The sequence below is a fragment of the Trichocoleus desertorum ATA4-8-CV12 genome (assembly GCA_019358975.1).
Lineage (GTDB): Bacteria > Cyanobacteriota > Cyanobacteriia > FACHB-46 > FACHB-46 > Trichocoleus > Trichocoleus desertorum_A.
In genome coordinates, this window is record JAHHIL010000003.1 from 1 (window position 1) to 115,343 (window position 115,343).

Sequence of the window (115,343 nt, forward strand, 5' to 3'; positions counted from 1 at the left end):
CCTCTACGTCTAATCCCCAGGCAACTGGAGGATGGAAGCAAGCGTGGGAGAAGAAACGTCAAAAACACCGCAGCTTGGAGGACTCAGGGTTAGAAACCCCGTCCTCCTGTGAGGCGGGGTAGTTCATAGAGAGGGTTCTGAAGGAGCGTCACGGTTTACCTGGGTTGGCAAGCAGATGGTAAACACAGAGCCTTGACCAAACTCACTGGCGACTGTAATGTCACCCCCCATCATGTGACAGAAACGGCGACTCAAGGATAACCCTAAGCCAGTACCACCATAGCGACGTGTAGTTGAGGCATCCGCTTGCGTAAAAGGCTGAAAAATCTGTTGCATTTGCTCAGGCGTAATGCCAATTCCAGTATCAGCAATCTCAAAAATAAAACAGTCCAAGCCCGTAGCGGCTCCGGTCGCTGCATTGGTCTTACTTTTGTAGACTGTTAGGGTAATCAACCCTTGTCGCGTGAATTTAGTGGCATTGTTTAACAGATTGCATAGTACCTGACGCACCTTCATCAGGTCGGCCTGCATCAAACCCAAGTCAGAGGCTAGGTTCACCTGTATCTTGTTATCGTTTTCTCTTAAAGAGAGATAAATAGTCGCAACAACTTCCTGTACCAAGGCAGCTAGGTCAAATGTCTCAATGTAGAGATCCATTTTGCCTGCTTCAATTTTGGAGAAATTCAGAATATCGCTGATGAGTACGAGCAGATGATGCCCTGACCTACGAATCGTCTCCAGACCAGGGGTATATTCGTCGTGCCCCATTTCCTCAAGTTCTTCTTGGATGAGCTCACTGTAACCAATGACGGCATTGAGCGGAGTGCGTAATTCGTGGCTCATGTTGGCGAGAAATGTATTTTTGGCTCGATTAGCCGCTTCAGCCGCATCTTTAGCTGCCTGCAATTTAGCTTCAGCTTGCTTACGTTCGGTAATATCCCGCCAAACAATTAAGCGCCCTGTAAGCCGATCGTAGGAGTCAGTCAAGGGAGAGATCCGCAGATCGAAACAACGTTCTTCAGCCCCTGTACCTAAGCTAATTTCTGCGTGAGCTTCCAGAAGATTGCCGTACTGTTGCAACAAATGCGGCCACTGGGCCAATACTCGCATGACGGGTTGCCCGATCGCTGTTGTATTCCACCCAATCATCTGTTGAGCCGCAGGGTTTAGATCTACGATGCGATTCTGGATATCTAAAACCATCACCCCATCACTCATCCCTTCAATCACCGCGTCCCTTGCCACAGGCACAATGTCGAGCAGCCGAAAGCGAAACAGTCCCCAGGCCATTGCCATCCCCGTCACCGTAAAAGCAAAAGGAGTCAGGTCTAGATGGGGAAAAGGATTTAAGCGTAGAAGGTAGAGCGCATTAGCAAGCCAAGGCGCGATCGCCCCAATTAATAAAGCCCAAGCTTGCCCTCGATAGAGTTGAGGAGAACGCAGCAGCGCCCGCACAATCAGCAGCGTACCTAACCCAGTTAAGCAATAAGAGTAAGCGGCGTGAACCCAAAACCCGATACCGTGGGTCACCCTCATGAGGGTGAAGGAGCCAATTAGCTGCAAGCTCGTTTGGGACCAAACCAACCGATGCCACTCGTTCGTCCACACTAGAAGCGACATGGCCAAAGGTTCGATGGTTAGCAGTAGCAGATTTCTGCGAGTGATCCATTTGGTTCGCCCTGTGTACTGGAGGGCAAAGAGCAACCAAGCCGCTGGAACGACTACAATGCCCAGGTACTGAGCTTTTCCCGCTAAAATTTTGCTGGGTAAGTCAATGCTACTGACTTCCCAAATGTAGCCGAGCAACCATTCTGAGACGGCCAGCATGAACAGCCCAAATGTAGCCGCAATCCTAGCAGAACGACGTCGCCACGCTAGGCACACGAGGGTAATGGAGGCCCCAGTGGCAATGATCAGCGGAAAAGCATAAGGAGTAGACTGCCAATGCAGCATACTGGGAATTCCCATGTTGTAAGGGATAGCTTAAATGGGTTTGCTTAAAAAGAACTGCATTTTTTCGATTAATTGATTGAAGTTTACTGGCTTAGTTTCATATTCATCACACCCTGCGGCCAAACATTTTTCACGATCGCCTGCAAGGGCATGAGCGGTCAGCGCAATGATGGGGATGCTGTAGGTGGCAGGAATAGCCTTGATCTGCTGCGTTGCCTGCCAACCATCTAGGACGGGTAGGCTCATATCCATCAGAATCAAGTCGGGGGCTTCCGATTGCGCGATCGCCACGGCTTGAGCACCATCCACAGCATGTATGACTTGATAACCCCGCATCCGTAGCCGTCGCAACATCATAAAAGAGTTCACCTCGTTGTCTTCAACGAGTAAAATTTTAGTCATATATTTTCTTGGCAGCCTGCTGGCGCAATGACGGCTAACCTTGCTGCTGTATAAGTGGTTGCTGTATAACTAAGCGCCTCTATATCTAGTTGTATAGCAAGATACTAAAATAACCACCGAGTTCCTACAGGGGTTAACTGTGCCCTAGGCAAAGTGTATTCAGTGTCTATCAGTACTGTATATTTAGCAACTTCAATGCCAATCCCTGCTACCTGGATGATTCGGAATATTCGCTTCGATTGGGGGCGGCGTACTTACCTAATGGGCGTACTGAATGTAACGCCAGATAGCTTTAGTGATGGGGGCCAATTTGACTCTTTAGCGGCAGCCTTAGAGCAAGCGAAGCGTTTGGTAGCAGCAGGGGTAGACATTGTAGATGTTGGTGGTCAGTCTACGCGACCCCAAGCCGCTGAGATTGATGTAGAAACAGAACTGGAGCGGGTAATTCCAGTTATAGAGGCGGTGCGATCGCAGCTGGATATGCCCATTTCGGTAGATACAACCAGAGCGGTTGTTGCTAAAGCAGCTGTAGAGGCTGGAGCTGACATTGTCAACGATATTTCGGGCGCAACATTTGATCCAGACATGCTACCGACTGTCGCAGCTCTGCAAGTGCCCCTGATCTTGATGCACATTCGAGGCACACCCCAGACGATGCAGCGATTAACCGATTACGAAGACTTGGTTGGAGAGATTCAAGCATTTCTGCAAGATCGCATAGAGGCAGCGATCGCGGTGGGGATTGACCCTGCTCACCTCATGATCGATCCAGGAATTGGCTTTGCCAAAACTTACTCGCAAAACTTAGAGCTGCTGCGCCGAGTCTCAGAATTTCGAGCCTTAGGGTGCCCTGTTTTAGTTGGGCCTTCCCGCAAAAGTTTTATTGGGCATATCCTCAACCAACCAGATCCACAACAACGAGTTTGGGGCACAGCGGCTGCTTGTTGTGCGGCGATCGCTGGCGGCGCTGACTTGCTTCGGGTGCATGATGCCCAGGAACTACGAGAGGTTTGCCTGGTAGCGGATGCCATTTGGCGGCAAGCTTAGCTCAAGGGCCAAAAAACTCAGTTAGCCGGGATAAGAGCCATTGCCAGGACCGCTCCCACCTCCTCCATCCATGCCATCTGGAGTAGTTGGTGTTTCCATCAAGTTCTCCAAGGCTTCGCTCATCGCCTTCGGGTCCATAAAGATGACTTTGGAGTTAGGGCTTTCACTAATCTTTTCATTGGCTTCCACATACCGCTGAGCAATCAGGTACTTCAGCACCTCACTCGTATTGGGTTGAGCTTGGAGGGCTTTAGCGATCAAGCGCATCGATTCGACAGTACCTTCTGCTTCAGAAATAGAGGCACGTTTGCGAATTTCCGCCGCCCGCTGCTGGGCCATTGATTCTAAGAGAGAGGCAGGTGGCGAAATGTTTTGCACCTCAACCCGCGTCACTTTCACGCCCCAGGCTGCGGTCGCTTCATCCAGCTGATGCAAGAGGGTTTGGTTAATCTCAGAGCGAGATGAATAGGTTTCTTCCACCTTCATTTGGCCCAGGGCTGAGCGTAGAGTCGTGAGCACGAGGTTTTTGATGCCTAACTCCACATCTTCCACCGAGTAAAAAGCTCGCTCTAGTTCTAGAATCCGCCAGTAGACTACCGCGTCTGCTTTCAGACACACGTTATCTTTCGTAATCGCTTCTTGGGGTTCCACGTCCAACACTTGCTCCCGCACCGTGTCTTCCAGAACGATCGAGTCCACAAAAGGCACGATAAAGTTCAATCCGGGAACGAGCTTGCGGTGGTAGCGGCCCAACCGTTCTACCAGCGCTTCATTACCTTGGTTGATGATTTTTACAGAGCCAACGGTATAACCGACAATGACTAAGGCTAAGGCGGCAAGAATAGACTCCATAAGTTCATCAACTCCCGATGAGTGGGTTAGGCAGAAACGCAGAGCTAGAATTACTCAGACTACAACTTTTCAGTTTAGTTGTTAGTTTCATTCGCTTGAGGGCAGTCTGTCCGAAATATTCAGGTCTGGGTAATCAGTCGGGATAACAATCAGGGTGTTGCGTTGACGCCCAACCACATAGACTCGTTGCTGGGGTGCGATCGCCACATCTGGTAACTGGCAGCAAGCCTGCCACAGCGTCCCTTCATAAATAACGCGCCCCACCCCACCCGCCGGAATGGCGGTTCTCGCCCAAGCTTCGGTATCATGCTTGAGAGTTTTGGCTTCTTTCGGCATCAGCGATCGCATGAAATTAGCTAGGGTGAATGACAGCACACCCCATAAAATCATTTGGGCGAGGGGAGAAGGAATGCTGAGGGCGGCGATCGCAGTAATAATGGCGGCTATGCCTAAAGCTGGAATACTAGGCTCCGGAATTAGTGACCCCAAGGCGAGGCAGAGCATACCGCCAATGAGCCACAAAGCATGAGCAGGTAGAGTGACCACCAGTAGTGACCCGTAAACATAAGGCAGGATATTAGCTTTGCAATGTGACTAGGTGGAATGATGGGGCGGTGAGCCGCAGAGCTACAAGCTACCCTGCACGATTATTCAGTTGCTAGATCCTACTTCCAGTGTACAAACTGGTTTCTAATTACACCGAATTGTCATAAGGGAGTTTTGCCACCACTTTGAACTATCCGCTATCCCCTAGATGCTTTGCGCCGAGAGCCGAGTTGCCACGCAGAACTACCAGAGGCGCTGACGGTATAGAGCACTGAGTTACAGGCGACAAAATAGTAAGCCAAGGTAGAAACTCGCTGACCGACTTCTGTATGTAACTGCTGAGGCGGAAGAGATGCGACTTTCATCCAAGGCGCTAGACTGGCGGGCAATTGAGTGTTCAAGCGCAGAGGAATTTGAGCCGTGGAGAGCGATTGAGCATAGCCAGAGGTCAAAAACGGCTGATACAACTTAGCTTCTGGCGTGAGCTGTTTGATGAAAGCTAGACTCACGCCTTGCAGAAGTTGCCGAAGATGCTCTGTCTCTGGGCCTTGTCGCTCTCGAACTAGCGTGCTTTGGGTAATCAGATCACTAAAATTCGCTGGATCACCGACGCTTAAATGCGTACCGCCGATCGCCGTTACCAAATATTTAGGCTGAGGCAACTGGGCGAACGGTTGTAATTGGTGGGTTAAGGTAGGGGTCAGATTGTCTTCTGTCCCAGTCAGGATCAGAGTTGGGGTCGCCACTCGCTTCAATCCATCGGGGCCAAACAGACGACCAACGACTGGATTGAGGGCGATCGCTTGAGCCACTCTGGGGTCACGTAGTTGGACGCGACGTTCTGGTAAATCAATCGCAGTACATTGCAACCAATCAGCAGGAGCTAAGCCCAAGGGAATGCGCTCTTGGCAAAACTGACGCAACCCTTCCACGTTCAGTTCGGCACCTGCTAAGGCTAGGGCTGTATAGCCACCCAAAGAGTGCCCCATAACACTGACTTGATTGGTATTAAGTTTTCCTTGCAAAGCCCCAGGTTTTTGATTGCGCTGAGCGAGTTGATCGAGCAAAAAGCTGACATCCCGTGGCCGTTCCACAAACTCTGCCGCTGAAAGCAAAGTATCGCGGGCTAGACCCGGTGAAGGGCTGGCGAGCCAAGCCAGATTGCTACCTGGATGCTCAATGGCGGCTACCGTCAGACCATAGGAAGCGAGATGACGCGCTACATAAGCGAGAAAAGTCCGATTTGCCCCAAATCCGTGGGAAATCACAACTAAGGGCCCTGTAGGGCGATCGCTCCAGTAGAGATCAACAGGCAGGGTGCGCTGGCGTTGGCGATCGCGCAGCACCAAAGTTTTTTGCTGGACTTCCTGAGAACCAGACATCGTGGGGTCAAAAGTAGCCTTAAACGCTGGGCTCTCCACCTTCAACTCTCGCTCTAGAATGGGGCTGAGCGCTTGGCTTTCCCAATAGGAAAAGTTGAGTTGTGAGGCGATCGCAGCAATCGAGCTGACGTCGATCGTGACAGTCTCTTGGGGAAATGCTCTCAAGATCGCCAGTACACTTAAACCGTTTGCCTGACGAGCGGCCAGCGTCACGGCGGCTTGCAGTTGTTCTACTGTACTGCCTGGAATCGCCACCCCTAAGGCCGCTAGCATTCTTTGTCCGGCGGGAGAGCGCAACAGCTCATTCACCACCTGATCGCCAATGTTGGGGTCAAGTTCTAGGCGATCAGCGAGGGCTTTGCGAACATCGGGGGTTAGAACTAGCGCATAAGGTTTGAGCGCAGGAGACAATTCTCCAGTTTTGGCAAATGCTTCTAAATCCGCGATCGCGATCGTCTGCTGAAATGGCCCCAAGCGAAACGTCAGACGCTCTGCCGCTTGACCAGGCATGGCAAAACTACAACTAAGTGCGACGACCGCGCCACACAAAAGCCCTTGCATCCATTTTCTAGAACGTTGCACCAAGACTGTTTGGATGGTTGGGGCTGGGGAGTTAGTAATCCCCTGTTGAAGCCAGAAAGACTGTGGCATGTTCTCAGAGTACGACCAGTATCAACGTCAACAAAGTGCTGGCGAGCATTCAGCAACTAGCTCTGCGGCATGCAGGAGTCCGATACCAAAGCTGCTAATCAGACAAATTGGTAGAAGGGATCTGTCGCAGGTTGTTCCCACCTACTTTCAAAGGTAGTGGAAAGTTGAGAAGTTTGATGTGTCCTTGATGCCGAGTTTACCAAAAGATCGGTTAGGGAGTTCTGGCAGGCACCGCAAATTCTTGAGCCGCAAATTTACGTCCAGACGCCGGATCAATCACAACTCCGTAACCAAATTTGACATACTCTGGCTTCAGGATGTTCTGACGATGCCCGTTGCTGTACATCCAGCCTTTCTGAAACATCTCAATATCGCGATAAGTCAGCCCCATACTGGATTCTTGGACGTAGATGATATTTTCTCCTACACCCACCCTAGGATTGCCGCCGATCGCATGAAAGCGATTGGTTGGCGTGTGGCCCTCTAAAGATTGGTGTGCGAAATAGCGACGGTTCATCATGTCTTGGGCATGAAGCTGGGCTGCTTGGGAGAGCAAGGGATCTTCTACCAAAACAGGCAGGCCATTGAGTTGGCGATCGCGGTTCATCACCTCTAGGGCAAGCAACCGCAACTCTGGCAGGGATCGAGGAGTTGCCGCAGTCCAAAGCGTTGCAATCGGCAGGCCAATCTTCCAATTGCGACCGCCAGGGCCGTTGTAAAGACCGAGGTGAAAAACTTTTTGAGGAGATAACTCAGCCCAAAAGTAATGAGCATCCAGGGGATGACCTCGCTGAGCTTGCTTAACGTAATGGAAAACAGGAGGCAACGTCCATAAAACCGCAAATAAGGCGGCGTAGCTGAGCCAAATACTTTTAGGGCAAAACCGCTTAGTACCTGTTTTGTACCAAACTAATCGCGGCTTGGGGGACAAACTTGACATATGGCGATCGCCCCATAGGACGCAGCATTTTCCGGGTTCATCCTATAAACAAGGCAGCGGCTAGAGATACCGTAAAAGCACCATTGCGATCGCTTCTTAGAAATTCAGTGCCCGTAAAAGTGCGCCATTAACGCCATTCAGTTGAACGTTACTCTCCAGTGATATGCACCACCAACTCACGGGTATGGCTGCGCTGGCGGTGTTCCCATACATAAATTCCTTGCCAGATGCCTAGAACTAATTGTCCCTGAGCGATCGGAATTTGCTCGGAACTGTGAGTGAGAGCGGTACGGATGTGAGCAGGCATATCATCCGGGCCTTCAGCACTGTGAATGTAGCGTTGGCTATCTTCGGGCACCAGTTTAGCGAAGAAGTTTTCTAAATCGCGCAGCACGTCCGGGTCAGCATTTTCTTGAATTAGCAGGCTGGCTGAGGTATGCCGTAGAAACAAGGTGCAAAGCCCAGTTTCAATCCCTGACTCTGCCACGATCGCCTGGATTTTTGAGGTGATTTTAGCCAGTGACTTACCCGCAGTTGAGATGCTCAGAAAACGTTGGTAATGGCGCATGAATTTTGAGTAGCTGCTTGATTGAACTGATTAACGAATGGCTTTACTGGGCAAAGTGTTGCATTACCGCTTCAGCGATCGCCTGATTGCCATTGGTGCTGACGGGTTCAGGCGATCGCGGGGGTTGGGGGGATTGGTGCAAAAATTCCCAGTCAGTGTGGAAGAATTCTTCTGGCTGCAAAATTTGATGGTGAGCATAATTCTGGATGCCTTCTAGCAAAACTGGCGATTCGGCAAAGTCGTCGCGAGTAATGGTAATAATCGGCAAGCTTTGACGGCAGGCTTCGGCAAAGGTGCTGTAACCCGGTTTTGACACCAAGCGGCTACACAAAGGCATAAAGTCAACCGGACGATATTGATGATCTGTGACCTTGCGTAAGTTCGGTAAATCTGGCGCTTGGCGATCGAAGGTGATGAATTGCCAATCGGGAAAGCGCTGCAGATTATGGTAAGGAATTTCATCCAGACCCAAGCCGCCAAAGGTCAGCAAAACTGTCCGCTCTGGCGATGTATCGAGATTAAACGTGGTGCGGAGCTGAGCTAAATCAAAGCGAGGAGAGCCACCCGTTAAACCCACATCGGTAATCTGGGGAAAGGCACTCATCGGTTCATGAAAGGGCAGGCGAAACAGGCGATCGCACTGTTGGAAACAACCCCGAATCCAATCAGCAATTTCTACAAACTCGCCACCCCAAGCTTGATAAATAAAGTCCCAGCCAAAGTTGCTCATCATCCAGCAGGGCACCCCGGCGGCTTGAGCAATTTTGGCAGCTAGGGGGGGAATATCCGCCAACACCAGACCCACCCGATTTTGCTGAATAAAGTTAACTTCCGAGGCAATCAGCGATCGCTCTTGCGCCCGGATGTGCCGCAGTTTTTCCAAGGTGGCCGCTTTATCCATCGTGATGCTGTCACTTTGGATAATCCCCACATCCAAACCACGGGGACGGTGAATAAAATCGCCGCTGACATACGACTCCAGCAACCAACGCGGTGCCGTTGTCACCATTGCCACCAGAATCTCCGGGCAAAGGCGCTGAATTTCTGCCACTACTGAAGCAGCGCGGGTGGCATGACCAAAACCGTGATTGGTGATCGCCACATATAAAACGGGTCGAGACATGCCCAAGCTCTCCTACTAGCCCACCGTTTGACAAAACTGCTGCACGCCTGCCACCAAGCGATCGATCTCAGATTCTAGGGTCAGGTAATGGACACAAGCCCGGACACAATCAGGATTTAAGATCGTCCGAATCATCAAACCTTGACTTTCTAAAAATTGAGCCAGTTGGCGGTGCGATCGCCCAGAAACTTGGTCTGCCAACTGAAACGAAACCAAGCCTGATTCTGGCGGAGTGGTACGCAAGCAATGGACTGGAGGTAACTCGCGGAGTTGTTGCCAAAGATAGGCACTCAGAGCTTGAAGGCGCTGGTAGCGAGCTTCAATGGAACCCCACTCGGCCTGAGTCGCGATCGCCACTCTCAAAGCAGGGTACAGCGCATAGTCAGAAGTGGCTACTTCAAACCGTTTGCCGCCTCGTTCCCATCCGGTGGGTTGACCGTTCGCATCCGTGGTGATGCCTCGCCAGCCAATAAAGGTCGGTCGCAGGGTTTCTAGCACTTCTGGGCGAACATACAGTCCACCAACGCCTGCTGGACCACACCACCACTTATGGCCTGTAAACGCATAAAAGTCTACCTGTAGTGCTGCCAGGTCAAGCGGTAAAACTCCCACCGATTGCGCCGCATCTACCAAAACCCGCACCGGATGCTGCTGAGTTAGGTAGGCATGACAAGCCGCCACAATTTCCCCTAGAGGGAGCACCTGACCCGTATTCCATAGGACATGGCTGAGAGCAACCAGGCGAGTCTGCGCTGTTAAATGTTGGGCGATCGCTGCGACGGGATCTCCCCCATTCAAAGTTGCCATTAGGGGGCAAACATCCACCGACACCCCAAACCGCCGTTGAATTTCTTGCACCGTAGCGATAATGCTTTGGTGTTCACAGTCGGTGATTAAGATGCGATCGCCCGGTTGCCACTCAATGCCCCAAAGCGCAATATTGCAGCCTGTCGAGACGCTGTCAGTCAAGGTGATGGTTTCAGCCGTAACTCCCAGTTCTGTAGCGATCGTTTGGCGAGTTTGCTGAGTTTCCTGATGAATCCAAGTATTGGTGCTATTAGAAAAAGGGCCAGCTTGTTGAATATGCAGATGAGCTTGCTGCATAGCTGCTAAAGCCGCTTGAGGCATTGGACCCTGGCCACCATAGTTGAAATAAGCTTTATTCGCTAAGGCGGGAAACTGGTGGCGATGACGCTCTAGAAGGTGCTGAACCGGAAGCGTGCTGGTCATAGCGGCTCAAGTCATGGGGCAAGCCCTAGCATTTTAGCAATTTAAGTTATAGCGACATGAGCGTAACCTGAGAATTTCCGATAATTGAGCAGTTTGATTAGAGAAATCAATCCTGAGATACATCCCCAATTGGATAGATTCTTATAGATTAGTGAAAGAAAAATATTTAGTATTTGTGTGAGGAATTAGAGTCCCTATGGCAAACTGGCAACTTCGTAGCTCCTTGCTGAAATCTGCTCTGATTGTTGGACTAGCAACTGTAATGGGTGTTGGTGGCAGCATCAGCATGGCTCTGATCGGAGCACAGAGCGCGATCGCTCAAGAGACTCCCGCTGAAGAGACTCCTGCTGAAGAGACTCCCGCTGAGGAAGCTCCCACTGAGGAAACCCCTGCTGAAGAGACTCCCGCTGAGGAAACCCCTGCTGAAGAGACTCCCGCTGAGGAAGCTCCCACTGAGGAAACCCCTGCTGAAGAGACTCCCGCTGAGGAAACCCCTGCTGAAGAGACTCCCGTCGAGGAAACTCCCACTGAGGAAACGCCTGCCGAGGAAGCTCCCGCTGAAGAAACTCCTGCTGAGCAAACCCCCGCTCCTGCTGAGCAAGCTTATGACCAACAAGTCCTTCCCATTGTGCTCGTCTCCACTGATGGAGAAACTGTTAGCACCAGAGCCATTCCTGGCTACCAGACTCGCTTTAGCAGAATTTTGGGTAGTGGTGCCTTGCTAGTAAACGCTGAGGATCAAGTCACAGGCTATTACTTCACCACTACGGGTCTAGAACCTAGCCAAACCCTGCCTTATCACTTCCACGCAGCCATGACGGGTGCTAACCCCACTAGCTGCGAAGGTGATAAAGCTCTACTAGACTCCGAAGTAGGGGGCGATGTGATTACAGATTTAGCTGCGATCGCGCCCTTGCAATCCAGTGCAGGTGGCGTAGGTCGGGTAGGTTCACCGTTCAGTCCCGTGCAACTACCCACCCCTGTAGCTCTACAGGACATTGGTTACTTGAACATCCACTCCACTCAGGGAACTCCAGTGGGGCCTGGGATTGTTTGTGCCAATGTGCGTCTAGATCCTGCTGGCTTCATGCGCAAATAATTGTCCTATCGCTACTGCTGATGCGTTGATGCCTATAGGTTTTTCGACGATGTAGGCTGATTTAGTAGTTTCTGAGTACCACAACTAGGCAAATTTCCTGCTAGCGTTGAAGGCATGTTCCTGACTACTGAACTCCTACTACAGTATCAACGCTGTAGTCGAAGAGCCTTCCTGGATACTTATGGGGATCTCACTCGACGAGATCCTCCGAGCGACTACCTGCTCAAATTAATCCAAGACAGCACGGCTCACCGACGAACGGTGTTAACAGACTATGCTTGGCAGCAACCTGTTTGGCCGCCAAGAGATTGGATTGCCGGAGGGCAGGCTACCCTCGAAATGATGCGGCAGGGCGTAGAGTGCATTTACCAAGGCATTCTCGTCACGGAGACACCGGAAGGAGTCACCTTGGTGAGCCAGCCCGATCTCCTGATTAAACAGCCAGGTCAGTCCTATTTTGGCGATTGGATTTATGTCCCAACTGAAATCAAGTTGGGCAAGCGTCCCAAGCTGGAATATCAGATCATCGCTACATTTCACACCTATGTTTTGGCTGCGGTTCAAGGAGCTTGGCCTGAAACAAGTTGGCTAATCCTACGAGAAAAGGGAGCCTACGAAGTCGATTTGTGGACGCTGTTGCCACAGATGCAGACGATCTTGCAGGACTGTGTGGAGACGCTGTTAGCGCCAGAAGCCCCAGAAGTTTTTATTGCTCGCAATCGCTGTAATCTTTGTGGCTGGCTGAACTACTGTTCGGGAGTGGCGCAAGCGCAACGGCATTTATCACTCCTGCCAGGAGTTACTGCTAGCCGATACACTCAGTTGCAAGCCCTCGACCTAGTCACAGTCGAATCTTTAGCCAGCTCTACACCCACCAGACTAGAGACTTTACCCGGTTTTGGCCCAGAGGTGGCTCAAAGGCTAGTTTGGCAAGCGCAAGCCGTATTAGAGAACCGGGCGATCGCCTACCCAGACGAGTCACCTACCAGCCAGCCTTTAAACTTGGCTCAAGAACTGCCCACTGCTCCGGTCGAACTTTATTTTGACATTGAAGCCGAACCAGATCTGAATGTAGCCTTTCTACACGGTGTGCTCGTGGTGGATCGCCGAACTCAGCAAGAAACGTTTTATCCTTTGTTGGCAGAGCGACCAGAAGATGAAGTTTTGGCTTGGCAACAGTTCTTAGAGTTAGTCCATAGCTACCCAGATGCCCCCATTTTCCACTTCTGCCCCTACGAACCTCAAACAGTAGAGCGTTTAGCCAAACTGTACGATACGCCATCCCACTGGGTGCGTCCGCTGATCAACCGCTTTGTCGATTTGCATGAGCGGGTGACTCGTACTGTAATTTTGCCCGTCGAAAGCTATGCCCTCAAACCGATCGCCCGCTGGGTGGGGTTTGATTGGCGCGATGCCAAGGGAAATGGAGCACAGGCAATTTGTTGGTATACCCAGTGGTTGGAAACAGGCGATCGCACTTACCTAGACGCGATCGTGCAGTACAACGAGGATGATTGTCGCGCCACTTACCAGATCAAAGATTGGTTGGTGGGGTTCCTACAAGAAGCGCTCTGCTCAGAGTTGGTCTAGAGGTTCGGTTCCAGAAATTTTGCGTCCTACAATCACTAAATCTCGATCCACACCGTCTAAAGTGGCGACTTGCGGCAGATAGCCCCACTGTTGAAAGCCAAATTTCTCAAATAACTGCAAGCTGGGTTGATTGTGAGCAAAGATAAAGCCGAGCAAGTTTTTTAAGCCTAACTTTGGGCTTTGCTCAATGGCTTGCTGTAAAAGTGTTCGCCCAATCCCCTGGCGCTGATAATGTGCAGCTACATAAACACTCACCTCTGCGGTGGCTTGGTAGGCGGGTCTGCCATAAAACGACTTAAAGCTGAGCCAACCCACGACCTTTTGCTCTTGTTCCATCACCCATAAGGGCCGAGAGAGCGGGTCGCGATCGCATAACCAAGCTAAGCGGCTCTCCACCGTCACAGGATGAGTGTCAGCCGTCACCATGCGACTAGGAATGGTGGCATTGTAAATCGCTACGATCGCGGGCAGGTCAGCCTCAACCGCATCTCGAATTGGCATCTAAATAAATCCCTCAGGAACAATTTGAGCAGATGTTTGACAAACCCGTGAAACATCAGCATAATAGAAATCGCGTTCGCAAAGAACACAAGGGACTGTAGTTCAATTGGTTAGAGCACCGCCCTGTCACGGCGGAAGTTGCGGGTTCGAGCCCCGTCAGTCCCGTAAAATAAAATTTGAAGGATGAGGGATGAAGGATGAAAAAAATTCTAATTCATCCTTCATCCTTCCTGTTTCATCCTTCTACATCTTGACCTATGACTGTTCGCGTCCGTCTTGCCCCCAGCCCCACCGGGAACTTGCATATTGGTACTGCCAGAACTGCGGTTTTTAACTGGCTGTTTGCTCGCCATCAGGGCGGTCAATTTATCTTGCGGATTGAGGACACTGACATAGAGCGATCGCGGCCAGAATACACCCAAAACATCCTGGAAGGTTTGACCTGGCTGGGAATGACTTGGGACGAAGGGCCGTTCTACCAAACGCAACGGATGGACTTGTATCGGCAGGCCATTCAATCTCTGCTCGACAAAGGCTTAGCTTACCGCAGCTACGAAACGCCTGAAGAGTTGGATGCCATGCGGGAAGCGCAGAAAGCGAGAAACGAAGCGCCTCGATATCACAATCGTCACCGGAACCTGACGCCTGAGCAAGAAGCAGCTTTTATTGCTGAGGGTCGTCAGCCAGTGATTCGATTCAAAATCGAGGATAGTCGAGAAATTCATTGGAATGACCTAGTCCGGGGCAAAGTCAGCTGGAAAGGTCGTGATCTGGGTGGGGATATGGTGATCGCGCGGGCCGCTGCTGCCGATGAGATTGGGCCACCCCTCTACAACTTTGTCGTGGTCGTCGATGACATCGACATGCAGATTTCCCATGTCATTCGGGGAGAAGACCACATCGGCAACACCCCCAAGCAGATTTTGCTCTACGAAGCCTTAGGTGCGACAGCCCCGGAATTTGGGCACACTCCACTAATTCTGAACTCAGCGGGAGCCAAGCTCTCTAAGCGGGATGGCGTCACTTCCATTTCCGACTTTAAACAAATGGGCTATGTACCTGAAGCTTTAGCCAACTACATGACCCTGCTCGGTTGGTCTGCACCAGACGCCACTCAAGAGCTGTTTACCCTATCCGAAGCGGCTGAACTGTTCAGTTTCGATCGCGTCAACAAAGCAGGAGCTAAGTTTGACTGGGATAAGCTGAATTGGATTAACAGCCAATACTTACATGCGATGCCGATCGATCGCCTGACGGATCTGCTGATTCCATTCTGGCAAGAGGCTGGGTATGAGTTTGACCCCACAGGCGATCGCGCTTGGCTAGAGGAACTGACGAACTTATTAGCTGCTAGCTTGACGCTGCTAAAGGATGCGGTCGAGATGAGCCAACTCTTCTTTACCCCGATTGATTTCACGGATGGAGCCAAAGCCCAACTCCAGCAAGAGGGATCTGCGGCTACGCTGCAAGCAGTGGTGGCGGCCCTACCAAGCGACCATAGCCTGACTGCCGAGCAAGCCCAAGACATCATCAAGCAAGTGGTGAAAGACCAGAACGTCAAGAAAGGTTTGGTGATGCGATCGCTACGGGCAGGACTCATGGGTGACATGAATGGTCCTGATTTATTACAATCCTGGTTGCTCCTCCACCAGAAAGGCCAAGATTTGCCTCGCTTCCAGCAAGCTTTATCAATAGCACAGTAAATCTTCGCACAGGTTTTGTAGCAAATTAATTAGATCAAAACCAAAAGTACTGGCTGCTGAGGGAGATAGGGTGGTAAAACTATCTCAAGAAAATGGTAGGGAACTCCACTAGGAACCCTACCGTCTTTTTTACAAGAGTAATTCTCACCAATCATTTATGGAGTGGGTGGAGCGAGAGCATGCCCATTACACTCCAAACAAAAAATGTACGTTTAGAACAATCATGGCCTCTGCTAGAGACGTGATTGCTGTTCGCTACATTTCGTCGGCAAGCAGTTAAGGGCAACCAGAATGCGCAACAGTGGGTTAAGCAGAGGAGTGGGATTACCAATCGCGATCGCGATCGTAGCTGGAGGGTTGGTCACGACCCCAGCACAAGCGCAGTCAGCCCAATCTCCCTTACTTTCGATCTTCGAGAATGTTAAGCTCAGTCCCAAATTTTCCCCAGACCCCACCAGAATTCAGGGTATTAGTGGTGGCTCAGTAGCGGCTACAACCATAGCAGGGCGTAGCGATACGATTACAGGGCCATGCAGCGGCTACATGGATACTAAGCCAGACCACACCCTCTCGCTGACAGGCTTTTTCAATTACCTCAGCTTAGAAGTAGAAAGCCCTGAAGACACTACTTTGGTCATTCAAGGGCCAGGTGGGACTTGGTGTAACGACGACCATCAAGGTAAGAATCCTGGTATTGCAGGCCAATGGCTCGCTGGCACTTATAGAGTCTGGATTGGTTCTTATAAACCCGGAAGCTATCATCCGTACCGCATTAAGCTGTCAGAAGTTCGCTAGCGGTTTTCAGCCCATCGTTCCTGGAGATCAACAGACTGCCTCAGATTGAGTGGGGAGTTTATGCAGTGTCAATTCCGTTACTCCACACTCAATGCTTGAAGCATCGATTGAACTTCTACTTCAAATAGTTTAGAAGTCTTCTAGAAGCGAACTGAGTCGGCTCAGAATTGGATCAGGTTCATGAGATGAAGCTGCTGCGGCGGCTTGGGGGACTGGCTCCTTAAAGCTGAGGATAGGGGCAACGGCGATGGGGGCAGCAGTCATGGCAGGCTGAGCTGATGATGGTTCTGGCGGAGCTTCAGCCACGCTAGACGCAGGAACTGGAACTGTCAGGGCTGGTTGATTTTGGTTGAACTGACGTTGGTTGAGTTGAGATTGCAGGTCGGCAAATTGTTGAGCAATTTTAGTCTCGATCACTTCAACTTGGGTCGTCAAGTGGATGAGCTGACTAGTTAATTGATTGAGATATTCCGTCGTTGGATTGTTGGTAGGTTGTTTCCAGCTAGAGAGTTGAGTTTGAACGGTTTCTACTTGCTGCTGCAGGTTGGTGTTACTTTGCTCAACGCCTTGTAATAACTGCATAAGCTCTGATAAGGAGTCTGTGGGGTCTACCGCAGAAGTAGATTGCAGCGCCGAAATTTCAGCTTGCAATTCTGAGAAACCGCGATCGCCCTTGGTATGCAGCCCCTCTAATTGCTGAGTAGTGTGCACTAGTTGTTGGTTTAGCTCATCTAAGCGCTGAGATTGACTAGCGAGTAATTTAGCCTCTAGTTGGGCTACTTGCTGCTGAATGGGTGCTAGAACTGCTTCTAAGCCAGTATTAGAGTTGGTAAGTTGAGCAGATTCGGGGTCTAGTAAAGCTTGGTGTAGAGCTTGCTTGCAGAGGTCGCTGAAACTGTCGTACTGCGCCTCGGTCAACGCTTGCTCGATCGCCGCCAGCAAACTTTGATCAGCAGCTTCCGGAGTAAACGTAATAGATTTATTCGTCTTTTTGGCGGGGGTGGGCATGGCAGTCAGACCTGGGTGAGTTGAGGGTTAACAGTCGCCAGTTGAGCGCGGCCATAGAGGTATTGGCCTAGTGCATTCGCCTTGCGCGACGGTTGAGCCAAGTGAATCCGCAGTTGGGCTTCCTCTAGCAAGGGTTGAAAATCTGGCCAGAAAAATTCGCCTCCCCCACCACTGACAATCACATCTGTAACCCGCTCTGGAAGCCAAGCGATTAAGCGGTTCGACAATTCACGAGCAAAGCTCTTACGCAAGCTAGGCAGAATGGTATCTAGATCAGTGGGACGAGTGGCACCACGAGGTCGATAAAACCGTTGCCCCTGGGGCCGATTCACCGCTTCGATCAACGACAGAGATTGACTATCTGCCCCTTGAATTTGACTCGCCACTTGGTCGTAAAACTGGTTCATGGCAAAAGGTTCGCTCTTAGAGGCTCCCCGCGCAAACCGGAAGCGATCGACCATGAGAAAGTCGGTAGTTTGGTGACCAATATCCACGATCGCGACTGACAGATTTGGCAAGTCAGGACTCTGAGCTTCTTTTTCTTGGGCTTCGCACCAAATTAAGCTGCCATACCCTTCTGGCATCACCCAAACTTGCTGAATGTTGACCGCGATCGCTTCTCCTCGGTAAGACAAAACATGGGGCGATCGCAGCAAGCCAATCAGTTGCTCTTTCTCGCGATCGAACTGCTCTTGGGAGTGATAGGGCAAGCCTAGAACAATGGCTAAGTCGCCTGAGAGATTGAAATATCCAATACAAGCTAAAACCTTTACTAGCGCATCTTCGACCTTAGATTGGCCCACGCCTAAGTTGGCTCCAAAGTCTGCGGCTAATTGACCGATCGCGTAACCTCGGCCTTGATGCTCTAGCCAAATATCTAACAGCGCATCCGTAGAGCGGGACTCAAACCCGCCCCGACGCACCTGATCAACGCTGAGATGCGCTACATTGGCAGCAATCAGCACGACATCATCGGGATAGCGGCTGACACAGGCTTTAGTGGAAGTTCGCCCTAGGTCAATACTTAAAACCGACGTGTGGTTGGACTGACCATTGAGTGAAGTGGTCAGTGAATTAAAGGGTTGTCTGGCAGTCATCGAATTATTCACCTCTCGTTTAAATTCTTAACTGTGCATGCCCTGGATTCCACTCCTAGGAACTGATTCGAGTACCTGGGAGGGATGGTTGAATGCCGAAAACTCGGTAAAGTTTTGAGGTAGGTGTTTAGGAAATTGCTCCTAGATGAAGGTTTGAATTTGGCTGAACTGAGTGCTGGGTAGGTCTAGTTCTAATGAGCCTAGAGCGATCGCTTTTTTCTCATTTCAGCTTCATAGTACAAAAGTACTATATCTCATGTTTATGAGGAGACAACCCTCTATAGTTGCTCCAATCCTGATAATTAAGTTAAATTTGATTAAGAATCTGTTCTAACCGCTCCTGAGCAAGTTCCTGCAAAACTGAGCTTGTTAGATATGAAACGAAGGGAAATTTATTTATCGACCCTTGATTCAAAAACTTATTCTGCGGGTGAGATGACTCGCTCACGCCGAATCTAGCTGTTGTGCTCCGTATATAGAGGCCACTAACTTATGAAATTGTCTTGGAAAACAGTGCTGCTGTGGGCACTGCCCGCTGTGGTCATCGGTTTCTTCTTTTGGCAAGGCGCTTTTGCTCCCACTCCAGTAGATATGAGCAGCAATGCGGCGAGTACCCGCATGACCTACGGTCGCTTTCTGGAATATTTAGACACAGGTCGAGTCACAAGTGTTGACCTCTATGAAGGAGGACGGACAGCAATTGTAGAAGCGGTTGATCCAGAATTAGACAACCGGGTGCAGCGGCTGAGAGTAGACCTACCTGGTAACGCTCCAGAACTGATTTCCCGCCTTAGAAACGACAAAATCAGTTTTGATGTGCATCCGCCTCGCAATGATGGTGCCATCTGGGGCCTATTGGGAAACCTAGTCTTCCCCATCTTGCTCATCGCTGGACTCTTCTTCTTGTTCCGTCGCTCTAACAACGTGCCAGGTGGTCCGGGCCAAGCCATGAACTTTGGCAAGTCTCGGGCTCGTTTCCAAATGGAAGCTAAAACTGGCGTCATGTTCGATGACGTAGCAGGCGTGGAAGAAGCCAAGGAAGAACTCCAAGAAGTAGTAACCTTCCTGAAAAAGCCAGAGCGCTTCACGGCAGTTGGAGCCCGCATTCCTAAGGGTGTACTGCTAGTTGGCCCTCCGGGAACTGGTAAAACCCTATTGGCTAAAGCGATCGCGGGGGAAGCGGGAGTGCCATTCTTCAGCATCTCTGGTTCTGAGTTCGTTGAAATGTTTGTCGGTGTGGGTGCGTCTCGCGTCCGTGACCTGTTCAAGAAAGCGAAAGAAAATGCGCCTTGCATCATCTTTATCGATGAAATTGACGCAGTGGGTCGGCAACGGGGCGCAGGCATCGGCGGCGGCAACGATGAGCGGGAGCAAACCCTCAACCAGTTGCTCACTGAGATGGATGGCTTTGAAGGCAACACTGGCATCATCATCATCGCGGCCACCAACCGTCCTGATGTCTTAGACTCGGCGCTGTTGCGTCCCGGTCGCTTTGATCGTCAAGTCACGGTAGATGCTCCCGACATCAAAGGGCGCGTAGAAATTCTGCAAGTGCATGCCCGCAACAAGAAGTTATCTGACGAAGTTTCGATCGATTTGGTGGCTCGTCGGACTCCTGGCTTCACAGGCGCAGACTTGGCAAACTTACTGAATGAGGCTGCTATCCTAACCGCGCGTCGCCGTAAAGAAGCGATCACCATGCTAGAAATCGATGCCGCAGTCGATCGCGTGGTGGCTGGGATGGAAGGCACTCCTCTGGTCGATAGCAAGAGCAAGCGCTTGATTGCTTATCACGAAATTGGTCATGCGGTGATTGGCACCTTGGTCAAGGCTCATGACCCTGTGCAAAAGGTTACTTTGATCCCCCGTGGACAAGCTCAGGGCTTAACCTGGTTCACCCCTAGCGAAGAGCAAGGCTTGATTTCTAAAGCGCAACTGATGGCTCGCATCATGGGTGCTCTAGGCGGTCGGGCGGCTGAGGAAGTGATCTTCGGTGACTCTGAGATAACCACTGGAGCGGGCAATGACCTGCAACAAGTCAGCGGCATGGCGCGACAAATGGTGACTCGGTTCGGAATGTCTGACTTAGGGCCTTTGTGCCTCGAAAGCCAATCGGGCGAAGTGTTCTTGGGCCGCGACTTGATGACTCGCTCGGAGTTCTCCGACGAAATTTCGTCTCGGATCGATGGTCAAGTCCGCTCGATTGTGGAGCACTGCTACGATGAGTCTCGCCGCATCATCCGCGAGAACCGCACTGTAGTCGATCGCCTAGTGGATCTCTTAATCGAGAAAGAAACCATTGACGGCGACGAGTTCCGTCAGATTGTGGCCGAGTACACCGTCGTACCTGAAAAAGAACAGTACGTACCTCAGCTCTAATTTCTAAAAGCAAAAAATTCTGAATATGGGGGATGGTGGAAACCGTCCCCTTTTTTGTTCTAGACAAACTCGATCGATTCGTAATATCGACAGTCCTGACAAGGGCCAATCGGATTCACGGCACAACGAATGTGAGGCGATCGCGCATTGAACCGACAGGTAATATCCCCTGTGAGAAACCCAATGCCTTCCACATACTGTTGCTCACCCGAAGCTCGCTGGATGGTCTGCATACCTCGTCGTTCGGCTGCTGCCATTGCCGCTCTTAGTCGGCTCTGGGCACGTGTTGCAGCTCGCCGCATGAAGCACAGCGATAAGAGGGGAGGTAGCAAACCTAGAATGACCACAAAGATAGTTTCGATCATGCAGCTCACCTTGCTACAGGCATGATGCGATCGCCAAACCATACGGCCCTAAGACCAGCATGATTGACAAGCCCTACTTATCTCAATCCTAGTGAATTCAGCAGGCAAGTGTCCAGCTAACGCAAAACCTCGTAAGCTAAGCCTTTTGAGCCACGATGGTACGGTGGCGGGGGCTATTGGAAGTAATGGTGGGTGGATGGAAGCCCGCTTCGACGAGCGCCTTTTCTATATCCAAAGCGAAGTATTGATCGAGATAAGGCTCAGTGCTTTTGAGCAACGTCAAAATGTAGGGTGGCATCTTGGCGTAGATCTCGGACTGGGGGTTCATGTCCATGATCGTCAAGTGCCCACCGGGACGCAAAACTCGGCTTGCTTCTCGGAAAATTGCGATCGCCGCACTTTGAGGCAGTTCATGAAACACCAAGCAAGCCGAAACCAAATCGAATGAGGCCTCGGGTAAGCCTGTGTCTTCGGCTTTAGCATGAACCCAATCAATCGGAGCTTGGTGTTGTTGGGCTTTGTAGCGAGCAACCGCCAAGAAGTAAGGGGACAACTCCAGACCCGTTACCTTTGCCTGAGGATAGGTCTCTTGTAGTGCGAACGTGCTCATGCCGACACTACATCCCAAATCCAGAATATCCTTTGGGTCCGCGAGAATCTCGGCTTTCAACACGTTGTGGTAGCTCTGGCGCAGCTTAGCATCACCTTGCGCTCCTGCTTCTGGCCAAATTCGAGCATGGACTGCGTGCGCTGCCACCTCAACTTCCGTCGCAGGCTCCCATCCCATATTGCCTTCTTCGTAAGCGTGGAACGAGGTCAGGTAATAGTCTGGGTAAGTCAGGTTAGGATTCTGAACTTGCGCTAAGTCTGCCTCCCACTCTGGCGAAAATTCGGCAGTGCCACCTCGCGCTTTGAGAATTTGCACCTCTTTTGGCCAATAAACTCCAATGGTTTCAGCCCGCTTAATCATCATGTTGCGAGCACGGTTCTTGGCTAGTTTGGCCAAGGGTTTAATGGAAAGTACTCCATTTACCAAGCGAGAAGCTAAGCGGGGAGCAGTCTTGGCAGCAGTGGCAGTCATAGAGTGATGTTAAAACACAGCTTTCAACAAGCTCAATTATCGCAAACTCCCTGCCTGAGAAGGCGCAGCTTTACGAACTTCAACTTATAAGTGGCGAGCTAGCGGCGATCGCACAAGGCACAATTGAAGAGTTGCTTGTCTCGTTTCTGCTGTCTCATTTCTGCTGAACTCATGCCTGACGCTGCCACCTGGATTCCTCAACTCACCAATGATGGCTCTTTCACTTTCTTTTCTGAGGAATTTAACGAGACCTTTCATAGTAGTCAGGGAGCCAAGGCAGAAGCATTTCTCAAATTCGCTAAAGCCACTGATTTAGTGGAGAAGGCGCAGCAAGGACGAGTACGATTACTTGATGTCTGCTACGGACTTGGCTACAACACGGCGGCAGCGCTAGAAACGATTTGGACCGCCAACGCAGATTGCCAAGTAGAAGTCTATGGGCTGGAGCTGGATGCCACGGTTCCCCAAGCCGCGATCGCGCCTCCCTTAATAGAGTCTTGGTCTCCTACGGTGCAAACGATTTTGATTGCCTTGGCTAAGGAACATGAATATAAGAGCGATCGCTTGCACGCCAAAATATTGCTCGGAGATGCGCGACAAACCATTCAATCACTAGCAGCATCTCAATTTCAAGCTGATGCTATTTTCTTCGACCCCTTTTCTCCCCGTCGTTGCCCCCAGTTGTGGACAGTAGAGTTCTATACCCAAGTTGTGGGTTGTTTAGCTCCGACCGGAAAGTTAGCCACCTACTCGCGATCGGCTTCCGTGCGATCGGCGATGCAAGCGGCAGGGTTATGTATTGGCACCATTCCTCTCAGCGAGGAAGCAGTTTACGAATCGCATGAATGGTCTCAAGGAACGATAGGCAGTTTTAATTCTGAAACTCTGCATCCCCTATCGCAAATGGAGCAAGAACATCTGCAAACTAGAGCCGCCATTCCTCTGCGTGATCCTGATTTGAGCAATCGCGCCGAAACTATTTTGCAGCGACAAAAAGATGAACAATCACAATCTCAACGAGAATCCACTTCCAGTTGGCGACGACGTTGGGGCATCAAGTAGGGGCGAAGCATTTGCTCAGGATTGTTCTTACTTCCTTCAACGTGTTGCTACAAATGCTTCGCCCCTTCAGTTATTGGTGATAATTAATGGCCTCTCTACGCAGACCAACCAAAGCAGAAATCCAAGGGGCGATCGGCAAAACAATGATTGATGTCATCGCGCCTGATCTCAAGGTGCTGTTTTGTGGCATCAATCCCAGCTTCTACAGCGCTGTGGTGGGTCATCATTTCGCGCGTCCTGGCAATCGCTTTTGGCCGACTTTACATATGGCTGGCTTCTGCGATCGCCTATTTGACCCTGCCGAGGATCGTGACCTGCTCAAACTCGGCTACGGCATCACCAACGTAGTCGATCGCGCTACCGCTACAGCCGATGAGTTATCCAAGCAAGAACTATTGATCGGCGGTCAAAATCTAGCAACCAAGGTAGAACAATATCGCCCACGCTGCTTAGCCGTGTTAGGAATTGGCGCATATCGTACTGCCTTCAGCAAACCCAAAGCTGTAGTCGGACGACAAGAAGAAACCCTCCACAACGCGATCGTCTGGGTATTGCCGAACCCCAGTGGTTTAAATACTCATTATCAACTCAAAGATTTAGCTGAGGTCTTTCGAGAATTGTTAGTTGCAATCAAAAATTTCTGATCACAACATGAATGAGAGAAGAGCGATTACCTTAAAACAAAACAGCAATAGGAATTGTAGAAATGATGGTAATTCACAGAAACCATCTGTCTAGCCACTTTGCTTAAGGAGGATAAGTAGAGCCTTCCAACCTGCTCCATAGTTGGGCCGCTTCATATCGGTGTAAACAATGTATGTTGAGGTTATGTCTTAGTTGTTCAAGCAGGAGATTGGGCTAGAATTCATTTGCTACACAAAGTTTTAAAGGAACCTAGGTAGGGCTTGATGAGGATAGGTAAGCACATAAAGTTAAGTAGACAAGCAGAACTTTTAGAATCAGAGCTTGAAAGCCTAAAACATAGTATATGGGAAATTGATTGCTCACAAGTAACTATTAAAAGCCGTTCACCTCAAAATCCATCTATTTTTAATGGCTCTGGTTTCCTTAAACAAGTACTTAGCCATCAACTCACCTTTAAGGTGTATGCAAATGCTGAGGGCTATGTTTCGACAAACAGAAATCTTCGACTAGGAGAAACAATTCCGGAAGAGACTTATTACGACTTAACTGCTCTAGACTTCAGAGGTAGACTATGGCATTGCGAACGGATACTCATTAATATTGATAGATCTGCTTCAGGAGATTTTGTCATTCAAGGAATTATTCCAAGGATTACCTGTGAGGGAAATATTCCGCAAGAAGTGAAGTGCGAAGGTAGCAGCTTGGAAATAAGAGTCTTTGACAATATAAATATTCCTCGTAATGAAAGAACTTTAATTAGAAAATCAGTTGCAAGAGGAGTCCAATCATCAGAATCCATGTCGCGTAACGCTTGGAGTTTTAAATGCTGCAAGCTAAATTTTCTTTTGGTTAAGGAAGACAAAAAGCTTTTAGTCATTAATATAGCCTCCAGTCAAGAGAATATCCCAGAGTATCTTAGGGAACGTATTCTTGAGACATTACAATTTATTCTAGGTTATCCAATTAATTGGGCAACTTCATACAAACGTGTTGGGCATATAACAGAAGTTACTCTATGCAGTCCTAGGCAACGGTCACTCAGCTCTCGCTTTCAGCCCCCTTTCATACTCGGTGGATATTTCATCAATGAAGCTCAGGTTTTTCGCTGCCTCTTTACAAAATATCTACAACATATAATTAACTACGATCAACCTCTTCATCCACTGTGGGCACAATTGAACGCAATATATGAGGCAAGTAGTGGAATGTTCATTGATGCTCATGCACTAACTCTAACAGTTGCAATCGAGAGTATAATATCCAGTGAGTTTCCTCATCTTGGCAAATTAACTAAAAAAGAGAAAAATACTATTCAAAAAGCTTTGAAATACATTGAAGAGTGGACTGACAATACAGGAATAAAAGACCGTATTAAAGGATCAATTAATGCAATGCACCAGCCTCGTGTGGGAGATAGGATGAGAGCCTTGGAGAAGGCTGGTGCAATAACGAAAGCACAATCAAAGGCTTGGCAAAATCTCCGCAACAAAAGTGCTCATTCCTACCAAGCTCATAGTTCAGAAAGCTCTAAATTTGTTGATCTCATTTTTCAGATAAATGTTCTTTTCTATCATCTCATTTTTTATACTATTGGCTATAAGGGGCCATATATGGATGTTAGTGAAGTTGGTTTTCCAATTAAGCAGTATCCATCCCCCAACGATACAAAATAGTTTGGCGGCATCAATCCATAATTCTGATGCAGCAGATTGACAGAGGCTCGTTGTAGTGTTGTGCAGTTTGCGCCAAACGATGACTAAAATCCCTAGAAACAGAGCGATCGCTTAGAGAAAAGCAATAGCCAATATGCAAGTTAAGTACGAACTAATTATTTACTGGAGCGAAGTCGATCAGGCCTTCATCGTCGAAGTGCCCGAATTGCTTGGTTGTGTGGCAGATGGTGAAACCTACCAGGAAGCAGTGCAAAACGTCGAAGTTGTGATTCACGAATGGCTTGAAACTTCGCAAGAGCTAGGACGACCCATTCCGGAACCTAAAGGTCGATTGTTATTTGCCTAATGGTTGGTCTATGCGCTCAAACGGATATTGGTTGATTTGGCGATCGCTCTAGGGAATCAGTATCTAGTTAGGTGGTAGAGAGCACGCCGTAATGCAGCGATCGCCTCAATGCAAATCTGCATCCCACACCCCGATGTAAATCCGATCGCGATCATCTCGCTGGATCACACCCTTTACCCCATTGCGCTCGAATGAATATTGACTGGTTTGGCGATCGCGCACTTGTTTTAAGGCCGCTTCAATCTCCTCACTAGACCCGCCGCTGAGCATGCCATTTAGCGCTACCCGCATCACCAACGGATCAGATGAGGGAGGAAACGACACCTCTGTTTGCCGCACTCGATTCGAGTCGCGATCGTAGATGTAGCCCAGATTTACGCCATTGCCCAAATCATACAAAGCCGAGCGAGTATTGGGCCAATAGCCCGTCTGGAGGCTAGCAGGTGCTCCTAACACTTGTTCCACTTCACTTTTGGAGCTGCCCGTGGGAATTCCGGGTACGGGTTGGTTGCTTGGAATTGTGGAAGTGCGATCGCCCGTCTCATTTCTTGTTGGTTTCTCCTTAGGTTGATCCGCTGGTTCCTCAAAATTAATCGGTGGAGAAGGCTCTATTACTGGCGTTGGGGTAACAGTAGGCGAAGCTTCTAGCGGGGGAGGCTCAGAAGGTGTGATGCTAGGTGTAGGAGAGAGAGCAGGGGTAGGTGTGGGTGTCACCTCTGGGCTAGGGGAGGCACTGGAAGTCACAGTCATTTCTGTCGCAGGTTGGCGAGACTTCAGCGCCACTGTTCCTAACGCCACCGCAGCCACAGTCGCGATCGCCACGCCTCCTAGGAGCAAAGGTAGAGGCACACCAGTTCGCCTATCGGGAATCATCGCATTCGTGCGATCGCCTACTGGAGTAGGTTGGGGTGATACCACCGGATTTCGGGGAGCCACTGCTACTGTCGCCACAGTCTGAGTTGCTGCTACAGGTGCTGCGGGTGTCGTGGGTGCCGCCTCTGGTAGCATCGCCAGCCATTCATCAATCGTTGCAGGACGATAATGCACTTCCACCGCCATCCCTCGCATCACCGCTTGGTTTACTGCTGGGCTGAGTTCAGGGCGGAGATCTCGCGGGGCAGGCATTTGTTGGCGATCGCGCAAAATCGATGCGACCGGAATTTGAGCGGTCAATAGAGCATACAAAGTTGCTGCCAACCCATACACATCTGTGGCTGGAGTACGCTTTTCATGAGAAACATATTGCTCAATCGGCGCATAACCCGACGAAATCATGCTCGTATGAGTTTGGGCCACACCGGGAGTAAACTCTCGCGCAATGCCAAAATCAATCAGCACCACTTCTTGAGTGCCTTGGCGCAGAATAATGTTTTGGGGTTTGATATCTCGGTGCAGCAACCCATTGCGGTGTACCACTTTCAGAGCGTCACCAATCTGCCGCATGTAGTGAATCGCGATCGCCTCTGACAAAGGATGATCTGGAAAAACCACAGCCTCTAGCGTGGAGCCAGGGATGTAGTCCATCACCATGTAGGAGCGGTCATCCTCGATAAAAAAGTCGCTCAGCCGCACAATATTGGGATGCACACACAATGCCAATCGCCGAGCTTCATCCTGAAACTTAAGCTCAAACTCGGCATAGTTTGGTTGCTGGCGCATCCCTTCATTCAGGGTTTTGATCACCACAGGTTGCCCCAAATAGCGATGGATGGCCTTGAACGTAATGCCAAAGCCACCCCGCCCTAGTTCTTGCTCTAGGGTATATTTGCCACCCTGTAAGGTTTTGCCGAGGAGTGTGTCCATGTTGTTAGCGGTTAGCAGCTATTATTCTGACCTAACCCCCTAACCCCCTTCCCTACAAGGGAATGGAGAACTTAAAAGCCACTCTGCGCTTCGGGGAGGGGTTGGGGAGGGGTTAGCCAATTGCCAACAGCCAACCCCTTTTCGTTCACTCTAGCTTAGAACTGCTAGCTTAGAACCGCTGCCCTAGACCGAACTGGAGGCGATCGTCTCCTTGATCGTTGATACCGTAATCAGCCCGAATGATGCCCAGAGGCGACTTAACTCGCACTCCCAGCCCATAGCCAAATCCTGTACCTGGTTTCTCCCGCACCGCCCCTGGATCGCCAGGAACCGTATTGCCAGAGCCTAAATCGGAGGCAAAGTCCGCAAACACTACTCCACTCACAGGCGATGACAAGATGGGAATGCGGTACTCCGCGGAGGCTAAAACATAGCTGCGACCCGTAGCAACTTCCCCTTGGCCGTAACCCCGTACTGTATTCGGGCCACCTAAGTTGAAAGCATTGTAGGGAGGCAGATCACCAATTGTGGTTCCTCCTTGCAAGTTGAAGGCAAAGACTTCTGGCTCTTTCTCGCTAGAGTTGATGATGCGAGTTGGGACATACTGCGTGTAGTTTGCTTGCAGCCGATTCGAGAGAATATTGCCCTGTCCTACAGGAACCGATTGAGCGGTGCTGAGGGTCAACACTGAACCATCGGTTGGGTTCACAGGATTGTTGCGGCGATCGCGCGTGGCTCCAAACGAAACCGTCGTCAGATCATCAATGCCTGTACCGCTGAAGGAAAGAGGATTGCCAAGTTCATCTACTGGGGAAATATTGCCTTCGCTGTCCCGGATGCTGGTGCGAGTATAGTTCAGCCCCGCCGAACCTTGCCAATCTCCCAACGGTCTTTGGAGCGTGACACCACCCCCAAACTTACCTTCGCGAACTTTGTCGCCGTTGGGTAGCCCAATATCTTCGTTAAACGTGGAGGAAAGACCTCGTTTGCGGAAGGTATCTACTTGATAACCAATCTTGTCAGGTTGGCTGGCACGGTAAGGACTCTTGAAGTTGGCATCAAACTGCACATCTCGGCGACCCACCAGCACATTACCGCCAACACTTTGGCCCACGCCGCCAATGTTTTGGTCTTGGTAGTTGACGGTGCCATAAAGCCCACTGTCTTCGCTGTAGCCAGCCCCCACGTTTACGGCTCTGGGCGAACGCTCTGTAAGATTGTAGGTGACATCCACCTGCCGAGAATCACCATCTAACGTAATTTCGGCATTATCAAACAAGCCCAGTTGGTAGAGGCGCTGTAAATCTTGCCGTACCACGTCTTCTCGGAAGGCTTGTCCTGGCTGCAACTGGATTTCTCGTCTCAGAAATGATTCCTGAGTTCTACCCTGAATCGTTTTGCCTTCTTCATCGACGGTTTCTCCCTGGGTATTCACAAAGAGGAAGTTGATTTTACCAACCGTTCCTTCCGCTACTTCTAGAGTAACGACCCCGTTTTGGCTGGGTTCAATGGCAATGACCCTGGCTAGAGAGTAACCATTTTTCTTGTACCACTCATTAACATTGCGTCCCGCTTGGTCGAGGGCGGCGGGACTCGCTGGAGCACCTAACTGAGCAGCAAATAATTCTTGGGCGATCGCGGGAGTGAGGACTTTGGCCCCAGTCAGTTGCAGCGATCGCACCACCACTGGCGTGACTTGATAGGTGACATCCAAGCCCGAAGGGTTACTACGGCTGCTGACCCTCGCAGTGGCAAATAGCCCTGTACTCAAAATTCGGCTCACATCATCTTGCAATTGGCTTTGGCTCGTGTTTCCACCTGTGCGAGTGCGAATCACATTTTGGATGATTCGTTGCAGGTCTTCGTTGGCTCCTAGGATTTGCACATCCGTGGCAGTGACGACCAGATCGCCATTGGTAGCGGGTGGTGTGGTTGTGCGATTGGGCGTAGCGGCAACTTGAGGCTTAGGAGCGATCGCATTAGAGCCCGTAGTTTTTGGAGTAGAGGGCGTGGGGAAGGCGGCAGGCTGAGTCGGAGGTTGAATGGGCGCAGTTGGGACTACGACAGCGGGTTGATATTGTTGGTAGTACTGAGCGCTGTCGCTCACCTGGGTCGTATTGTCTGAAAACTGCTGAGCGACTAGAGTTTCTGGGGGGGCGATCGCTTCTACCGTCGTGGGCGCAGTGGTTTCAGCAGGAACGACAAAGTTGCTGGCTGTGGGCTGTGGGGCGACGGCTTTCGGTGCCTGACCAGCGCTCGCTTGGTGAGTTAAATCCCAGGCCGCCACAGCAGCTAGGGTACAAAGTGCAAGAGTTGGGACACGCATAACAGTCACTTCGTTTGTCAATCTGGGTTTAATGAGTCACAACAGGCTTTTCTCGCCATACCTACAACAACATTTGCTTACTAATGAATTGGGTTCAGTGCCAACACTGCCCTCTATTCTGCCTTGACCTTTGCTTAACCTTGGCGGAGCAAGCTCTCAATTGATATAAGGTTGCAGAAATACATTAATTACTTTATTAACTGTTAAAAAACTCAAACAAGTCCCATGATTTAGCAATATGCTAAACCTCCACACCACAAAATTAAGTTTGAACAGCAAATGTTGTCTAGTAACCTGAGCAAGCAGGAGTTGCAGCCATGACCGCCGCCATTGAGTATCTGGCAACGTGATTGGCTTTGTTCACTTTGACTGCAACTCAGCTCATCAGGTTCCAGGCTGCTGCAATTGGCCTTGGGTTAGCTCTACAACTGGCTACAAACTACAACCTACTGTTCTGTGATCTAGAATTCAATGAAATTGCGAGCGATCGCGATACTGCAAATGCTTGTAAAAACGGGCCTTGCGCCGCTTTAATCGGCGGGCTAGATTGCGCCGCTGAATCTCATCAATAACTGGAATACCCACAAGATAACTGACCACCCCAAAAGCCAACCCGATGATTAAACAACCCATCAAGTAGCTGGTGAAGAAGTCGCCACCCAGTTCCAAAACTGTATCGAGCGATCGCAAGTTTTCGGTTGGTAAGTCTTCCCACTCCCGTCCTAGCACCGACTGCCCCACATGAAAGTTAAACGCAGTCAACGGTAGAGTGGTCAAAGGATTGCTAAACCAAGTCCCTGCCGCCGCCGCCAGTTTGCTGCCACGAAGCACAGCGGCACTTACGACTGCGATCGCCATTTGCAGTCCAGGGAGCGGAAACATCCCCCAAAAAATGCCCAAAGCAAAACCCCGTGAGATCTGCTCAGGTGTTGCTTGCAACCGGATGAACCTTAGGTAGAGATAACGGAGCCCCCGTTGCCACTGCTTCATGACTTAATTTGTTCCTATGTCCCTAAACAAAAATTACACGGGACTAGATCAATATTCCGTATCTCCTAGGGAGATTGTCCTCTCTAGTTATAAGTTATGGAAATTTGACGGCTCTTTGCTCCTTCTCCAGGGGGAAAGCCGATCCCCAGCCTGCTGAGAATCTCAATCGGGGCGATCGCCCCTAATTGCCAGCTCCAATTTCAATATTTATTCGCTACCAGTAGTTGATTTTCGTTTTGCTCTGCTATCATAGTTAAGCTAGATAACAGGCGGATGTGGCGGAATTGGCAGACGCGCTAGATTTAGGTTCTAGTTCCTCACGGAGTGAAGGTTCAAGTCCTTTCATCCGCATCTAAACTAAAGATTAAAGGATCTCCTGACTACGTCATTGAATGATTGTGAGACAGGAGATTTTAGTCTTTTGAGGTTGCAATCATCAATGGTGAATATCTCACTTCCAGACCAAATTCAATCATTCTTAGATCAGCAAGCAACCGCCGCTGGTTTCGATACGGCTAGCGAGTACGTCTATCACCTGATTCTGCAAGAGCAGGAGCGGCTTAGCCAGCAAGAGCAGGTCGAAGGGCTACTACTAAAAGGCATTGATAGTGGAGAGCCAATTGAAGCAACGGATGACTGGTGGCAGCAGAAGCGTCAGGAACTCGTCGAGCGATATGAGCACCTAGCTTAGTAGTAGCAGTTGGGATTACGAGAATTGGTTTTCAATGTCTCTTGATTGATGCAGAATCCTCATAATTTCAACACCATCCAAGATTTTTGTATAGAAGATAATGTAGGACTTAAGCGGAAAGCTTTTTAAGTTGGGGAGCAAATTATCGCGCTGCCTACCCATATCAGGAAACTGAGCCAGCATTGGAAATCGGTTAAGGATTTGAGCAACTTGCTGGTCGGCTAAAATTTCATCTTGTTGGGCAAGGTATATCCAGATATCCTCTAAATCTTGCTCTGCCTGCTTAGAGAGGCGATAGCGATTCATTCAACTGGCTCCTGTTGCAATCTCAGCTTGCCGCGAGTCCTAATAGTGTCTAGCAAGCTGGGTAACGATGCGTCATCGTATTCCGTGTAATCGCCGCCTCTTAGTTGTTCTGCACCAATTGCAATATCTTGTTGCAAGGCTTGTTGCTTTATTTTCAATTCCTCTTCTGAAAACTGAGAGTGTTGAATTTTTTGCTCTAGCAGTCGGCGTTCTTCAGCGGTCAGAGACAGAATAATTTGAGCAAGAGAATCAATCAATTTGGAGTTAATTGGAGTAGTAGATTGGCTCATCGTGAAAGCTCTTGAGCAGTTGCCCTTATTGTAACCAAAGGGGCGATCGCCCTAAATTTTCCAAATACCGTGGAGATTTGACGTTTGAATCCGGAACGGCAAGCAAAGTTGAGGCCAACTCCAAGCTATTGCTTTATGGTTGCGATCGCTTCTCTAGATCAGAACTGGAAAGCTTTGAGCTGCTTGATGGAGCTAGATTGAGTTTTTGGTGTCCACCTAACCCGATCAGCCAAACGACTACAACCACCCAATGAACAAAAGCGATCGCCCACAAAGAGCCTGTCACCCCATAGGCCAGTGTACAAGTCAGCCCTAGTAAGCCTGTCAAAATCAGAAAAATAGGATCGAGAAAGGTAGTTGCACCAGCCTTATACAGAGTTTTGCCGTTGAGCGGGTGATAGAGGATGAATAGCAGTAAACTCAGTGTTGCCCAGCCAGTCCAGATATACCAAGCCACCCCCACTGTGGGATGGGGAAGTAGCAATACTCGGAAGCCTAACTCCTCTAATAGCGCTGGTGTGAGTAATGCTCTTAGGGTCAACAAAAAGTAGCTGAGCCAGTTGGCAGGCCAAGGGTTGACTTGTAGAAAACCAGAGGCAAAGCCTAGAGGTAAAGCGATCGCTCCGTAAAGGAACAGCAACCCTACTGTAATCAGCCAACCTCGTAGATCAGAAGGATTCAGAGCACTTAAAACCCGACTGAGCAAAATAGAAGCGATCGGAGCTTTTGCAACTGGAACGGTTAGCTGGCCTAATAAGGCAGTAGGTGCAACGGGGACAATATCTGGGTTCCAGCCGCCTACTTGATTCGTGCGGAGAAACCAGAGCTGTGCCCCGTGTTGCAAGAACAAGTTAGCCAATTCATCTTGGGCTTGTCGGGGAATCATGGTTCGCCAACTGGTCAGCCCTGCTAATGCGTCACGGCTACTCGTAAAGCCTGGTCGAGAACTGGTTCCCGCTAAAGCAGTTGCGTTTTGTTGCCAATCCGATCGCAAAATCCCTAGTGGAATCAGCTGCTGTTCGAGATCTTTGGCTAAGGATACGAGCCGCTGAAACTTTAGGGTTTGCTCGTCGTTAGGATGCGCGGCTAGCCAACTTTGAATCGCTGGATTGGAACTGACTTGCTGCTTGATATGCAGAATCGTGGCATAAAGGGCTTGGTTAGAGTCTTGCACGCAAGAGGTTGCAGGCGTTACGGTAGCGCTCCCTGTGCCGTCTCCCACTCGATACCGCGCCATCATTACCTGTAACTGTTGCTGAAATTCTCGTAGGGGCGAGAGCGTAATGCCACCGAAGTCATAGTCTCGCAGCACTGGGTCAAATTTCACTAGGACATCTGAAACAGGCCGAGTTCCCAGCCAACCCCACTGCAAATTGCCCATGTAGTTCGGCCAGGTCGTGGTGCCCGAAATAATGGCATTGGGATTGTGAGCGTAAACCTGCTGATACTGAACAGCAAACTGTAACTCTTGGGTCAACGGTTCACGAACGACCTCGGCTAGCCCATAGGAAAAGTGGCCCGTGACCGTATAACCTAGGGCCGCTTCTGCTTTTCTGCCACCAATGCCGCCAAAAGCATGTAGAACGATCGCGCGATCGCCCAACTTCCACTTGAAAGGGATTGCTTTGGCCTTCGCGACGGTTGAGCCAGGTTTAACTAAAACTTTCCGAAGAGTGCCTTTCTGCGTTTCAACCTTCTGCCAGTTTTGCTGGTTGATGTAAGTTAATCCTGAGGGATGGCCTAAAACGACTCGCTCTGGCTGCAACTGTACTAGCGATCGCGGCTGAATCGCTTGCACCACAAAAGCCCCTTCAGCACTTTTGGCCCCATAAATGTACCAACCTGCTTTTCCGGCGGGGGATGTTTCGATGTGGCGAGGAGTTGAGGGCGCAATGCCGCTACGTCCAGCCAGTTGTTGTGGGATGCGGACCGTTTCTAAAACTCCATCAAATTTTTTAGAAACTGAATTGTAGTGTTGAACGCGAAAAAACTCATGAGCGCAGAAAGGAGGTTTTGGGCAGAGGCTGAGCGCTGCTTGCTTACCCGCCTGGTCATCTAGGCCCAAAATTTTTACCAATCCGTAGAAGCGTCCCGTTGCTAGAACAGGTTCTTGACTAATTTGGAGAATGCTGGAAGAACTGCCTGCTGGGAGGACGATGACATCCTTGAGCGTGACGATGACATCATCATTGGGTCTGGCTCCAGCTAGAGACTGCAATGGCCCTACATCTTTGTGACCATTCAGGCGATCGGGATGGACATTGCCCTGCTGTTTACTGGTCTCGGTCCTAGCCGTAAAGCTGACATTTTGCGTGACGGCTTGCACATAAGCTTGAACTTCTGGTCGGGGACTCCATTCCAACCGGGCAACTTTCCCAACTAAGCTTTGCGCTTCGCTGGGTGCGTGCTGCACTTCTATCCAGACCCAATCTGAGGCAGCACTTGCTGGATTAAGTTGTGACTGCTGATCATTTGATAGCTTTGGATCAGATAGGTTCGGGTCAGACAGGTTTTGGCTAGGCAAGATCAGCCGACCCACCCAATCCCCTACAGGTTGATAGAGATTGGCGGGTAGTTTTTGGCTCAGAGGATAAAACTGGGGTTGGTTGAAGCTTAACTGCGACTGGATTCCGTAGTCAGTTGACTGGAACGCTGACTTGGGTTTAGGCACAAGCAGTAAGCAGGCGATCGCAGTCAATGCCACTAACAAAACAAAAACGCCTAACTGGTATCTCCCGCTCTGGCCTAACTTTCGTTTGATGTTTTGTAGAGCCATTTTGTTGCAGCCGTAATGTTGTGCTTTGGTCGTGGCTATGGTTAAAGCACTTGGTTTAAAGCATTGTTCCCATCTGCTGACTATGCACCGCTAGCTTCATCCCCCATACCAATCCTTTAAACAAACAGCTAGAGCATTTTTCCTGGTACAACCTATAGATTCTGCTCAATGCCAGAGCTTTATTGATGCGATCGCTTTCCTAGGTTAGAAGCCAAGCATTTTGAGTTGCGTTAAGTTGAGACAGCGCTCTACAAATCAAAAACTCTTAAAATTACACTCAACTCTGCTTAAGCAGCTTAGTAATAGCGCTATTCACAAGTTTTATGGAAATGTAGACAAAGTAATCGGCGAGGGGTGGAACTTTGGGCAAAGCAACTCTAGAACAACAAGCATCAGAAGTGGCCAAATCAGCGCTCGACCAACAGGCATGGGAAGCCCTAGAACAGTCCATTATTTATTACCAAGACCGTCCTGTAGGTACAGTGGCGGCCCGCGATCCAGAACTCACAGCCCTTAATTACGATCAGTGCTTCATTCGTGACTTTGTTTCTTCTGCCCTCGTCTTCCTGATCAGGGGCAGAACCGACATTGTTCGCAATTTCCTAGAAGAAACCCTCAAGCTGCAACCTAAGAAACGCCAGTTTGACTGCTCCAAACCAGGCCGTGGCTTGATGCCAGCCAGCTTCAAGGTTGAGTCATCCCACGGGCACGAACGGCTCAAGGCAGATTTTGGGGAACATGCGATCGCTAGGGTTGCTCCGGTTGACTCTTGCCTATGGTGGCTAATTTTGCTCCGGGCTTATTTCAAAGCTACCCACGACGAAGAATTAGTCAGTCGAGAAGATTTCCAGCAAGGGATTCGGCTGATTGTTGAGCTTTGCCTGGTCGCTCGGTTCGATATGTACCCCACACTGCTGGTTCCAGACGGCGCTTGCATGATTGATCGTCGAATGGGGCTTTATGGTCACCCGCTAGAAATTCAATCTCTGTTTTATGCCGCGTTGCGCTCTGCCCAAGAGTTGTTGCTGCCTACCAAGCACAATCGATATTTCATCGACGCGGTCAACTCTCGCTTGGAGCCAGTCACTAAGCACATCCGCGAAAACTACTGGCTCGACACCCACCGCCTCAACGTCATTTACCGCTACAAGGTAGAAGAGTATGGCGAGCAGGCTCTCAACCAGTTCAATATCTACTCCGATTCCATTCCGTTCTATCAACTCACCGAGTGGCTACCCACAGAAGGGGGCTACTTAGCAGGCAACCTCGGCCCCTCCCAAATTGACTGCCGTTTCTTTGCCGTGGGCAACCTGATGGCTGTACTTTCTGGCCTGTCGAGCAAGAAGCAATCTCAAGGAATTTTGCAGCTCATCGAATCCCGTTGGGAAGATCTAGTTGGAGACATGCCGATGAAGCTTTGTTATCCAGCCCTAGAAGATCAAGGCTGGAAAATTCTCACTGGATGTGACCCCAAAAATCGACCTTGGTCTTATCACAATGGCGGCAGTTGGCCCGTTTTACTTTGGATGTTGGCAGCAGCAGCCCAGAAGGCAGGTCGGCCAGAAATTGGCAAACAAGCCCTCAAAATTGCCGAGGATCGCTTAGCTGAGGACGAATGGCCCGAATATTATGACGGCAAAAACGGGCGGCTGATTGGTAAAGAAGCCAGAAGATACCAAACCTGGACGATCGCGGGTTATTTACTCGCCAAAGAGATCATTCAGAAACCCAGCAACCTCTCGCTCATTTGTTTCGAGGAATTGGAGTTTGCTTAAAGCTCTATAAAATAAAAAAGAAAGAGGGATACAAGTGCTGTACCCCTCTTCTTACGTTTAAAGTCTCTAACTTAGAGTTGTTTCACTTCCGAAACCAACTTGTCTACCACTTCTTTGGCACCGCCAAACATCATCATCGTTTTGTCCTTGTAGAACAAATCGTTATCAACTCCCGCAAAGCCCGTGCTCATTCCCCGCTTAATCACAATTGTGTGTAGTGCCTTGTCTACTTCTAAAATGGGCATACCGTAGATCGGGCTGCTAGCATTATCCCGTGCCGCTGGATTCACGACATCGTTGGCTCCAATTACCAAGGCCACATCCGTGCGATCGAGGTCTGGGTTAATGTCTTCCATGTCGCAGAGCTGGGGGTAAGGCACATTCGCTTCGGCTAGCAACACATTCATGTGACCAGGCATCCGACCCGCTACCGGATGGATGGCGTACTTCACAGTCACATTCAGTCTTTCCAATTGGTCAGCCAGCTCTCGGACTGAGTGTTGAGCTTGAGCAACTGCCATGCCATATCCCGGTACAATCACCACTGAGCGAGCATAGCCCAGCATCATTGCGCCTTCTTCTGGGTCGATGGAGTGAATCACTTTGTCGCCCTGAGCGCCTTCGGCTGTAGTTGCAGCAACACCACTGCCAAAAGCACTGAACAGCACATTAGTGAGGGATCGGTTCATCGCCTTACACATAATCTGGGTCAAAATGATCCCAGAGGCACCGACTAAAGCACCCGCGATGATCAGCATGTTGTTACCCAGGATGAACCCTGCCGCACTAGCCGCCAAGCCAGAGTAAGAGTTCAGTAGCGAAATGACGACTGGCGTATCTGCTCCCCCAATCGGGATCACAAATAGCACACCCAAAAGTAAGGAAATGCCAACCAATCCTAGAAAGATAGAAGCGTTGTGAGGTTCAACTATTAGGTAGGCACTGCCTGCCAAAAAGATCAGCAAGAGCGAGAGGTTAAAAGGCTGTTGGAACCCGAAGGTAATAGGGGCACCGGGCATAATGCCTTGCAACTTGGCGAAAGCAACCAAACTACCCGTGAGTGTTACCCCGCCAATTAGCACTCCTAAAATGGTGGTGATTGTGGCTTCTAGGGGCACTGCGGCGGCGGTGCCAAGTAGCCGCCAAAATTCAGCGATCGCGACTAGAGCCGAGGCAGCACCACCCAACCCATTGAGCAGACCCACCATCTGGGGCATTTCGGTCATGGCGACTCTTTGGGCCGCGATCGCGCCGATCACAGAGCCAGCAGCGATCCCCAACAAAATCATTTCGTAGTTGAGGACGTTGCGATCGAGCAAGGTAACAACGATGGCGATTAACATCCCAACTGCCGCGATCGTGTTGCCTTGGCGAGCTGTAGCGGGTGATCCCAAACGCTTCAGACCAATAATGAATAGAGAAGAGGCAATTAAGTAGCTCAGTTCGATGCCAGTAGAACCAAAGTAGCTCATGCCTTCACCTCTTTTTTCTTAAACATTTGCAGCATCCGGTCTGTAACTAGAAAGCCACCGACAACGTTGATTGTTGCCAGAACGATGGCAATCAAGCCCAAAATGACGCTTAGGTTCGAATCTCTAGGGCCAGCTACTAGAAGTGCACCAATCACAGCGATCCCAGAGATGGCATTAGAGCCAGACATCAGGGGTGTATGGAGCGTGGGCGGTACTTTGTTGATCACTTCCACCCCTATAAAAGAGGCAAGGACAAAAACGACGAGTCCTGCAATTAATCCTGCTGCCATTACGTTAGTGGCTCCTTTCCATTATTTGTTCGTTTGCTGCTGCCAAGGCATCCTTAATCCGCTGGTTGCGAATTTCTCCCGCATGGGTGATGCAAGCCGCATCGATAATGTCGTCAGCAAAGTTCAGATTTAGCACTTGGTCTTTCACCAGATGCTGCACTAAGGTCAAGACGTTCTTGGCATACATTTGGCTGGCGTGAATAGGCACCGAAGAAGGCAGGTTGATGGGGCCAATTACAGTCACACCATTTACTAGTACGTCCTTTCCTGGCTTCGTACAGGCGCAGTTGCCGCCTTGCTCTGCTGCTAAATCCACGATCACTGAGCCTGGTTTCATTTGAGCCACCATTTCTTCAGTGACGAGCAGGGGTGCTTTTCTGCCAGGAACTTGAGCGGTGGTAATCACAGCATCGGCGGTCTTGACATGCTCAGCAACTACTTCACGCGATCGCTGTTTAGCGGCCTCAGAAATTTCTTTGGCGTATCCACCTGCCGCTACCGTATCTTCTTCGATCGGGACTTCGACAAATTTTGCCCCTAAGCTTTGCACTTCTTCCTTAACCGCAGGACGAATGTCAAATGCTTCTACCACAGCACCCAAACGACGAGCAGTGGCGATCGCTTGCAAACCTGCCACTCCCGCCCCCATGATAAACACCTTGGCAGGGGGGATCGTTCCCGCCGCTGTGGTCAACATAGGGAAGTACTTGGGTAAGGCAGCAGCAGCAATCAAAACAGCTTTATAGCCCGCCACACTCGCTTGAGACGACAAAGCATCCATACTTTGCGCTCGCGTGGTACGTGGAATCATTTCCATACTGAAAGCTGTCACTTTGCGATCTGCCAACCGTTGAGCTAAGGTCGGAGTCCCTAAGGGATCAAGGAAACCAATGACTACTTGGCCCTCTCGCAACAAATCGGCCTCATGCTGTCCATCCCCACGTTCTTGAAGCGGTGATACTTTCAGGAGCACGTCAGCCTCTCCCCAAAGAGCCGCTGTATCGCTCACAATTCTGGCTCCAGCGGCTTCGTAGATATCATCCGAGAAGCAAGCTCGTTCTCCAGCCCCCGCTTCAACCAAAACTTCTATTCCCTGCTTCACTAAACGAGCAACCGTATCTGGGATCAAGGCAACCCGACGCTCACCGACTTCACTTTCTTTAGCAACTGCTATTTTCATGAACTCTCCTTCGTAATCAATAACTCGCCACTTCTAGAAGCAGCAATTTAAGGTGGTGAAATTTTGACTTCTATACAGCCTGAATTTTGAGGCGGATCTCAGCTTTTAAGACAAAGTGAAATCTAGCCAGTATAAATTCATAGACGTAAATTCATTTCGAGCAAAGCAAAAATTATAGGAGGGCGATCGCTCACTTGCGCTTGTCAGAATACACATCAGGCATGAAGTGAATCTGTTCTATTACTAACATTAATAAAAACAAAGCTTTGAACGCTCTCTCAGCACCAAACCAACCATTTTAGCCAAGCTACATTTCTGACCAACGAATCGCCAAACCTTAACTTCCAAGTGTGATGCTGGTTGCAATAGCGCTCCTGCTATTATTCTCCCTTTCCCATCCAGCGATCGCGCCTTGTCCAAAGACAAGCTCTACTTCCTCTTGGCTAACTCGGCCATATTGTCCTAAGCAATCATGACAGATGGGGTCAGCTTGTAAATTGACTTGACTTACTCGACTTAAAAAAAACAATTCTAGGGATTCCCAGCTAAGCGTAGAGGTGTATTTCGCATAGTAGGTTGATCCCCAAAATCCGATAGGTATCTTTAACTTGTTTTAATAGATTTCAATATTTAAAGACACAACTTTGAAGACAGCATCAATGGAACCAAGTTCTTTGGTTGCAGCAAGCTGAGCCATTTTCTGCTAAATGTCCGCTCTCATCACCTAGGAGAAATTTTGCAACTTTTTTAGTCCTGTTTTAGGTCTGTAATTTAGATATGTCATGAGTTTTATGCATCATCTCATGCCTAAAATCCATGACCATCCAAGCTCATCAATTTAGTAACCTACGCTAGTACTTTTTGCCGACCTCATGAGCCTAAAGTTGGGTCTAGGTTCAGGCAGAGGGCACTTTTTAGTAGGCGTATCGTCACCCAGCTCAGGATGGAACTTGATCAATCCTGGTACAGTCAGTATTGGTGAAGTTTTGCAACTCAACGACTCAACCCTATTGTCCAACCACAAGGCTTATGTTCTCTAAAAAACTGACAGCTCGAAGCGCTTTTTCTACTCTCGCGATCGCAGGTTGCTTATTGGGTGCAATCCCTGCTGTCACGTTGGCTCAAAGCTTGCCTGGATTGACCATCTTTAGCGGCGTCAAGCCAGAATATCGGCTCAGCTACCGCTTGGACTTTGGGGGCCATACTAACGGTTGGGATCGCTACCGCCTCCGAGTTCCAGCCAAGAAAATGAAATTGGCAGTTGCCCAATTCAGTATTACCTATCCCGACTATTACAAAGGTAAATTCGATCAAAAAGACATGGAGATTCGGGTCAAAGGCAAGAGCGTACCCCTCCAAGAAGTCAATTGGAATAAAGAAAGTCGAGTTATTGAACTGATTCCTGAAGAACCCATTCCTGCTAACAGTGCAGTTGAGCTAGTCTTCTCTAACGTCAAAAATCCCTCTAGCCCTGGCATCTTTTATTTCAACTGTCAGATTCTATCTCCTGGAGATGTGCCGCTACTCCGTTACTTGGGCACTTGGGAAATGAGCATCAGCTAATCGAGCCAAATTCAGTGGTACGATGGTAGACTGTGGCTTTTTTCACGCTTATCGGTTAGCACGTTTGGAGCAACTTGGACTATGACTAAGCGAACTTTTGGCGGTACCTCTCGAAAAAGAAAAAGAACTTCCGGATTCCGGGCTCGTATGCGCACTAAAAATGGCCAGCGAGTCATCAAAGCCCGCAGACAAAAAGGCCGCCAACGTCTTGCAGTCTAGGCATTATTCATCTCAATTAACGGAGTGGCTCGAAGACTGACGTGTCCCTGCCCCAGTTAAATCGGCTCAAACGGCGACAAGATTTTAGCGCTGTCTATCAAGGTGGAATTCGTCGCTCAACCGCGCATCTAACCTTACGAGCCTTAAATAAACAAGGCCATTTCAACCATTCCAGCCACTCTCAAGTATTACCCACTCAAATTGGTATTTCTGTTAGTCAGAAAGTCAGTAAACGTGCCGTAGTACGCAACCGCATTAAGCGGCAGATTCGGGCTGCTCTGCGACAATTCTTGCCTAAGTTATCCTTGGGCTGGCAGCTGGTGGTTGTGGTACGTCCCGCAGCCATTCAGTGCGATTATCATCAAATTCTGCGAGAATTAGAGCAGTTGTTGGCAGATGCTGAGGTCTTACGATAATGGCGATTAATGAGGAAGCGTACTACGAGGGTGGTCCTCACATTGGCGATCTGATCATTAACCTGTTACTGGGATTCACCATTATTTGTATCCCCCTCAGTGTCGGAGCAATTGTTCGCGCTTTGTGGGTTCGCTATCGCATTACCAACCGTCGGATCTCTGTAACAGGGGGTTGGATGGGACGCGATCGCTCGGATATTATCTATTCCGAAATCGCCAAGGTGGTTACTGTACCTCGCGGACTGGGGGGCTGGGGCGATATGGTCATCACTCTCAAGGATGGCAGCCGTCTAGAGTTGCGATCGGTGCCTAAATTTAGAGAGGTCTACGATTACATCAATGAGAAGCTTTCCACCAGAGCTCAGCAAGCCAGTGGGGCGGTAGGTGCTAAATCTTAGCCCTTAACCCTCCTAAGCTAAGAACCTGAAAACCCTTTCTTACCAACAGCGCAGTCTTAGTCTTGACCATCCATTTTAGTCTTGATCAGCAATACGGTTGTTTGCGATCGCCTAGACTCGCCTCCTTTAGCCCTTAAAGGGCTTTATTTATGTCAATGCCTCTCCAGGCTGAATTAATATTAGATAGATTAGATTAGAACATTCAGAGCACGTAGGTTGACTTAGAGCGAATGGACTTCGGTGTAGGATTTCTCTCCAACAATGTCATGCTGCCAATCCTGGACTTTTTCTACGGGATTGTGCCTAGTTACGGTCTAGCCATCGTGGCTCTGACACTAGTGATTCGCTTTGCCCTCTATCCTCTCAGCGCTGGCTCGATCCGGAGTATGCGCCGAATGCGCGTAACTCAACCCGTAATGCAAAAGCGGGTCAAGGAAATTCAAGAGCGTTACAAAGACGATCCGGCTAAACAGCAGGAGGAAATGAGCAAAATTTACAAAGAGTTCGGCAACCCACTGGCAGGCTGCTTTCCCGTTTTAGTGCAAATGCCTGTGCTATTTGCGCTCTTTGCAACTCTGCGTGGTTCACCGTTCTCAGATATAAACTACAGCGTCAATTTACAGATCTTGCCTCAGGAGCAGATCACTCAAGTTCAGCCTCAAGCATTTGCAACTGCCCCTCAGAACATCTTTGTCGCTGACAAAATTCATGCGCCCGTTGTGGCTCTGCTTCCTGGTGGTAACCGCTTAGCAGTAGGCGAGAAAACCAAAGTTGAATTTCAAACGGTAGAAGGTAAGCCGCTCAGTAGCCTGCTAAAAGAGCATTCCGAAACTGAAATTCAACCTCGCTGGACAATTACTAAAGGCGAAGAGCAAGTTCGCATTGATGAGAATGGCAATTTAGAGGCTTTACAACCTGGGGAAGCCACTATTCAGGGGGTGGTTCCTGGTCTAGCAGCCGACAAAGGCTTTCTCTTCATTGATGCGCTAGGACGAGTAGGCGCAATGGATGCAGATGGCACGATCCACTGGGATATTGTCGGCATGGTGCTCTTCTTTGGCGTTAGCTTGTACATCAACCAGCTCTTGTCAGGTCAAGGGCCCAATTCCAACCCCCAACAGGCGACGATCAACAAGATTACGCCCATTCTCTTTTCTGGGATGTTCTTGTTCTTCCCACTGCCAGCGGGCGTTCTGATGTATATGCTGTTGGCTAACATCTTCCAGACCTTCCAAACCTTTATCCTGTCACGCGAACCCCTACCGGAAAATCTGCAGAAGATTGTGGATGAAGAAGCTAAAACTTCCGGTGGCACTAGTACAGATAGAGAATCCCTACCTTTTGAACCAGGGCGAGCTAAGAAAAAAGCCTAGTTCGATCAGTTAGGCAATTCACGTTCCGGAGGACAGTCGTCGCGTGCAACAAGGTCGAGAGTGGCTACAGGAGTTATTGAGATTAGTGGATCTGCCTGTAGATGTACAGGTTGCTGAGCAAGCATCCAGCAATTTGGGTTCTACAGAACCCACAACCAGTAACTCCCTAGAAGACAGAGCCAACTATTGGTTGACTATTGACGAAACAGGGCTGACTCCAGAGCAAATTCAACAACTGACGGGGACTAATGGTGCTGTTCTGGACGCGATTCAATATCTTGCCAACACTATTCTTAATTTAGGTCAGGCTGAAGACCAGCAAAAAGCCTATACGATCGAGTTGGCAGGATATCGCGCCCGTCGTCAAGCCGAGTTACAGTCTATGGCAGAGCAGGCAGCCGAGCAAGTTAGACAAACAGGCCAAGAGGTTGAAATGAAGGCGCTCTCTTCCGCTGAGCGTCGGCAGATTCATACATTTTTGAAGTCTTATCCCGACCTGGAAACTTATAGTCGGGGGCGAGAACCAGATCGGCGCTTGGTTGTGAAGCAGGCGCAGACAGAGACAAGCTAACTAAGCCTTCATCTACCGTTGCCCCGAAACTCAAAGCTATAAATTGCTAGGGTAGAGTAGCATCTCAACTTTTTGACTGGCACACAATCTGTATGGACGCCATTTATATTCCTCAGCTAACAAGAGCTCCTGAGCAGACAGAAGTTCTTGAGTTTAAAGAGTTTCTTCCCGATCTAGAAACCCTGACCCCCGTTCAAGGCCAACTCAAGGTGACTCATCGGGGCAACTATTTGGAAGTTTCAGCGCAAGCCGAGACTATCATCACTTTGGCTTGCCACCGTTGTCTGCAAAACTACAATCATCGCTTGGTAGTGAATACTTCCGAGCTGATTTGGTTGGATGAAGCAGCAAGTGATGCAGATGCGATCATTTTAGATCGCGAGGTGGGAATGGAAGATTTGGTAGAAAGCTTGTCTCCTCAAGGTTCTTTTGATACTGGCAAGTGGCTCTATGAGCAATTGTGTCTTGCAATTCCCCAGCGACAGCTCTGTGATGAAGCGTGTGCTGGTATCCAGCTTTCGGACTCACTCTCTACTTCAGGAACGGATCGTCGCTGGGCCTCTTTAGAAGCTTTGAAAAAACAGCTACCTTCTTGATGTCGTTGTCCTGAGTTGGGTCTTCCTTATGAACTTTAGTGATGAGTTCGAGCTACTGCTGCGAGCCCGCTATCCTCTGATTTATATTTCGACTCGTGAAGAAGAGCGAGTGGAGGCAGCGATCGCGCAGTCTGCGAAACATCAGGGCAATCGAGCCGTTTATATCTGGGATTTTGTCGATGGCTACCAAGGCAACCCCAATGACGTGGGCTTTGGTAAGCGTAATCCGCTACAAGCCCTAGAGTTTATCGAAAAACTTCCTGCGACAGCCCCTGCAATCTTTATTCTGAGAGACTTTCATCGCTTTGTAGAAGATGTTTCTGTTTCTCGGAAGCTGCGGAATCTGGCCCGATTGCTAAAGTCCCAGCCTAAGAATGTAGTTCTGGTAGCAGCACAAATTACCATTCCGGATGAGCTGAGTGAAGTTATCACTGTTTTGGAGTTCCCGTTACCTACTCCTACAGACATCAAAGTCGAAATTGAACGCTTGTTGGCGGCGACAGGCCAGTCTCTCGAAGGCCGAACTTTAGATGATTTAGTGCGGTCTTGTCAGGGTCTTTCTATTGAGCGAATTCGACGGGTATTGGCACGAGCGATCGCCACGCACCGAGAGCTGCAACCAGACGACGTAGATTTGATCTTGGAAGAAAAACGCCAGACGATTCGGCAAACCCAGATTTTGGATTTTTATCCTGCTACCGAGGAAATTTCGGACATTGGGGGTCTGGATAACCTCAAAGATTGGCTGTTGAGGCGAGGCGGTGCATTTTCTGACAAAGCTCGGCAGTATGGCCTACCACACCCTAGAGGCATGTTACTGGCAGGCATTCAGGGCACTGGCAAGTCCTTAACCGCCAAGGCGATCGCCCATCACTGGCACTTGCCTTTACTCCGCCTAGACGTGGGACGGCTATTTGCTGGGTTAGTAGGTGAGTCAGAATCTCGCACTCGCCAAATGATTCAGCTAGCAGAAGCATTAGCGCCTTGCGTGCTATGGATTGACGAAATAGACAAAGCCTTCTCTGGCTTTGATAGCAAAGGGGACGCAGGAACAACTAGCCGGGTCTTTGGTACTTTCATTACTTGGCTGGCAGAAAAAACTTCTCCCGTTTTTGTGGTCGCAACTGCTAATAATGTCCAAGCACTGCCGCCTGAAATGCTACGTAAGGGCCGATTTGATGAGATTTTCTTTGTGGGGTTGCCTAGCCAAGAAGAGCGTCGAGCCATTTTCGCGGTGCATTTGTCTCGCCTCAGACCCCACAACCTGAAAAGTTATGACTTGGATCGACTTGCCTACGAAACTCCAGACTTCTCAGGCGCGGAGATTGAGCAAACCATCATAGAGGCGATGCATATCGGCTTCAGTCAAAATCGGGATTTCACCACCGACGATATTTTGGAAGCAGCCAGCCAAACGGTGCCATTGGCCCAAACCGCACGGGAGCAAATTCAATTTCTTCAAGATTGGGCTGCCGCTGGCAAAGCACGTTTAGCATCTCGGCATGGTGGCTTAAGTAGCCGCGTCTCCCGCTCTCTGCAATCTCCTGACTAAAGCGAAGCAGGACTATTCGGCTGCTAGTCTTTACAAGCTACGGAAGATTCCTCAACTAAATCCAAATAAATTCGGGATCGGCAATGTAGAATACAGTCTGATTTGGTTTTAGCCATGAAATGGTCTGGCCTGATAAACCTGATAAAGTTTTTGCTGGGTTTTGCACTGGCGATCGCTCTCCTAGGTCTAGGAGGAGTGGTGGCTGCCCGTTATTTTGTCACTAAACTTACCGCTCCTCCCCCAAGGCCCACGTTTGCGAACGATAAGCCCGCTGCAACTAAAGCTGCTGTAGCGGCCTCAGGTGCCTCCGGGAATACTGCGGCTCCTCAAGGTGACAGCTCAACCGCACCAACCCCTGCTTTAGAACCAGGTGCCTATCAAGCTCGCGTAGTGCAGCCCATTGGTCTAATTTTGCGGGATGGCCCTGGCAGTAATTCTAACCAAATCGGTGGTATCGAGTATAACAGCCGGGTAGTAGTGCTAGAAGAAAGCCCCGACAAAGTGTGGCAGCGAGTCCGAATAGAAGATAGCGATCGCACAGGTTGGGTAAAAGCAGGCAATACCGAGCGTGTAAATTGATTAGCCTGATCAAGCAGCTTCCTTTTTGGACTCATATTTTGCAGTATCGTCTGGCTCAACCGGCCACTTCACATCACCAGTCAGTTCTCCAGATAAAATAAATTCTCTGTAAAATTACTGATTAACCCCAATAAAAATGCCATAAAATATAGCCAATAGAAGTTTGAGGCATCCTCTAGCTTTGGCTCGTGAGTCAGCACTTTACAGAAGTTCTATGGAAAACCTTGCCTATCTTCACCTAGCCTCGACCTACGAGACGGCTCCTTTGAGTCAGCTGGCTTCAACCAATTTTCGCCTTTCCTCATTTAATGCACTGAAATGCTTAAGGCTGCCTAGCTGGATTTTACTCAGGCTATTGCCAGTTGTCGTCATGCTGTCTATTGTCAGCTTTGTGAGTGCCGTCCATGCCCTAGAGAATGGTGATAGTGGGCCTGAAGTAACAGAACTGCAAACTCGACTCAGCAACCAAGGATACTATGACGGGCCCATTACGGGTTACTATGGCACCCTGACTCAAGAAGCAGTAATCAGGTTTCAGCAAGAGCGGGGGCTGGCTGCTGATGGGATTGCGGGTGAGAGAACTTTATCAGCATTAGAAGGTTTCAACCAAGCAACGACTGCATCAGGCACATCAGGAGCCCTAAGATTAGGTGCTACGGGGGACGCAGTCAGTACCTTGCAAAACTCTTTGCGGGCAGCAGGATTTTATGAAGACGCAACGACAGGATATTTTGGGTCTTCAACTGAAGCCGCTGTCATTAGGTTTCAGCAGGCAAATGCCTTGGAACCAGACGGGATTGTTGGCTCCAACACGCAGGCAGTTCTACAGCGTTATCCAAGCACAGCTGCAACGACATTTTACCCAGCTCAGCCTTATAACAATCCTTTTCCCACTCCCGTCTCCAGCAGTAGTTCATCGCTGGGCCGAGGCGATACTGGTCCTGCTGTCACCAACTTACAAACTAGGCTCAAAGCCGCAGGCTTCTTCGACGGCCCTATCACAGGTTACTTTGGCTCTCTAACTGAAACCGCTGTCATTCGCTTCCAGCAAGCTAGGGGGCTTCCTGCCAATGGTATTGTAGGTAGCGCCACTTTAGCAGCATTACCTGGTTCGACGTCTAATCCAAGCGGAACAGTTGCCAATCAATTCAGCGTTTTGGAGTTACAACGACGATTGAAAGCTAGAGGCTTCTACGCAGGCTCATTAGATGGAGACATGGGACCCTCAACGCAAAGAGCGATCGCGGCGGCTCAGCGTTTTTATGGGGTCAGCGATCGCGACGTTCGCAATGGACGCTTTTAGCACCTAAAACACCCTAATTTTCTACATTGGCGTTAATGAACGTTGGCAAGTTGGGCAGATCGCATGAATTGACAACTGGCAATCCAGCAGATGATATCCCTCTTTCTGCGCTGTTTTTGTGCCAATTTTTAGAATCGAGTCACTCTTAAACTCAGTTGTTTTGTTACAGCGGACGCAAATGAGATGGTGGTGATAGTAGGGATAGGGTTGGTTTAGCTCGTAATGTTTGTGGCCCTCTGCCAGCTCTAGTTCGCGCAGAATTCCCATTCGGGCCATTAACTTCAAAGTCCGGTAGATGGTGGATAGGCTGATTCGTTCCCCATCGGTTTGCAGCTCATTGTACAGATCTTCAGCGCTCAGATGATTTCCCTTGGGGAGATTCTGAAACACTTGCAAAATAGTCTCTCGTTGCGGTGTTAGACGCCAGCCTCGCTCGTTCAGTTCAGCCTTTAGTGAAGACGTGGTGTAGAGAGACATAAACAACCTTCCCAATAAAGTCTCTTATTGAGAAGGATACACAATCAACAAGGTTATTATCAAGAGAATCACCTTGTTGACAATAATATTTAATTAAGGGGCTGGTACGAATCTACCATTATTTAGAACCAACCCGAAAGCCCTAGGAGCGATTGGCGCTCAGAAACCTCTCTAGGTCTTCGTACTAGCTCTTAGCTCAGGGATTCTAGATAATCTCGCACCCGGTTACGCCGCTTGGGTTGACGCAGTTTTTGCAAAGCTTTCGCTTCAATCTGACGGACTCGTTCCCGCGATAAGTCTAAAGCTCGACCAATTTCAGCCAAGGAGTAAGGATGACCATCCCCTAAGCCGAACCGCATCAAAATCACATCCCGCTCCCGACTAGTGAGGTCTGTCAGCAGTTGTTGAAGATCTCGACGCAGAGATTCCCGCATCAAAATCTCCTCAGGTGAGACATCCTCGGTTTCTAGCAAATCTCCTAGTTCTGTATCTTTCTCTTTACCCACTTTGGTTTCGAGAGAAACAGAGCGGGGGACTCGCAGCAATACTTCTCTAACTTGCGGAGCAGTCATTTCTAGCTCTTTGGCAATGTCCTCAATCGTGGCCATGCGCCCTTTTTCTTGAGAAATTTTGCGTTGAGCTTTTTTAATTTTGTTTAGCTTCTCTGTGATATGAACAGGTAGGCGGATCGTACGGCTCTGGGTCGCGATCGCCCGTGTAATGCCCTGACGAATCCACCAGTAAGCATAGGTGCTAAAGCGATAACCTTTTGTGGGATCAAACTTCTCCACGGCTCGCTCTAAGCCTAGGGTGCCTTCTTGAATCAAATCTAGCAGTTCTAAGCCCCGGTTCTGGTACTTCTTAGCAACAGATACAACCAAGCGTAAGTTCGCTTTGATCATGTGTTCCTTGGCTCGCAGACCTTCTGTTTGGATCTGCTCCAGCTCTGTCACCTCTAGCGCGACAACCTCGGCCCAGCGACGTTTTCCTTGAGCCACAATTGGCTTTAGGTCTGCGACAGTAACGCCTGCTTGAGCGGCCCAACGCTCTAAGGAAGGTCGATGACCCAGTTGAGACGCTAAACAGTCATGAGCTTCAATTAAATCAACGTAGCGCTTAATAGGCTCATCTCCTGCGGTTGCTACTTCATTACGTAGCTCCAGCAATCGCATGTAGCGCTGAACCCTTTGCGCTTCCGAAACTTCTTCATCTCGCCCTAACAAGCGAACCCGGCCAATTTCTTGGAGATACAAGCGCACCAAATCGGTAGTGCGGCGGCTCACATTTTTGCGTACCCCACCGACTGGATCGGCATACCCCATGTCTAAGTCAACGAGATCATCTACACTTGGTTCGATGTCCTCATTGCTCAACCGAAAGCTAGTAGCGTTCAGTTGATCGTCATATTCTGCATCAGCGTAAAAAGATGTTGCTGGCATAGTGATCGTCTCAGTCGCTCCGGGTAATTATGGGGCTTGCTAGCTAGGTCTCGCTGCTATTGTTCCCGTCATGTCAGACTTCAGAACGCTGCTGAGAGTTCCACAGCCAAATCCGTCAAGCTTTCTTAACATGATTTGAGCCATAACCATCAGCGGCAAATTCAACAGCCAGACCTCCTAGGTAAGATTTGAGTCCTAACGGCTCAAGGGCTAGCTTCATGCTTCAACTAGCTCTACAGTAGGCACCCGTCTTGTTACTCGCACCCAATTTGAGATCTACTCGTAGGTAGATGCAGTCAAAACCTGTTTTACCTAGCTATCCAAACTATAAAGAGAGAATAGGAAAGCATGAGTGACTCAGGTCAGGTGTTAGGTTAATCTACATCACCCGATCCAATATTTCCTGATCACTAGACGAATTTCACTAGATCTGCACCTAGAGCTGATTTCTAATTAAGCTTTGATGTAGGTTGTACTAACTCAACTTCGCTTCTATAAATTGAGAAGGTTGTACTCTGGTTTAGTATTTCTCAGCATGAGGGCTTCGGTGGCCTGTTGCGGCGTAATTTCGCTTTCTAGCAAGCGATAGACTTGATGCGAAATAGGTACAGAAATATTGTGTTGACGAGCCAGCGGAATTAACACTTGAGTCGTGTTGATGCCCTCAGCCGTGCCTTCTAAAGTCGCTAGTACCTCCGAAAGCGTCTGACCTTGAGCCAAACCATAGCCAACTCGGTAGTTGCGGCTCAGAGGGCTATTGCAAGTGGCTAGCAGGTCACCTAAACCAGATAAGCCATAAAAGGTTTCTGTTTTTGCTCCCCAGTGAGTGCCAACTCGAATGATTTCTGTGAGCCCACGAGTTACAAGAGCTGCTTTGGCATTGGTTCCCAGTTGGAGACCGTCACAAACTCCAACCGCGATCGCAATAATATTTTTGAGCGTGCCACCCAGTTCTACCCCTAAGGGATCGGGATTGGTATAAACCCGAAAAACACCGGACGAAAAGACCGCCTGTACCTGCTCAGCTGCGACCAGCTTCTCGCTCGCAACTACAGTGGCAGCAGGCAATCCCTGCTCGATTTCCTTCGATAAATTGGGTCCAGATAGTACCACAACTGGATGCCTGGGAAAAGCTGCTTGCCAAATTTGGGCGGGAGTGAGTGTTGTTGTGGGATCTAAACCCTTAGTTGCGGTGACTAAAATTGCCGACTCGGCGATCGCTAGGGACTGTAGCTGCTCCACCACAGGTCTCACACCCTGCATAGAGATCGCTGACACAATCAAGTCAGCCCCTTCTACTACCTCTCCCAAACTTTGAGAATGGCGACGTGACCAAAGGCGCACGGAATGACCCTGCTTGGCTGCTAAGTTTGCCAAGGCTGAACCCCATGCGCCTGATCCCAGTACTGCCAGCGTTACAGTTTGCACAGCCCTTTTCTCAATCCAGTGGTAAAAGGTTGGCTGTGGGCACACCAATGGTACGAGGGTAGCGTTCCATCAACACCCTTACTTGCTCAGCATGGTAAGAACTGCGGGTTAAAGGTGAAGACACGACTTGCAAAAAGCCGATAGACTCACCAAATTCTCTCCAAGCGTCGAACTGGGCTGGGGGGACGAAGTTTGCAACGCCCAAGTGTTTTTGGCTGGGTTGCAAGTATTGACCGATTGTGAGGATGTCGCAATCTACGGCTCGTAGATCCTGCATGGCTGCCCGCACTTCTGCGTCAGTTTCACCCAAGCCCACCATGATGCCAGACTTTGTATAAACCCAAGGGGCTAGTTCTCGCGATCGCTTTAGCAATTCCAAGGTGCGCTCATACTGGCCTTGAGGACGAACACGCCGATAGAGCCGAGGTACAGTCTCTGTGTTGTGGTTGAGCACTTCTGGCTGCGCCTGCAAAATCGCCTCTAACGCCTGCCAATTGCCACACAAATCTGGAATTAAAACTTCGATCGTCGTGCTGGGAGAAATTGCTCGAATCGCTTGAATACAGCGCTCAAACTGCGATGCGCCGCCATCAGGTAGATCATCTCGGTTGACAGACGTAATGACTACATGATTGAGGCGTAATCGATGCACTGCCTCAGCCAAGCGATCGGGTTCAGTCGGATCGAGCGGTTGGGGCTTTTTCTCAAAATCAATATCGCAGTAGGGACAAGCTCTAGTACAAGCGGGTCCCATGATCAAAAATGTTGCTGTACCGTGATTGAAGCACTCACCGATGTTTGGACAAGATGCCTCTTCACAGACGGTGTTGAGTGCTAAATCTCGGAGGATTTCTTTAACACTACCGACTCGCTCCCACTGAGGAGCTTTGACCCGTAACCACTCTGGCTTAACGACCACGCTGAGTTTTGATTGCTGAAGTTATGTATGATTAATCTTAACAAGTCGCGGCACATCACAATATCTTTGTGCCTATGGTACGCTAAACTTGATTGATTAAGACTACAACGGGATGTAGCGCAGCTTGGTAGCGCACTTCGTTCGGGACGAAGGGGCCGCTGGTTCGAATCCAGTCATCCCGATTTTCAACTTTTGGATGAATGTCTTGACTTACCAGGAAGACCCTGCTTCCTCACGGGGGCCAAGCACCATTTGCAGAATCATGGATTGTCCGCCCACTCGATGGTAGCGATCGGCCCAAGCCCGAATCACTTCATCCAGTTCCTGCAAGGCTTGATCCAGTTTTTCCGTAGGAATATCGAGTTCTTCCAAGACCCGCATCACCCGAGGCTGCTGATCAGCCCAATCTTTCATCAAGCGGAAGTAGCGAGCCGTGTCCTCCACCATAATGTAAGTGCGCTCCTCATCATCGGCTGGTGAGTAAGAAGAGCGGGTCAGGGCATAAAAGGGCATCCCCCAAGGTGACTCGATGCGCGTGACTGTGCCAGAGTAAATCAAGCGTCGTTTGATATGTTCTGCTAATGCCTCGCTCAAGGGCATTTGACGGTCTGGGTCTAAATCCTCTTGCGATCGCGTATGCAGAAACTCGATCAAGTCCATGAATTGAAAGGAATTGATCAGTTGAGCATCTGGCAAATTATCGGGCAGTTTTTGCTCAATCTGGCGTTTCTCTTCAGAGGTGAGGCTGGTACCAGGAACGCGCGATCGCCCAGGTTGCCAAGGATATTGCTCCAACCAAATGTAGGGAAACTGAATTAGATAGCGAGGTTCCTGAGACCCCAGCATCTTCAGCAGCTTACCTTCTGTTAGCGCTTGCCTAACTTCTTCAACAATCACCTTGACCCGTTTCGGCTCTATATGGTGCAAGTGTCCTGTCATACGCAGGTTCTGGCCTTGCTCCAAGTAGGTCATGTAGATAGCACACTTGGCGGCGGTAGCTGCCGCATCTAAAAAGGCTCCGTGCCGATGCCCACTAGTACGCATGGCACTAAATGCCAAATAAAGCATGATCTGATCCATGGCACTAGGGCTGAGACGTTTGATCAGATCTAGGTCGTTAGTCATAGCAGTAGCCGTGCCCCGCAGGAGCGACTAGGTGAATATACAATTTGTGTATAAAAATTTGAGAAATTGGTAATAGTTCCACCTTGGTTGGACAACTATTGAGCTACTCTCTTCGGTGAACACCCTTAAGCTTAAGGCATGCAGGTAGTTTAAGCACTAGTGATTTTTCCTAAACAAGGATTATTGCTCGGCACTTGGGAATAAATAAGATTTCCTTCTCAGAAATAATTTTGCAGGAATTTGCTACTCCCGCCACTCGAACCTTTACATAAAGTGATGGCCCAACTATAGAGCGTTTAATTGATCGCTGAAGTAATTTCTCTTCCTCAATTTAATCTAATTGAAAGGTTTACCCCTGTGGGTTTACCGCTCCTCCTCACCCGTAGTACTAAAATATATTGCTTGAATAGAAAAATAAGCTTTAGGTCACTAGTTTTTCAACCCAAAGCTGGTTTTAATTGATACTTTGCGAAGCGCTTAACTGGGCCGAATGGGAGGTCAAAAATAGTTTGGTAGTTTAACCATACCCTCACCTGCCGCTGCCACGATGAGGCTCTACACCATTGTTTCTTTGGGATGCTAGAACTTCTTGAGTGTGAACAGATAGCGAAGAATTGTGTAAGCTATAGCTAATAGGTTGCAAACTAAATGCCCAGGCAACCGTCAGCAAACCAACTGCTATGACAGATTGATAAGTGTGCATAGGAAGTATCCATCTCAGAGCTGCTACTTTCTGATACGGAACTTTGGGCACCTGATCAGGAAAAAAATTTCTATAGCTACCTTTGACTCGGCAGAATCTGAATCAAAGCTGTGTTTTTGCTAATTTGATCTCATCATCGACTAGTACTCTGCTACGTTAATTTTGCTGGTTGGGATTCCCCTGAATCAGCCACCTAATTGCTATTGACCAAGAGGCTCAGATTGAGTACCAACTTGGAGTTAGCGATATACCGATCGCTTGCCACTTCCTCGTAGACTAAAGGCAGCAAGTGACGTACTCCTGAACTGGGGGCAGCCGCCTTGACTGAGTATCTCTCTTCTCCTTTGCAACCTACTTCCCGAACTGAATTACGACAATTGGTGCGATCGCAACTCCAAACCCTCTTAGAGCAAGGAAATTTGCCGGGGGCGAAGGCGTTGTTGGTGCCTGTGCAAGCGCCTGATATTGCCGAAGCGATCGAGGGCTTACCCGAAACCCTCCAAGTGATTGCTTTTCGCTTGTTACCAAAAGATGAGGCGATCGAAGTTTATGAGTATTTAGATCCTTCGGTGCAACAAGCTCTAATTGAAGAGTTTAAGCGTCAGGAAGTGCTAAACATTGTTGACAAAATGTCTCCCGACGACCGAGTGCGCTTGTTTGATGAATTGCCTGCTAAGGTCGTTACCCGCCTGCTAGAGCAGTTAAGTCCGCTAGAACGCCAGTCTACGGCTTTGCTGTTGGGCTACGAATCTGGCACAGCGGGGCGGATTATGACGCCTGAGTATATTTCCTTAAAGGAGAGCTTCACGGCTTTTCAAGCTTTGGAGAGAATTCGCGGCCTAGCGAAATATACTGAGACTGTTTACTACCTTTATGTAACCGATGCGGCTCGTTGCCTAACGGGAACTCTATCCTTGCGGGAATTAGTAGTGGCACAGCCTCAGCAGACGATTGGGGAAATCATGACCCGTGATGCTTTATTTGTGCAGACAGATACTGATCAAGAAGAAGTAGCTCGCTTAATTCAGCGCTACGATTTCCTCGCTGTGCCCGTGGTAGATGCAGAGCAACGGCTGGTCGGGATTGTGACGGTCGATGATGTGATCGATATTCTGGAGCAGGAAACCACTGAAGATATTTATGCGCTGGGTGGTGTCCAGGCCGATGGTGACAACTACTTCCAAACTAATTTATTAACCGTAGCGCGACGACGGGTTGTCTGGCTCTTGGTATTGTTGCTGACCAATACTGTGACTGGCACTATTATCAAAGCTCAGGAAGAGTTGTTGCAGCAGGTGGTGACATTGGCAGCATTTATTCCCCTCCTGACTGGAACGGGGGGCAATGTCGGCGCTCAGTCCTCTACGGTCGTGATTCGAGGCTTGAACACAGAGGACATTCGTCTGAAAGAAGCGCTTCGCATTATTCGACGCGAGGCGATCGCAGGACTTCTACTCGGCCTAATTTTGGGGACCATCACGATCGTCTGGGCCTACTTTCTCCAAGGCAATTTTTTGGTGGCGCTGGCTGTGGGAGTGAGTTTAGTGGCGATCGCGCTGCTTGCTTCAGTATCTGGCTCGGCTCTGCCATTTCTCTTTCGGTATCTCAAGCTAGACCCAGCCCTGATGTCCGCTCCCTTCATTACCACGGCTGTTGATGTAGTGGGCGTGCTGATTTATTTCAATCTGGCACGACTGATTTTGCAGTTATAGAGTTCTTTTACCTACAAAAAAAGTGAAGACTTTTGCGGTAAGCCTTCACTCGCACTTCAGGGATTCATAACTATCAAACTTGCCACAAACAGCTCTCGATTATAAGCTTGCGACTATACACTAAAGACATCTCAGTTCTCAATCAAATCCACTAGGCAGGCTCTAGTTTCGGAGCTGTTGTTTGACAGGTTTGCTGCTACGCAGCCTGCTTAGTTTTCCGACGAGATGTTGCTAAAGCTGCTGCCGCAAAGCCTAAGCCAGTCAGAGCCGCAGGTTCAGGAACACTAGCAGGGGGCTGTTCAACTGGGGGCCGACCTACATGATTAAACTGGCCATTGCCCTCTAAGCTAGCGGCTACTAGAGTGCCATTCATCTGACCGTTGTTAAATACAGCCTTGGCTTTGGGAGCCAGGAAGCTACCTTCAATCCCTAACCCAGAAGCAGTCAGGTTAGTGGCTTCAAAGAAGTTGAATAGAATGTTTTGCTTTTCAACGCCGCCGAGGTTAAAGCCAAAATTCTTGATGTCGATGTTCTCGCCACTGACATTAACAATAAAGCTGCCTACCCCTTTAAAGTTCAAGCTACTAGCGTTGTTCAAAGCTGCGCCCGCTAGGTTGAAGACATTATTAGAGCCGTTGCCCTCTAAAGTAATCCCACCCTCTTTAATGTCTGCTTGACTAGCAGAGCCAGACAGATAGGATGCTGACAAATTCAGCAAAGATTGCTTTGCTTTGCCGAAGTCAATCGGGTTACCCGACTTCAGTGCTCCACCTTGGAAGTCAACATTACTGACCGTAGAAGTACCACCTACAAAGGCATTACCGTAAACGGTACCGCCCTGGAAGTTGAGGTTTTTGCCAACGACCAAGGCATCGCCACCTTGATCTTTGAAGCCGACACTGTAGTTACGAAGGGTCGCATCGCCACCGATCGCCATTTTACCTTCAGTATCAGAATCAAGGTCTACATCGCCTAACACGAAAACGTTGTAGCCTGTTGCGGAACCGAGATTAACAGTAGCAGCACTGACCTGGGTAGAAAAACCGAAAACCGCAGTTGCTCCCGCAGCTACGACAGGCACCCATGAGAAAAAAGTTTTAGTATTCATCGCTGTGAACTACGAAAAGTTACGTAAGTTACAGACTCATCCTATGAAGCGAATCTACGGAAAACAATCAAGCAAAGAGATTTTCAATACAGTCTTTATAAAAAAATTGTGTTTTATAAAGTTGTCATAAAACCAGCAGGTTCTTGAGCTAATGGCATCACTGAATATGCGGATGTATAAAAAAACACGAGTGATTGATGTATGAAAAGTAGAGTTGTGGCTTGTTCCTATGCCTCTTTTTCTAAATGCTAAAAGCTACCTAAGAATTCAGAGATTTAGAGTTCGAAAACATCACCGTTTCTACTTCTTTGGTCGTACTCCCAAAGGAATAGAAACTGTAAAACGTAGTGGGATAAACGATCGCGAAGGTAAGAACGTTCCAGGCGGTGTCTTGTCAGGTCGTGTATCGAACGGCAAACTTCATTAGGTGAACAGGCGATCGCTCAGTCAAAATAGGAAACAGAACTTTTAGTAACCGCCCACCCCTAATCCTGATTAAGATAAGTTGAGGTCAGTGGTTCGAGTGCTTTGTTGTCTGTTGACCCTTTGCCGCCAGCCTGATTGCTAGATTGCTGCCATATCTGTAGCTTGAGCTACAGCTTGGAAAATAGGCGCAGTCTACCTCAACCCCGCTCTAACGTGGATTGTGTCCCGACGGACTGATAAAAACCTGAATGAGTACCAACACTTCCCTGCTGGAAGCTCTGCTACAAGCTCTACCCCAATTAAGACCGCAACTGTACTTCAAGTCTTCCTTGACAGCGCTGTCTCACGCAATGGAAGACCAGGTTTTGGCAGGGACAGAGCGGCCCTTAGTCATTGCTAGCTTTCAGCGAGAGCGTTTCTATCGGCAGGAAGCGCATCGTTATCTACGAATCGCAGAGCGCACTGATCAGGTCTATGTCTTAGCAGCCCCAGAAACCGATTTTGCCAACCGCTCTGAAAGGTACGAAACAGTTGCCTTTGAACCTGCTGACGAATTAAGCCACGAGTGGCACCTAATTGTGATTGGGCAGCAGTACGCGAGTTGTTTAGTCTGCCGAGAGCGAGAAGAGGCGACCAGCGGAGTCAATATTCGGCGCGACGCAGTGCCACCACCAGAACAGCCTGCAATGGATCAGACTCGTCGGTTTGAGGGAGTCTGGACGTTCGATCGCCAAGCGACTTGCAGAGCTGCTGAGCTTTTGCTAGACCGAGTTTTGGTGTATCGACCAGAACTGGTAAAAAAAATAGCCCAAGCTAAAGCCGAATTTTTGGTGGAAAAGCCGTCTGGTTTCCAAGGCGTTGATCCCGATCCTTTTGTGGAGCGACTGCTTACTTATCTCCAAGCGGGCCAGTACAAGCTGCTGAAAACCTATCGCTCGATCGCGGCCCAAGAGCGCAAAGAGCGGTTAGTCAACTCCATCAGCTCTGCGATTCGGCGATCGCTCAACCCAGACGAAATCTTTAAGGTGGCAGTGCAGGAACTCGGACAAACCCTCCGAGTGTGTCGCTGCTTGATGTATCGTTGCCGTGCCACAGATGCGACAGCCACAATTCAGTATGAGTTTTTGAGCCACAATGCAATTTGTGCCGACTCTATAGCCGACTCTATAAAAAATGGGACAACGGCTCCTGCACTCAGCACAGCACCGACAACGGCACCTTCTTTAAGTGGTCAAGCTTGGCCGCTTCAAAACAATCCTTTATTTCAAGAAATCGCTCAAAAGCGCGAATTTATCCACATTGAGGATACGGCCAAAGATGTCCGCGTCCTTGCCACCCCAGACGTGCAGGCACTCACCGATCGCTGGCAGATTCGCTCTTGGCTAATGGTGCCCTTACTTTATCAAGATCGCTTAATGGGAATGGTAGAACTGCATCACTGTGGTGCTTTCCCTCACCGTTGGGCCGATGATGAGTTGTCTTTAGTAGAGGCGATCGCCACCCAAGTGGGAGTCGCCTTGATTCAAGCAGAAGCCTACGCCAACTTAGAAGATCTTAACCAGCAACTCGAAGCCTTCGATCGCACCCGCAGTAACTTGATCGCCATTACCGGGCACGAGCTGCGTACTCCCCTCTCCACCATTCAGGTATGCCTAGAAAGCCTTGCCAGCGAGCCAGATATGCCTTTGGAACTGCGGCAAGTCATGCTCAACACAGCCTTAACCGATGCTGAGCGGATGCGTAAACTGGTGCAAGACTTCTTGACCCTATCGCGCCTGGAGAGCGGGCGGGTAGAGTGGAACTTGGAGCCATTACCTTTGCAGGAATGCGTAGATCTCGCTCTAAGCAGTATTCACTCGCGGCAAACTCAAGATCAGTTACCCCGGATTGCGGCCCAAGTGCCTCCAGAATTGCCACTAGTGCGAGCGGATGGCGAATGGTTGGTGGAAGTCCTCTCGAAACTGCTGGAAAACGCTTGCAAATTTACTGAACCAGAGGGCCAAGTCACCATTGAGGCGCGTCGGAACGGGGGCCAAATGCTAGAGGTGACGATCACAGACACGGGCCGAGGCATTGAACCCAACCGTCTTGAAGCCGTTTTCGATCGCTTCTATCAAGAAGAAGGGGCATTGCGTCGAACCACAGGCGGTACTGGTCTGGGCTTAGCCATCTGTCGTCAAATTATTACCGGGTTAGGCGGGCAAATTTGGGCCGAGTCGGCAGGTCGAGATTGCGGGAGCCGCTTCCATTTCACGATTCCAATTAGTCAAGAGGGACGAGAGACGCGATCGCCTAGCCCTCAAAAAGGAAACGCCAAGCTCCGAAACAAGCGGGTATCCACTCGTCCTTAACAATCTAAAGAAATAATCTAAAGAATTATCAAGCCGCAATACTGAAGAACTGTAACAGTTCCTGACAAAGTAGATAGACGTGTCTCGTCTCAGTGATAGGATGCCGTAAAACGTTCAGACGTTCAGAGAGAAATTCATGGCAGAAACCCTTACTGGACAAACTCCTTTATTTGGCGGCAGTACAGGTGGCCTACTAACCAAAGCTCAAGTCGAAGAGAAGTACGCCATCACTTGGACTAGCCCCAAAGAACAAGTGTTTGAAATGCCAACGGGTGGAGCGGCAGTTATGCGGCAAGGTGACAACCTGCTGTACCTAGCTCGTAAAGAGCACTGCATCGCCCTCGGAGGCCAGCAACTGCGGGCAAAATTCAAAATCACTAACTATAAGATCTATCGGATTTTTCCGAACGGCGAAATGGAGTATCTGCATCCTAAGGATGGCGTATTCCCTGAGAAGGTGAATGCAGGTCGTCCTTATGTAGGTAAGAAAGAACGCCGCATTGGTCAAAACACTGACCCTGCTAAAGTGAAATTTAGTGGTGAGTCAACTTATAGCATCTAGGACGGGCTTGCTTGAGTTCCCATCTCAAAACTTGATGGCGTTTTTGAAAATTCAAAAATTCTTTCAGGGTGTTTGGATGGCTACTTAGTGCAGTTTAATTGATTGACAGGACAAAGACAGTTGAGTCTCGGATGGCTTGCTCCCTCCGAGACTTTACTTTTTAAATAAGGAAGTGTCTTAATTCGTTTCTCCACCCTCAACAAGGCATGACTTAATTGACACTCCACCGTCCTAAAGGGCGGGGATTCTTGGTTCACCGAGCCAACTTGTCTAAGCCAGTTGCCTGACTCAGATAGAGGTCGTTCTCTCCCCAAGCTTGAATTTCCGTGTGCCCCACGGTATTTAGACCCTTCTTCAGAATGTTGATCGCAGCGTTATGATCTCTGTCTTGAACGTGCCCACAAGGTCCACAAACATGAGTTCTGGCCGAGAGAGTCTTCTTAACCGTCTCACCACAGTTCGAGCAGATCTGGCTGGTGTATTGGGGTGCAACAGCAACCGTAGCCACGCCAAACACTTTGCCGAAATACTCAACCCATCTCCTGAACTCACCCCATGCGGCATCGCTAATGGATTTAGCCAGATGGCGGTTTTTCACCAGGTTGCGGATCTGCAAGTCTTCAAACGCCACAAAGTCGTTAGACTTCACTACGCACCTTGCTGTCTTTGCAGCAAAGTCTCTACGCTGGCGTTGAACTTTCAGATGTGCCTTACCCAAACGCTTGACCGCTTTGCGGCGGTTGCTCGATCCCTTCTGCTTCTGAGATGCTTGGCGCTGCAACCGCTTCAGCCGTTTCTCAGCCTTTCGCAGATGTCGCGGGTTTTCCACCGTATTTCCATCGGAGTCGGTATAGAAGTGGTTCAGCCCCACATCCAGCCCAATCGTTTTTCGGGTAGGCTCTCGATCTGCTGTTCGCTCTACGTCCAGAACAAACTGAACGTAGTAGCCATCAGAACGGCGAACGACCCTCACTCGATTGATCTGGTCGCTCTGGTAGAAGCTCAGATCGCGAGTCCCCTTCAGCTGGAAACGACCTGCCCCAACTTTGTCTTTGAAGGTGATGGACTTCCGGTCGTTCGACAGTTTCCATCCCGTTACCTTGTATTCCACAGATGCACGGGTGGAGTGCTTTTTGAACTTGGGAAAACCCTTCTTACCGGGCTTATTGATCTTGCAGTTGTCGTAGAACCGAGCGATCGCCGACCAAGCCCGTTCAGCCGCAGCCTGTCTTGCTTGAGAGTTAACCTTGCTTGCCCAGGGAAACTCCGTATTGTCTGCCAACACCTTGCAGTGTTTGTACAGATCGTTGCGGCTGACTTTGGCGTTATCCATCCAGTAGCGCAAGCAAGAATTCTGGATAAAGCGAAAGGTCCGAATGGCTTCATCCAAAGCCTCGAACTGTTGCACTTTACCTTTTATCTTTGCTTCAAGTACCAGCATGACCCGCCAGTAAGTTGACTCCAACTGTTATAGCGTAAAAAGCCGTCCTAGAAGGACGGGGCTTTAGACCCAGATTTTCGGTAAGTTCATTTCGCCAGTAAAGTGTTTACTTGAGGCCCACCCAGACTGAACCATACAGCCATGATTTTCCCGGATTTTTCGCAATTTTCAGCCCTCGCTCAGCAAGGTAATTTCATTCCGGTTTACCAGGAATGGGTGGCAGATTTGGAAACGCCTGTTTCAGCTTGGTATAAAGTTTGTGCGGGACAACCCTACAGTTTTTTGCTGGAATCTGTAGAAGGGGGTGAGCAACTGGCTCGCTATAGCTTGTTGGGTTGCGATCCGCTGTGGATTTTGGAATCAAGGGGCGATCGCACTACCCAAACTCATCGCGATGGTTCCGTTCAGGAATTTTCCGGTAATCCGTTAGATATTTTGGCGAGTTGCTTGCAACCTTACCAACCTGTCAAACTGCCAGAGCTACCGCCTGGTATTGGGGGACTATTTGGGTTCTGGGGCTATGAATTAATTCGCTGGATGGAACCCCGCGTGCCTGTTTACCCCGCTACAGAGACAGACCTTCCCGATGGTCTGTGGATGCAGGTAGACAACTTGTTGATTTTTGACCAAGTGAAGCGCAAAATTTGGGCGATCGCTTATGCCGATGTGCAAGCGCCCAATGTAGATCTGGCTCAGGCTTACCAGCAAGCTTGCGATCGCGTCCAACAGTTAGTTAACAAATTACAGTTACCGCTCTCTGGCACCGATACCGTTCTGGCTTGGACACCACCTAGCAGTAATAGTGGACAAGCGCCTCCCCTGGACTACACCAGCAACACTTCACAAGCTGAGTTCTGCGCCAATGTGGAGAGAGCGAAAGAGCACATCAAAGCGGGTGACATTTTCCAAGTAGTGATTTCGCAGCAATTGAGTACAGAATACAGTGGTGACCCGTTTGCGCTCTACCGTTCCCTACGCCTCATCAATCCCTCGCCCTACATGGCTTATTTCCACTTCCAAGACTGGCAAATTATTGGCTCTAGTCCAGAAGTCATGGTTAAAGCCGAACGGACTACTGACCCGCAAAGCCCTCTAACTGCAACTTTACGCCCGATCGCGGGTACTCGTCCCCGTGGCAAGACTCCTACAGAGGATGAGGCTTTGGCCAAAGATTTGCTCCAAGACCCAAAAGAGATTGCAGAACATGTGATGCTGGTCGATTTGGGTCGTAACGACTTGGGGCGTGTCTGTCGGAGTGGCACAGTCAAAGTTGATCAGGTGATGGTGATTGAGCGCTACTCTCACGTCATGCACATCGTCAGTAATGTCATCGGCGAATTGGCTGCTGACAAAACAGCCTGGGATTTGTTGAAAGCTTGCTTCCCGGCGGGCACCGTCAGTGGTGCTCCTAAAATTCGAGCAATGGAAATTATCCATGACTTAGAGCCTTGTCGGCGAGGGCCTTATTCTGGGGCTTATGGCTACTACGATTTTGAGGGGCAGCTCAATACCGCGATCGCCATTCGTACAATGGTGGTACGCAGCCAAGGCAATGGCAAGTATCGGGTGAGTGTGCAAGCGGGAGCAGGCTTAGTAGCAGATTCAGAGCCAGAACGCGAGTATCAAGAAACCCTCAATAAAGCCAGAGGTTTGCTAGAAGCTATTCGCTGCCTTCATTCTGGCTCCGCTTAAGCAAGTGTAAGCCAGCATACTTGACCTTGCCCTAAGCAGCAGTTACCCTAGTTGAGCCATACTGCTACTTTGTCAGCGGACTTTGTGAGCAAAATCACAGGTAGCATAACCAAAGCTTAACCAAGCCTGAACCCAGCAATTAACTTTCCTTGAGCTCAAACATCTAGATTAAGGAAGAGATTTAGCCTGGGTTCTTGGTATGCTCCATTCTTTTGCCTCTGAAGCAAGCTCTCAGCCCGACTTACGCCAGTTGCTAGAGGAGCTTTACGCAGGTCGAAGCCTATACCCCTATAGCAGTGGTCAAGCTATCCGCATGGCTCCCCACGAAATTTGGATTGTCTGTCGGGGTGTGGTGCAACTAAGCACTTTGTATCCCAATGGAGACGAAGCTTTACTTGGCTTAGCAGGACCTTCCATGCCTTTTGGCTTACCATTCACCCTCACCAATCCCTACCAAGCTACGGCTCTATCCGCTGTAGATTTAATGCGGCTAACAATCTCTGAGGTAGAACAATCTTCTACCTTGACCAAAGGCATTCTGCGCCATATTAACCGCCGCTTACGACAAACCGAGGCGATTCTAGCTTTAGTGGGTCACCGCCGGGTTAAAGATCGGCTATGCCATCTGTTGTTGTTGCTCCAGCAAGAAATTGGTGTTCCAACGACCGAAGGCACTCGCTTGGGAGTTCGGTTAACTCATCAGCACTTAGCCAATGCGATCGGTACGACACGGGTCACAGTAACTCGACTGCTGGGCCAATTGCGCGAAGAAGGGTGGCTGAACATCGATCGCGATCACCACATTGTGATGCCAGTGCTGCCGTCTCACTCCAACCTACAGGCCAGCCGTTAGTTGGGAACCCGTAGCGATGCGCTGAGGTCCATTGGGCTGCATAATCACCGCTTGGAAGGGAATCACACCTGCATCCTCGCTGTTGATTTGGCGGGCCGCTTCCCGCGATAGATCTAGGACTCGGTTGTCTACATAGGGGCCACGGTCATTAATTCGGACAATGACTGAGTGACCACTGTTGAGGTTTGTGACTTTGAGATAGGTATCGAAGGGGAGCGAAGGGTGGGCGGCGGTTAGCTCATTTTGGTTAAAGGTTTCCCCGGTGGCGGTTAATCGGCCATGAAAATAGGGGCCGTACCAAGAAGCCAGCCCCTCAATCTTGCGATCCGTTTCTACCAAGCCGTACATTTTAGCCTGGGCTTCCGCTAAGGTCAGGGGTGGGGTTGACAAAGCAATGCGTAAGTTGTTAACCCACTCCACTGCTAGCAACTCGCGGGTGCGGTTCATGTGAGCAGCGATCGCCGGATCAACCGCAAACAAAACGCGATCGCCCAATTTACCAGCCGGATTTCCCTGAGTCAGACCCACTTGCAGTTGGGCCGCATTAAAGTGAGGGTTTTGTAAGATCTGCTTAAATCTTGAGGCTACTAATTCAGCTTGATCACGAGCTGGCAGCTCAGCAATTAAATACCCTCTCACCCACACTTGAAACACGGTGCGATGAGCAGACTGGGATGAAAAATTCTGGATAAAGGCAGTGTGTAGAAAGGCAGGGCGTTTCTGCTGCCCACTGGCTATAGTCTTGGCTTCTGGGGTAATGGCTCGGCTGGCTCGGACAACCACGACTGATTTAGCAGCGTTAAGACTATTTTCATGCCCCTGCCAAGAAAACAAATCCTTAAACAGTCGCAGAACTTGGCCCGGATAGTGATCCATGAAGTTCTTGCCAGCATTAGAGGTGATGGCTAGAGAACGGGCAGCCCAGAGCTGGGGTTCTACTTTGATACCCGTAATACCAGCATTAACAACGGCAGGCGTGACTCTGAACTTGGCAGAAAAAAGTGGATTTTCAACCGGATTGAACCAGCTGGTGGTTGAAGAAGAGACTAAAGCACTTTGACGCTGTGGGCGCGGGGATGAGGTCAGAAGTGCAAGCCTAGGCGAATAGGTGCTGTAAAGGCTGGAGGAAACGGAGGGTTGGAGCCAAGCTGAAGTGGACTTATGAGGGGGTCGGTTTACTACCGAAAGCATCTTGGCAGGAAAGTTGCTGAGTAGACGTTCGGGAGCCTTAAACAAACTCTGACCCGATGACAAAAAGTACTCTGCTTGGGATGCAACCCAGACAAGACAAAATAGCAACATGGATAAATGCTTGAGAGGATGCACGAAACGTTGAATACAGTAGTGCTGTATACAACTTCTGGTAGCTAGGTAGTAGAGTATACTAACTCTTACCACGAAATAATCCACCCATGGGGTGAAACCCCCTACTAACCCTAAGTAGAGAGTTTTTTCATGAAAAGTCTTAGCTAGGCGCAGCCATTTTTTCCTGGTAAGTTGCCACTATCGTCTAGTGGAATGGAAGTTTTGGGTGGAGTTAAAAGCTCGACTACAGCATCATTTAACACAGGTTGCTCGCGATCGCGATCCTTATTTAGCCACCGCTGGCCACTTCTTTGTTCAACAATATATCCGTCAGCAGTTAGAACAATGGGGCCAAGTAGCGATCCAAAACTTTCAGGTTCAGGGGATGAGCCTGCAAAACTTGATTTTGGATTTGCCAGCGGCCACGACGAACGCGAACAGAGACAGACTGCCAATTTTGATTGGGGCTCATTATGACGCCGTTATAGGCTCTCCCGGCGCAGATGACAATGCCACTGGGGTAGCAGTGTTGCTGGAGCTAGCGCAAGCTTTTTGCCAAGAACCTGCCCGTCATCCGATTCGATTGGTTGCTTTTGATTTTGAAGAAACGAGCTATAACCTTGCAGGCAGCACCTATTATGCAAACTCGCTACAGGAGGAGCCACTGCGGTTAATGCTGGCGTTAGAAATGCTGGGCTATTGCGATCGCAGCCCCAACTCCCAACAGTATCCTCCTGGCCTCAAGTACTTTTTTCCCAACCAAGGCAACTTTATTGGCTTGATTGGCAATCTAAAAACCATTCCTGACTTAATTCACCTCAGCCATCATTTGCGTCGGGCAGGAGTGCCTTGCCGTTGGTTGCCTGCGGGAAAAAGAGGCCTAATTTTGCCAGACACCCGTCGCAGCGATCATGCAGCCTTTTGGGATCGGGGCGATCGCGCTTTGATGGTGACAGATACGGCCAACCTGCGAAATCCGCACTATCATAAGCCCAGCGATCGCCTCGAAACTTTAGATTTAGATTTTTTAACGGGTGTCTATCGAGGCTTGGAAATGGGCATTCGTTCTTTATAGCCAAATTGCCCACCCGTTTTTCTAGGAATTTAACCATGACCCATAGCCAGCAGCCTACACAACCTGTTGCCCCCACAGGTACTCGTGAGGTAATGCCAAATTATGCGGCAGAAATTCAATCAGAACCCGTAGAAGTGACTGACCATACCTCCTTGATTCTGGCATTGCTCCTGGCAGAGCGAGCCCCGGAAGCACAAAATGTTTGGTTGTCAGCACTGGCGCAACAAAATGCTAGTCAGCAGCAAAACCGCATCGTCGAGTTACTTCAATTTTTGGCGACAACGGCTGAGCAATACGAACAGAATGCCAATTGGAAAAACGCTTGGCTGGTTCGTTCCTATATTGCCAAGCTACTTCCCAATGATATTAATAATTCGCTAATCCTGATTCGACTTTCTATAGAGTTGAAAATATTTGAGCCAGAAGGGAGACAGTTCTTAGCATCAGCAACTCACTCGCTAGCATTTACCCAAGGCTTTGAGCAAGTAAATCTCAATCTCTTAGAGGGAGTGCTACAAAAACTAGCCGTAATCCATCCTTTTCATGAGTTATTTGATGTCTGCTTTGTAAACGATAAGATTCGCCAAAATCCTAAGTTTGCTCTATTGAGAAACCAGATTGCGATCGCCCATAATAACCTGGGTTTAGTGTTTCATCAGCAAGGATCTTTAGACCAAGCATTTGGGGCATTCCATAGATGTTTAGAGATCCAGGCAAGCATTAATCCGATTCATCTTTCCAAAATATTTCTCAACTTAGGAGTCACTTCCGCCCAAAAGCAGCAATTTCAACAAGCAGAAACCTACCTGAAACAGGCTGTAGAGCTAGATGCAAATAATGCTGACGCTGCAAGAAGATTAGTTGATGCCAGGTACAAACTCCACACTGCGGCTAAAAGCTATACCTTTACGTCGGATTGGTTTAGCTTTAATATTCCAACCTGGAAAGTGCATTTACAGCAGTTTGTAGGACAACCCAATTTAACTTGTCTAGAAATTGGTAGCTGGGAAGGACGCTCAACCTGCTGGCTGTTAGAAAATGCGTTAACTCATCCCTCTGCAACCATTACCTGCGTAGATACCTTTGAGGGCAGCTTCGAGCATCAATCTTACGACCCCGACTACATCAAGTCGTTAGAGGACAGATTTGATTTCAATATTCAACAATCTGGTGCTTCAGAGAAGGTCAAAAAAGCAGTAGGCTCGTCTCATCAGGTTCTAAAAAGACTGCCATCTAATACCTATGACTTCATCTATATTGATGGTTCTCATCTCGCTTGCGATGTACTGATTGATGCGGTACTGAGCTGGGCATTGGTTAAAGTTCAAGGGCTATTAGTATTCGATGATTACGACTTTAAGTTTCCAGACAACCCCAACCAAAATACTAAAATAGGCATTGACGCATTTATCAATAGCTTCCTACCAAAGCTCGAAATTACTCATAAAGGACACCAGTTGATTTTGAAAAAAATAGCTGAGTAGCTGTTTTTACGAACAGGCTTGGCAGATTTGTTTCATGCTGTTGAGATGAAGCTTAGTGAATGCAACGCACTGAGCAATGCTGATTCCTAAAAACCCATAAAACTTATCGCTCAAGAGCATTCATAGGGTCGGAAACTTAAGCAAAACTACAGCAGTACGAATGAATGCGGTAATGGTTGAGGAACCGAAATGTCTGGTGTATTTGATTCGCGTTGGCAATTTTGGATTGATCGAGGTGGCACCTTCACCGATGTTGTGGCACGACGGCCTGATGGTGAGCTAGTTATCCACAAGCTGCTATCAGAGAACCCTGAACGCTATGCCGACGCACCCTTACAAGGCATTCGAGAACTATTAGAAGTGGAGGCTGAGGGACCCATCCCAGCAGAGCAAATTGCAGCGGTAAAAATGGGAACGACCGTAGCGACCAACGCTTTGCTAGAGCGGAAGGGCGATCGCACGCTACTCCTCATTACCAAAGGCTTCTGGGATGCGTTGAGAATTGGTTATCAAAATCGCCCTAATATCTTTGCCCGCCAAATCATCTTGCCCGAAATGCTTTATGAGCAAGTGATCGAGGTAGAAGAACGCTACACGGCTCAGGGTGAAGAACTAGCCCCGGTGAATCTGGAAGCCTTTCGTCCTGAGTTGCAAGCGGCTTATGCAAGTGGAATTCGAGCTTGCGCGATCGCCTTTCTCCACGGCTACCGTTACCACAAACATGAACAACAAGTTGCTGAGCTAGCTAGAGAGATTGGGTTCACGCAAGTTTCGGTATCTCACGAAGTCAGCCCGTTGATGAAATTGGTAAGCCGAGGAGATACAACGGTGGTGGATGCCTATCTCTCGCCAATTTTGCGGCGCTATGTCGATCGCGTGGCGGCTCAATTGGGTGATACGCAACTGATGTTTATGCAATCCAACGGGGGATTAACCGACGCGAAGTTTTTTCAAGGCAAAGACAGTATCCTTTCAGGGCCAGCGGGCGGCATTGTCGGGGCAGTTCAGACGAGCAAGTTAGCAGGTTTCGAGCAGATCATCACGTTTGATATGGGCGGCACCTCGACGGATGTCGCGCACTACAACGGCGAATATGAGCGCACTTTTGAAACCGAAGTGGCTGGTGTGCGGATGCGATCGCCGATGATGTCCATCCACACCGTCGCAGCAGGGGGTGGCTCGATTTTGCAATTTGACGGCTCCCGCTATCGAGTCGGCCCAGAATCAGCAGGGGCAAATCCTGGCCCCGCTAGTTATCACAAAGGTGGGCCTTTGACTGTCACCGATGCCAATGTCATGGCAGGCAAGCTACATCCTGAGTTCTTCCCGAAAGTGTTCGGCTCGAATGGAGATTTGCCGCTGGATGCTGAAGTGGTGCGAGAGAAATTTGCCGAACTCGCCGCTCAGATTTGCAAGGCCACTGGAGACAGCCGCACTCCGGAACAAGTAGCTCAGGGATTCTTGGCGATCGCGGTAGAGAAAATGGCCAATGCGATCAAGAAAATCTCTGTCCAGCGGGGTTATGACGTTTCTGAGTACACACTCTGCTGCTTTGGCGGTGCGGGGGGACAACATGCTTGCGCGATCGCCGATGCGCTAGGGATGACGCAGGTGTTTATCCATCCGTTCGCGGGTGTGCTGTCGGCTTATGGCATGGGCTTGGCGGATCTGCGGGTGTTGCGAGAGCGATCGGTTGAGGCGAGATTGACGGATGGGTTGGTGCCTGACTTGGAGAAACTTTTAGCTGAGATAGCGAATGATGCTAAGGCGGAACTGACTCAGTTGGACAATTCAGCCCCCCTAGCCCCCCAGTCTGAGGAGTTAGACCGTGCAGCCCCCCCAGCCCCCCAATTCTGGGGGGAGTCAGACTTAGGACTTTCTACAATTCAAGTTCTCTCTAAAGTACATCTGCGCTATGAGGGAACCGATTCCGCGCTGATTGTGGAGTTTGGTAGCATCCCAGAAATGGTGGCTCGGTTTGAAGCGGATCACCGACAGCGTTATGGGTTTGTTGCGCCCCACAAAGCCTTAATCGTAGAAGCTGTTTCGGTGGAAGTGGTGGGAGTTACTGAGATTCCTGAAGAGGCGATCGCGGAGCAGCGGAGAACTGGGGCACTAGAGGCGATCGCAACTGTCCCAATGTTCACCGCAGACACTTGGCACGATACCCCCGTTTTTGATCGCGCCCATCTGCAACTTGGCGATCGCATTACTGGCCCCGCAATCATCATTGAAGCCACTGGAACCAATGTGATTGAACCAGGATGGCGGGTGCAGGTAAACGAGCGAAACCATCTAGTTTTGGTGAGGCGAGAGGCAAGAGGCCAGGTGCAAGAAGCTAATCGCAATCCAAAATCCAAAATCCAAAATCCAAAATCTTCCCCTGATCCAGTGATGTTGGAGATCTTCAATAACTTGTTCATGGCGATCGCGGAGCAGATGGGGTTCACGCTGCAAAACACCAGCTACTCGGTCAACATTAAAGAACGCCTCGATTTCTCTTGCGCGATTTTTGACGGACAGGGGCAACTGGTGGCAAATGCACCTCACATCCCCGTGCACCTAGGGTCGATGAGCGAGAGTGTGCAAAGCTTGTTGACTGCAAAAGGAGATCAGCTCAAACGAGGTGATGTCTATGCGATTAACAATCCCTACAATGGCGGGACGCATTTGCCAGATGTCACGGTGATTACGCCAGTTTTTGAGGTGAATACTCCTCACTCCTCTCCCCACCCTTCGGGAACGCTTTCAGCGAACACTCCTCTCTTTTTCGTCGCATCACGCGGGCATCATGCGGATATTGGAGGGATTACACCTGGATCGATGCCGCCGAATAGTACTTCGGTGGAGCAGGAAGGGATTCTGATCGATAACTTTCAGGTAGTGGAGCAGGGGCAGTTTCGAGAGCAGGAGTTCGCTGAACTGTTAACTTCCGGGCCTTACCCTGTGCGGAATCTAACGCAGAACTTGGCGGATTTGCAGGCGCAGATTGCGGCGAATGAGAAGGGCGTGCAAGAGCTGCATCGGATGGTCGAGCATTTTGGCTTGGAGACGGTGCAAGCCTATATGGGGCATGTGCAGCATAATGCGGAAGAGTCGGTGCGGCGGGTGATTGCGGTGCTGAAGGATGGCAACTTCACCTATGAGATGGATGATGGCAGTCAGATTCAAGTGGCGATCGCCATCAATCCCACAGCCCGCACTGCCCGAATTGATTTCACAGGCACCTCACTTCAACAGCCCAATAACTTCAATGCCCCGTTAGCAGTGGGTAAAGCGGCAGTTCTCTATGTGTTCCGCACGTTAGTAGACGATGACATTCCTTTGAACGCCGGATGTCTCAAGCCTTTGGACATTCATATCCCTGAAGGCTGTATGTTGAATCCGCAGTATCCAGCGGCAGTGGTAGCGGGAAATGTAGAAGTTTCTCAGGCAGTCGTAGATACACTGTATGGCGCGTTGGGCGTATTGGCTGCGTCTCAGGGCACGATGAACAATTTCACCTTTGGCAGCGATCGCTATCAATATTACGAAACCATCTGTGGGGGTTCTGGCGCTGGCCCTGGTTTTGCGGGTACGGATGCGGTGCAGACTCATATGACTAACTCGCGCTTGACAGATCCAGAGGTTTTGGAATGGCGCTTTCCTGTACTGCTCGAAACCTTTGCGATTCGGCCTAATAGCGGGGGTACGGGCAAATATCGCGGTGGTAATGGTGTGATTCGGCGGCTGCGTTTCCGGGAAGCCATGACTGCGGCGATTCTCTCTAACCGTCGGCGCGTTCCACCCTTTGGTTTGCAGGGAGGGCAACCGGGCGCGATCGCTCGGAACTGGGTAGAACGACAAAACGGTGCGATCGAGCCATTAGACAGCAAAGCCGAGGTCGCAATGAACCCCGGTGATGTGTTTGTAATTGAGACCCCCGGTGGTGGAGGTTACGGTTCGCTCTAACGGCGATCGCTACTCTCTTCACGTTCATCTATTTCCACCAACTCACTAAGAGAGCCAACAGAATATAGCGGTTCCTAATCTGGTGAGGTACAAGTCACAAGCTGAAATCCTTACCCAGCCTGGATATGTGCACCTCATTTCGAGGAGAAACGCTATATAGCTCTGCGAATTTATCAAAAGCGTGAGCTAGCTCTGAATCACTCAGACCTAACTGAGAGGCATTTGAGCTTCTGCAATTTCAGCTCTTTCTAATCTTCCTAATAGTTTGGAGCGTAAAAAGAGCGCTATTAGCTCGAACGAATTGAATGCCTAACTAAATGCAGAACTATCTCTGCACCTCAAAGCATTAAATTATTGACTTTTGTTAAAACAAATTTAGAAGTGTTTAAGTTGAAACTAGCTTTTAGCCAAAACTGCTAGAAGACGTTGCTATTAAACTGACAGATTTATATTCAATCTGACCCTTTACTGACTTTATCCTCCACTTTTATAAAAACATTCCGCATCTATCCTACGGAGTAAGCAAATTTACTTACTAAACTTTAAAAGCATCTATAGCTAACAGAATTCGCGGTTTTGTTTTCAGCAGTGATGGATTGCTGCGATCGCTTGTAACTTAATTGAGGTTTCAAGTTAGTGACCTTTCAGGCCCGTAATGAAGACAATATCAAAATGTAGTCTACTGATACTTTTATTATTGCGGCTTCCCCAGTAGTAGGCAGAGCTCTTTAAAGTAATGATAAATTGAGTGGTTATTTCGTTTAATTCTTTAAGTTTTTCAAGGATGAAATTGTCAATTCTGAAACTAAAAAGCTATCTTTGGGGATATTTAGTTGAGTTTTAGGAGAAATCTGTGAGCGGTAATTCGTTCTTTGATGAACAAAAGGAACAATCTTTAGTTAAAGCTAGAATAGTTGAAAAATATTTTTGGGCTTGGGCAAAGGTGATTATTTCAGTATCAAAAAGAAATAGTCGCAACAATAGCGACGCTGAAATCAAAATTGCTTATATTGACTTATTTGCTGGCCCAGGACGCTATAAGGATGGTTCGAAATCAACTCCTCTTCTAGTTTTAGAAAAAGCAATTCATGATCCAGACTTAAGAAATTCGTTAGTAGCTCTTTTCAATGATGCAGATTCAGATAATACAAGTTCTCTTGAACAATCCATTAACTCTCTGCCTGGCATCGAAGTATTAAGACATAAGCCAGTAGTAAGAAATCATGAAGTTGGTCAAGAGATAGTTAAAGAATTTGAGAGCAGAAGACTTATTCCTACTTTATTTTTTGTTGATCCTTGGGGCTACAAGGGTCTTTCCCTCCAGCTAATTAACTCAGTAGTAAAAAGTTGGGGTTGTGATTGTATATTTTTCTTCAACTATAACCGCATCAATATGGGTTTAGGCAACTCCTCCGTGCAAGAACACATGAATGCTCTCTTCGGTAAAGAGCGCGCTGATCAGGTACGCCAGCGACTAAGATCAATGCCACCTTTGGAGCGGGAATTATCTATTGTAGAAGCCATTTGTGAAGCACTAAAGGAGATGGGTGGCAAGCATGTTCTCCCTTTTCGTTTTAAGTATGAGGATGGAAAACGTACTAGTCACCACCTTATTTTCGTAAGCAAGCATGTAAAAGGCTACGAAATTATGAAGGAAATTATGGCACCGGAAAGCTCAGACCATGAGCAGGGTGTCCCTTCTTTTGAATATAGCCCCGCTACTTCCAACCAACCTTTATTATTTGAGCTATCACGTCCTCTGGATGATTTAGAGGATATGCTGCTGTGTGAGTTTTCAGCTCAAAAAATCACAATGTTAGAGATTTATAACCAGCATCATGTAGGTAAACGTTACATTAAAAAAAATTACAAGGCTGTTTTACGAAAGCTTGAGCAACAAGGGAAGATTCAAGCTGAACCACCTGCCAATAAACGACGTAAGCAGCATGGAGAAGTAACATTTGGGGATAATGTTGTTATCGAATTTCCTGCTAAGCAGTAAGCTTCGATCGTTCCGATTTATTAGATTTTATTGAGTAACTTCCCCACTTCTCAAGATGTTGTCTCCAAGCATCTGGCATCTCGTCCCAAATTCGACCGTCTAGCAATCTCCCCCCTGCCTTAGGAGTTCTTCCTCCAACCTGTTTAAAGAAAAATGCCACCTCAGCATTTTGGCATTGATCACGAATGCTTTGCGCCCACTCAGTTTTCATTGGTCGATGCCTTTGACCAGATTCTCCGCCAGCAATAACCCAGTGAATGTCTGTTAGATCAAGCTGTAGCGCGCCTAAGAGAGGTTCACACGAGAGAAAACGCACTTTTGCTGGAATTTGGCGTAAGTAATCAATGCGATGGGTATAGCTTTGATTTTCAACAGATACGCCTATCCATACGTTCTCAGGAAAGTCTAGTTGAGAGGACACTTTCAGCAAATGTTCATGGCGCTTTGTAAGAATCTGATAGATGTGCCAAGGTGTTTCATTAATGACTGAAAAAACTTCCTTTAAAAAGGAAACAGGAACATCCTCATGAAAAAGGTCACTCATCGAATTGACAAAAATTCGGCTTGGAGTTCGCCACCGTCTTGGCTCTTGTAACCTCTCTGGATGTATAGTCAGCTCAAACCCATTAGGAAAATTTCGAGAAAAGCGCTTTGTTAGTGCTTCTGCATAGCAATGGGTACATCCTGGGCTAACCTTATCGCAACCAGTCGTAGGGTTCCAAGTTTTGTCAGTCCACTCTATACCTGTGTGTGTGCTTGTCATAGGCTGACTGTACCATCAGAAGTCAAGCTTCTGTTGTTCGAGGCATGATCATGGTTCTTTTGTACCATAATCTATTATGACCTTAATCATGTTAAACGCTAAAAATATAGATTAAGTTCTCATTTAACTTCATAATAGAGAGCTTAATACTAAAGCTATATAGTTTTTATTGCTTCGCACAGTAGAACTTTTTAGCTGACACTTTTGGTATTGTCAGCTATGTTTCATCAACAGTTGTCGTAGCTTGACTGTTAACCGTTTGCTCAGGTAGAGCGGCGATCGCGGCTAGTATACTTGCAGCATTTCCTTTAGGACCATTAGTATCATTAGTCCTGATAATAACTTGTACCTCAGTTCCCTCCGGTAGATCGATCGGCTGAGTCAGTCTTAAAACCCCTTTTTCATAAATGGCCGTAATTGTTTTCATACACCTTCTCCAATATTGCTTAATCAACTACAAGCTAATAATAGCTACTCAGCAAATATCTCTGCTAAAACCGCCAAAGCTGATTTTTGTGCGGTAGCACTGATGCGACCTAGACGCTTTACAAGCCGTACCTTATCAACTGTACGAAGTTGATCCAAAACAATCTGACCATCTTTGCCTTGAAAGCGACAGGCTACTCGTGTTGGATATTCTCGTCCTTTTGTGGTTATCGGCGCAATGATCACAGTATTGATATTTCGATTCATCTCGTCTGGGGACACGACTAAACAAGGACGAGTCTTTTGAATTTCACTGCCGATAGTGGGATCGAGATTTACCAGATATACATCAAAGCGCTTGACTACCATTCCCACTCATTCGAATCCCAACTCGTGAGGCTTGTTGCTTCCGGGTCTAAAAGTTGATCGTCTCCGTGCTCAGCCATTTTCTGAAATGCCTCATCCCAGCCTTGGCGTACAGATCGTGCAGGACGAATCACGAGCTGGTTCTGCTGCACCACTAGTTCCACTTCATCGCTGAGATGCAACTGCTCTAGCAGTAACTTGGGAATCCGAATTCCTTGAGAATTGCCGATTTTGACGATACGGGTTTTTACAATTGGGTCCACTGAAACACTCTGTTTACTATCAGTGTATACAGTGTAATTACAAGGCTAAAGCGATCGCAACGCAAGAATTTATCTCAAAAATGAGCGATCGCCCTCTCTATCTTAGGAAAGCGATCGCACAACATCACTACTTAATTGAGTAGTGAAATTTTAAGCAGGAATTACAATATCGGGTTTGGTACTTTGGACGATCGCAAATAGCTCAGCTTGCTCAGTGGCGGGGACAGCAAATTTGTCTAGAGTTTGTTGAAAATCGTCTAGAAAAGACTCCCATTCTTCTGCTGTAATTTTGAGGTGAGCATGGGAATCCTGCATTGAGCGACCACTATATTTCTGTGGGCCACCTGTTGCCCAGCAGACCATTTCTGTGACTAAATATTTGAATCCAGATCTAGAAACACGATGGTGCGCTTCATCGACTAGTGGGTTGGAATTGAGGCGCGGATCATCCATGATGCGATCGATGAAGTCATCGACTACAGTAGCAATACTGTACACACCGCCGAGTCGCTCGTAGAGAGAAGTTGCCTGAGATTGCATAGTGGGGTCTCTTGGGGGTTGGTGTTTATTGTTCCCAAAGGCGGCTATTCCAACACTTCAAACAATGTCACAAGCGATCGCCTTAGGACTGCGGCTGGTATTCTCGCTGGATTTCCTCTAGAGCTTGCCGCAGATCATCGGCGTGGAGCCAACCGACAAAACCACCGTAGAGACATTGCCCCCTCGGACTGGCGACAAAGACATGATCCACCCCAAACGGATTTTTCCAGGTACGAATCGTGGTGCCATCCTCAAAAGTCAGGGTGATTTGCGATCGCTCAAAGTCACGACGGTGAGCATCGGTCATGCCAGCCACCAAGCGTAAGCGCTGAATCAAATGTCCACTCAACTCTGATTCTTCGGTTGCTTCACCCCAGAAATTACGAATCGCAGCGGCCACAGCGGGGTGATTTTTTAGCGTGGCATGGGGCAAGCCATAGACGCAGACAAATTTGGCATGGCGAAACTTGCTCGACTCAACAGGAATCGTGCCATCGCTGCCGCCATCATAATCTCCCGCGATCGTTAGGGTGGGAATTACAGCCGCGATCGTCTCAGCCATCGGGCGACGATTTTTGCCTAAGTCCCGTGCAATGCCTAGCCCAAACTGTAATGGATCAAAGATTCGGCCCAAGTCTGAACCCCCGACAGGAGAAGCAACCAGCACCAAGGAATCGACCTGCGACCACCATTCCGGATGGCGGTTCAGCACCTCTAGCCAAATCAAGCCACCCATTGAGTGCCCAATAATTCTGATGGAAGTTTCGGGATAGGTCGCCAGCATATCGATCGCGACTTGCTCAACATGATCGATCAACGGCTCGATCCGCAGCCAAGTTTTAACGAAACCCAAATTCGGCGTGACTACGTGGGTCTGAGGCGAAGCAAGGCTTTGAGCCAAAGCTGTAATCTCGCGGCTGCTATCGGCCCAACCATGCTGAGCATAGAGAATAAAATCTGGCGTCCCGCTCACCCTATACTCCTTAGTTACTCAGTGGTAATCAGTTGGCGAATCATCTGAGCCGTTCCAGGAGCGAGCAAAACACCATTGCGGTAATGCCCTGTCGCGAGCAAAACATTACTGTAACCTGGTAGCGGCCCAATGATTGGCGCAGGGCGACCTTCCGGGCGGGGACGCAAACCAGACCAAGTTCTAAGCACCGTGGCTTTCGCTAAAGCAGGACAAAAGGCGATCGCTTGCTCTAGGACTGTTTGCAACTGCCCTTCATCCGCTACAACTTCCTCATCCGCAGCAAATTCGACCGTTGCCCCTACCCAACACTGATTCGACCCTAAAGGGACGATATGCACATCGTTGCCCGTAATCACGGGCTGTTTCCCAAGGATATCTAGGGGTTGGTCAAGTTGCAGATGCAGCGCTTGGCCTAAAACTGGACGAATTTCTATGGATTGTTGGAGGGACGCAGTTAGAGGAGTGGAGCCTAAACCCGCCGCCACCACCAGCCAATCGACGTCAAAGTTTCCTACTGTTGTGTGTAACTGAGAGCAGCTTTGCGAATTCTGTGCCTCGGCGCTAGAAGTGACAGCCTCTACAGCGGCATCAAAATGAAAAGTCACACCGTTACATTCGGCGGCAGTGACTAAGGCGTGGGTGAGAGCCACCGGATCAACTTGGCGATCGCGAGGGGAGTAAATAGCCGCGTTGATCGAATCTGGGTTGAGGTAAGGATAATGAGCTTGGAGTTGAGCTGCATCCAGAATCTCTAGCGGCCAGCCTTGGTTTTGCCGAGCTTCAGCCAAGGTTTGCCATTTGGTGAGGTCTTCGTCGGCAAAACACAGCTTCAAAATGCCATTGCGATTCCAGGGAATGGTGCAGCCTGCGATCGCTTCTAGTTCTGGAATCAGAGTTTCATACCGCTGCATACTAGCAAGCCGCAATTGCCAAGCTTTACCCTTCACTTTGTGGCTAATGATGCCCATTAGCACACCCAAGGCTGCTCCCGTTGCGGCTTGAGCAGGAAGTTGGCGATCGAACACAGCGATCGTCAATCCTGGTATTTGGCTGAGTTCGTAGGCGATCGCGGCTCCAACTACCCCACAGCCCACCACAGCAACACGACTCATAGATTCAACTTCCAGACCAAGAGCCTATGATGCCATATTCAAAGCCCCTCTCCTGTAGGAGAGGGGTTGGGGGAGAGGTCAGCTATTCGGCACGAGTTGGAAGAAGGCATCGAAGTCTTTTATGGCTTCTGCGTAGTTGCGAATTGCTTGGCGGTAGTCGCTCTTTTGCGCCGCTTCGTCAATTTCTTCTAGGTGAGTAAAAACGTCTTGAGCAGCTTGTCGTGCTGGGCCTTGAGCATCGGGAAGTAAGTTGCGAGCCAAATTGCCCATTCTGAGCCGTAGCTCTCCAAGTGGACCGTGAATAAAGCCGCGTACATCGATCCACTCACGATTTTCAATCAAAGTTGCTAGTTCAGGCATACGGCTGCGAAGGGCAGTGATGCTAGAGCTATAACTCTGAATCCGCTCAATTTGAGTGGGGCTGTAAGTCAGGGTTTTGGTGCTGGCAGGGCTACTGCAACTGACGAGAAATGCTGTGACGAAGGCTAGCGCTAGAGCCAAAATTGACCGATAGTGTCTCATAACTCTACTTGTTTACCACTTGCAAAATTAATTGTTTTATTGATTAGAACCTATTCCCAAAACTAAAATCAGTTTTCAGAAAAGGGTTTAGGGGCGACCATTTATATTTTTCGTAAAGAAATATATCTCAAGACTGGCTCCAAAGTCTTCTGCCTAAATAAAGACTACCGGACTAACCCGTGAGCGATCGCCCAAATCAAAGTAGCAACCTCAATCCTAACTAGCGCTAAAGGCTTTGACGACGTAGAAATGGCAAGAGAACTTCATTCACCTTTTCATACCAATCTTCTTGTGGGTAGTGCCCTACTTCCTGTAGTTGTACTAGCTCTGCATCCGGAATCGCTTTAGTAAAGTTTTCGGCCATGCTAAACGGCAACCAAGGATCGGACATGCCCCAAGCCACTAAGATTGGTCGCTCCCAGTTATCGAAGCCTGACTCAATTTCCGCCGTGGTTGCCTGTAGCTGCAAGTTGCGTAGCGTATATAGCAGCGATCGCCCCGCATCCGAACTCTTTAAGAATGGCCGTCGATACACATCCAAATCTTTGTCATCTACCTGGTAAGGCCCACCCCCTTCCAATAAGCGATCGACCAATAGCGGATCTTGCGTCATCATGTCACCCACCAAAGGCAACCCCATTTGCTGAATCTTCCACGGCAGCTTAGCCACAGTAGAGAGGGGAGTGTTGAAGATGGCTAAGCGCTCGATCTGGTCAGGATGTTGTAAAGCATAGCGGAGTCCTACAGCACCCAAAAAACCTTGCACCACCAGGGAAAATCGTTCCAATTCCAGCACTTGCACTAGGTCTGCCAAAGCGCTTACAAAAGCTTCAGACGTGTAAGTAAAATCTCGCTTATCTGGCTTAGTAGAAAAGCCAAAACCAGGCCAATCAGGGGCGATCGCTCTAAAACCTTGCTCAGCCAAAGCAGGCAATACCTGACGCCAACTGTAGCTTTGCGAAGGAAAACTGTGTAGCAGCAGCACTGGTGGCTTATCCGTTGGATTCATCGGGTTCGCTTCTCGGCAAAACCACTTCAACGGCCCAACTTCAACCAAACGCTCCTCAACTGCCACAGATTTTCTCCCACAAGCTCAAGTGGTCTGAGCTTACCGCTGAACGGTAGCCTAAACAAGCTAACGCCCAGTGGATCAAAAGAAATCGCGATCGCCTCCTAGCTTACAAGCACGCTTGGTTGCCACTCCATTTGTAAAAAAATATGAAAAACATGGTCTGTAAAGCATTTTGTAACTTTAGATACAGAAAAATTTGTTATATTGATTGAAAGAACCCATAAATACTCAAATCGATTCACCCAATAGGAGAACTATTTATGTCTGCTCAAGAGCAAGCTCGTGCTTTGATGATGCGCCACCACCACATGATCAAAAATCGGCAACAATCGATGCTGGGCCGTGCTGCCGCTGAAGTGGGTATGCCTCCTGAAGCAGCAGAATACTGGAACCATATTCAAGGCAAAGCTCATCCTTCTTTCCGCGCGTCCTACGATCGCAGCCACGCTTCCCTCAGCTAAGCAAGGTCAGGCGGCTTGGTTTCCTGTTTGTTTAGGCTCGACGTTGATTAACACTTGTATATGTTGAAAAACCTAGTTGAAGCGTGATGCATACAGCCTTCAACGGGTCATTCCTCTTAAATGACTGCATCAGACTTAAAAAGGGCGTTTTCCTCAGTGGGAGAGCGTCCTTAAAGTTGCAAAGTTTTAGCAGTGGGGTAGGGGCGAGTTAGAGAGTGGGTTGGGAGTGCGATCGCTTAACTTTTAGCGGACTAAGGCTCATCCTGGAGAGCTTTCAAGTCATGCTCCACCATCAATTCCACCATCTCCTGGAAAGAGTGCTGAGGTTTCCAGCCAAGTTTATTCTGAATCTTGTCAATACAACCCATGAGCTGCACAGGCTCATCCGGTCGATAAAAGGCTGGATCAACCGAAACATAATCCTGCCAATTGAGATTCACACAGCTAAACGCAAACTCAACCAGTTCGCGCACCGAATGCGTTTCACCGCTAGCAATAATGTAGTCATCTGCTTCTTGCTGTTGCAGCATCAACCACATCGCATAAACTGCATCTTTGGCATAGCACCAATCCCGCTGAGCATCCAAATTGCCCAGTTTTAGTTCATTCAGCAAGCCCAGTTTAATCATGGCTGCGGCTCGCGTGATCTTGCGAAAGACAAACTCTGCACCGCGCCGTGGCGATTCGTGGGTATAAGTGATGCCACAGCAGGCGTAGAGCTTGTACTGTTGGCGGTAATTCACACTCATCCAGTGAGCGTAAGCCTTAGCCACCCCATAAGGGTTACGAGGTCGAAAAGCAGTACGCTCTGTCTGCGGCGATTCATCCGGTTGCCCAAACACCTCACTACTGGAAGCTTGATAGAACCTCGCATCTGGCTTACAACGCCGAATAGATTCTAAAAGCCTAGAAACCCCCAAAGCCGTATATTCAGCCGTTAAAGAAGGCTGCGTCCAAGACGTAGGAATATAACTCTGAGACGCAAGATTATAGATTTCATCTGGTTGAGCCTCAATAATCGCATCCATCAACGAACACTGATCCAGCAAGTCTCCAGACAAAATTTTGATGTCATTAGAGAAATGGCTGATACGACTAGAATTACCCGAACTAGAGCGGCGAACCAAGCCAAAAACTTGATATCCCCTAGCTAAAAGTAGCTCCGCAAGATAGGAACCATCTTGTCCGGTGACGCCAGTAATGAGGGCAGATTTAGAAGGCATAAATAAGGCAACTTCTGCTGTTTTGTGCTTGAAAATACAAATAATGGAGCCTTGTTGTTAATGATTAATCTATTACACAATTTAAAGAGTATCTAAACCTCAAAGTGCAATCTTTATACTCCCTAGTTAAATGAGAGATACAACAAGGATAAAATTTTATAAAGTTACATACATCTGGTTTCACCTATAGCAATCCTTTTTGATTACTGAACAGGTGCACAGGGAAACTTTTGCATGAGGGCATCGTCTCCCACCCATTGTTCACAAACCATTTGTGATCACTATTACAAGCGTCCCTCAAACCAGTTCAAAGTTACAATTCTGTGAAGATAAATTGGGATTGTAGTAAGGATCTTGCTTTAAACCGTTGAATAACTGGCTCCACTTATGATTCAGTTGCTCCCATTCTCCTGGTCTTAAACCACCTTCCCGGCTCGCAGACTCGTAGTGAACGAGTTGAACAAAAGGAGTAACTACGTTGCGATACCCTGCTTGAACAAGCTTTAAGCAAAAATCTACATCGTTGTAATTGAAAGGAAACCCTTCATCCAGACCATGTACCTGATGAAAGAGTTCCGTTCTGATCATTAAGCAAGCGCCTGTGACAGCTAGGTAATTGCGGTTAATGATGGTAGAGCAAAAATAGCCAGGATAGTCTGCCTCATAACCGTGGAAGGGGTGACCAGGGTTTCCCTCCAGTATCATGACCCCTGCATGTTGTATTTTGCCATCGGGAAAAAAGAGCTTAGCACCCACTGCACCAATCTCATCCTGCTGGGCAAGCTCCAGCATTGACTCTAACCAATCTGGTGTGAGGATCTCTGTATCATCGTTGAGCAGTAACAAAAACTGCCCTTTTGCTTTAGCTGCTCCTTGATTGATTCTCATGGAGAAGTTAAAGGGTTCAGAACAATGCACAAAATGAACGTTGGGAGCCGCGATCGCCTTCAAAGTTGATTTAGGAATGTCATACCCATCCACCACAATGACTTCAAAGTTAGTGTAAGTACTCAACTGTTGAATGCTACGAAGGCAGTTTTCCAGCAAGCACAGGGAACCATTGGCAGTCTCAATCGTTTGCCCAGCACTGGGAATGATAATGCTAATGAGCGGCTGACCCATAATATTGCGTCGAACCCTAAAAAAACCTGCCCGTGGCCCTGCTTCTACATATCCTGGATATGGACTACGCTCCAACATGGCTTCAAGCGCTTTTTTCGCCGCGATAAAAGCCCAAGGCTTTGCCTGCTCCCCTGATGTAACAGAGGTAGGGATAATGCGCCAGTGATAAAGAACTTTGGGGATATGATAAATGTTTTGAGTTTTTTCGACCACTCGCAAGACTAAATCATAATCTTGCGCCCCATCATACTCGCTGCGAAACCCGCCAATATCTCGAATTAAGCCCGTTCGGTAAACACCTAGATGACAAGTATACATACAGCCATGAAAATAGTCTGGTGACCAATCTGGCTTAAAGAAGGGGTCGAGGCGGTTGCCTTTTGTATCTAACTTGTCTTCATCACTGTAAATAAAATCCGCCTCTGGATGAGCATTAATAAGCTTTGCATTTTCAAACAAAGCATCAATTGCTAATTCATCATCATGATCTAGCAGTGCAATATAGTCTCCTGTGGCTACTTCTAAAGCTGAGCTGCTGGCAGCGGAGATATTAGCATTTTGGGCTCTGAATACAATTTTTATTCGAGGATCAACCTTACTGTAATGAGTGAGAAGAGGCCGCACATGGGATGCCGTAGAAGCATCATCAGCAATACAAAGTTCCCAGTGGTCATAAATCTGGTTACGCACCGATTCAATGGCTTTCTGCAACCATCTAGCATCTGTGTTGTAAACTGGCATGATTACAGAAATTTTTGGGCGTAACTGCCAGCAAGTCATTAACTGTTTTGCAGATGTAATTTCCTGCTGGGTTAGCTTCGTCTTGGCTAACCATTTCTGGTATGAATTTCTACGTTCGAGTCTGGCAACAACACGCTGATATATAAAAATTAAGAGCTCTTGCGTTCCTTGTTCGCGCCATACACGCTTGAGCTTACGGAGTTTCTCGAAGATAGTCGAAAGATTAGCCAAGAGGATGTCAAGTTCGCTTACTAAAGTTTCTAGGGAGTCGTCTCTTGAGACATTACAGTTTTAGACTTACTTACCTTATGCTCTGATGCTGTAGTCCTGACTATTTCTCTCCAGATGAGGGCTGTAGCAAGGATCATGTTCTATGATGTCCGTCCATTTCTTTTGCATGTATTTTACTTCCTTGGCAAATCGAGCTTGCTTTTCAGGTGTATCTTCGTAGCCTCGGCTCTTTGATTCGTAATGGTAGAGCACCACATGAGGTAAGTAGATATTGCGGTAACCTTGAGCTTCAATTTTGAGGCATAGATCAATGTCATTGAATGCCACTGAGAGCTCTTCTTCAAAGCCGCCAACCGCCTCAAACACCTCGCGTCTACACATTAGGCAGGCGGCAGTGACAGCCGAATAGTTATTAACTGTCTGAATCTGATTGAAGTAGCCAGGAGCATCATAGGCAAAACGGATATGGCTATGACCCGCGACTCCACCAATGCCGATCACAACTCCAGCATGTTGAATCGTGTCATCGGGATATAGCAATAGAGCTCCTACCGCACCAATAGCAGGTCTCTGAACTTGCTCAACCATTGCCGTCAACCAATCGGGGGAGATAACCTCAGTATCATTGTTTAAAAAGAGTAGGTAATCTCCTTTTGCTTGAGTGACACCGTAGTTGTTAATGGTGGAGAAGTTAAAGGGAATATCAATTGGACAGCATCGAAACCTACTAGGTTCTTTTTCGGCCCATTTAGCAAGTACCTGGAGAGTCTCTTCTTCGGTGCTGCCATTGTCTATAACGATGACTTCATAGTTCTTGTAGGAGGTATGGGTAAAAATAGAAGCCAGACATTGATCCAAGGTTTCGCCTAAGTTGCGGGTTGGAATCAAGATACTCACTAGCTTAGGATCTTCTATTTCGTACCGAACCCTGAAGTGATCTGAGGAGCCAGGTATATCAGTAATACAACCTTTTTCTCCTCTTCTTTCCAACGCTTCTGCTAGAGCTTTTTGGGCTACATGATATGCATAAGGTTTGGCACTAGAGGCGCTAGCGGTAGAGTCTGAATGGATGCGCCAATGGTACAAAATCTTAGGAATGTGGAAAATTTTGTCGGTTTTTTCAGTTAGCCTGAGCACCAAATCATAGTCTTGGCTACCTTCATACCCTACTCTAAACCCACCGAGTTCAGTAATTAGCGATCGCCGATAGGTGCCTAAGTGGCAGGTGTACATTCGAGACAGGAAAGAATCAGGACACCAGTCTGGCTTAAAGTAGGGCTCTTTGAGGGTGTGATCTACCTGAATTTTGTCCTCATCTGAGTAAATCATGTCAGCATCAGGCTGCTTGTTGAGTAAAACTGCTACTTCATACAAAGCATCTGGTGTCAGTAGATCATCATGATCTAAAAGTGCGATAAACTCTCCAGTTGCTACCTCTAGGGCAGAGTTAGAAGCATGAGAGATATGACCGTTTTCTTCTCTAAAAACAATCTTAATCCGCGAATCTGCTTCTGCGTAGGACTGTAGAACTGGTTTAATGTGAGGTTGAGTCGAGGCATCATCGGCAACGCACAATTCCCAGTAAGGATAAACCTGGTTAATCACCGACTCTATTGCCTCGCGCAAGAAGGCTTCAGGTGTATTAAAAACTGGCATTACAATACTAAAGACTGGTTTGTAGCCCAGAACTGGAACTATATCAGCCATTTTTCGAAGGTCAGCTTCTCTGGGATAGTTTTGGTTTAGCCATTTTTGATATTTGACATCCTCCGTCCGAGGAACTCCCATTAGATTTTGGTAGCTACTTGCTGCTGAGGGAGTTGTCTCTTGTAATACCTCAACTGGCGGTACTTCAATCTGAATCGAGCCAGTGGTCTGCTCGAATGACTCAGCCAGCAGACGTGTGGGTTGTTCAGCTTTGGAACTCGTCAATAAGCCTTTGACTTTGGATGAAAAATAGCTAGGATGCAAGCTAATACCTTGTGCTAACCCAAGAGCCTCTCTAACTCTGAACCATCGCGATCGCACTTTCCAAAACTTACTACTTTCCATAGCAGCAATCGTGTTTTGAAAGTCTTGGCTCATTTGAGCTTGTTGAAGGTGCGATCGCTCTAGTTCTGCTTGGGTAAGGTGCAACTGAAACTGTAATTGAGCGAGTTGTGCCTGAGCCCCTTGTAGCTCTTGTTGTAGTTCTTGGAATTGCGATTGCGATCGCCTCCGAGTTAGGTGTAACTGAGACTGCGATCGCTCTAGTTCTGTTTGAGTCTCATGCAGTTGAGACTGCGATCGCTCTAGTTCTGTTTGAGTCTCATGCAATTGAGACTGCGATCGCTCTAGTTCTGTTTGAGTCTCATGCAATTGAGACTGCGATCGCTCTAGTTCTGTTTGAGTCTCATGCAGTTGAGACTGCGATCGCTCTAGTTCTGCTTGAGTCTCATGCAGTTGAGACTGCGATCGCTCTAGTTCTGTTTGAGTCTCATGCAGTTGAGACTGCGATCGCTCTAGTTCTGTTTGAGTCTCATGCAGTTGAGACTGCGATCGCTCTAGTTCTGCTTGAGTCTCATGCAGTTGAGACTGCGATCGCTTCGATTCCTGCTGAAGCCTAAAGAAACGCTCATTCAGTGCAGCATATTTCTCTTCTAAGCTAACAGGAAAGGCTTTGACTATAAATTGCAAAACTTCAGCATTTTCATCTAGTTCAATTTCTTTAACTAGATCGTCATTAAATTCATTTTTATCAATATTTGGAATTAAAGGATTATTTGAGAAAATATTTAGCGTGGTGCAATCAATAGCTTCAAGACAATACCCTGATCTATCAAATAGCTTTTCAATGGTATTTCTTGTAAAGAATCTTAAGTGCGTGTTGTCTAAAATCCCTAATTTTGTGTACTCAAATCGCCCTTGCAACAAAGCTAGCCGAATTGCTCCATGAGCAATATTTGGAATCGAGGCTACTACATATCCTTCTTGCTTCAAGAGCTGGTTAGTCTCTTTTAATACCTTCCAAGGATTACGAAGATGTTCCAAAACATCTCCAAATATGGCAACATCAAATTCCTGGTTTTTTAGAATTTCAGTAACAGATACAAAATCCAGGTCGGCAACAATTACCTCCTTGCAATGTTGTTCAGCAATCTTGGCAGCATCTGCGTTAATTTCTACCCCTGTAACAGTACAACCTCTCCTATTGAGCAGTTGAGCAAGATAACCAGTTGCACAACCAAAATCTACTACTTGCTTGTTTTCCCCAACTAAGCGGAGCATTTTCTTTAAGCTATGATTTTCATCAAGCGCCTCTTCCGTAATCTCTTCTGCTAATGGGTAATCTTTTTGCCAATTTTTATCCATGATATTGCTACTATTTATGCTGGCGTTCTTACTATTGATGAAGCTGGTTTGTTCACTTTCACAACCATTGGTTGATCAACTAAAGCATGGATACGCCTTCCTGTATCTGGAGGCAAGACTTGAAAGACTAATGCATTATCAATCCAATCAAAAGTCAAAGATTCATAACTTTCTGATCCAGCCACTGTTAAGCTGTACGAACCTGTTCTTAAGGGTAGATTGAATTTAAATTGAATTTCTAACAATTCCCCTGGCTCTAATCTGCTGATTGGAGTATTTTCCTCAAATGTATTGCTGCCAATCACCTCATTGCCATTCTTATCACACACATAAAAACCAACAATACAACTCCTAAGCGGAGCATAAACCCTTAACCTTGTAAACAAGGTTACTTCCTCGTTGAACCCAAAAATGGGGCTTTCACCTGCATTTTCACCTAAATGATTTAGCAGCTTGATCTCTTCAATTAAAGCCTTGCAGTTTCCTCGCCGTGAAAGTTTGCCAGAGGATTGCTGCCCAGATAGAGCCTCATCATTAGTCTGTATTGGAGGCTCTTCCTGAACAGCTATGACCTTACTTGCTTCATGGTTGGTTTGAGACTCTCCACCTACCTGGGTTAGACCTAGCTCCAACTCGGTAACTAGTTTCAGGTATTCGATGATGATTGTGTTTGGCAGTCCTAAAGCCTGTATTCGCCCGTCGTGAATCATGACAGCTTGATTGCACAGGGTTTTGATGGCTCCTGAATCGTGTGAAACAAATAGCGTTGTTACGCCTGAGTCCATCAAGGTTCGCATCCGGCGCATACAACGATGCTGAAATACTACATCTCCTACAGCCAAAGCTTCATCAACGATCAAAATCTCTGGATTAACATTGACTGCCACGGCAAATGCTAAACGGACAAACATACCGCTTGAATAGGTCCTAACAGGTTGGTCGATGAACTCACCAATATCTGCAAACCCAGCAATCTCGTCAAACTTATCTTCGATTTCCCTTTGGCTTAACCCTAGTAGCCGCCCATTGAAAAATACATTCTGTCGTCCCGTAAACTCTGGGTTAAACCCACTACCTAGTTCCAGCAGTGCCGAAATTCTTCCATTTACCCTGATTTCTCCAGTAGTGGGAGTTAAGGTTCCTGCAACTATTTGTAGTAGCGTACTCTTCCCAGAGCCATTCCTTCCAACGAAACCAACTGTTTGCCCTTTGGGAATTTCTAGGTTTATATCACGTAACGCCCAGAACTCATCTGCCCTACTTTTTCCGGGCAACAATATTTCCTTAAGCCTCTCTACCGGGTGAGCATAGCGCCTAAAGCATTTCGAAACATTGTTTAACGCAATTGCAATCTCACTCATCTCACCACTACTAAGCAATATCTAAAGGACATCAGCGAAAGCGGGACGTATACGCTTGTAAACCCACAAACCACCCAGAAATATTAATAGGGAAACCACTGAAGCGACTCCCAACTCACCCCAGTGGGTTACTTCTCCAACTAAGATAAGATCCCGGTAAACTTCTGAGATCGCGGTTAAGGGGTTCAACCAGAAAACCCAAGCTCGCCATTGTTCTGGGATGATAGAGGCTGGATAAATAATGGGAGTTACATAGAACCAAAGGTTGAGAATAACTCCTAGGGTTTGAGGAATGTCTCGTAAAAAAACTGTCAATCCTGCAAATATGTACCCTAACCCCGCAGTTAGCAGCAATTGCGGCAGCCAAACCAGCGGCAAGAGCCATAACGTGGTGTGTATTGTTTGAGAGGTTAGGGCCACAAGCAGGATCAAGGCCATCAGACCAAAGGTACTCTCCAAAAAGAGCGATAGAACTGGAACAAGTGGCAGTAAAGTGAGGGGAAACACAACCTTCTTAACCAGATTGGGCTGTGCAATGACGGATGACGCGGCTTGGATAACTCCACTAGAAAAGGCTATCCAGGGCAACAATCCTGCAAACAACCACAAGCCATACGTTAGATTGTTGTCGGGTAGCCCTTGAAGGCTAAGCTTGACCTTAAGAACAATCGAGAAAACGTAAGTGTAAATGAGTAACTGGGAAATTTGATTCAGTAAAGGCCATAAGTTGCCTAGGACAGAACCTTTGTACCGCGCTTCCATATCTCGCTGCACAAGTGCTTTGAGCAGATCTAGCTTGGCCCACCACCTAGGATTGATTGGTAGCCAACGAGCCAGGTTATTAACTCGGCGGACTACTCCTCTCATTGGTCTCAGCAACTTGCACGTCCTCACCCACTGCTTACACACCGAATCATGCTCACCGATCGCAGACTGTTATGCTGCTAATTACAGAGTCACCTATATGACATCTAGATTGATCCGTAATTTACTTTTTACTTATGAAGGTTGATCAAACTTCAGAGTTCCTGTTGTTTCGTCTAAGACAAGCCAAGGCGGTTCGCTTTTGCTCCTCATAGCCTTACTGCATGGTGTCGCTAACATACCTCAAGTTAAGATTTTATTCAAATTGTGGCTGAAGTGTATCTAAATGTTGCGTCACAGAAGTAACTGAAGGATCACTAGAGCGGCGAAAAATGACTGCATCGCTTAGTAAAAATGGCGACTTGATAAAGTAAGAGTATCTCTAAGTCTGAGAAAAAGCTGAGAAATTGTTTTTATCCTAGGGCTCGTTGTAAAGATTGCTGAATGACTTGGCGTTGTTCTTTATCGTAGCCCCAGCGATCCAGGAAGCTTTGATAGGAACCTTGACCAGAAGTGATACTATCTATCAAACTCTGACCTTTGGCTTGGACTGCGGTTAGCTGCAGCAGTTGGATTAAGTGATGAGTTCGCGATCGCACTCTATCTGACTCTTGGGCCGTAGCTTCATCCTGCTGGCGGCGGTGGAATACGGCCATTGCCGAGGCCATGGCTAGATTTTTGACTAGCAACTCAGCCACAAGGTCTGGAGCAGAGCGCAGAGCAGCCACAACTGCTGTATCCGGATGGTCTGCTAGTGTACCAGAATCCGTAAGATAGGTTACAAAAAAACCACGCGCTCCCGCTTCACTGCTAACTAAAGCAGCGATCGCCCGTTCTACTTCTGGCGCGGGCAGGGTACCCTGTTTCATATGAGCGAGCAGCGATTGAGTCAGGGCGATCGCTTGCTCAAAGGTCGTTCCTTCGGGGACTGTAAAGACAGATGTCATTGTTTTGAGCGAATCTCTGAGTATGATGATACTCAACTATGGCAATTATCTCTTCTAAGCAACAGCCATCGGAACCGGATCGGCAAACGGGAGTTAAGCCCCGTTCCCGACAGGTTGCTGTTAGCGGTAGTCCTTTGCTTTCCACTGCCGCACAGGAGTCATTGGTCCAACCGGAAGCTTGCCCCGAAGAAGCGGGTAAGCAGGAAGAACGGTTACGGCCTCAATGCTTGTCTGAGTATGTGGGTCAAAAAGACCTCAAAGAAGTCTTGGCGATCGCGATTCAAGCCGCTAAAGCACGCGCCGAGACACTAGACCATCTCCTGCTCTATGGGCCACCTGGTTTGGGCAAAACCACGATGTCACTGATTTTGGCATCGGAAATGGGTGTGAGCTGCAAAATTACCAGTGCTCCCGCTTTAGAGCGGCCTCGCGATATTGTCGGGCTGCTGATTAACTTGCAGCCTGGAGATATTCTATTTATAGATGAAATTCATCGGTTGCCGAGAGTGACAGAAGAAATTCTTTATCCAGCAATGGAAGATTTTCGGCTAGATGTCACAGTTGGCAAAGGTCAGAGTGCTCGCACTCGAAGTATTCCACTACCATCTTTTACTTTAGTTGGAGCTACCACACGAGTCGGTGCTTTAACTTCCCCCTTGCGCGATCGCTTTGGCCTGATTCAACGACTGCGCTTCTATGAACTTGATGAGTTGACCGAGATTGTGCGGCGGACTGGCTTAATTCTCCACACAGAGATTACTGAGGAGGGTGCGGCGGAAATTGCTCGTCGTTCTCGCGGTACGCCCCGGATTGCCAATCGCCTGCTGAAGCGGGTGCGAGACTATGTTGAAGTCAAAGGTGTAGGAACAATTACTCCAGCGATCGCGGCGGAAGCACTAGAACTCTATAACGTTGATCCCTGTGGTCTCGATTGGACCGATCGCCGCTTACTCAGTGTCATGATTGAACACTTCAATGGTGGCCCTGTGGGGTTAGATACCATGGCCGCTGCGACTGGGGAAGACTCGCAAACTATTGAAGAAGTCTACGAGCCTTATTTGTTGCAGATCGGCTACCTCAATCGCACCTCTCGCGGGCGCATTGCTACGACTGCTGCCTGGAAGCATCTAGGCTATACTCCTCCAGAGAGCCAACTTCCCCTACTATCCTAAGTTTTTATATTTTCCAAGGAGAAAGCATGTTGAACTTTGTCAAGAGAGCTAAGAACTTAGTTCCTAGTTCATCTCCAGTACCTCCTAGCCAAAATTTAGTCAGTAATTTATTGCCTGAAGCAGAAGTCAAGAGTTTTTCAAAAATCAATCGAGAACTGATCGCCAATAATTATTTGGCTGGAACAGGCATTGAAATTGGGGCCCTACATCAGCCACTACCTGTGTCGAGTGCGGCTCAAGTCAAATATGTAGACAGAATGTCTGTTGCAGATTTGCGAACTCATTACCCAGAGCTGAATTCACTACCACTAGTTGAGGTAGACATTATCGACAATGGGGAGGCTCTCACTACCATTGCAGAATCCACTCAAGATTTTGTCATTGCCAATCACTTTATTGAACATTGTCAGAATCCGATCGCATCCTTGAGTAGCATGTTGCGGGTGCTGAAAGTTGGTGGAGTTCTATACCTTGCTATTCCAGACAAGCGTTATACGTTCGATCGCGATCGCTCAGTGACTCCAGTTGAACACATTTTGAGAGATTACGAAGAAGGGCCAGAATGGTCTAGGAGACAGCACTTTGAGGAGTGGATTCGTATTGTTAACAAGATAGAAGACGATGTAGAAGCCCACGTCAATCACTTGATGACAATCGACTATAGCATTCATTACCATGTCTGGACTCAAACAGAATTTTTAGAACTACTCTTAGCTGTCAAAAAGACGTTGAGTGTTGAGTTTGAAATAGAACTGTTTTGCAAGAATGTTGATGAAATGATTGTAATTATGCGCAAGGGTGCAGCATAAACAAAAAATTTGATGAACTGGGTGGGTTGTCAGAGTGCCCCTCTGGCGACCCTCTTAAAGTTGATAGAGTGACTAAAAAATCTACCCCAACTACCGCAATGCGATTACTATTGGCTTTGTTGTGCGGGCTGTGGATTAGCATCGCAACTTGGTTGGGTGGCTTAAATTTGCCTGTGGCTCAAGCGACCCTATTACCTGCATCTAGCACATCTCTAGACATGGCAACAGAGGATGTGCAAGCAGAAGTGAATGATTTGTTTCAGCAGGCGTTCGCTGCCACCAATACGGGTGACTTTGCTACGGCTGAAGCTTATTGGACGCAAATTCTTAATCGCTTTCCGGACAACGCGGCGGTGTGGAGCAATCGCGGTAATGCCAGAGTGAGCCAGAACAAGCTAGAAGAGGCGATCGCGGACTACAACAAATCAATGGAGTTAGCTCCAGATGCTCCAGACCCTTATTTGAATCGGGGCACGGCGTTAGAAGGGCTAGGACGGTGGGAAGCAGCGATCGCGGACTACAACCATGTTTTAGAACTAGACCCAAATGATCCAGCGGCTTTTAATAACCGAGGCAATGCCGAAGCGGGTCTAGGACAGTGGGATCAGGCGATCGCAGACTACCGCCATGCCGCCGACTTAGCCCCTGATTACGCCTTTGCACGGGCCAACTATGCCTTAGCGCTTTATCAAGCAGGCCAAACTGAGGAAGCAATCCGCACGATGCGAAACCTGGTACGGAAGTATCCTAAGTTTGCAGACATGCGAGCGGCCCTGACTGCGGCCTTATGGGTACAGGGCAAGCGTGGTGAAGCTGAGAGTCAGTGGGTTTCAGCAGTGGGCTTAGATTCTCGTTATAAAGATGCTCAATGGGCTTTAAAGGTGCGGCGTTGGCCTCCAGCAATGGTGACGGCATTAGAGAAATTCTTATCTCTGAACTAAAAGCTTTTTTCGTCAAGGCATCCTGTTACTGTAAGCCAATCAAGCGGTGGATGGTCTCAGGCGTGAGTTGCTCGACTTGCTCAAAAACTGCGATCGCCCCTGCTTGCTTAAGAGTCGTAGCGTAAGCCTCTCGACGCTCCGGGGTGGTCTGGACATGAGGGGGTAAAATGCCAACTGCCAGCCAAGAACGATCAGGTTGGATGGCATGGGCTTTAGCGATCGTCTGCATATCTGCAACAGTGTCTCCTACATAGAGAACTGGTGCTGCTTCATCAGTGCGACCCAAGCCTCGGTTTTCCAATTGCTGTACGGCTTGCAATAAACCTGTCGGGTCAGGTTTGCCAGGAGCGTCTTCCATCGCAACCAGTAGCGGCGACTGCAACCCAATTCGCTGCTGCAACACATAAGTCGCTGAAATTCTGGTGGCCCCACTGAAAAAGCCCCAGCCGATATTGGCCTGAGTTAACTGCTCGATGTAAGCCGCGCTCATCAACAAAGGCTCTTGACAGATGTATCCAGTTAAATGGTTGGGGTCTCGCCCACGATAACGACTTTGAAAAAACACCACAATCTCTTCGTAGGTGCAATCCAGCTGGTGTTGTCCTTGAGTTTGAAAGTAGCGACGAATTAGCTCTTGAGAAGCCTCCCAATCGTTGTTCCAGATGCCTTCTGACTTGAGCTTGTCCATTTCTTCTGAAGTTGGACGATAAGCGCCATTGGTAAAATGCTCGACGGTATCGGCTAAGGCTCGGCGGTAAGAGCCACTTACGTCCCGCACAACCCCATCAATGTCGAATACTGCGATCGCTGTAAATGCTGGTTTTGCTGCTTGAGTCAATGATTTGCACCTCTTGTGGTCAAGTCCTGCTAGATATCTTGTCAGATACCTGGGACAGTGCGGTAAGATAATCGTTTGTGGAGTTACGCAAACAGCTTAAGGCTGCTCGCTGGAGGTTTGATTGTCGAAGTTTATTCTAAAGATTCTCTGGTTAGAAGAGAACGTTGCTCTCGCTGTAGATCAGGTTGTTGGTAAAGGTACCAGCCCGCTGACTTCTTACTTTTTCTGGCCTCGTAACGATGCTTGGGAACAACTCAAGAACGAACTGGAAGCCAAGCACTGGATTGCTGAAACCGATCGCGTCGAGCTACTCAACAAAGCGACAGAGGTGATCAACTACTGGCAAGAGGAAGGCAGACGTCGCCCTATGTCAGAAGCTCAATCTAAGTTTCCTGAAGTCACCTTTACAGGTAGCGCCTGATTTTTATCCGCTCCTGACTCTTTGGCGCAGATCAAATCCGTCCATTACCAACATGGATGGAAAGCGCCTTTTTTTTATGGAAATTTTTGGGGCCAGTTGGGGAGGTTAGTTGGGTGAAATAGAGCGGGCAATCTCCACGGCTTGATTGAGTAACCCAATTGATTCTTTTGGTTGCCCTGATTTGGCGTACTGCCGAGCGATCGCGCTAAGGGCCTCGGCTTTGTGCACCTTACCAGATTCATCCATACTAATTTGAGTAGTGGTGCTGAGTGCCTGAGTAAATTGTTTTGACTCAGCATATTCACGAGCAATCATCAGCAATAGGCGATCGCGATAAACAAGGCTAGAAGCACTCGCCTGTTCAAGTTCCTGCGTAATTGACTCTGTTGCTTGGGCTTTCCAGTTGAGACGCTGAGTCGCTTGTCTTGCCCATTCTAAATTGCCTGCCTCGATCGCTTTTGCCAGAATGTCGTAAATGACTCTAGCTTTGTTTTGAAACTCAAGCCCTTTGATCGCTTGAGCCGTCTGAAGTGCTTTATCATGTTGCCCGATCGACGCATATTGCTGAACAATTCTGAGCAGTGCGTCGTCTCGATGCCCCCTACCAAGGCTGTATGCAAGCTGAAGTGCTGATTCAAATTTTCCTGTTTTCGCGTAGAAGGCTACGACAGGTGGCATCAAACTGTCGTAAGCAAACTTAGGTCCAACAGCAATGTCAGCAAAATCAGGAGCTGCCAATTTAATTTCACCATCTCGCACCATCTGAGCCACTTCGAGCGCTCGATCGACTCGTTGTATGTTTAGATAGCCGTCGATAATTGCAACAAGTGCAGGACTTGCTTCAGAGCGATCGTCAAGTTTGGAGTTGAGACCGAACTTCAGGCTTAATAGAGCTTCGTCAAGAAGTTTAGTCGCCTCTATATCTTTCTTGAGCGATCCATAAATGTTTGCGACCATAGCTAGTTCATCAGCACGCTGAATTGGCGCTGAAATTTTTCGTACAGGCCCAGATATCCTCTCGAAAGCCTGAAAGATCTGTTCGATAATTTCTGTGTCTTGTTCAGTAAGTTTTTCTTCTTTACAGAGTTTGAGAAGTGGTCTCAACTCGCTTGGACTTAGAGTGCTTGTAAGTGCCCACCTTGCATCCGGACGAAGTAACTCTGATTCGAGAAAACAGTGAAAGAGAGTACTTTTAGCTTTCTCTTCTGGAGATTGGTTGCTCAAAGAGTCATCTTTGATTGGATCAATCTTTGAAGCCAAGTTTTGAAACTTAGTTGTCTGTTCAGTTTCTCCCTGCTCCTTATAGTAGTCAGCTAAACCAAGCCATATTGTTCTAGCTTTGTTAAATTCTTTGGTTCTGAAATAGAAATCAGCTAATTTAAGCTGGAGTGCAATATTTAATTTGATCAATTTGGGATCATCAATGGCCTTGCTATATTCCAGATCACTCTGAATAGGTTCAATATATTGATCACCAAAACCAGTTGCAATTTGAAAGGCTGTATCATATTGGCCTACCCTAGCATGATTGAGAAATGCTACTGCAATCCAAGTTGTAGGGTAACTCCTACTAGAACCAGAGGGCTCTGGCCCGCAATATTTAGTTGCCTTCAGAATGCTTCGAGCCTGGGAAAATATCTCTGAGCTTTTAATCTTTTGTCCGACAAATGCATACTGACCTGCAACACCAGCCAAAAGTCTAAGTTTGGGGCAAGGCTCTATTAGTGATTGATTAAGAGATAAAGAATCTTCTAGTAGAGCGATCGCCTGATTCTTTTGCCCGATAGTGGCATAATCCCCAGCCAGAGAAGTCAACAGCTCAGCTTCGGCAAGAGCCAACTCAGCCTTTTCTTGGGAAAGTACGATTGAAATTGGATGAACTAAATTCAGTAATGGAGCCAATATCAGCGAGGATAAAATCAGCCGAAGTTTCATCTCTAATGCCCCTACTGAATCTCAATTAATTTATTAAACCTTTCTAGCTTCAAGCTGTTAGGTATGAAGTGCCTCAACAAAAACTTGAAAACAAGTACAAAAAGTCTGGTTCGGCAACAGTCTAGCAGCACAAGATAGAAGGAATTTTGTGATTTTACGTGCCTTTAGTGAAGCCCTGATAAAGATTAGTAAGTTGTCTATAAAAAACTCCCTCTAGCCAGTGACCAAAGGGAGTTAAGACTGAAAGTAATTAAGGCTCGATTAAAGCTGCACAACACCACCTGCGGCTTGCAGACGGGCACGTGCCCGCTTGAGAGCTTGGGTGGCTTGAATTTGTTCTTGACGGGTACCGTTTTGTACTTGGTTGATGCGAGCTTGTGCTTCAGAGTAAGCAGTACGAGCTTTTTCCAAGTCGATCGCTTCACCGCGTTCGGCACCATTCACCAAAATGGTGACTTCGTCAGCTTCAACTTCTGCAAAACCGCCCATCAGTGCGATCGCGACCCAATCCTTACCAGGACGGACGCGCATAACGCCAGTTTCCAAGGCGGTGAGTAGGGGAGCATGGCCGCTCAGGATGCCCAATTGCCCAGTCGTGCTAGGCAAGACAACTTCCTCAGCCGTAGAATCCCAAACAGTTTTGTCTGGGGCAATTACACGTACAGTTAATGTCATATCGTTGCTATTTGCCTTCTGCCTTCATTTTTTCGGCTTTAGCGATCGCTTCGTTAATGTCTCCTACCAGGTAGAAGGCTTGCTCAGGCAGCGCATCCAACTCACCGCCCAGAATCATCTGGAAGCCCTTGATTGTATTCTCAATGGAGACATACTTACCAGGAGAACCTGTGAACACCTCTGCAACAAAGAAGGGCTGAGACAAGAAACGCTCAATCTTACGAGCCCGCGCCACGATGAGACGGTCATCTTCGGACAATTCATCCAAACCAAGAATGGCGATGATGTCTTGCAGCTCTTTGTAGCGCTGTAGAGTCGATTGGACTGCACGAGCGGTGTTGTAGTGCTCATCTCCGACAATGCTGGGTTGAAGCATGGTGGAAGTAGAGTCTAGGGGATCTACTGCAGGATAAATCCCTTTGGAAGCCAGACCCCGGGAGAGTACAGTGGTGCCATCCAAGTGAGCAAAGGTGGTTGCAGGTGCGGGGTCAGTCAAGTCATCCGCAGGCACGTAAACCGCTTGAATCGAAGTAATGGAACCTTCCGTGGTGGAAGTAATCCGCTCTTGCAAGTCACCTACGTCAGTACCAAGTGTGGGCTGGTATCCTACCGCAGAAGGCATCCGACCCAATAGCGCCGATACTTCAGAACCCGCTTGAACAAAGCGGAAAATGTTGTCAATGAACAGCAATACGTCTTGCTTGTTAACATCGCGGAAGTACTCAGCCATCGTCAGAGCAGTCAAACCTACCCGCATTCTAGCTCCGGGTGGTTCGTTCATCTGACCGTACACGAGAGCAATCTTGGAATCGTTGAGGTTGTCCTTCTTGATAACCCCAGATTCCATCATTTCGTTGTAGAGGTCGTTCCCTTCACGGGTGCGCTCGCCTACACCACCAAATACGGAGACTCCCCCGTGCTGGGTAGCGATGTTGTTGATCAATTCCATCATGATGACGGTTTTGCCGACACCCGCACCACCGAACAGACCAATCTTGCCACCCCGACGGTAGGGGGTCAGCAGGTCGATCACTTTGATTCCGGTTTCAAATACTGAGGGTGTCGTTTCTAGATCGGTTAATTTGGGAGCGTCACGGTGGATGGGGAAAGTTTCTTGAGTATCAACTGGGCCTTTGTTGTCAATTGGCTCACCCAGCACGTTAAAAATTCGGCCTAGGGTAGGAGTACCCACAGGCACGCTGATAGGAGCACCTGTATCAACGGCTTCCATTCCACGCACCAAGCCATCGGTGGAACTCATGGCGACGGCACGAACTTGGTTGTCGCCTAGAAGCTGTTGCACTTCGCAAGTAATAGAAACGTCTTGCCCCGCTGCATTTCTACCTTCGATCTTTAAAGCGTTATAGATCCTCGGCATCTTACCGTTAGGAAATCTAACGTCTAAAACGGGACCGATGACTTGGGAAACGTAACCAACATTTGTCTTTTCTGCCGTGGTGACCATGCTCGCGCCTATGTTGTGAACAGCTATTTCGAGTACTTAAGGACAGTCTTAAAAGTCGCCATCCTCCAGCTTATCACTGAAGGGGAATCGTAAATCTTTTTGAAGTTGGCCTCAATTTCACACTTCACCCATCTCTAAATGGTTCATGAGAGGCACACCTCCTTAAGGTATGCCTCTCATAATGCAGAAACGATGATCAATAACCGCCGTTTCCTTGGATGATCTATTTCCTTAGTGACTAGAGACACAAACAGTTCGGCAGCTGTCCATTAACAGTTAATTCATGGCAGATGATGGCAGGCGATGTAGTCAGTTAGGTTCTTTGGTATCGCTGCAATGCAGAACGCCCCCCTAAAAGAGCTGCGCCTAGCAAGCCCAGTAGGGAGGTTGGCTCAGGCACAGAGGTTTTGGGATCTGTTTCAGCTAGGGAAGCAGAACCCCAAATCTCTCCGGTTATGCCTGTGACAGTCTTATCAAAAGTTCCAGTGCCTGTCGTTGGGTCAATTATGATCTGTTGGCGATCGCGAGTATAGCCCCATAGTTTGCCTTGTTCAAAGAACAAGCCGTAAACATCTCTAAAGCCAATCTCTCCAATCTGAGTCGCAGCACCATCCAAGCCAATAGAGAACAAGCGATCGCTAGCTCCATGAAGCGACGTTGCTAAAAATCGCTGATTGGCTGAGTCAAAGACAATATCGCCACTACTCACAAAATTAGGAATGCTCGCCACTAGCGAGGCTGCACCAGTTACTTGATTGATCTGATATAAACCCGAGCCACCAGTCCCATAAAGCACATCAGCATCAGAGAACCCCAAAGAATTTAAGGTTGCGCCTAAATTGCCAATGAGAGATAAACTCCCGGTACTGACATTGATGTTGAATAACTGCCCGAAGGTAACGCCAAAAAGATCACTGCTTTTTGATAAGGCAATATCTGTGAAAACTGGACCCGTAACCTGGGGGGTAAATATGCCAGTTGAGGGATCAACGGTTCCTACGTTGCCTTCCGTGGTTGAAAGCAGAGTGGCAGCTTGAGCTGAACTACTAGCGCTAGCCAGAGTGATCAATGCTGCCCCTGTGGTGAGCAACAACTTGGTGATGAGTGAGCGGGCCATAAAAATATCTCCTTGAGACCTACTGTTGCTAGTATCGATTCGCAGCTCTAATGGCGATCGCAACAGGATAGGGGTTAATAGATGCTTTGAAGGGGTGTAGAGGATTGGTTCTGAAGTAATAGTGGCGATCGCAGTTGAGCTGATCCTTCACTGCAAATTTGTCACGTTATCCTAAGACAATACTAGTATTTACCCCTAAGCTTCACGATTGAATTATACTTTAGCTCTAACAATAAAGATTTCATATAGAAAGATTGGCAAGCCTAGCTACGAGACTCAGAAGACCTTCGGATGCAAGATTTAAGCGCAATTCTTCTCAGTAAAGTTATGTAATCTTTGAAGCTTTATAGCCTGCGATCGCTCCGCTTCCTTTTTAGCCAGACACCGATCCCAAATACACCGATCCCCAGCAGACCGCCAACGGAAGTGGGTTCAGGAATTGTCGCTGGGTTACTTCTAGGAAACAGGTTGCCATAAATTTGCACATTAACATCCGATGACTTATTCCAGCCGCCAACTCCGGGTGAACCACTAGCACGGTACGTTCCAGGCAAGCCATCGTTATTGGAGTTCCAGGTGCCCACATAATCTGGCGTTCCTTGGTAAATCCGCAATAGCCGATAGAAATCATCTGCCCCTGCTTGCGAGGAATCACTCAAATCTGCATTAGAAGCATGCAAGGTAGGAAAAACGTTCCAAATTCCCGCACTGGTGAAGCCGCTCCCATCCACAAAGAATTGGTAGAGATTGCCTCCTTTTACCGTCCAGTTAAGGCCGCTGAAGTCTATTTGCCAAATTTTGCGATAAAGCTGCACTGGCTCAGCCCAATAGTTTTCGCCATTGCTATAAGTCACTTGAGAAATATTGACTTGGAGATCAGAACCATTCGTCGGCCCTGTGTGGAGTGTACTCAGGCCAGCTATCCCTGCCTCAACCTGACCGCCCCATAGGGTAAAGCTTTGCCAGAAATGGTCAGAAATGGTTGCTGTTGTATTGACGACACCAATCACAACCCACACTCGCAACGTGTCAACTAAATAAGTTTGGCCTGTAGTTCCCAGGACAAAATCATCTCCGATCGGGTAGGAATAACCAGAGCTGATCAGATCAGCAAAGCCCCAACTAACGTTGCTGCGGTCTTGATCAGTGGCAGGATTGTTGGGAGCGGTGTTGTTGATGTTTTCGGTAGGCAGTCCCCGCTCAAACAGCAAGGCTGCTTGTACTCCACTACCACTACTAGTTGAAAGTGCCAGGGCAATGAGGAAAGATCTGATGGCTGTATTGATAGAGATCCCCATAAAGTCCATGGCTCTCTAGAATGCAGGATGGGGTTGAAGCTTCCAAGCTCAAGCTCTTTGCGTGACTGAGAAAATCTTGGCGTGGAGAGCGACGACTCAGTAGGAATGGACTCACTTGATCCCGGATCGCGAACCCTAAAGTCCCAAAACTTCTAACGTTAAGTTGGCATGGGGTTTTTAAGATTTCTAGTAGTTCCACCTAGAATTATCTAAAAAAATACACCGCAAGACTAATTGTGAAGAGTGAGCGAATTAAGGCCAGCTTAGCAAATAAGATTCTGACAGCAAGTAATCTGCAAGACGGGAACCTGATTCTGGGTCATTAGACCTATACAGATATTTAGAACTCGATTCCTGAATCAGCTAGTAAAAACACGGGTTTTTGGGTTAGAAACAAAATTAATTTTGTTCCTGTTAGATCCAGGCCAGATGGAAGCCTAAAAGCAGCGCGATCGCCTTGACTACCTCAGCCCGAACCCCCCAGAAGGCAACAACAATGGCGATCGCTCATGACTACGGGTTCAACAAACCAGCAAGATTGAGTTCGGGAACCCGTACAGCCGAATCAGTTGCAATCGTCTCTAACCTTGGGTAGATTAGCACTCAGGGATGGAGAGTGCTAACGCCTCAATCCCTCAGATCAGATTGACCTATGACTGTGGACAAAAGCTCAGCTCAAAATCTTAGTTAAAGTCTTGGGCTGAATCGCTGCTGGTGGCTTAGGCAAGCAAACTAATTTAGCTTTGCATCAACCTTAGCGCTACAGCATGGGTTACGACATTTCAGATTGGGCTTGACTAGAGTGAGCCTGCTGAAATTGAACTGAATCTAACCTGTAGTGTGGAGAATTTTTTTATGGCAGCTGTATCTCTCAGCGTTTCTACCGTTAAGCCTTTGGGCGATCGCGTATTTGTTAAAGTAAGCGCGGCTGAAGAAAAAACTGCAGGTGGCATCCTCCTGCCCGACAACGCGAAGGAAAAGCCTCAAGTTGGAGAAGTTGTCCAAGTGGGTCCTGGCAAGCATAACGACAATGGTGGTCGTCAGGAACTGGAAGTAAAGATTGGAGACAAAGTGCTGTACTCCAAATACGCTGGTACCGACATCAAACTGGGTACCGAAGAGTACGTACTACTCTCTGAGAAAGATATTCTTGCGGTTGTTTCATAGTTAGAAGTCCTTTAGTCATTAGCCATTAGCTGCCGGGGGTAGGAAAATGCTGCACCCTGAGGCTGACCGTTACAAGCTAACTACTAATCACTAAACGCCAAAAGCTTTCAAGACTCAATCCGATTCGTTGTCCTTATTACTGAACTCAAATCCCTATGGCTAAGCGCATCATTTATAACGAAAACGCTCGTCGTGCCCTGGAAAAAGGAATGGACATCCTGGCTGAAGCCGTGGCTGTCACCTTGGGTCCCAAAGGTCGCAACGTAGTTCTAGAGAAGAAGTTCGGCGCACCTCAAATCGTGAACGATGGTGTCACGATCGCCAAAGAAATTGAACTCGAAGATCACGTTGAGAACACTGGCGTTGCCTTGATTCGCCAAGCTGCCTCCAAGACCAACGATGCAGCGGGTGACGGTACCACCACTGCAACTGTGTTGGCTCACGCCATCGTCAAAGAAGGTCTGCGTAACGTTGCTGCAGGTTCCAACGCGATTTCCCTCAAGCGCGGAATCGATAAAGGAACTGCCTTCTTGGTAGAGAGAATCAAAGAGCACGCTCGCTCGGTAGAAGATTCCAAGTCGATCGCGCAAGTCGGTGCCATCTCTGCGGGTAACGACGATGAAGTTGGCCAAATGATTGCCAACGCAATGGACAAGGTGGGTAAAGAAGGCGTGATTTCCTTGGAAGAAGGGAAGTCCATGACCACTGAGTTGGAAATCACCGAAGGGATGCGCTTTGACAAAGGCTATATCTCTCCCTACTTCGCCACCGACACCGAGCGGATGGAAGCAGTACTGGATGAGCCTTTCATCTTGATCACCGACAAGAAGATTGCCTTGGTGCAAGACTTAGTACCCGTACTAGAGCAAGTCGCTCGTGCAGGTCGTCCTCTGGTAATCATTGCAGAAGACATCGAGAAAGAAGCGCTGGCTACCTTGGTGGTCAACCGTTTGCGTGGCGTGCTGAACGTGGCTGCTGTCAAGGCTCCTGGCTTTGGCGATCGCCGTAAAGCTATGCTCGAAGACATTGCTGTGCTAACTGGTGGTCAGTTGATCACCGAAGATGCAGGTCTAAAACTAGATACCACCAAGCTAGATAGTCTCGGTCGCGCTCGTCGTGTCACCTTGACCAAAGACACTACCACCATCGTGGCTGAGGGCAACGAAGCTCAAGTCAAGGCTCGCGTTGAACAAATTCGTCGTCAAATGGAAGAAACTGATTCTTCCTATGACAAAGAGAAGCTGCAAGAGCGCTTGGCTAAACTAGCAGGTGGCGTTGCTGTAATCAAAGTCGGCGCAGCAACCGAAACTGAAATGAAGGATCGCAAGCTCCGTCTAGAAGACGCAATCAACGCCACCAAGGCTGCGGTTGAAGAAGGCATCGTTCCTGGCGGTGGCACCACCTTGGCTCACCTCTCTCCCCAATTGGAAGAGTGGGCAAATGGCAACCTCAAGGGTGAAGAACTCACAGGTGCCCTGATCGTAGCTCGCGCTCTGGCTGCTCCTCTCAAGCGGATTGCTGAGAACGCAGGTCAGAATGGTGCGGTCATTGCTGAGCGCGTCAAAGAGAAAGACTTCAACGTGGGCTTCAACGCCGCAACCAACGAATTCGTTGACATGTTCGAAGCTGGTATCGTTGACCCCGCAAAAGTTACCCGTTCAGCGCTGCAAAACGCAGCCTCCATCGCTGGCATGGTGCTAACCACCGAGTGCATTGTGGTTGACAAGCCTGAGCCTAAGGATGGCGCTCCTGCTGGTGCTGGTGCTGGCATGGGTGGCGGCGACTTCGACTACTAAGTCTTTCGCTAATCATCTAAGTTAATTAGTCCCAAGGGTAGGAGTTGGTCATGTACCGCTCCTACCTTTTCTTTTGCAGTTTTTAGAAACCGAAGCAACCGCGATCGGCTGCATCAAAGTCGGATGCTTAGTTACCCATATAAGGCTCGCCGGACAACAGGAAGACTAAGAACATACTCATCCAGGTTAGAGCCACCAAATAGATTAGAAGCGCTAAAGAATTTAGTAACAACTTCAATACGCTCTGCCACACCTCTCGCTTTTGTCCCACTGCTGTGATGACCTTCAGCACTCCTGTAATGACTAGTGGAAGAGTCGCGATCGCCGCTAGAAGCAAGCCACAGAAAAGAGCGAGGGCTGGGAAAAAGGGTATTTTATGGAACGCAACAGACGCCAACATCATTAAACTAGCCACAACCAGAAAACTAGCACAGACAATTTCTCCGATTAGGCATTTTTTATCCAATTTTGTTTGCCTCTGGCCCTTAAGCGTGCTCCTAGCAATTAGTACCCCATGAAGCCCTGGCAACCCTATTAGTATCCCTACCAAGAAAACATTGTGTTGAGCTGCGATCGCTGCCAAAAGCAAACCACAGAAAAAACCGAGGACTGGGAGAAACGGTCTTAGCTTGGACACAAGAGACCTCAGCATCATTAAACTAGCCACACACAACCAACAACCTGGCACATCTAATGGTTGGTATAAAGAGCGATCGCTATGGTGATTTATACTCTAATTTGCAATAAGCTAACTTGAGAAAAGTAACCATTAGTATACCTGTATCTAGTTTTTCAGCCTTGACTGGATTGACATGAAAAACTGGTATATATTTTTTTAATTTTTATTCTCTAAGCTTTTTAGTAATTTATGTTTAGATCCAATCATTTAAATCAGGAATGAAATACTTTGAAAAAGATGATTTTGATACTTTCAATTATTTTAATTTTGTTAGTTACATCTCCTAATCAGGCTTACGCAGATGATTTATGTAATAAACAGCTGCTCACACAGCAAGAATGGTCATCCTTGTTAACTAAGCCATCTAGTGAAATAGGAGGGCAGATTTTAAATAAGTTAAATGGGTATCGTGACCTTATTGGTAACTGTGCTCTTAACATTGTTCATACCAATGACAATGTTAAATACCAGCAAACTGAACCTATTTCTGTTGCTCCTCGAAATGGTGGTGGCTTCATTTATGCGATTGTCATTCATTGGTACAGAGATCTTTTGGCTGGAGTTATTGGAAAGAATTTAACTACTAAAATTACTTGGGAGATCTTTGAGAATAAGCACTACCAAGCAAAAGTTGTTGAAGACTCTTCCATTTTTGCACCAGGTCAGCCAGAAGAATTGGATAACTTCTTCAATAAGTTACTTCCAGAGAAAATCAAAACATCCTTCTAAATAGACGATATAGCAGTACTGATAAAGGTTAAGACGGGGTGCAGGGGTGAAACCCCTGGCTGGGGGCGAAGCCCCCACACCCCCTTTGCCCTAAACTTGATGCGTAGCACTATAGCTTCTAGATTTAAGCCCTCTACTTAAACAAATTAAATATCGATCGCCCTACACAAAGCAGGGCAATTGATCTTTAATTGGAACCAAATTTTTGTTTGGCTTGCTCGTAGACTTCGACCGTGATTTGGTTGATGCCTGCTTCTTGAGCAAACTTTTCGATTTTTTTGCGGGCGGCAGGGCGAACGAAGAAAGGAATCTCTTTGAGGCGGGCTTCTGCGTCTGCGGTCCACTGAATTGCATTACTCATCGTCTGTAGCTCCCACGCACTAATTGATTTGGGCCTTGCGCCATTTTTAGAGCGTAGACTTACCTGCTCTAGATAGCAAGAAAAAATCTAGACTTAAATTATTTTTATACCGTAAACCTACCGAGCTGAGCAGACAGAGTGAAAGAAGCGCTAGCTATGGGCTCAAGAAACCGTTGTATCAAAAACTACAGCTTATTATGTTAAGTTGTTGTACTTATGTTCAATCGGCTAAGTAATTCTAAGGATGACAGAGCTTCACCAAAAATTTAGATTTGTTTCGTTAGTGTAAAGTTGACTCCAAAAAGTGTGAAATCAGTCAGAATAGTGCTGAATTACCAGGGTGCTGAAGTAATATCCGTTATCTTGAAAGCCGTTGGGCTAGAACAGCGGCCTTCCTTCTTTCAGTTGTGTGTTCTCTGAATAATGATCACCCTTGATCACGCGAATTCTGTTAGCAATAACGTCTACCCGTTCGCGCCGAACGATTGCTGATAATCCGAGTCCAGTCGTAAGGTTAAGTCGCTAATGATGATGTTCGATTGTTGATGGAATTTTTGGTTTAAGTTTTTTCTACTCAAATTTAGGCGATCGCCCTAACTCAGGTTTGCTTTAACAGCTACATTAGTCTCCGTTTTTACAGTTTATGGAGGCTCTGTTCCTGCTGACTTTAATTTTGGAACTGTGCTCTATCCAGCTCATTAAGCATCCCTGTAAGCTTGGCTCAGACAATATTTTGGGCTGACAAAATTCATTCACACTGCTTTGGAACTCAGCTTTGCCTAACTCCACGCGACATCGTAGAGGAGGCAATTCGGTGGCACGTCAAACGACACTGCAACAGCAATCTGCTCAAAGCCAGCATGTGGCTCAGAATTCCCGCACCGCTCGCTTTTGGCGACCTTTTTATCGAGGAGCTTTTGTACTTTCGCTCTTTGGTCTCACTTTGCAGACAGGTGCAATGCCCAATGCCGCAGCAGCGACGAATGTTCAACTGCCGCTATCTACGAAAGGAGCCAGAATCATTGATGCGAGCGGTCAGCCAGTCCTGTTACGGGGCATCAATTGGTTTGGCATCGAAACTGAGACCCATGCTCCGCATGGTTTGTGGGCACGAGACTATAAGGAGATGCTGGCCCAAATCAAAGACCAAGGCTATAACTTAATTCGGCTACCTTATTCAGTGGAATCGTTGCGATCGAGTACTGTGCAAGGCGTTGATTTCAGCATTGGAAGTAATAGCGATCTGCAAGGCAAAACTCCCCTGCAAGTGATGGATTTGGTGATTCAAGAAGCCAATCGTCAAGGACTGTTGGTGCTGCTTGACAGTCATCGGCTCAACGATCAAAAAATTCCTGAACTTTGGTATGGGGATGGCTTTACAGAAGCGGACTGGATCGATACTTGGAAAATGCTGGCGACCCGCTATAAGAACCAGTCCAATGTCATTGGGGCAGACCTGAAAAACGAACCCCACGGTCGGGCCAGTTGGGGCACGGATGATCCCGCAACTGATTGGCGTCTGGCGGCAGAACGAGCAGGTAAAGCGATTCAGGCGATCGCCCCTCACTGGTTAATTGTGGTGGAGGGCGTCGAGAAAAATGTACCGGGGCAAAAGCTTCCCTACCATTGGTGGGGCGCTAACTTGGAAGGGGTCAAGAAAGACCCAGTGCGCTTACCTGTAGCCAACAAGCTGGTTTATTCTCCCCACGAGTATGGTCCTGGCGTCCTTGACCAAAGCTGGTTCTCTGATCCAGCCTTTCCCAATAACCTGAAAGCTCGTTGGGAAACTGGATTTCATTACATTGCGACCCAAGGGATCGCGCCCATTTTGGTGGGAGAGTTTGGCGGTCGTCAAGTTGATAGCACCTCAAAAGAGGGGATTTGGCAACGCAAGTTCGTGGAATTTATTAACCAGAAAAACCTCAGCTTTACCTATTGGAGTTGGAATCCTAACAGTGCTGATACAGGCGGCATCTTGCAAGATGATTGGCGTACCGTCAGTCCAGCTAAGCAACAACTTTTAGGCCCATTGCTCTCCTTAGCGAGTGGTGTGGTGGGTTCTACTATAAATCAGATTGACAGCACGATTTCTAGCCCTATCCCCATTCCTGCTCCTATTCCCATTCCTGCTCCAACTCCTAGCCCAACTCCTGATCCCACGCCTGCACCCAGTCCAACTCCAACACCTAGTCCTGATCCCACGCCTGCACCCAGTCCGACTCCAACACCTAGTCCTGATCCCACGCCTACACCCAGTCCAACTCCAACTCCTGATCCCGCACCCAATCCAGCTCCTGATCCCACGCCTGCTCCTGCTCCTACGCCAACTACTTCGACGCAACTAAAAGCAGAAGCCATTATGCAATCCGAGTGGGCTTCTGGATTCTGTACTAATCTGCGGGTCACTAACCCAGGTACGACGAATAGTAGCTCTAACTGGCAAGTGACTTTTCAAATGAATCAAGCCGCGATCGCAAATAGCTGGAATGGCAACTTTAGGAAGCAAACCACGGGCTATGTAGCGACTGCTCCAGGTTGGGCTAAGGTCATCGCCCCCAATAAAACCGTGGAGATGGGTTTCTGCGCTGACAAACTTGGCACCGACTATAAGCCAACCCAAGTAGTAATCGAATAAGATTGCCCTTCTGGTGATCAAGGAGCGAACTTTTAGCAGTAGGGGGTTACGTCTTCACCACATTTGTCCGCCAGATAGGACAACGCTCGAAACCGTAGCCCTACTAACTGCTCGTAAAGTGGGTTCAGCTTGCACAGCGGCGGAATATGAACAACTTTGCGGCCAAAGAGTTGAATATCACGCTCAAAAGGACACTGAGCGGGAATCAACTTACAGAGGAATCGAGCTACCTGAGGATCTTGAACATCTAGCTCATCCAACCATTCCCGCACTGGATGCAGCAAATTGTGTTTCTCTGCCTCGGTGAGGTTGAGGACAGCAGGTGTGGCTGTAGCTACTTGATTGCCGGAAGGGATAGTTTGCGGATTGTAGAGAGTGTGACGCAATGCTTCTAAGACTTCTAAGCTCTGACCCAGGGCTTGGCAAAACTGCTCTAACAAACCATCTTCTTGTGCCGAGTAGGTGCCATCGGCGATCGCGACCATCACGGCAGTTCGCAAAAAGTGTTGAGCAATTTCATCACTTTGGCCCAAACTAGCCGCTAATTCACTCGGCGTAATTGCGGCTTGAGCTTCTAAGCTGGTAACGGGAGCTAAATCCTGCTGAGTCAGGCTAGTAATTAAATCTTGCTCCTCAGGGTCAAAGTTACCATCGGCCCAGGCGATCGCGAGGAGTCCGCGTAACCAAGCAGAAATTTGGTCGTTAGTCGGAGGAGATTGCACAAGATCGGACATAAAATTCTACTGAATCTCAAGTGGCAACTTGAACCGATTTTAGCTCTAGTCTTACCTGAGCTACCTGTAAACTAGACTGGCAATTCTCAGTGAGGAAGTTTCGTGACCCTGCAAGAATTTGGTTTGTTGTGGATGTCAATTCTCGCCAGTGTTGCGGGGCAATTCTTCCTCAAAGCAGGTGCACTCAAACTGGGTAAGGTCAGTGCTGAGAATTTTTTGAGCCATGTGTTCGGTATTCTGCTCACTCCTGAGCTAATTGCTGGTCTGACTTGTTATGCCTTTGGTGCGATCGCTTATATTTTGCTCTTAACTCGCGTCAAGCTCAGTGTTGCTGGTCCCTCGGTAGCCTTGAGTTATGTTTTTGCTGTGATGCTGGGCTACTTTTTATTCCATGAAACCATCCCCCTCAGTCGAGTTGTAGGGCTGGGTTTAATCGTGAGTGGTGTGCTTTTAGTTATTTGGCAAAAGTGATAATCTCCCACGCTGTCAGATCTGCGTTGCTCCTCGACTAAAATTTCGACTAAAGATATTGCTGCAAAATTTCTGCGGTCGCCTGTCCCGTTTTTGTCCAGCTAAACTGTGTAGCTCTGGCTAACCCACGTTGGCGTAGTTGCGATCGCAAGTTTGCATCTGTCGCGATCGCCTGCATTGCCTCTGTAAGTTCTTCTACCTGGTAAGGGTTCACCAAAAGAGCAGCATCACCCGCTACTTCTGGTAAAGAAGCCAGATTGGAGGTAATCACGGGAGTTCCACAGGCCATTGCCTCCAATACAGGCAGACCAAATCCTTCCCAGAGGCTCGGGAAAACTAGGGCGATCGCTTGATTGAGCAACTTGGGTAACTCTGTATAAGGCACATAATTGAGAAACTTCACCTGCTGTTGTAATCTTAGTGCTGCAATTTGTGCTTGCAGCGCCGGGGTGTAGCGTGGATCAGAGGGGCCAGCAAACCACAATTCATAGGCCGAGCAATTAGGTAAGGCGGCAAAAGCTGACACTAAACGCTGAGGGTTTTTGTGCGGATTATGACGACCCAAATAAAGGAAATAATTTTTTTGGGGTAACTGCAAATCGCGAAAATTATTAGCATCATAAGCGAGTGGAATGGCAGTCACTTTTTTGCTAGAAATGCCACAAACAGTGACTACATCTTGGACAGTTGCTTGCGAATTGCAAATAATATACTCTGCCTGCCTTAATACAGCGGGAATGTAGTAGTGACAATAAAGCTTCTGCGCTTGAGAAAACCATTGAGGAAAGTGCAAAGGAATCAAATCATGAATCGTAACGATCGCTCGACAGCTTTTCGAGAGAGGTGCTTCTGGTATAGGAGAAAATAGTAATTTAGAATGTAAATCCTGATAAATTTTGGGTAAATAAAACTGAGTCCAGAGTAATCGCTTGAGATGTCCTTTAGCTCCAGCCTCTGTTGTTAAGTCAACCGGAGATGGATAAGTTTTTATATTATCTTTTAGCAGTATTGGGCTTACTGCCTGCATTTCTGCAAGGGGTAACGATTTGAGCAAATTAAGGCTATAAGTTGCCCAGCCTGTCGGTCTTTCAGGTAAAAAGGCTAGATTAATCAGAACTGACATTGAGACTTGATTTGGGTTTCAATCCTAAAGGATATTGCTTAAAGTCGAATAACAATAGAATGATTTTTTTAAATGTAGGGTTTAAAGTTTTTAGAAAGAGTCCTGAAAACTTAATTAAGAGATAGATTCTGAGTAATAACTGTTCAACTGAAGGTCGGTGCTTTTGATAGTAATAAAGTTGGCTTCTCCGGTACTCAATCGCCATCGCATCAGCTCGTTGGCTCACGGAATGCCCATGCAGGTGAATGAGAGCAGTCTTAGGAGTGTAGAGAATTTTCCAGCCTAGGTGGCGCGATCGCTGGCATAGATCCGACTCTTCGAAGTACATAAAGAATTTTTCATCAAATCCGCCCAAGCTATCAAATAATTCTTTTCTAACAAAAATTGCTGCTCCAATTACAATTTCAACTTCCTGAATAGTTTGAAACTGCTGGCAGATTGATACCTGATGTTGAGGGTTTTGATACTTTTTCAGTTGTTGCTGAGCGTGATATTCTCCTCGCAATCCGATCGCAGGAACTACAGAAATCTGTAAAGTTCTATTGGGGTTGAGGAGCTGGGGTCCAATTATGCCAACGTCGGGGCGAGTTCGGATCAACTCTACCAAGTGCGGCAACGGATCACAAATTAGGACAGTATCGGTATTTAGCAAAAACAAAAAACTTCCCTTAGCTGCTTTTGCTCCTACATTATTACCTGTACCAAAGCCTAAGTTTGTAGCTTGTTGAATTAGGCGAACTTGAGAAAATTTCTGTGCGACTAATTCTGAACTGCCATCAGTAGAAGCATTATCCACCACAATCACTTCGTAAGAAGTTGAATGAATAAATTTTTCAATTGAATTTAAGCAGTCTAAGATAACTCCTGCACCATTGTAGTTAACTAAAATAATTGAGACTAAAATATCTTTTTGCATCAGTCAAAAAGCATTCTTCACTCTAACTAGCCTTCAATGATTTAAAGGTCAACTTCTGACGTAATTTCTTCAAGTCAAACAATACTTTCAAGGCCCAGATCCTGAAAGCAATTCCCTCGGAGCCGTAACCTGTTTGCCAACTTTGCCAACCCAAGCGGAGAATGCCTAGACCAAAGTCCAAGTGGCGATCGCTAAACGGATCTCGCCATTGCGGATTGACTTGCTGGTGAAAGCGCAGATAAAAAGCCTGGCTCAAATTCCGATGAATGAGGTAACTTTTGCCTGTGATTCGGCATTTCTTAGTGAACCAAACGATTAATTCTCGGTAGAACTTACCCGCGTCTCTAACTACCCCAATGGTGTTAGAGCCATGAATTCTGTACCGGACTAAAGGTTGCCGTATATGGGCCACTTGGCCTAACTGTGCTGCCACGATCGCTACCCAAACGTCGTGGTACCACTGCACCTCAGCTTGGGGCGGAAACGGTAGCACCGAGGGCAATAGGGTTGCACAGAAGACTAGCGAGCAGCCTGTAACTGTGTTCCGTAAGAGCAATAACTCAGCGGTAAGTTTTTCAGGATGGCGGCTCTCAAACTCCCAAGCGGAAGCGTGCAAGGTGCGATCGCTACCATCAATCAGTTCTAAGTCGGAATGTACCAACAGCGCTTTCTCGCTTCGCAGCGTTTCTATCGATACCTCCAGCTTATGGGGTTGCCAAATATCGTCTTGGTCGGCAAAGGCGATCGCACTAACAGTGGGGTCAGCAGCGACATACTGCAAGCCCCGCTCGAAGTTGTGATAGGCATTGAGATTTTGCGTATGAAAATGGCAGATAAAGCGATCGTCTTGGCTCACCAAGTCTCGAATCATTTGTTGTGATTCAGGTTGAGAGCAATCATCCACAATATGACAAACCCAATTTTGCCAAGTTTGGCTTTGGATAGATGCAATTTGCTGACGAAAATAGTGCGGATTAGGGTTGTAAGTGGCCAAAACAATCCCAATTCGCTCTTGACTCAGCATGTGATCATTAGGCCAATTCAATTTGGCAGTCATCCCCCACCATAAATCTCAAGGCTTTGGGCCGACGGGGATGCACGGTTAAGCAAGCATTGCGACCAATCACACTATCCACAATGCGCTGATGAATATTGACGACTTTAGCGCCACGCAAAATCACACTATGGTCAATGTCCGTGTCAATCAGCGTCACTTGATCGCCAATGCTGCTGTAAGGCCCAATAAAGCAATTTTCTAAATGACAGTTTTGCCCAATGATCACAGGGCCACGCACCGTACAGTTAATCAGTTGCGAACCTCCGCCAATTGCTACCCTGCCACTCACCTGTGACTGAGCATCAACTTCGCCCACAATTTGAGGATTCACGTAGCTGTCGAGAATAATTTGATTGGCGGCAAGCAAATCATCTTTTTTTCCAGTGTCTAGCCACCAACCCAACAGTTGAGTCGCTTGCACATTGCGTTGCTGATCGATCAAGTACTGAATGGCATCTGTGATCTCCAGTTCTCCCCGCGCGGACGGTTGGATATTGTCGATCGCATGATGAATCACAGGTGAGAAGAAGTAGACTCCCACCAAAGCCAAATCAGAGGGGGGGTGCTGGGGCTTCTCAATCAAGCGCATGATCCGTCCATCCTCCGCCACCTCTGCCACCCCAAAGGCGCTAGGGTTCTTCACCGATCGCAGGAGAATCAAGGCATCTAGGTCTTGCTGGGTGAACTTCTCTAAAAATTGCTCTAGGCTATCTTGGATCAGGTTGTCGCCCAGGTACATGATGAAGGGCGAATCTCCCAAGAAGGGTTGAGCTATTTTGACGGCATGAGCTAGCCCTGCGGGTTGGTCTTGCTGAATATAGGTAATCTTGGCTCCAAAGCGATCGCCATCCCCCGTCCTAACCTTCACTTCTTCCCCAGTTTCCGGGCTAATGATGATGCCAATGTCGGTGATGCCAGCAGCAACAATGCCCTCGATCCCATACCAAAGAATGGGTTTGTTCGCGACGGGCACTAATTGTTTGGCTCCCGTATAGGTGAGTGGTCGTAGCCTTGTCCCTTTACCCCCGGAGAGAATCAGTGCTTTCATGGGTTTGAGTATAAAGTTCCGCTAGCATATGTTTGAGTCCTTGTCGCCAGTGAGGAGGATAAGTTCCCAGAACTCCCGCTATTTTGGCACAAGAGAGAACTGAGTAAGCTGGACGCTGGGCAGGTGTGGGGTAGTCGGCAGTCGTGATCGGCACCACTCGTTGAATTTTGAGGGGAAAGCCTAGTTGTTTGGCTTCTTCGAAAATGGCAATAGCAAAGTCATACCAGCTGGCAACACCGCTATTGGTGTAATGGTAAATGCCTGTAGTTTTTGAGCTGGCGTGGGGGATAAACTGAGCGATCGCTTGAGCTAAATCCTTGGCCCAAGTGGGACTTCCAATTTGATCGGCCACTACTCGAATTTCTTCGCGTTCTGCTCCCAAGCGCAGCATGGTTTTCACAAAATTGCTTTTGCCATAGCTACCGTAAACCCAAGCAGTTCTGATCACGGCATAGTTGGCGGTACTCAGCGCGATCGCCGTTTCCCCCATCAGTTTAGATTTGCCATAGGCTCCCAGCGGATTGGTCGCATCCGTTTCTCCGTAAGGATGGCTTTGGGTGCCGTCAAACACATAATCGGTCGAGATGTGAATGAAAAAAGCGCCTAAGCGTTGTGCGGTTTCCGCTAAAACCTGGGTAGCAGTTGCATTCACTGCGATCGCTTGCTCTAATTCAGTTTCGGCTTTATCGACCGCTGTGTAAGCAGCCGCATTCACGATTATGTCTGGCTGTAGCTTTTCTACTACCTGAAGAATTTGTTCAGGATGGGCTAAGTCTAAAGCGTCCCGTCCGAAGCTTGTGACCTCTCCACCAGGGGTGAGGCAGGTCTGTAGCTCTTGTCCAACTTGACCGTTAGCCCCAGTGACTAAAATCCGTTTCATGCGAAATTTTCTGCAACTTGAAAGGGTTGACCTGTTTGATCTTTCGCGGACAAGATTGGCGTTTCTCCAGCCAAAGGCCAGGCGATCGCCACATCTGGATCATTCCATAAAATACAGCGCTCTCCGCCCGGAGCATAGTAATCCGTCGTTTTATACAGCACTTCTGCCACATCCGAAA

The 115,343-nt window shown here is 48.3% G+C and carries 102 protein-coding genes and 3 tRNA genes (1 of these 105 running past the window's edge); 44 read left to right on the forward strand and 61 right to left on the reverse strand.

The window, feature by feature from the left end:
• Positions 1-123 precede the first annotated feature (123 nt).
• Together KME12_04295 and KME12_04300 are read right to left on the reverse strand one after the other, a co-directional pair.
• Positions 124-1,968: a PAS domain S-box protein gene (locus KME12_04295; protein ID MBW4486991.1), complete on the reverse strand. Its 1,845-nt coding sequence runs from the start codon at positions 1,966-1,968 to the stop codon at positions 124-126.
• 15 nt (positions 1,969-1,983) lie between these two features.
• Complete coding sequence (locus KME12_04300) at positions 1,984-2,355, reverse strand: response regulator (protein MBW4486992.1); 372 nt, start codon at positions 2,353-2,355, stop codon at positions 1,984-1,986.
• 195 nt (positions 2,356-2,550) lie between these two features.
• Here KME12_04300 and folP point away from each other — a divergent pair, with 195 nt between their 5' ends.
• Positions 2,551-3,402: a dihydropteroate synthase gene (folP, locus tag KME12_04305; protein ID MBW4486993.1), complete on the forward strand. Its 852-nt coding sequence runs from the start codon at positions 2,551-2,553 to the stop codon at positions 3,400-3,402.
• A gap of 21 nt (positions 3,403-3,423) precedes the next feature.
• Here folP and KME12_04310 read toward each other — a convergent pair whose 3' ends face one another.
• From KME12_04310 to KME12_04340, 7 genes are all read right to left on the reverse strand, one after another.
• Entirely contained in the window at positions 3,424-4,254 is an 831-nt protein-coding gene (locus KME12_04310) for a paraslipin (GenBank protein ID MBW4486994.1), read from the reverse strand.
• A gap of 87 nt (positions 4,255-4,341) precedes the next feature.
• A complete protein-coding gene (locus KME12_04315; GenBank protein MBW4486995.1) occupies positions 4,342-4,800 on the reverse strand; it encodes an NfeD family protein in 459 nt (152 codons plus the stop codon).
• 197 nt (positions 4,801-4,997) lie between these two features.
• Positions 4,998-6,692, reverse strand: coding sequence for an alpha/beta hydrolase (locus KME12_04320; protein MBW4486996.1), 1,695 nt, complete (start codon positions 6,690-6,692; stop codon positions 4,998-5,000).
• A gap of 352 nt (positions 6,693-7,044) precedes the next feature.
• Positions 7,045-7,773 (reverse strand): CAP domain-containing protein, encoded by a 729-nt coding sequence (locus tag KME12_04325; protein ID MBW4486997.1) that lies wholly within the window; start codon positions 7,771-7,773, stop codon positions 7,045-7,047.
• Between the two features lie 148 nt (positions 7,774-7,921).
• The gene (locus tag KME12_04330; GenBank protein ID MBW4486998.1) at positions 7,922-8,341 is read right to left on the reverse strand and encodes a secondary thiamine-phosphate synthase enzyme YjbQ; all 420 of its coding nucleotides are present in this window, start codon (positions 8,339-8,341) and stop codon (positions 7,922-7,924) included.
• A 43-nt stretch (positions 8,342-8,384) separates the two neighbouring features.
• The gene (locus tag KME12_04335) at positions 8,385-9,464 is read right to left on the reverse strand and encodes a glycosyl transferase (protein ID MBW4486999.1); all 1,080 of its coding nucleotides are present in this window, start codon (positions 9,462-9,464) and stop codon (positions 8,385-8,387) included.
• 15 nt (positions 9,465-9,479) lie between these two features.
• A complete protein-coding gene (locus KME12_04340; protein MBW4487000.1) occupies positions 9,480-10,694 on the reverse strand; it encodes an aminotransferase class V-fold PLP-dependent enzyme in 1,215 nt (404 codons plus the stop codon).
• Between the two features lie 196 nt (positions 10,695-10,890).
• Between KME12_04340 and KME12_04345 the strand changes: the two genes are divergently transcribed.
• On the forward strand, positions 10,891-11,793 hold the full coding sequence (locus KME12_04345; protein MBW4487001.1) for a hypothetical protein: 903 nt from the start codon (positions 10,891-10,893) through the stop codon (positions 11,791-11,793).
• 114 nt (positions 11,794-11,907) lie between these two features.
• Positions 11,908-13,383: a TM0106 family RecB-like putative nuclease gene (locus KME12_04350; protein ID MBW4487002.1), complete on the forward strand. Its 1,476-nt coding sequence runs from the start codon at positions 11,908-11,910 to the stop codon at positions 13,381-13,383.
• Here the strand turns inward: KME12_04350 and KME12_04355 are convergent.
• Positions 13,369-13,884: a GNAT family N-acetyltransferase gene (locus KME12_04355; protein ID MBW4487003.1), complete on the reverse strand. Its 516-nt coding sequence runs from the start codon at positions 13,882-13,884 to the stop codon at positions 13,369-13,371. The two genes, KME12_04350 and KME12_04355, sit on opposite strands and share 15 nt — an antisense overlap.
• Before the next feature lie 91 nt (positions 13,885-13,975).
• On the opposite strand from KME12_04355, the gene KME12_04360 reads away from it, so the two are divergent.
• From KME12_04360 to KME12_04370, 3 genes are all read left to right on the forward strand, one after another.
• Positions 13,976-14,049 (forward strand) — tRNA-Asp (locus KME12_04360).
• Between the two features lie 92 nt (positions 14,050-14,141).
• On the forward strand, positions 14,142-15,587 hold the full coding sequence (locus KME12_04365; GenBank protein ID MBW4487004.1) for a glutamate--tRNA ligase: 1,446 nt from the start codon (positions 14,142-14,144) through the stop codon (positions 15,585-15,587).
• A 357-nt stretch (positions 15,588-15,944) separates the two neighbouring features.
• On the forward strand, positions 15,945-16,382 hold the full coding sequence (locus tag KME12_04370) for a hypothetical protein (GenBank protein MBW4487005.1): 438 nt from the start codon (positions 15,945-15,947) through the stop codon (positions 16,380-16,382).
• Positions 16,383-16,511: 129 nt separating this feature from the next.
• Here KME12_04370 and KME12_04375 read toward each other — a convergent pair whose 3' ends face one another.
• Both KME12_04375 and KME12_04380 read right to left on the reverse strand, forming a co-directional pair.
• Complete coding sequence (locus tag KME12_04375) at positions 16,512-17,390, reverse strand: hypothetical protein (protein MBW4487006.1); 879 nt, start codon at positions 17,388-17,390, stop codon at positions 16,512-16,514.
• A 5-nt stretch (positions 17,391-17,395) separates the two neighbouring features.
• Positions 17,396-18,487 carry a ParM/StbA family protein gene (locus KME12_04380; GenBank protein MBW4487007.1) on the reverse strand — a complete coding sequence of 364 codons (1,092 nt, stop codon included), beginning with the start codon at positions 18,485-18,487 and terminating at the stop codon, positions 17,396-17,398.
• A 492-nt stretch (positions 18,488-18,979) separates the two neighbouring features.
• Between KME12_04380 and ftsH2 the strand changes: the two genes are divergently transcribed.
• Complete coding sequence (gene ftsH2 / locus KME12_04385) at positions 18,980-20,866, forward strand: ATP-dependent zinc metalloprotease FtsH2 (protein MBW4487008.1); 1,887 nt, start codon at positions 18,980-18,982, stop codon at positions 20,864-20,866.
• A gap of 59 nt (positions 20,867-20,925) precedes the next feature.
• On the opposite strand, the gene KME12_04390 is transcribed toward ftsH2, so the two are convergent.
• Positions 20,926-21,231 (reverse strand): hypothetical protein, encoded by a 306-nt coding sequence (locus KME12_04390; protein MBW4487009.1) that lies wholly within the window; start codon positions 21,229-21,231, stop codon positions 20,926-20,928.
• A gap of 136 nt (positions 21,232-21,367) precedes the next feature.
• On the reverse strand, positions 21,368-22,312 hold the full coding sequence (locus tag KME12_04395; protein MBW4487010.1) for a class I SAM-dependent methyltransferase: 945 nt from the start codon (positions 22,310-22,312) through the stop codon (positions 21,368-21,370).
• Between the two features lie 171 nt (positions 22,313-22,483).
• Here KME12_04395 and KME12_04400 point away from each other — a divergent pair, with 171 nt between their 5' ends.
• From KME12_04400 to KME12_04415, 4 genes are all read left to right on the forward strand, one after another.
• Positions 22,484-23,374 (forward strand): hypothetical protein, encoded by an 891-nt coding sequence (locus KME12_04400; GenBank protein ID MBW4487011.1) that lies wholly within the window; start codon positions 22,484-22,486, stop codon positions 23,372-23,374.
• An 86-nt stretch (positions 23,375-23,460) separates the two neighbouring features.
• Positions 23,461-24,018: a G/U mismatch-specific DNA glycosylase gene (gene mug, locus KME12_04405; GenBank protein MBW4487012.1), complete on the forward strand. Its 558-nt coding sequence runs from the start codon at positions 23,461-23,463 to the stop codon at positions 24,016-24,018.
• 264 nt (positions 24,019-24,282) lie between these two features.
• Positions 24,283-25,692: a hypothetical protein gene (locus tag KME12_04410; GenBank protein MBW4487013.1), complete on the forward strand. Its 1,410-nt coding sequence runs from the start codon at positions 24,283-24,285 to the stop codon at positions 25,690-25,692.
• A 133-nt stretch (positions 25,693-25,825) separates the two neighbouring features.
• On the forward strand, positions 25,826-26,038 hold the full coding sequence (locus KME12_04415; protein ID MBW4487014.1) for a type II toxin-antitoxin system HicB family antitoxin: 213 nt from the start codon (positions 25,826-25,828) through the stop codon (positions 26,036-26,038).
• Between the two features lie 105 nt (positions 26,039-26,143).
• On the opposite strand, the gene KME12_04420 is transcribed toward KME12_04415, so the two are convergent.
• The 3 genes from KME12_04420 to KME12_04430 all read right to left on the reverse strand — a co-directional run bounded on the left by KME12_04420 (position 26,144) and on the right by KME12_04430 (position 31,157).
• A complete protein-coding gene (locus KME12_04420) occupies positions 26,144-27,841 on the reverse strand; it encodes a protein kinase (GenBank protein MBW4487015.1) in 1,698 nt (565 codons plus the stop codon).
• A 169-nt stretch (positions 27,842-28,010) separates the two neighbouring features.
• The gene (locus KME12_04425; protein ID MBW4487016.1) at positions 28,011-30,167 is read right to left on the reverse strand and encodes a BamA/TamA family outer membrane protein; all 2,157 of its coding nucleotides are present in this window, start codon (positions 30,165-30,167) and stop codon (positions 28,011-28,013) included.
• Positions 30,168-30,635: 468 nt separating this feature from the next.
• A complete protein-coding gene (locus KME12_04430; GenBank protein ID MBW4487017.1) occupies positions 30,636-31,157 on the reverse strand; it encodes a DUF2062 domain-containing protein in 522 nt (173 codons plus the stop codon).
• Between the two features lie 269 nt (positions 31,158-31,426).
• Between KME12_04430 and KME12_04435 the strand changes: the two genes are divergently transcribed.
• Both KME12_04435 and KME12_04440 read left to right on the forward strand, forming a co-directional pair.
• Positions 31,427-31,508 (forward strand) — tRNA-Leu (locus tag KME12_04435).
• 88 nt (positions 31,509-31,596) lie between these two features.
• On the forward strand, positions 31,597-31,848 hold the full coding sequence (locus KME12_04440; GenBank protein MBW4487018.1) for a type II toxin-antitoxin system ParD family antitoxin: 252 nt from the start codon (positions 31,597-31,599) through the stop codon (positions 31,846-31,848).
• Positions 31,849-31,863: 15 nt separating this feature from the next.
• Here KME12_04440 and KME12_04445 read toward each other — a convergent pair whose 3' ends face one another.
• The 3 genes from KME12_04445 to KME12_04455 all read right to left on the reverse strand — a co-directional run bounded on the left by KME12_04445 (position 31,864) and on the right by KME12_04455 (position 35,220).
• Positions 31,864-32,154 (reverse strand): type II toxin-antitoxin system RelE/ParE family toxin, encoded by a 291-nt coding sequence (locus KME12_04445; protein ID MBW4487019.1) that lies wholly within the window; start codon positions 32,152-32,154, stop codon positions 31,864-31,866.
• Positions 32,151-32,444, reverse strand: coding sequence for a hypothetical protein (locus KME12_04450; protein MBW4487020.1), 294 nt, complete (start codon positions 32,442-32,444; stop codon positions 32,151-32,153). Before KME12_04450 ends, KME12_04445 begins: the two co-directional genes overlap by 4 nt.
• Positions 32,445-32,577: 133 nt before the next feature.
• Positions 32,578-35,220 (reverse strand): CPBP family intramembrane metalloprotease, encoded by a 2,643-nt coding sequence (locus tag KME12_04455; protein ID MBW4487021.1) that lies wholly within the window; start codon positions 35,218-35,220, stop codon positions 32,578-32,580.
• A 398-nt stretch (positions 35,221-35,618) separates the two neighbouring features.
• Here KME12_04455 and KME12_04460 point away from each other — a divergent pair, with 398 nt between their 5' ends.
• Positions 35,619-36,995 carry a glycoside hydrolase 100 family protein gene (locus KME12_04460; GenBank protein MBW4487022.1) on the forward strand — a complete coding sequence of 459 codons (1,377 nt, stop codon included), beginning with the start codon at positions 35,619-35,621 and terminating at the stop codon, positions 36,993-36,995.
• A gap of 71 nt (positions 36,996-37,066) precedes the next feature.
• Here KME12_04460 and KME12_04465 read toward each other — a convergent pair whose 3' ends face one another.
• From KME12_04465 to KME12_04475, 3 genes are read right to left on the reverse strand one after another with little or no spacing between them, the layout of a single operon-like run.
• Positions 37,067-38,467, reverse strand: a complete 1,401-nt coding sequence (locus KME12_04465; protein ID MBW4487023.1) for an NAD(P)(+) transhydrogenase (Re/Si-specific) subunit beta — start codon at positions 38,465-38,467, stop codon at positions 37,067-37,069.
• Positions 38,464-38,757: an NAD(P) transhydrogenase subunit alpha gene (locus KME12_04470; GenBank protein MBW4487024.1), complete on the reverse strand. Its 294-nt coding sequence runs from the start codon at positions 38,755-38,757 to the stop codon at positions 38,464-38,466. Before KME12_04470 ends, KME12_04465 begins: the two co-directional genes overlap by 4 nt.
• A 4-nt stretch (positions 38,758-38,761) precedes the next feature.
• Positions 38,762-39,937, reverse strand: a complete 1,176-nt coding sequence (locus tag KME12_04475) for a Re/Si-specific NAD(P)(+) transhydrogenase subunit alpha (protein MBW4487025.1) — start codon at positions 39,935-39,937, stop codon at positions 38,762-38,764.
• A 1,029-nt stretch (positions 39,938-40,966) separates the two neighbouring features.
• Here KME12_04475 and KME12_04480 point away from each other — a divergent pair.
• From KME12_04480 to KME12_04525, 10 genes are all read left to right on the forward strand, one after another.
• Positions 40,967-41,500 (forward strand): DUF2808 domain-containing protein, encoded by a 534-nt coding sequence (locus KME12_04480; protein ID MBW4487026.1) that lies wholly within the window; start codon positions 40,967-40,969, stop codon positions 41,498-41,500.
• A gap of 81 nt (positions 41,501-41,581) precedes the next feature.
• Entirely contained in the window at positions 41,582-41,719 is a 138-nt protein-coding gene (gene rpmH / locus KME12_04485) for a 50S ribosomal protein L34 (protein ID MBW4487027.1), read from the forward strand.
• Positions 41,720-41,760: 41 nt separating this feature from the next.
• Complete coding sequence (gene rnpA, locus KME12_04490) at positions 41,761-42,135, forward strand: ribonuclease P protein component (GenBank protein ID MBW4487028.1); 375 nt, start codon at positions 41,761-41,763, stop codon at positions 42,133-42,135.
• Positions 42,135-42,533 (forward strand): PH domain-containing protein, encoded by a 399-nt coding sequence (locus KME12_04495; GenBank protein ID MBW4487029.1) that lies wholly within the window; start codon positions 42,135-42,137, stop codon positions 42,531-42,533. The genes rnpA and KME12_04495 overlap by 1 nt, the downstream gene beginning before the upstream one ends.
• A gap of 230 nt (positions 42,534-42,763) precedes the next feature.
• Positions 42,764-43,906: a membrane protein insertase YidC gene (yidC, locus tag KME12_04500; protein ID MBW4487030.1), complete on the forward strand. Its 1,143-nt coding sequence runs from the start codon at positions 42,764-42,766 to the stop codon at positions 43,904-43,906.
• Between the two features lie 43 nt (positions 43,907-43,949).
• Positions 43,950-44,477, forward strand: a complete 528-nt coding sequence (locus tag KME12_04505) for an RNA-binding protein (protein MBW4487031.1) — start codon at positions 43,950-43,952, stop codon at positions 44,475-44,477.
• Positions 44,478-44,569: 92 nt separating this feature from the next.
• Positions 44,570-45,073, forward strand: a complete 504-nt coding sequence (locus KME12_04510; GenBank protein MBW4487032.1) for a DUF177 domain-containing protein — start codon at positions 44,570-44,572, stop codon at positions 45,071-45,073.
• A gap of 28 nt (positions 45,074-45,101) precedes the next feature.
• Positions 45,102-46,625, forward strand: a complete 1,524-nt coding sequence (locus tag KME12_04515; protein MBW4487033.1) for an AAA family ATPase — start codon at positions 45,102-45,104, stop codon at positions 46,623-46,625.
• Positions 46,626-46,739: 114 nt separating this feature from the next.
• A complete protein-coding gene (locus tag KME12_04520; protein ID MBW4487034.1) occupies positions 46,740-47,204 on the forward strand; it encodes an SH3 domain-containing protein in 465 nt (154 codons plus the stop codon).
• Between the two features lie 370 nt (positions 47,205-47,574).
• Positions 47,575-48,507 carry a peptidoglycan-binding protein gene (locus KME12_04525; GenBank protein ID MBW4487035.1) on the forward strand — a complete coding sequence of 311 codons (933 nt, stop codon included), beginning with the start codon at positions 47,575-47,577 and terminating at the stop codon, positions 48,505-48,507.
• A 21-nt stretch (positions 48,508-48,528) separates the two neighbouring features.
• Here KME12_04525 and KME12_04530 read toward each other — a convergent pair whose 3' ends face one another.
• From KME12_04530 to lipA, 4 genes are all read right to left on the reverse strand, one after another.
• Positions 48,529-48,984, reverse strand: coding sequence for a transcriptional repressor (locus KME12_04530; protein MBW4487036.1), 456 nt, complete (start codon positions 48,982-48,984; stop codon positions 48,529-48,531).
• Positions 48,985-49,175: 191 nt separating this feature from the next.
• A complete protein-coding gene (gene sigC / locus KME12_04535) occupies positions 49,176-50,423 on the reverse strand; it encodes an RNA polymerase sigma factor SigC (protein ID MBW4487037.1) in 1,248 nt (415 codons plus the stop codon).
• A 492-nt stretch (positions 50,424-50,915) separates the two neighbouring features.
• Positions 50,916-51,851, reverse strand: coding sequence for an NAD(P)H-dependent glycerol-3-phosphate dehydrogenase (locus tag KME12_04540; GenBank protein MBW4487038.1), 936 nt, complete (start codon positions 51,849-51,851; stop codon positions 50,916-50,918).
• A 10-nt stretch (positions 51,852-51,861) separates the two neighbouring features.
• Complete coding sequence (lipA, locus tag KME12_04545) at positions 51,862-52,770, reverse strand: lipoyl synthase (GenBank protein MBW4487039.1); 909 nt, start codon at positions 52,768-52,770, stop codon at positions 51,862-51,864.
• 108 nt (positions 52,771-52,878) lie between these two features.
• Between lipA and KME12_04550 the strand changes: the two genes are divergently transcribed.
• Positions 52,879-52,952 (forward strand) — tRNA-Pro (locus KME12_04550).
• Positions 52,953-52,980: 28 nt separating this feature from the next.
• Here the strand turns inward: KME12_04550 and hetR are convergent.
• The gene (gene hetR, locus KME12_04555; protein MBW4487040.1) at positions 52,981-53,895 is read right to left on the reverse strand and encodes a heterocyst differentiation master regulator HetR; all 915 of its coding nucleotides are present in this window, start codon (positions 53,893-53,895) and stop codon (positions 52,981-52,983) included.
• A 1,023-nt stretch (positions 53,896-54,918) separates the two neighbouring features.
• Between hetR and mgtE the strand changes: the two genes are divergently transcribed.
• Positions 54,919-56,310, forward strand: coding sequence for a magnesium transporter (mgtE, locus tag KME12_04560; GenBank protein MBW4487041.1), 1,392 nt, complete (start codon positions 54,919-54,921; stop codon positions 56,308-56,310).
• Between the two features lie 196 nt (positions 56,311-56,506).
• Here mgtE and KME12_04565 read toward each other — a convergent pair whose 3' ends face one another.
• Entirely contained in the window at positions 56,507-57,418 is a 912-nt protein-coding gene (locus KME12_04565) for a choice-of-anchor A family protein (protein ID MBW4487042.1), read from the reverse strand.
• A 674-nt stretch (positions 57,419-58,092) separates the two neighbouring features.
• On the opposite strand from KME12_04565, the gene KME12_04570 reads away from it, so the two are divergent.
• Together KME12_04570 and KME12_04575 are read left to right on the forward strand one after the other, a co-directional pair.
• The gene (locus KME12_04570; protein MBW4487043.1) at positions 58,093-60,195 is read left to right on the forward strand and encodes a GAF domain-containing protein; all 2,103 of its coding nucleotides are present in this window, start codon (positions 58,093-58,095) and stop codon (positions 60,193-60,195) included.
• 136 nt (positions 60,196-60,331) lie between these two features.
• Positions 60,332-60,757, forward strand: a complete 426-nt coding sequence (locus tag KME12_04575) for a photosystem I reaction center subunit II (GenBank protein MBW4487044.1) — start codon at positions 60,332-60,334, stop codon at positions 60,755-60,757.
• 253 nt (positions 60,758-61,010) lie between these two features.
• Here KME12_04575 and KME12_04580 read toward each other — a convergent pair whose 3' ends face one another.
• Positions 61,011-62,198 (reverse strand): transposase, encoded by a 1,188-nt coding sequence (locus tag KME12_04580; protein ID MBW4487045.1) that lies wholly within the window; start codon positions 62,196-62,198, stop codon positions 61,011-61,013.
• A 141-nt stretch (positions 62,199-62,339) separates the two neighbouring features.
• On the opposite strand from KME12_04580, the gene trpE reads away from it, so the two are divergent.
• Complete coding sequence (trpE, locus tag KME12_04585) at positions 62,340-63,890, forward strand: anthranilate synthase component I (GenBank protein ID MBW4487046.1); 1,551 nt, start codon at positions 62,340-62,342, stop codon at positions 63,888-63,890.
• Positions 63,891-64,089: 199 nt separating this feature from the next.
• On the forward strand, positions 64,090-64,743 hold the full coding sequence (locus tag KME12_04590) for a Crp/Fnr family transcriptional regulator (GenBank protein MBW4487047.1): 654 nt from the start codon (positions 64,090-64,092) through the stop codon (positions 64,741-64,743).
• Here KME12_04590 and KME12_04595 read toward each other — a convergent pair.
• Positions 64,726-65,619, reverse strand: a complete 894-nt coding sequence (locus KME12_04595) for a septal ring lytic transglycosylase RlpA family protein (protein ID MBW4487048.1) — start codon at positions 65,617-65,619, stop codon at positions 64,726-64,728. The genes KME12_04590 and KME12_04595 overlap by 18 nt on opposite strands.
• Positions 65,620-66,274: 655 nt before the next feature.
• Between KME12_04595 and KME12_04600 the strand changes: the two genes are divergently transcribed.
• From KME12_04600 to KME12_04615, 4 genes are all read left to right on the forward strand, one after another.
• Complete coding sequence (locus KME12_04600; GenBank protein MBW4487049.1) at positions 66,275-67,123, forward strand: M28 family peptidase; 849 nt, start codon at positions 66,275-66,277, stop codon at positions 67,121-67,123.
• Positions 67,124-67,158: 35 nt separating this feature from the next.
• Positions 67,159-68,607: a class I SAM-dependent methyltransferase gene (locus tag KME12_04605; protein MBW4487050.1), complete on the forward strand. Its 1,449-nt coding sequence runs from the start codon at positions 67,159-67,161 to the stop codon at positions 68,605-68,607.
• A 189-nt stretch (positions 68,608-68,796) separates the two neighbouring features.
• The gene (locus KME12_04610) at positions 68,797-72,558 is read left to right on the forward strand and encodes a hydantoinase B/oxoprolinase family protein (GenBank protein ID MBW4487051.1); all 3,762 of its coding nucleotides are present in this window, start codon (positions 68,797-68,799) and stop codon (positions 72,556-72,558) included.
• An 853-nt stretch (positions 72,559-73,411) separates the two neighbouring features.
• The gene (locus tag KME12_04615) at positions 73,412-74,560 is read left to right on the forward strand and encodes a three-Cys-motif partner protein TcmP (GenBank protein MBW4487052.1); all 1,149 of its coding nucleotides are present in this window, start codon (positions 73,412-73,414) and stop codon (positions 74,558-74,560) included.
• Here KME12_04615 and KME12_04620 read toward each other — a convergent pair.
• The 9 genes from KME12_04620 to KME12_04660 form a co-directional block, all read right to left on the reverse strand.
• Positions 74,550-75,323: a phage Gp37/Gp68 family protein gene (locus KME12_04620; GenBank protein MBW4487053.1), complete on the reverse strand. Its 774-nt coding sequence runs from the start codon at positions 75,321-75,323 to the stop codon at positions 74,550-74,552. The genes KME12_04615 and KME12_04620 overlap by 11 nt on opposite strands.
• A 217-nt stretch (positions 75,324-75,540) precedes the next feature.
• Positions 75,541-75,750, reverse strand: a complete 210-nt coding sequence (locus KME12_04625) for an antitoxin family protein (protein ID MBW4487054.1) — start codon at positions 75,748-75,750, stop codon at positions 75,541-75,543.
• A gap of 44 nt (positions 75,751-75,794) precedes the next feature.
• Positions 75,795-76,124 carry a type II toxin-antitoxin system PemK/MazF family toxin gene (locus KME12_04630; GenBank protein MBW4487055.1) on the reverse strand — a complete coding sequence of 110 codons (330 nt, stop codon included), beginning with the start codon at positions 76,122-76,124 and terminating at the stop codon, positions 75,795-75,797.
• A complete protein-coding gene (locus tag KME12_04635; protein MBW4487056.1) occupies positions 76,112-76,378 on the reverse strand; it encodes an AbrB/MazE/SpoVT family DNA-binding domain-containing protein in 267 nt (88 codons plus the stop codon). The genes KME12_04630 and KME12_04635 overlap by 13 nt, the downstream gene beginning before the upstream one ends.
• A gap of 150 nt (positions 76,379-76,528) precedes the next feature.
• Complete coding sequence (locus KME12_04640; protein MBW4487057.1) at positions 76,529-76,918, reverse strand: group 1 truncated hemoglobin; 390 nt, start codon at positions 76,916-76,918, stop codon at positions 76,529-76,531.
• A gap of 82 nt (positions 76,919-77,000) precedes the next feature.
• Positions 77,001-77,891 carry an alpha/beta hydrolase gene (locus KME12_04645; GenBank protein ID MBW4487058.1) on the reverse strand — a complete coding sequence of 297 codons (891 nt, stop codon included), beginning with the start codon at positions 77,889-77,891 and terminating at the stop codon, positions 77,001-77,003.
• A 14-nt stretch (positions 77,892-77,905) separates the two neighbouring features.
• Positions 77,906-79,003, reverse strand: a complete 1,098-nt coding sequence (locus tag KME12_04650) for an FAD-binding oxidoreductase (protein ID MBW4487059.1) — start codon at positions 79,001-79,003, stop codon at positions 77,906-77,908.
• 78 nt (positions 79,004-79,081) lie between these two features.
• Positions 79,082-79,525: a photosystem II protein PsbQ gene (gene psbQ, locus KME12_04655; protein ID MBW4487060.1), complete on the reverse strand. Its 444-nt coding sequence runs from the start codon at positions 79,523-79,525 to the stop codon at positions 79,082-79,084.
• Between the two features lie 226 nt (positions 79,526-79,751).
• Positions 79,752-80,534 (reverse strand): alpha/beta fold hydrolase, encoded by a 783-nt coding sequence (locus KME12_04660; protein MBW4487061.1) that lies wholly within the window; start codon positions 80,532-80,534, stop codon positions 79,752-79,754.
• A gap of 323 nt (positions 80,535-80,857) precedes the next feature.
• On the opposite strand from KME12_04660, the gene KME12_04665 reads away from it, so the two are divergent.
• Positions 80,858-81,058, forward strand: coding sequence for a hypothetical protein (locus KME12_04665; GenBank protein MBW4487062.1), 201 nt, complete (start codon positions 80,858-80,860; stop codon positions 81,056-81,058).
• 251 nt (positions 81,059-81,309) lie between these two features.
• Here the strand turns inward: KME12_04665 and KME12_04670 are convergent, their stop codons facing one another.
• The 6 genes from KME12_04670 to KME12_04695 all read right to left on the reverse strand — a co-directional run bounded on the left by KME12_04670 (position 81,310) and on the right by KME12_04695 (position 90,898).
• A complete protein-coding gene (locus KME12_04670; protein MBW4487063.1) occupies positions 81,310-82,281 on the reverse strand; it encodes a GDP-mannose 4,6-dehydratase in 972 nt (323 codons plus the stop codon).
• A gap of 297 nt (positions 82,282-82,578) precedes the next feature.
• Positions 82,579-84,375 (reverse strand): glycosyltransferase family 2 protein, encoded by a 1,797-nt coding sequence (locus tag KME12_04675; GenBank protein MBW4487064.1) that lies wholly within the window; start codon positions 84,373-84,375, stop codon positions 82,579-82,581.
• Between the two features lie 75 nt (positions 84,376-84,450).
• Positions 84,451-87,726, reverse strand: coding sequence for a glycosyltransferase (locus KME12_04680; protein ID MBW4487065.1), 3,276 nt, complete (start codon positions 87,724-87,726; stop codon positions 84,451-84,453).
• A 14-nt stretch (positions 87,727-87,740) separates the two neighbouring features.
• The gene (locus KME12_04685; GenBank protein MBW4487066.1) at positions 87,741-89,087 is read right to left on the reverse strand and encodes an ABC transporter ATP-binding protein; all 1,347 of its coding nucleotides are present in this window, start codon (positions 89,085-89,087) and stop codon (positions 87,741-87,743) included.
• A gap of 21 nt (positions 89,088-89,108) precedes the next feature.
• The gene (locus KME12_04690) at positions 89,109-89,954 is read right to left on the reverse strand and encodes an ABC transporter permease (protein MBW4487067.1); all 846 of its coding nucleotides are present in this window, start codon (positions 89,952-89,954) and stop codon (positions 89,109-89,111) included.
• 410 nt (positions 89,955-90,364) lie between these two features.
• Positions 90,365-90,898, reverse strand: coding sequence for a hypothetical protein (locus tag KME12_04695; protein MBW4487068.1), 534 nt, complete (start codon positions 90,896-90,898; stop codon positions 90,365-90,367).
• 38 nt (positions 90,899-90,936) lie between these two features.
• Between KME12_04695 and ruvB the strand changes: the two genes are divergently transcribed.
• The 3 genes from ruvB to KME12_04710 all read left to right on the forward strand — a co-directional run bounded on the left by ruvB (position 90,937) and on the right by KME12_04710 (position 93,820).
• Positions 90,937-92,070, forward strand: a complete 1,134-nt coding sequence (gene ruvB / locus KME12_04700) for a Holliday junction branch migration DNA helicase RuvB (protein ID MBW4487069.1) — start codon at positions 90,937-90,939, stop codon at positions 92,068-92,070.
• Between the two features lie 26 nt (positions 92,071-92,096).
• Entirely contained in the window at positions 92,097-92,879 is a 783-nt protein-coding gene (locus tag KME12_04705; GenBank protein ID MBW4487070.1) for a methyltransferase domain-containing protein, read from the forward strand.
• 98 nt (positions 92,880-92,977) lie between these two features.
• Positions 92,978-93,820, forward strand: coding sequence for a tetratricopeptide repeat protein (locus KME12_04710; protein ID MBW4487071.1), 843 nt, complete (start codon positions 92,978-92,980; stop codon positions 93,818-93,820).
• Between the two features lie 25 nt (positions 93,821-93,845).
• Here KME12_04710 and KME12_04715 read toward each other — a convergent pair whose 3' ends face one another.
• On the reverse strand, positions 93,846-94,658 hold the full coding sequence (locus KME12_04715; GenBank protein MBW4487072.1) for a TIGR01548 family HAD-type hydrolase: 813 nt from the start codon (positions 94,656-94,658) through the stop codon (positions 93,846-93,848).
• Between the two features lie 121 nt (positions 94,659-94,779).
• Here KME12_04715 and KME12_04720 point away from each other — a divergent pair, with 121 nt between their 5' ends.
• Positions 94,780-95,079, forward strand: a complete 300-nt coding sequence (locus tag KME12_04720) for a 30S ribosomal protein PSRP-3 (GenBank protein MBW4487073.1) — start codon at positions 94,780-94,782, stop codon at positions 95,077-95,079.
• A 105-nt stretch (positions 95,080-95,184) separates the two neighbouring features.
• Here the strand turns inward: KME12_04720 and KME12_04725 are convergent, their stop codons facing one another.
• From KME12_04725 to KME12_04745, 5 genes are all read right to left on the reverse strand, one after another.
• Positions 95,185-96,036: a hypothetical protein gene (locus KME12_04725; protein ID MBW4487074.1), complete on the reverse strand. Its 852-nt coding sequence runs from the start codon at positions 96,034-96,036 to the stop codon at positions 95,185-95,187.
• A gap of 1,239 nt (positions 96,037-97,275) precedes the next feature.
• A complete protein-coding gene (locus KME12_04730) occupies positions 97,276-97,689 on the reverse strand; it encodes a F0F1 ATP synthase subunit epsilon (GenBank protein MBW4487075.1) in 414 nt (137 codons plus the stop codon).
• 7 nt (positions 97,690-97,696) lie between these two features.
• Positions 97,697-99,154, reverse strand: a complete 1,458-nt coding sequence (gene atpD, locus KME12_04735; protein MBW4487076.1) for a F0F1 ATP synthase subunit beta — start codon at positions 99,152-99,154, stop codon at positions 97,697-97,699.
• A 313-nt stretch (positions 99,155-99,467) separates the two neighbouring features.
• Positions 99,468-100,271: a PEP-CTERM sorting domain-containing protein gene (locus KME12_04740; protein MBW4487077.1), complete on the reverse strand. Its 804-nt coding sequence runs from the start codon at positions 100,269-100,271 to the stop codon at positions 99,468-99,470.
• Between the two features lie 344 nt (positions 100,272-100,615).
• Positions 100,616-101,569: a PEP-CTERM sorting domain-containing protein gene (locus tag KME12_04745; protein ID MBW4487078.1), complete on the reverse strand. Its 954-nt coding sequence runs from the start codon at positions 101,567-101,569 to the stop codon at positions 100,616-100,618.
• Between the two features lie 855 nt (positions 101,570-102,424).
• Between KME12_04745 and groES the strand changes: the two genes are divergently transcribed.
• Together groES and groL are read left to right on the forward strand one after the other, a co-directional pair.
• Entirely contained in the window at positions 102,425-102,736 is a 312-nt protein-coding gene (gene groES, locus KME12_04750; protein ID MBW4487079.1) for a co-chaperone GroES, read from the forward strand.
• A gap of 155 nt (positions 102,737-102,891) precedes the next feature.
• Complete coding sequence (gene groL / locus KME12_04755) at positions 102,892-104,532, forward strand: chaperonin GroEL (protein ID MBW4487080.1); 1,641 nt, start codon at positions 102,892-102,894, stop codon at positions 104,530-104,532.
• A gap of 127 nt (positions 104,533-104,659) precedes the next feature.
• Here groL and KME12_04760 read toward each other — a convergent pair whose 3' ends face one another.
• On the reverse strand, positions 104,660-104,998 hold the full coding sequence (locus KME12_04760; GenBank protein MBW4487081.1) for a hypothetical protein: 339 nt from the start codon (positions 104,996-104,998) through the stop codon (positions 104,660-104,662).
• Between the two features lie 441 nt (positions 104,999-105,439).
• Here KME12_04760 and KME12_04765 point away from each other — a divergent pair, with 441 nt between their 5' ends.
• On the forward strand, positions 105,440-105,940 hold the full coding sequence (locus tag KME12_04765; protein ID MBW4487082.1) for a hypothetical protein: 501 nt from the start codon (positions 105,440-105,442) through the stop codon (positions 105,938-105,940).
• A gap of 187 nt (positions 105,941-106,127) precedes the next feature.
• Here the strand turns inward: KME12_04765 and KME12_04770 are convergent, their stop codons facing one another.
• A complete protein-coding gene (locus KME12_04770; GenBank protein ID MBW4487083.1) occupies positions 106,128-106,301 on the reverse strand; it encodes a PCP reductase family protein in 174 nt (57 codons plus the stop codon).
• Positions 106,302-107,115: 814 nt separating this feature from the next.
• On the opposite strand from KME12_04770, the gene KME12_04775 reads away from it, so the two are divergent.
• Positions 107,116-108,936: a cellulase family glycosylhydrolase gene (locus KME12_04775; GenBank protein ID MBW4487084.1), complete on the forward strand. Its 1,821-nt coding sequence runs from the start codon at positions 107,116-107,118 to the stop codon at positions 108,934-108,936.
• Between the two features lie 32 nt (positions 108,937-108,968).
• Here KME12_04775 and KME12_04780 read toward each other — a convergent pair whose 3' ends face one another.
• Positions 108,969-109,670 (reverse strand): nitrogenase, encoded by a 702-nt coding sequence (locus KME12_04780; protein MBW4487085.1) that lies wholly within the window; start codon positions 109,668-109,670, stop codon positions 108,969-108,971.
• 102 nt (positions 109,671-109,772) lie between these two features.
• On the opposite strand from KME12_04780, the gene KME12_04785 reads away from it, so the two are divergent.
• Positions 109,773-110,141, forward strand: a complete 369-nt coding sequence (locus KME12_04785) for an EamA family transporter (protein ID MBW4487086.1) — start codon at positions 109,773-109,775, stop codon at positions 110,139-110,141.
• 49 nt (positions 110,142-110,190) lie between these two features.
• Here the strand turns inward: KME12_04785 and KME12_04790 are convergent, their stop codons facing one another.
• The 6 genes in view from KME12_04790 to rfbC are tightly spaced (at most 22 nt apart) and all read right to left on the reverse strand, a layout consistent with a single transcriptional unit that may run on beyond the window.
• The gene (locus tag KME12_04790) at positions 110,191-111,264 is read right to left on the reverse strand and encodes a glycosyltransferase family 4 protein (protein ID MBW4487087.1); all 1,074 of its coding nucleotides are present in this window, start codon (positions 111,262-111,264) and stop codon (positions 110,191-110,193) included.
• The gene (locus KME12_04795) at positions 111,248-112,180 is read right to left on the reverse strand and encodes a glycosyltransferase family 2 protein (protein ID MBW4487088.1); all 933 of its coding nucleotides are present in this window, start codon (positions 112,178-112,180) and stop codon (positions 111,248-111,250) included. The genes KME12_04790 and KME12_04795 overlap by 17 nt, the downstream gene beginning before the upstream one ends.
• Before the next feature lie 22 nt (positions 112,181-112,202).
• Positions 112,203-113,237, reverse strand: a complete 1,035-nt coding sequence (locus KME12_04800; GenBank protein ID MBW4487089.1) for a glycosyltransferase family 2 protein — start codon at positions 113,235-113,237, stop codon at positions 112,203-112,205.
• Complete coding sequence (locus KME12_04805) at positions 113,212-114,285, reverse strand: glucose-1-phosphate thymidylyltransferase (protein MBW4487090.1); 1,074 nt, start codon at positions 114,283-114,285, stop codon at positions 113,212-113,214. Before KME12_04805 ends, KME12_04800 begins: the two co-directional genes overlap by 26 nt.
• The gene (rfbD, locus tag KME12_04810; GenBank protein MBW4487091.1) at positions 114,257-115,165 is read right to left on the reverse strand and encodes a dTDP-4-dehydrorhamnose reductase; all 909 of its coding nucleotides are present in this window, start codon (positions 115,163-115,165) and stop codon (positions 114,257-114,259) included. The genes KME12_04805 and rfbD overlap by 29 nt, the downstream gene beginning before the upstream one ends.
• A protein-coding gene (rfbC, locus tag KME12_04815) for a dTDP-4-dehydrorhamnose 3,5-epimerase (GenBank protein ID MBW4487092.1) crosses the window boundary here: on the reverse strand, positions 115,162-115,343 show its 3' portion. It continues 367 nt past the right edge of the window; the window shows 182 of its 549 coding nt (coding positions 368-549); its start codon lies off the right edge, out of view; its stop codon occupies positions 115,162-115,164. The genes rfbD and rfbC overlap by 4 nt, the downstream gene beginning before the upstream one ends.

What these genes read in the sequence shown, in the direction of transcription:
- KME12_04575 (MBW4487044.1), top strand. Translation starts at nt 60,332, where the DNA reads ATGGCAGAAACCCTTACTGGACAAACTCCTTTATTTGGCGGCAGTACA.
- KME12_04495 (MBW4487029.1), top strand. Translation starts at nt 42,135, where the DNA reads ATGGCGATTAATGAGGAAGCGTACTACGAGGGTGGTCCTCACATTGGC.
- yidC (MBW4487030.1), top strand. Translation starts at nt 42,764, where the DNA reads ATGGACTTCGGTGTAGGATTTCTCTCCAACAATGTCATGCTGCCAATC.
- KME12_04450 (MBW4487020.1), bottom strand. Translation starts at nt 32,444, where the DNA reads ATGAGCCAATCTACTACTCCAATTAACTCCAAATTGATTGATTCTCTT.
- KME12_04455 (MBW4487021.1), bottom strand. Translation starts at nt 35,220, where the DNA reads ATGGCTCTACAAAACATCAAACGAAAGTTAGGCCAGAGCGGGAGATAC.
- KME12_04465 (MBW4487023.1), bottom strand. Translation starts at nt 38,467, where the DNA reads ATGAGCTACTTTGGTTCTACTGGCATCGAACTGAGCTACTTAATTGCC.
- KME12_04440 (MBW4487018.1), top strand. Translation starts at nt 31,597, where the DNA reads ATGGTGAATATCTCACTTCCAGACCAAATTCAATCATTCTTAGATCAG.
- KME12_04365 (MBW4487004.1), top strand. Translation starts at nt 14,142, where the DNA reads ATGACTGTTCGCGTCCGTCTTGCCCCCAGCCCCACCGGGAACTTGCAT.
- KME12_04390 (MBW4487009.1), bottom strand. Translation starts at nt 21,231, where the DNA reads ATGATCGAAACTATCTTTGTGGTCATTCTAGGTTTGCTACCTCCCCTC.
- KME12_04625 (MBW4487054.1), bottom strand. Translation starts at nt 75,750, where the DNA reads ATGAAAACAATTACGGCCATTTATGAAAAAGGGGTTTTAAGACTGACT.
- KME12_04690 (MBW4487067.1), bottom strand. Translation starts at nt 89,954, where the DNA reads ATGAGAGGAGTAGTCCGCCGAGTTAATAACCTGGCTCGTTGGCTACCA.
- KME12_04340 (MBW4487000.1), bottom strand. Translation starts at nt 10,694, where the DNA reads ATGACCAGCACGCTTCCGGTTCAGCACCTTCTAGAGCGTCATCGCCAC.
- KME12_04430 (MBW4487017.1), bottom strand. Translation starts at nt 31,157, where the DNA reads ATGAAGCAGTGGCAACGGGGGCTCCGTTATCTCTACCTAAGGTTCATC.
- KME12_04730 (MBW4487075.1), bottom strand. Translation starts at nt 97,689, where the DNA reads ATGACATTAACTGTACGTGTAATTGCCCCAGACAAAACTGTTTGGGAT.
- KME12_04790 (MBW4487087.1), bottom strand. Translation starts at nt 111,264, where the DNA reads ATGTCAGTTCTGATTAATCTAGCCTTTTTACCTGAAAGACCGACAGGC.
- KME12_04710 (MBW4487071.1), top strand. Translation starts at nt 92,978, where the DNA reads ATGCGATTACTATTGGCTTTGTTGTGCGGGCTGTGGATTAGCATCGCA.
- KME12_04295 (MBW4486991.1), bottom strand. Translation starts at nt 1,968, where the DNA reads ATGGGAATTCCCAGTATGCTGCATTGGCAGTCTACTCCTTATGCTTTT.
- KME12_04420 (MBW4487015.1), bottom strand. Translation starts at nt 27,841, where the DNA reads ATGGACACACTCCTCGGCAAAACCTTACAGGGTGGCAAATATACCCTA.
- KME12_04480 (MBW4487026.1), top strand. Translation starts at nt 40,967, where the DNA reads ATGTTCTCTAAAAAACTGACAGCTCGAAGCGCTTTTTCTACTCTCGCG.
- groES (MBW4487079.1), top strand. Translation starts at nt 102,425, where the DNA reads ATGGCAGCTGTATCTCTCAGCGTTTCTACCGTTAAGCCTTTGGGCGAT.
- KME12_04770 (MBW4487083.1), bottom strand. Translation starts at nt 106,301, where the DNA reads ATGAGTAATGCAATTCAGTGGACCGCAGACGCAGAAGCCCGCCTCAAA.
- KME12_04650 (MBW4487059.1), bottom strand. Translation starts at nt 79,003, where the DNA reads ATGAGTCGTGTTGCTGTGGTGGGCTGTGGGGTAGTTGGAGCCGCGATC.
- folP (MBW4486993.1), top strand. Translation starts at nt 2,551, where the DNA reads ATGCCAATCCCTGCTACCTGGATGATTCGGAATATTCGCTTCGATTGG.
- hetR (MBW4487040.1), bottom strand. Translation starts at nt 53,895, where the DNA reads ATGACTAACGACCTAGATCTGATCAAACGTCTCAGCCCTAGTGCCATG.
- KME12_04475 (MBW4487025.1), bottom strand. Translation starts at nt 39,937, where the DNA reads ATGAAAATAGCAGTTGCTAAAGAAAGTGAAGTCGGTGAGCGTCGGGTT.
- KME12_04795 (MBW4487088.1), bottom strand. Translation starts at nt 112,180, where the DNA reads ATGCAAAAAGATATTTTAGTCTCAATTATTTTAGTTAACTACAATGGT.
- KME12_04345 (MBW4487001.1), top strand. Translation starts at nt 10,891, where the DNA reads ATGGCAAACTGGCAACTTCGTAGCTCCTTGCTGAAATCTGCTCTGATT.
- KME12_04670 (MBW4487063.1), bottom strand. Translation starts at nt 82,281, where the DNA reads ATGCCTTCTAAATCTGCCCTCATTACTGGCGTCACCGGACAAGATGGT.
- KME12_04590 (MBW4487047.1), top strand. Translation starts at nt 64,090, where the DNA reads ATGCTCCATTCTTTTGCCTCTGAAGCAAGCTCTCAGCCCGACTTACGC.
- psbQ (MBW4487060.1), bottom strand. Translation starts at nt 79,525, where the DNA reads ATGAGACACTATCGGTCAATTTTGGCTCTAGCGCTAGCCTTCGTCACA.
- KME12_04640 (MBW4487057.1), bottom strand. Translation starts at nt 76,918, where the DNA reads ATGCAATCTCAGGCAACTTCTCTCTACGAGCGACTCGGCGGTGTGTAC.
- KME12_04375 (MBW4487006.1), bottom strand. Translation starts at nt 17,390, where the DNA reads ATGCCCACCCCCGCCAAAAAGACGAATAAATCTATTACGTTTACTCCG.
- KME12_04800 (MBW4487089.1), bottom strand. Translation starts at nt 113,237, where the DNA reads ATGACTGCCAAATTGAATTGGCCTAATGATCACATGCTGAGTCAAGAG.
- KME12_04595 (MBW4487048.1), bottom strand. Translation starts at nt 65,619, where the DNA reads ATGGATCACTATCCGGGCCAAGTTCTGCGACTGTTTAAGGATTTGTTT.
- KME12_04395 (MBW4487010.1), bottom strand. Translation starts at nt 22,312, where the DNA reads ATGACTGCCACTGCTGCCAAGACTGCTCCCCGCTTAGCTTCTCGCTTG.
- KME12_04680 (MBW4487065.1), bottom strand. Translation starts at nt 87,726, where the DNA reads ATGGATAAAAATTGGCAAAAAGATTACCCATTAGCAGAAGAGATTACG.
- rpmH (MBW4487027.1), top strand. Translation starts at nt 41,582, where the DNA reads ATGACTAAGCGAACTTTTGGCGGTACCTCTCGAAAAAGAAAAAGAACT.
- KME12_04610 (MBW4487051.1), top strand. Translation starts at nt 68,797, where the DNA reads ATGTCTGGTGTATTTGATTCGCGTTGGCAATTTTGGATTGATCGAGGT.
- KME12_04510 (MBW4487032.1), top strand. Translation starts at nt 44,570, where the DNA reads ATGGACGCCATTTATATTCCTCAGCTAACAAGAGCTCCTGAGCAGACA.
- KME12_04525 (MBW4487035.1), top strand. Translation starts at nt 47,575, where the DNA reads ATGCTGTCTATTGTCAGCTTTGTGAGTGCCGTCCATGCCCTAGAGAAT.
- ftsH2 (MBW4487008.1), top strand. Translation starts at nt 18,980, where the DNA reads ATGAAATTGTCTTGGAAAACAGTGCTGCTGTGGGCACTGCCCGCTGTG.
- KME12_04665 (MBW4487062.1), top strand. Translation starts at nt 80,858, where the DNA reads ATGTCTGCTCAAGAGCAAGCTCGTGCTTTGATGATGCGCCACCACCAC.
- KME12_04310 (MBW4486994.1), bottom strand. Translation starts at nt 4,254, where the DNA reads ATGGAGTCTATTCTTGCCGCCTTAGCCTTAGTCATTGTCGGTTATACC.
- KME12_04530 (MBW4487036.1), bottom strand. Translation starts at nt 48,984, where the DNA reads ATGTCTCTCTACACCACGTCTTCACTAAAGGCTGAACTGAACGAGCGA.
- KME12_04425 (MBW4487016.1), bottom strand. Translation starts at nt 30,167, where the DNA reads ATGCGTGTCCCAACTCTTGCACTTTGTACCCTAGCTGCTGTGGCGGCC.
- KME12_04520 (MBW4487034.1), top strand. Translation starts at nt 46,740, where the DNA reads ATGAAATGGTCTGGCCTGATAAACCTGATAAAGTTTTTGCTGGGTTTT.
- KME12_04400 (MBW4487011.1), top strand. Translation starts at nt 22,484, where the DNA reads ATGCCTGACGCTGCCACCTGGATTCCTCAACTCACCAATGATGGCTCT.
- rfbD (MBW4487091.1), bottom strand. Translation starts at nt 115,165, where the DNA reads ATGAAACGGATTTTAGTCACTGGGGCTAACGGTCAAGTTGGACAAGAG.
- KME12_04515 (MBW4487033.1), top strand. Translation starts at nt 45,102, where the DNA reads ATGAACTTTAGTGATGAGTTCGAGCTACTGCTGCGAGCCCGCTATCCT.
- KME12_04300 (MBW4486992.1), bottom strand. Translation starts at nt 2,355, where the DNA reads ATGACTAAAATTTTACTCGTTGAAGACAACGAGGTGAACTCTTTTATG.
- KME12_04415 (MBW4487014.1), top strand. Translation starts at nt 25,826, where the DNA reads ATGCAAGTTAAGTACGAACTAATTATTTACTGGAGCGAAGTCGATCAG.
- KME12_04355 (MBW4487003.1), bottom strand. Translation starts at nt 13,884, where the DNA reads ATGCCAATTCGAGATGCGGTTGAGGCTGACCTGCCCGCGATCGTAGCG.
- KME12_04325 (MBW4486997.1), bottom strand. Translation starts at nt 7,773, where the DNA reads ATGTCAAGTTTGTCCCCCAAGCCGCGATTAGTTTGGTACAAAACAGGT.
- KME12_04380 (MBW4487007.1), bottom strand. Translation starts at nt 18,487, where the DNA reads ATGACTGCCAGACAACCCTTTAATTCACTGACCACTTCACTCAATGGT.
- KME12_04570 (MBW4487043.1), top strand. Translation starts at nt 58,093, where the DNA reads ATGAGTACCAACACTTCCCTGCTGGAAGCTCTGCTACAAGCTCTACCC.
- KME12_04685 (MBW4487066.1), bottom strand. Translation starts at nt 89,087, where the DNA reads ATGAGTGAGATTGCAATTGCGTTAAACAATGTTTCGAAATGCTTTAGG.
- KME12_04695 (MBW4487068.1), bottom strand. Translation starts at nt 90,898, where the DNA reads ATGACATCTGTCTTTACAGTCCCCGAAGGAACGACCTTTGAGCAAGCG.
- KME12_04705 (MBW4487070.1), top strand. Translation starts at nt 92,097, where the DNA reads ATGTTGAACTTTGTCAAGAGAGCTAAGAACTTAGTTCCTAGTTCATCT.
- groL (MBW4487080.1), top strand. Translation starts at nt 102,892, where the DNA reads ATGGCTAAGCGCATCATTTATAACGAAAACGCTCGTCGTGCCCTGGAA.
- trpE (MBW4487046.1), top strand. Translation starts at nt 62,340, where the DNA reads ATGATTTTCCCGGATTTTTCGCAATTTTCAGCCCTCGCTCAGCAAGGT.
- KME12_04470 (MBW4487024.1), bottom strand. Translation starts at nt 38,757, where the DNA reads ATGGCAGCAGGATTAATTGCAGGACTCGTCGTTTTTGTCCTTGCCTCT.
- atpD (MBW4487076.1), bottom strand. Translation starts at nt 99,154, where the DNA reads ATGGTCACCACGGCAGAAAAGACAAATGTTGGTTACGTTTCCCAAGTC.
- KME12_04745 (MBW4487078.1), bottom strand. Translation starts at nt 101,569, where the DNA reads ATGGGGATCTCTATCAATACAGCCATCAGATCTTTCCTCATTGCCCTG.
- KME12_04445 (MBW4487019.1), bottom strand. Translation starts at nt 32,154, where the DNA reads ATGAATCGCTATCGCCTCTCTAAGCAGGCAGAGCAAGATTTAGAGGAT.
- sigC (MBW4487037.1), bottom strand. Translation starts at nt 50,423, where the DNA reads ATGCCAGCAACATCTTTTTACGCTGATGCAGAATATGACGATCAACTG.
- KME12_04620 (MBW4487053.1), bottom strand. Translation starts at nt 75,323, where the DNA reads ATGACAAGCACACACACAGGTATAGAGTGGACTGACAAAACTTGGAAC.
- KME12_04410 (MBW4487013.1), top strand. Translation starts at nt 24,283, where the DNA reads ATGAGGATAGGTAAGCACATAAAGTTAAGTAGACAAGCAGAACTTTTA.
- KME12_04805 (MBW4487090.1), bottom strand. Translation starts at nt 114,285, where the DNA reads ATGAAAGCACTGATTCTCTCCGGGGGTAAAGGGACAAGGCTACGACCA.
- ruvB (MBW4487069.1), top strand. Translation starts at nt 90,937, where the DNA reads ATGGCAATTATCTCTTCTAAGCAACAGCCATCGGAACCGGATCGGCAA.
- KME12_04660 (MBW4487061.1), bottom strand. Translation starts at nt 80,534, where the DNA reads ATGAATCCAACGGATAAGCCACCAGTGCTGCTGCTACACAGTTTTCCT.
- KME12_04350 (MBW4487002.1), top strand. Translation starts at nt 11,908, where the DNA reads ATGTTCCTGACTACTGAACTCCTACTACAGTATCAACGCTGTAGTCGA.
- KME12_04565 (MBW4487042.1), bottom strand. Translation starts at nt 57,418, where the DNA reads ATGAATACTAAAACTTTTTTCTCATGGGTGCCTGTCGTAGCTGCGGGA.
- KME12_04330 (MBW4486998.1), bottom strand. Translation starts at nt 8,341, where the DNA reads ATGCGCCATTACCAACGTTTTCTGAGCATCTCAACTGCGGGTAAGTCA.
- KME12_04725 (MBW4487074.1), bottom strand. Translation starts at nt 96,036, where the DNA reads ATGGTCGCAAACATTTATGGATCGCTCAAGAAAGATATAGAGGCGACT.
- KME12_04320 (MBW4486996.1), bottom strand. Translation starts at nt 6,692, where the DNA reads ATGCCTGGTCAAGCGGCAGAGCGTCTGACGTTTCGCTTGGGGCCATTT.
- KME12_04740 (MBW4487077.1), bottom strand. Translation starts at nt 100,271, where the DNA reads ATGGCCCGCTCACTCATCACCAAGTTGTTGCTCACCACAGGGGCAGCA.
- KME12_04605 (MBW4487050.1), top strand. Translation starts at nt 67,159, where the DNA reads ATGACCCATAGCCAGCAGCCTACACAACCTGTTGCCCCCACAGGTACT.
- KME12_04580 (MBW4487045.1), bottom strand. Translation starts at nt 62,198, where the DNA reads ATGCTGGTACTTGAAGCAAAGATAAAAGGTAAAGTGCAACAGTTCGAG.
- KME12_04335 (MBW4486999.1), bottom strand. Translation starts at nt 9,464, where the DNA reads ATGTCTCGACCCGTTTTATATGTGGCGATCACCAATCACGGTTTTGGT.
- KME12_04780 (MBW4487085.1), bottom strand. Translation starts at nt 109,670, where the DNA reads ATGTCCGATCTTGTGCAATCTCCTCCGACTAACGACCAAATTTCTGCT.
- mug (MBW4487012.1), top strand. Translation starts at nt 23,461, where the DNA reads ATGGCCTCTCTACGCAGACCAACCAAAGCAGAAATCCAAGGGGCGATC.